Source organism: Paenibacillus sp. UNC496MF, assembly GCF_900113915.1.
Classification (GTDB): domain Bacteria; phylum Bacillota; class Bacilli; order Paenibacillales; family Paenibacillaceae; genus Paenibacillus_Z; species Paenibacillus_Z artemisiicola.
Genome location: NZ_FORE01000014.1, coordinates 1 through 115,343, shown reverse-complemented (window position 1 = coordinate 115,343; position 115,343 = coordinate 1). Strand labels below are relative to the sequence as shown.

The 115,343-nt window shown below is 47.5% G+C and carries 89 protein-coding genes and 3 pseudogenes (1 of these 92 running past the window's edge); 79 read left to right on the top strand and 13 right to left on the bottom strand.

Features of this window, described 5'->3' with window-relative positions; genetic code table 11:
• The 8 genes from BMZ79_RS24820 to BMZ79_RS33760 all read left to right on the top strand — a co-directional run.
• Positions 1–1,946, top strand: partial view of a helix-turn-helix domain-containing protein gene (locus BMZ79_RS24820; RefSeq protein WP_143089068.1) — the 3' portion only. It extends 364 nt beyond the left edge of the window; only the last 1,946 of its 2,310 coding nucleotides appear in the window; its start codon lies off the left edge, out of view; its stop codon occupies positions 1,944–1,946.
• Between the two features lie 358 nt (positions 1,947–2,304).
• Positions 2,305–3,183 (top strand): ABC transporter permease, encoded by an 879-nt coding sequence (locus BMZ79_RS24815; protein WP_090645402.1) that lies wholly within the window; start codon positions 2,305–2,307, stop codon positions 3,181–3,183.
• Between the two features lies 1 nt (position 3,184).
• The gene (locus tag BMZ79_RS24810) at positions 3,185–4,060 is read left to right on the top strand and encodes a carbohydrate ABC transporter permease (RefSeq protein ID WP_090645399.1); all 876 of its coding nucleotides are present in this window, start codon (positions 3,185–3,187) and stop codon (positions 4,058–4,060) included.
• 47 nt (positions 4,061–4,107) lie between these two features.
• Complete coding sequence (locus BMZ79_RS24805) at positions 4,108–5,676, top strand: extracellular solute-binding protein (protein ID WP_177222320.1); 1,569 nt, start codon at positions 4,108–4,110, stop codon at positions 5,674–5,676.
• Between the two features lie 70 nt (positions 5,677–5,746).
• Entirely contained in the window at positions 5,747–6,625 is an 879-nt protein-coding gene (locus BMZ79_RS24800; protein WP_090645392.1) for an MBL fold metallo-hydrolase, read from the top strand.
• A gap of 50 nt (positions 6,626–6,675) precedes the next feature.
• Positions 6,676–7,401, top strand: a complete 726-nt coding sequence (locus BMZ79_RS24795) for a tyrosine-protein phosphatase (protein WP_218154773.1) — start codon at positions 6,676–6,678, stop codon at positions 7,399–7,401.
• Between the two features lie 34 nt (positions 7,402–7,435).
• Complete coding sequence (locus tag BMZ79_RS24790) at positions 7,436–8,239, top strand: endonuclease/exonuclease/phosphatase family protein (RefSeq protein WP_177222319.1); 804 nt, start codon at positions 7,436–7,438, stop codon at positions 8,237–8,239.
• Positions 8,240–9,234: 995 nt separating this feature from the next.
• The gene (locus BMZ79_RS33760; RefSeq protein ID WP_143089067.1) at positions 9,235–9,873 is read left to right on the top strand and encodes a hypothetical protein; all 639 of its coding nucleotides are present in this window, start codon (positions 9,235–9,237) and stop codon (positions 9,871–9,873) included.
• 327 nt (positions 9,874–10,200) lie between these two features.
• Here BMZ79_RS33760 and BMZ79_RS24780 read toward each other — a convergent pair whose 3' ends face one another.
• Together BMZ79_RS24780 and BMZ79_RS24775 are read right to left on the bottom strand one after the other, a co-directional pair.
• Positions 10,201–11,970: a sensor histidine kinase gene (locus BMZ79_RS24780; RefSeq protein ID WP_218154772.1), complete on the bottom strand. Its 1,770-nt coding sequence runs from the start codon at positions 11,968–11,970 to the stop codon at positions 10,201–10,203.
• A gap of 71 nt (positions 11,971–12,041) precedes the next feature.
• A complete protein-coding gene (locus tag BMZ79_RS24775) occupies positions 12,042–13,682 on the bottom strand; it encodes a response regulator (protein WP_177222317.1) in 1,641 nt (546 codons plus the stop codon).
• Positions 13,683–14,079: 397 nt separating this feature from the next.
• Between BMZ79_RS24775 and BMZ79_RS24770 the strand changes: the two genes are divergently transcribed.
• The 3 genes from BMZ79_RS24770 to BMZ79_RS24760 all read left to right on the top strand — a co-directional run bounded on the left by BMZ79_RS24770 (position 14,080) and on the right by BMZ79_RS24760 (position 17,914).
• Entirely contained in the window at positions 14,080–15,039 is a 960-nt protein-coding gene (locus BMZ79_RS24770) for an ABC transporter permease (RefSeq protein ID WP_090645376.1), read from the top strand.
• A 19-nt stretch (positions 15,040–15,058) separates the two neighbouring features.
• Entirely contained in the window at positions 15,059–15,961 is a 903-nt protein-coding gene (locus BMZ79_RS24765; RefSeq protein WP_143089066.1) for a carbohydrate ABC transporter permease, read from the top strand.
• 84 nt (positions 15,962–16,045) lie between these two features.
• A complete protein-coding gene (locus BMZ79_RS24760; protein ID WP_143089065.1) occupies positions 16,046–17,914 on the top strand; it encodes a type 2 periplasmic-binding domain-containing protein in 1,869 nt (622 codons plus the stop codon).
• A gap of 393 nt (positions 17,915–18,307) precedes the next feature.
• Here the strand turns inward: BMZ79_RS24760 and BMZ79_RS24755 are convergent, their stop codons facing one another.
• Both BMZ79_RS24755 and BMZ79_RS24750 read right to left on the bottom strand, forming a co-directional pair.
• Positions 18,308–19,324: a glycoside hydrolase family 172 protein gene (locus tag BMZ79_RS24755; protein WP_177222316.1), complete on the bottom strand. Its 1,017-nt coding sequence runs from the start codon at positions 19,322–19,324 to the stop codon at positions 18,308–18,310.
• A gap of 353 nt (positions 19,325–19,677) precedes the next feature.
• Positions 19,678–21,042 (bottom strand): hypothetical protein, encoded by a 1,365-nt coding sequence (locus BMZ79_RS24750; RefSeq protein WP_143089064.1) that lies wholly within the window; start codon positions 21,040–21,042, stop codon positions 19,678–19,680.
• A 719-nt stretch (positions 21,043–21,761) separates the two neighbouring features.
• Here BMZ79_RS24750 and BMZ79_RS24745 point away from each other — a divergent pair.
• Complete coding sequence (locus BMZ79_RS24745; protein WP_090645362.1) at positions 21,762–22,634, top strand: hypothetical protein; 873 nt, start codon at positions 21,762–21,764, stop codon at positions 22,632–22,634.
• A 103-nt stretch (positions 22,635–22,737) separates the two neighbouring features.
• On the opposite strand, the gene BMZ79_RS35655 is transcribed toward BMZ79_RS24745, so the two are convergent.
• Both BMZ79_RS35655 and BMZ79_RS24740 read right to left on the bottom strand, forming a co-directional pair.
• The gene (locus BMZ79_RS35655) at positions 22,738–22,818 is read right to left on the bottom strand and encodes an IS3 family transposase (protein ID WP_371263796.1); all 81 of its coding nucleotides are present in this window, start codon (positions 22,816–22,818) and stop codon (positions 22,738–22,740) included.
• Positions 22,819–22,935: 117 nt separating this feature from the next.
• Entirely contained in the window at positions 22,936–23,631 is a 696-nt protein-coding gene (locus BMZ79_RS24740) for a response regulator (RefSeq protein ID WP_177222315.1), read from the bottom strand.
• 602 nt (positions 23,632–24,233) lie between these two features.
• On the opposite strand from BMZ79_RS24740, the gene BMZ79_RS24735 reads away from it, so the two are divergent.
• The 10 genes from BMZ79_RS24735 to BMZ79_RS24690 all read left to right on the top strand — a co-directional run bounded on the left by BMZ79_RS24735 (position 24,234) and on the right by BMZ79_RS24690 (position 37,568).
• Positions 24,234–25,334, top strand: coding sequence for an SIS domain-containing protein (locus tag BMZ79_RS24735; protein ID WP_090645357.1), 1,101 nt, complete (start codon positions 24,234–24,236; stop codon positions 25,332–25,334).
• Positions 25,335–25,343: 9 nt separating this feature from the next.
• Positions 25,344–26,300 carry a BadF/BadG/BcrA/BcrD ATPase family protein gene (locus BMZ79_RS24730; RefSeq protein WP_090645354.1) on the top strand — a complete coding sequence of 319 codons (957 nt, stop codon included), beginning with the start codon at positions 25,344–25,346 and terminating at the stop codon, positions 26,298–26,300.
• A 22-nt stretch (positions 26,301–26,322) separates the two neighbouring features.
• Positions 26,323–27,270, top strand: a complete 948-nt coding sequence (locus BMZ79_RS24725) for an ABC transporter permease (RefSeq protein WP_371263789.1) — start codon at positions 26,323–26,325, stop codon at positions 27,268–27,270.
• An 18-nt stretch (positions 27,271–27,288) separates the two neighbouring features.
• On the top strand, positions 27,289–28,170 hold the full coding sequence (locus tag BMZ79_RS24720) for a carbohydrate ABC transporter permease (RefSeq protein WP_090645352.1): 882 nt from the start codon (positions 27,289–27,291) through the stop codon (positions 28,168–28,170).
• 55 nt (positions 28,171–28,225) lie between these two features.
• Entirely contained in the window at positions 28,226–29,872 is a 1,647-nt protein-coding gene (locus BMZ79_RS24715) for a type 2 periplasmic-binding domain-containing protein (protein ID WP_090645348.1), read from the top strand.
• 144 nt (positions 29,873–30,016) lie between these two features.
• Entirely contained in the window at positions 30,017–31,462 is a 1,446-nt protein-coding gene (locus tag BMZ79_RS24710) for an aldehyde dehydrogenase family protein (protein WP_090645343.1), read from the top strand.
• 16 nt (positions 31,463–31,478) lie between these two features.
• Positions 31,479–32,540 (top strand): tartrate dehydrogenase, encoded by a 1,062-nt coding sequence (locus tag BMZ79_RS24705; protein WP_090645340.1) that lies wholly within the window; start codon positions 31,479–31,481, stop codon positions 32,538–32,540.
• Positions 32,541–32,600: 60 nt separating this feature from the next.
• The gene (locus tag BMZ79_RS24700; protein ID WP_090645337.1) at positions 32,601–33,980 is read left to right on the top strand and encodes an aminotransferase family protein; all 1,380 of its coding nucleotides are present in this window, start codon (positions 32,601–32,603) and stop codon (positions 33,978–33,980) included.
• Between the two features lie 141 nt (positions 33,981–34,121).
• Positions 34,122–35,072 carry a 3-hydroxyacyl-CoA dehydrogenase family protein gene (locus BMZ79_RS24695; protein WP_256253092.1) on the top strand — a complete coding sequence of 317 codons (951 nt, stop codon included), beginning with the start codon at positions 34,122–34,124 and terminating at the stop codon, positions 35,070–35,072.
• 168 nt (positions 35,073–35,240) lie between these two features.
• The gene (locus BMZ79_RS24690; protein ID WP_090645334.1) at positions 35,241–37,568 is read left to right on the top strand and encodes a glycoside hydrolase family 9 protein; all 2,328 of its coding nucleotides are present in this window, start codon (positions 35,241–35,243) and stop codon (positions 37,566–37,568) included.
• Positions 37,569–37,641: 73 nt separating this feature from the next.
• On the opposite strand, the gene BMZ79_RS24685 is transcribed toward BMZ79_RS24690, so the two are convergent.
• Complete coding sequence (locus BMZ79_RS24685; RefSeq protein WP_090645331.1) at positions 37,642–38,601, bottom strand: D-2-hydroxyacid dehydrogenase; 960 nt, start codon at positions 38,599–38,601, stop codon at positions 37,642–37,644.
• A 263-nt stretch (positions 38,602–38,864) separates the two neighbouring features.
• Here BMZ79_RS24685 and BMZ79_RS24680 point away from each other — a divergent pair, with 263 nt between their 5' ends.
• The 18 genes and pseudogenes from BMZ79_RS24680 (at position 38,865) to BMZ79_RS24585 (ending at position 62,072) form a co-directional block, all read left to right on the top strand.
• A complete protein-coding gene (locus BMZ79_RS24680; RefSeq protein ID WP_090645328.1) occupies positions 38,865–39,410 on the top strand; it encodes a DUF4364 family protein in 546 nt (181 codons plus the stop codon).
• Positions 39,407–40,510 carry a sialidase family protein gene (locus tag BMZ79_RS24675; protein WP_090645325.1) on the top strand — a complete coding sequence of 368 codons (1,104 nt, stop codon included), beginning with the start codon at positions 39,407–39,409 and terminating at the stop codon, positions 40,508–40,510. The genes BMZ79_RS24680 and BMZ79_RS24675 overlap by 4 nt, the downstream gene beginning before the upstream one ends.
• A 77-nt stretch (positions 40,511–40,587) precedes the next feature.
• Complete coding sequence (locus tag BMZ79_RS24670) at positions 40,588–41,622, top strand: N-acetylglucosamine kinase (protein WP_090645322.1); 1,035 nt, start codon at positions 40,588–40,590, stop codon at positions 41,620–41,622.
• A gap of 361 nt (positions 41,623–41,983) precedes the next feature.
• The gene (locus BMZ79_RS24665) at positions 41,984–43,114 is read left to right on the top strand and encodes a tyramine oxidase subunit B (protein WP_090645319.1); all 1,131 of its coding nucleotides are present in this window, start codon (positions 41,984–41,986) and stop codon (positions 43,112–43,114) included.
• 37 nt (positions 43,115–43,151) lie between these two features.
• Complete coding sequence (locus BMZ79_RS34800) at positions 43,152–45,845, top strand: phosphopyruvate hydratase (protein ID WP_218154771.1); 2,694 nt, start codon at positions 43,152–43,154, stop codon at positions 45,843–45,845.
• Between the two features lie 325 nt (positions 45,846–46,170).
• Complete coding sequence (locus BMZ79_RS24650; protein WP_090645316.1) at positions 46,171–47,109, top strand: acetamidase/formamidase family protein; 939 nt, start codon at positions 46,171–46,173, stop codon at positions 47,107–47,109.
• 496 nt (positions 47,110–47,605) lie between these two features.
• Positions 47,606–48,726, top strand: a pseudogene (locus BMZ79_RS24645) (IS110 family transposase).
• A gap of 510 nt (positions 48,727–49,236) precedes the next feature.
• Positions 49,237–50,175, top strand: a complete 939-nt coding sequence (locus tag BMZ79_RS24640) for a WG repeat-containing protein (RefSeq protein WP_090645313.1) — start codon at positions 49,237–49,239, stop codon at positions 50,173–50,175.
• A gap of 77 nt (positions 50,176–50,252) precedes the next feature.
• Positions 50,253–50,438 carry a hypothetical protein gene (locus BMZ79_RS24635; protein ID WP_090645310.1) on the top strand — a complete coding sequence of 62 codons (186 nt, stop codon included), beginning with the start codon at positions 50,253–50,255 and terminating at the stop codon, positions 50,436–50,438.
• Positions 50,439–51,008: 570 nt separating this feature from the next.
• Positions 51,009–52,745, top strand: a complete 1,737-nt coding sequence (locus tag BMZ79_RS24630) for a sensor histidine kinase (RefSeq protein WP_177222314.1) — start codon at positions 51,009–51,011, stop codon at positions 52,743–52,745.
• Between the two features lie 36 nt (positions 52,746–52,781).
• The gene (locus BMZ79_RS24625; RefSeq protein WP_090645306.1) at positions 52,782–53,843 is read left to right on the top strand and encodes a response regulator transcription factor; all 1,062 of its coding nucleotides are present in this window, start codon (positions 52,782–52,784) and stop codon (positions 53,841–53,843) included.
• Positions 53,844–53,933: 90 nt separating this feature from the next.
• Entirely contained in the window at positions 53,934–55,244 is a 1,311-nt protein-coding gene (locus BMZ79_RS24620) for an ABC transporter substrate-binding protein (RefSeq protein WP_090645303.1), read from the top strand.
• Positions 55,245–56,153, top strand: a complete 909-nt coding sequence (locus tag BMZ79_RS24615) for a carbohydrate ABC transporter permease (RefSeq protein ID WP_371263788.1) — start codon at positions 55,245–55,247, stop codon at positions 56,151–56,153.
• 2 nt (positions 56,154–56,155) lie between these two features.
• The gene (locus BMZ79_RS24610) at positions 56,156–56,980 is read left to right on the top strand and encodes a carbohydrate ABC transporter permease (protein WP_090645300.1); all 825 of its coding nucleotides are present in this window, start codon (positions 56,156–56,158) and stop codon (positions 56,978–56,980) included.
• A gap of 2,176 nt (positions 56,981–59,156) precedes the next feature.
• Positions 59,157–60,155, top strand: coding sequence for a 3'-5' exonuclease (locus tag BMZ79_RS24600; protein ID WP_090645294.1), 999 nt, complete (start codon positions 59,157–59,159; stop codon positions 60,153–60,155).
• Positions 60,156–60,903: 748 nt separating this feature from the next.
• Positions 60,904–61,164, top strand: coding sequence for a hypothetical protein (locus BMZ79_RS34795; protein WP_090645290.1), 261 nt, complete (start codon positions 60,904–60,906; stop codon positions 61,162–61,164).
• 152 nt (positions 61,165–61,316) lie between these two features.
• Positions 61,317–61,565 (top strand): type II toxin-antitoxin system HicB family antitoxin, encoded by a 249-nt coding sequence (locus tag BMZ79_RS24590; protein WP_256253090.1) that lies wholly within the window; start codon positions 61,317–61,319, stop codon positions 61,563–61,565.
• A 195-nt stretch (positions 61,566–61,760) separates the two neighbouring features.
• Entirely contained in the window at positions 61,761–62,072 is a 312-nt protein-coding gene (locus tag BMZ79_RS24585) for a hypothetical protein (protein ID WP_218154770.1), read from the top strand.
• Positions 62,073–62,101: 29 nt separating this feature from the next.
• On the opposite strand, the gene BMZ79_RS24580 is transcribed toward BMZ79_RS24585, so the two are convergent.
• A complete protein-coding gene (locus BMZ79_RS24580; protein WP_090645281.1) occupies positions 62,102–62,836 on the bottom strand; it encodes a hypothetical protein in 735 nt (244 codons plus the stop codon).
• Between the two features lie 294 nt (positions 62,837–63,130).
• Here BMZ79_RS24580 and BMZ79_RS35315 point away from each other — a divergent pair.
• From BMZ79_RS35315 to BMZ79_RS24530, 10 genes and pseudogenes are all read left to right on the top strand, one after another.
• Positions 63,131–63,205 (top strand): annotated as a pseudogene (locus BMZ79_RS35315) (stalk domain-containing protein); the annotation flags it as partial.
• Positions 63,206–63,841: 636 nt separating this feature from the next.
• Positions 63,842–64,498: a tyrosine-type recombinase/integrase gene (locus BMZ79_RS24570; protein ID WP_143089063.1), complete on the top strand. Its 657-nt coding sequence runs from the start codon at positions 63,842–63,844 to the stop codon at positions 64,496–64,498.
• Between the two features lie 152 nt (positions 64,499–64,650).
• Positions 64,651–65,643: a DUF2971 domain-containing protein gene (locus BMZ79_RS24565; protein WP_177222313.1), complete on the top strand. Its 993-nt coding sequence runs from the start codon at positions 64,651–64,653 to the stop codon at positions 65,641–65,643.
• A gap of 247 nt (positions 65,644–65,890) precedes the next feature.
• On the top strand, positions 65,891–66,652 hold the full coding sequence (locus BMZ79_RS24560) for an ABC-three component system protein (protein ID WP_090645272.1): 762 nt from the start codon (positions 65,891–65,893) through the stop codon (positions 66,650–66,652).
• Entirely contained in the window at positions 66,649–66,882 is a 234-nt protein-coding gene (locus BMZ79_RS24555; RefSeq protein WP_090645269.1) for an ABC-three component system middle component 7, read from the top strand. Before BMZ79_RS24560 ends, BMZ79_RS24555 begins: the two co-directional genes overlap by 4 nt.
• Positions 66,866–68,473 carry a DUF2326 domain-containing protein gene (locus BMZ79_RS24550; protein ID WP_090645266.1) on the top strand — a complete coding sequence of 536 codons (1,608 nt, stop codon included), beginning with the start codon at positions 66,866–66,868 and terminating at the stop codon, positions 68,471–68,473. Before BMZ79_RS24555 ends, BMZ79_RS24550 begins: the two co-directional genes overlap by 17 nt.
• Before the next feature lie 1,564 nt (positions 68,474–70,037).
• Positions 70,038–70,262 (top strand): hypothetical protein, encoded by a 225-nt coding sequence (locus tag BMZ79_RS24545; protein WP_090645263.1) that lies wholly within the window; start codon positions 70,038–70,040, stop codon positions 70,260–70,262.
• 85 nt (positions 70,263–70,347) lie between these two features.
• Complete coding sequence (locus tag BMZ79_RS24540; RefSeq protein ID WP_090645260.1) at positions 70,348–70,743, top strand: helix-turn-helix transcriptional regulator; 396 nt, start codon at positions 70,348–70,350, stop codon at positions 70,741–70,743.
• Between the two features lie 15 nt (positions 70,744–70,758).
• Complete coding sequence (locus tag BMZ79_RS24535) at positions 70,759–71,421, top strand: hypothetical protein (RefSeq protein ID WP_090645258.1); 663 nt, start codon at positions 70,759–70,761, stop codon at positions 71,419–71,421.
• A 916-nt stretch (positions 71,422–72,337) separates the two neighbouring features.
• Positions 72,338–75,796, top strand: coding sequence for an SIR2 family protein (locus BMZ79_RS24530; protein ID WP_090645255.1), 3,459 nt, complete (start codon positions 72,338–72,340; stop codon positions 75,794–75,796).
• Positions 75,797–75,799: 3 nt separating this feature from the next.
• Here the strand turns inward: BMZ79_RS24530 and BMZ79_RS24525 are convergent, their stop codons facing one another.
• On the bottom strand, positions 75,800–76,720 hold the full coding sequence (locus tag BMZ79_RS24525) for a tyrosine-type recombinase/integrase (protein ID WP_090645252.1): 921 nt from the start codon (positions 76,718–76,720) through the stop codon (positions 75,800–75,802).
• A 379-nt stretch (positions 76,721–77,099) separates the two neighbouring features.
• Here BMZ79_RS24525 and BMZ79_RS24520 point away from each other — a divergent pair, with 379 nt between their 5' ends.
• The 10 genes and pseudogenes from BMZ79_RS24520 (at position 77,100) to BMZ79_RS24480 (ending at position 86,736) form a co-directional block, all read left to right on the top strand.
• A complete protein-coding gene (locus BMZ79_RS24520; RefSeq protein ID WP_090645249.1) occupies positions 77,100–77,834 on the top strand; it encodes a hypothetical protein in 735 nt (244 codons plus the stop codon).
• 669 nt (positions 77,835–78,503) lie between these two features.
• Positions 78,504–79,244: a Fic family protein gene (locus tag BMZ79_RS24515; protein WP_090645246.1), complete on the top strand. Its 741-nt coding sequence runs from the start codon at positions 78,504–78,506 to the stop codon at positions 79,242–79,244.
• Positions 79,245–79,899: 655 nt separating this feature from the next.
• On the top strand, positions 79,900–80,325 hold the full coding sequence (locus tag BMZ79_RS34790) for a hypothetical protein (protein WP_218154769.1): 426 nt from the start codon (positions 79,900–79,902) through the stop codon (positions 80,323–80,325).
• 26 nt (positions 80,326–80,351) lie between these two features.
• On the top strand, positions 80,352–80,690 hold the full coding sequence (locus BMZ79_RS24505) for a hypothetical protein (RefSeq protein ID WP_218154768.1): 339 nt from the start codon (positions 80,352–80,354) through the stop codon (positions 80,688–80,690).
• A gap of 701 nt (positions 80,691–81,391) precedes the next feature.
• Positions 81,392–82,744 carry a TrkH family potassium uptake protein gene (locus BMZ79_RS24500; protein WP_090645237.1) on the top strand — a complete coding sequence of 451 codons (1,353 nt, stop codon included), beginning with the start codon at positions 81,392–81,394 and terminating at the stop codon, positions 82,742–82,744.
• An 11-nt stretch (positions 82,745–82,755) separates the two neighbouring features.
• Positions 82,756–83,418 (top strand): potassium channel family protein, encoded by a 663-nt coding sequence (locus BMZ79_RS24495; protein WP_090645234.1) that lies wholly within the window; start codon positions 82,756–82,758, stop codon positions 83,416–83,418.
• Between the two features lie 42 nt (positions 83,419–83,460).
• Positions 83,461–84,696: a cation:proton antiporter gene (locus BMZ79_RS24490; protein WP_090645231.1), complete on the top strand. Its 1,236-nt coding sequence runs from the start codon at positions 83,461–83,463 to the stop codon at positions 84,694–84,696.
• Between the two features lie 398 nt (positions 84,697–85,094).
• Positions 85,095–85,442 carry an enolase-like domain-containing protein gene (locus BMZ79_RS35310; RefSeq protein WP_256253089.1) on the top strand — a complete coding sequence of 116 codons (348 nt, stop codon included), beginning with the start codon at positions 85,095–85,097 and terminating at the stop codon, positions 85,440–85,442.
• Positions 85,403–85,732 carry an enolase C-terminal domain-like protein gene (locus tag BMZ79_RS35305; protein ID WP_256253088.1) on the top strand — a complete coding sequence of 110 codons (330 nt, stop codon included), beginning with the start codon at positions 85,403–85,405 and terminating at the stop codon, positions 85,730–85,732. Before BMZ79_RS35310 ends, BMZ79_RS35305 begins: the two co-directional genes overlap by 40 nt.
• A pseudogene (locus BMZ79_RS24480) lies at positions 85,669–86,736 on the top strand (tyrosine-type recombinase/integrase). The gene BMZ79_RS35305 and the pseudogene BMZ79_RS24480 overlap by 64 nt, the downstream one beginning before the upstream one ends.
• A 43-nt stretch (positions 86,737–86,779) precedes the next feature.
• Here BMZ79_RS24480 and rlmD read toward each other — a convergent pair.
• Positions 86,780–88,324, bottom strand: a complete 1,545-nt coding sequence (rlmD, locus tag BMZ79_RS24475) for a 23S rRNA (uracil(1939)-C(5))-methyltransferase RlmD (RefSeq protein ID WP_090645229.1) — start codon at positions 88,322–88,324, stop codon at positions 86,780–86,782.
• 504 nt (positions 88,325–88,828) lie between these two features.
• Between rlmD and BMZ79_RS24470 the strand changes: the two genes are divergently transcribed.
• On the top strand, positions 88,829–89,347 hold the full coding sequence (locus BMZ79_RS24470; RefSeq protein ID WP_090645227.1) for a cache domain-containing protein: 519 nt from the start codon (positions 88,829–88,831) through the stop codon (positions 89,345–89,347).
• A gap of 51 nt (positions 89,348–89,398) precedes the next feature.
• A complete protein-coding gene (locus BMZ79_RS24465; RefSeq protein WP_090645224.1) occupies positions 89,399–89,590 on the top strand; it encodes a cache domain-containing protein in 192 nt (63 codons plus the stop codon).
• Between the two features lie 472 nt (positions 89,591–90,062).
• On the opposite strand, the gene BMZ79_RS24460 is transcribed toward BMZ79_RS24465, so the two are convergent.
• A complete protein-coding gene (locus tag BMZ79_RS24460) occupies positions 90,063–90,614 on the bottom strand; it encodes an NADPH-dependent FMN reductase (protein WP_090645221.1) in 552 nt (183 codons plus the stop codon).
• A gap of 966 nt (positions 90,615–91,580) precedes the next feature.
• Between BMZ79_RS24460 and BMZ79_RS24450 the strand changes: the two genes are divergently transcribed.
• From BMZ79_RS24450 to BMZ79_RS24400, 11 genes are all read left to right on the top strand, one after another.
• Positions 91,581–92,186 carry a DUF421 domain-containing protein gene (locus tag BMZ79_RS24450; RefSeq protein ID WP_218154767.1) on the top strand — a complete coding sequence of 202 codons (606 nt, stop codon included), beginning with the start codon at positions 91,581–91,583 and terminating at the stop codon, positions 92,184–92,186.
• 180 nt (positions 92,187–92,366) lie between these two features.
• On the top strand, positions 92,367–92,624 hold the full coding sequence (locus BMZ79_RS34785; protein ID WP_218154765.1) for a hypothetical protein: 258 nt from the start codon (positions 92,367–92,369) through the stop codon (positions 92,622–92,624).
• A 329-nt stretch (positions 92,625–92,953) separates the two neighbouring features.
• Entirely contained in the window at positions 92,954–93,913 is a 960-nt protein-coding gene (locus BMZ79_RS24440; protein ID WP_090645209.1) for an ABC transporter permease, read from the top strand.
• A 35-nt stretch (positions 93,914–93,948) separates the two neighbouring features.
• Positions 93,949–94,827 carry a carbohydrate ABC transporter permease gene (locus BMZ79_RS24435; protein ID WP_256253084.1) on the top strand — a complete coding sequence of 293 codons (879 nt, stop codon included), beginning with the start codon at positions 93,949–93,951 and terminating at the stop codon, positions 94,825–94,827.
• A 106-nt stretch (positions 94,828–94,933) separates the two neighbouring features.
• Positions 94,934–96,670, top strand: a complete 1,737-nt coding sequence (locus tag BMZ79_RS24430) for an extracellular solute-binding protein (RefSeq protein ID WP_090645206.1) — start codon at positions 94,934–94,936, stop codon at positions 96,668–96,670.
• 166 nt (positions 96,671–96,836) lie between these two features.
• Complete coding sequence (locus BMZ79_RS24425) at positions 96,837–98,789, top strand: sensor histidine kinase (protein WP_090645203.1); 1,953 nt, start codon at positions 96,837–96,839, stop codon at positions 98,787–98,789.
• The gene (locus BMZ79_RS24420) at positions 98,764–100,344 is read left to right on the top strand and encodes a response regulator (RefSeq protein WP_177222311.1); all 1,581 of its coding nucleotides are present in this window, start codon (positions 98,764–98,766) and stop codon (positions 100,342–100,344) included. The genes BMZ79_RS24425 and BMZ79_RS24420 overlap by 26 nt, the downstream gene beginning before the upstream one ends.
• A 153-nt stretch (positions 100,345–100,497) precedes the next feature.
• Positions 100,498–102,345: a glycosyl hydrolase gene (locus BMZ79_RS24415; protein ID WP_090645195.1), complete on the top strand. Its 1,848-nt coding sequence runs from the start codon at positions 100,498–100,500 to the stop codon at positions 102,343–102,345.
• Positions 102,346–102,506: 161 nt separating this feature from the next.
• Positions 102,507–103,532, top strand: a complete 1,026-nt coding sequence (locus BMZ79_RS24410; RefSeq protein WP_090645192.1) for a glycosyl hydrolase — start codon at positions 102,507–102,509, stop codon at positions 103,530–103,532.
• A 130-nt stretch (positions 103,533–103,662) separates the two neighbouring features.
• Entirely contained in the window at positions 103,663–103,896 is a 234-nt protein-coding gene (locus tag BMZ79_RS24405; protein WP_177222310.1) for a hypothetical protein, read from the top strand.
• Between the two features lie 299 nt (positions 103,897–104,195).
• Positions 104,196–104,654 carry a hypothetical protein gene (locus BMZ79_RS24400; RefSeq protein WP_090645189.1) on the top strand — a complete coding sequence of 153 codons (459 nt, stop codon included), beginning with the start codon at positions 104,196–104,198 and terminating at the stop codon, positions 104,652–104,654.
• An 84-nt stretch (positions 104,655–104,738) separates the two neighbouring features.
• On the opposite strand, the gene BMZ79_RS33745 is transcribed toward BMZ79_RS24400, so the two are convergent.
• Both BMZ79_RS33745 and BMZ79_RS35650 read right to left on the bottom strand, forming a co-directional pair.
• The gene (locus BMZ79_RS33745) at positions 104,739–105,047 is read right to left on the bottom strand and encodes a hypothetical protein (protein WP_143089061.1); all 309 of its coding nucleotides are present in this window, start codon (positions 105,045–105,047) and stop codon (positions 104,739–104,741) included.
• Between the two features lie 441 nt (positions 105,048–105,488).
• The gene (locus BMZ79_RS35650; RefSeq protein ID WP_371263795.1) at positions 105,489–105,704 is read right to left on the bottom strand and encodes a tyrosine-type recombinase/integrase; all 216 of its coding nucleotides are present in this window, start codon (positions 105,702–105,704) and stop codon (positions 105,489–105,491) included.
• A 147-nt stretch (positions 105,705–105,851) separates the two neighbouring features.
• Here BMZ79_RS35650 and BMZ79_RS24390 point away from each other — a divergent pair, with 147 nt between their 5' ends.
• The 6 genes from BMZ79_RS24390 to BMZ79_RS24370 all read left to right on the top strand — a co-directional run bounded on the left by BMZ79_RS24390 (position 105,852) and on the right by BMZ79_RS24370 (position 114,429).
• Positions 105,852–106,286, top strand: coding sequence for a cupin domain-containing protein (locus BMZ79_RS24390; RefSeq protein WP_218154763.1), 435 nt, complete (start codon positions 105,852–105,854; stop codon positions 106,284–106,286).
• 1,681 nt (positions 106,287–107,967) lie between these two features.
• Positions 107,968–108,216, top strand: a complete 249-nt coding sequence (locus BMZ79_RS33740; protein WP_143089060.1) for a hypothetical protein — start codon at positions 107,968–107,970, stop codon at positions 108,214–108,216.
• A 26-nt stretch (positions 108,217–108,242) separates the two neighbouring features.
• Positions 108,243–110,582 carry a helix-turn-helix domain-containing protein gene (locus tag BMZ79_RS24385; RefSeq protein WP_090645186.1) on the top strand — a complete coding sequence of 780 codons (2,340 nt, stop codon included), beginning with the start codon at positions 108,243–108,245 and terminating at the stop codon, positions 110,580–110,582.
• A 241-nt stretch (positions 110,583–110,823) separates the two neighbouring features.
• Complete coding sequence (locus BMZ79_RS24380; protein ID WP_177222309.1) at positions 110,824–112,518, top strand: extracellular solute-binding protein; 1,695 nt, start codon at positions 110,824–110,826, stop codon at positions 112,516–112,518.
• Between the two features lie 79 nt (positions 112,519–112,597).
• The gene (locus tag BMZ79_RS24375) at positions 112,598–113,527 is read left to right on the top strand and encodes an ABC transporter permease (protein ID WP_256253082.1); all 930 of its coding nucleotides are present in this window, start codon (positions 112,598–112,600) and stop codon (positions 113,525–113,527) included.
• Between the two features lie 29 nt (positions 113,528–113,556).
• Entirely contained in the window at positions 113,557–114,429 is an 873-nt protein-coding gene (locus BMZ79_RS24370) for a carbohydrate ABC transporter permease (protein WP_090645180.1), read from the top strand.
• Positions 114,430–115,343 lie beyond the last annotated feature (914 nt).

Here is a 115,343-nt window from a genome sequence, read left to right as displayed (position 1 = left end):
GTGATGATACGCTGATTTCACCCGATGAAGGTGCTAGGGCCATTGTGAACCGACAGGATCGGGATAAGTATGCCGCGCTGCTGGATTCCGGTGAAGGGTTCTACTGGAAGTTCGGCGTCACTTCGAACCCCGACGCCCCGCTGACGTCGATGACACTCATTCATAAGCTGCCGGTGATCGCCACGGATCCGTATGGCGCATTCATCATCGACCTGGATCCAGAAGAAATGAACAGCCTGCTTCGCGTCTTAAATCCCGAGAATTCAGGCGCGGCGTTTATTTTGGACGATCAGATGAATTGGATCGCAAACGGCGCGGCGTCGGCCAGTCCACTTGCCGCCGCATTGCGTGATGAGATGGCGAAGGGCAAGAACGCCGGAGCATCATCGTTCAGATTCGATTGGGACGGTCAGACGTATGCGGTCGGACAGTACGAGATGCCGAAGGTAGGCTTGAAATTCATAACGGCGACACCACTTAGTCTGCTGAGCCGGCCGACCATCCTTTTATCCCGGTTGATGATCGTGGCCAGCTTCGCCGGGCTGGTCATCGCCTTCCTGTTATCCTGGGTTGCGACCAACCAACTGTATCGTCCGATCAACAGGCTAGTGGGTTTATTTCGCAGCAAGCGGATCGGATCGGTATCGCATGACAGCAGGGATGAGCTCGCATTTATCGAGAAGCAGTGGCAGCATTTGACGTATGAGAGCCGGGAGTTTCAGGAGCGGTTCGAGAACAGCCTGCCGGCGCTTCGCAACGCGTTTCTTATTCAGTTCGTGGACGGTCAATATTATGCCATGTCGGAGCAGGAAATTCGGAAGCGGATGGAATCGTACGGCTGGAAGGTCGAAAGCAGAAGCTTCTCTTTCACCACCATCGAGCTGTTCGACCTTTCGGGGCAGGAAAACGGCTTCTCGGACGGGGATGATAAGCAGCCGATTACTTTTGCCGCGGCCAATATCGTCGAAGAGCTGCTGCGCAGCCGTGATCAGGACGTGAGCGTGGTTAACATCCAAGGCATGTCGCTGGGCATATTCCTAGCCTTCGAAGGGGTCGGGAACAAGGAGCAGCTGAAGGTGAAGCTGATACAGCTTTCCGAGGAGATCATCCATTACCTGTACACGATGCTGAAGGTGAACGTCACGATCGGCGTGGGGAAGTTGACCGATCAGCTGAAATCGATTCCGGATCTGTATGCGCAGGCGAGGAAGGTGCACCGCTTCCGCGACCTGGATGCTGTCAATCAAATAATCGATTTAGACGGCTGGACGGAAATCGATTATGACGGCTTTACCTATCCGATGACGGCCGAGAAGGAGGTTTTGCAGGCACTGCGCACAAGCGATACCGGGGATACGATGCGTCTGATCGAATCATTCATTGCGGAGCTTCACGCGAACTCCACCCAGGAATTCTACGTGCTACAGGGGATGCAACAATTGCTGGGCAGCATCCACTATACCCTGATTCAATCGGGCTGCAATCTTCATGAAATCTATGGTGTTGGCAATCTTTACGAAGAGCTTGCCGGGCTGCGCAATAGCAGTGATGTGCTGTCATGGTGCCGATCGAGGTTGATCGAACCGTATATGCGCTGGGTCGCGGAGACGCAGGGCATCAAGCTGAAGCAGCTGGTGGAGCAGGTCATCATGGTCATTCACCGCGAATATATGACGGATATCACGCTGGAGTCGTGCGCCGATCTTCAGGGCACGTACATGAAGAAGCTAAGCCTCGGCTTTAAGCAGGTTACGGGCATGAATTTCATTGATTATTTGACCAAGGTTCGTCTGGACAAGGCGAAGGAGCTCTTGCAGGAGACCGACAGCAAGATTCATGACATCGCCGAACAGGTAGGCTACCAGCCATCGTATTTTACGCGCATCTTCAAAAAATACGAAGGCAAGACACCTGGTCAGTATCGCGGGGCATTGGGACAATCGTAAGTGGAGCACAATAGTAGACTGCGGGTGACAGCCTGCGGTCTTTTGTTATTTGCTGGACCCCCAGCCGCGTCGCCGTCTGCGGAGGCGAATTGCCGCAACATTCCGGGATTTCCGGCGATGGGACAAATATTCTTTCGGGATTGTAAAGGTGGAAAACCGGGCAGAGCCGCATAAATAGTAGACTTTCTGGCAGCAAACGAACGAGAAAATATGTCTCCTTGCCGGAAAATTGGTTGCTGCCTACAATCAAACTCGTGAAAGGAGGAGAGGCGCAATCAATCATTCAAAAGCATTCCCGGGCGCAGCCGGGGCAGTCGAACAAAGCAGGACGAGGCGGAAAAAGGCTATCGGCCGGATCATGCGTGACAGGCAGCTGATCTTGCTCGCGCTGCCGGGCGCGGCGTTCATGATTCTATTCAAGTATGTACCATTGTGGGGCTTGATCATCGCCTTTATGGATTACTCGCCGTATAGGGGGCTGCTGCATAGTGATTGGGTAGGTCTGGCTCATTTTCGGCGCTTTTTCGAGAATTCGGATTTTATCCTGCTGTTCCGGAATACGCTGGGCATCAACCTGCTCAGCCTAATCTTCTTCTTCCCGCTGCCGATTATCTTGTCACTGCTGCTCAACGAAGTGCGTAATATGGCGTTCAAACGGTTCGTGCAGTCCATCGTGTACTTGCCTCATTTTTTATCATGGGTTATTATCGCCGGCCTGTGCTTCCTCCTGCTCGGCTCGGAGGGCGTGGTCAACAAGCTCATCGCCGCCGCGGGTATGCAGCAGGTCGACTTTCTCACGAATCCCAAGCTGTTCTGGATCTTGCTGACGGCTCAATCGATCTGGAAGGAAGCGGGCTGGGGCACGATCATCTTCCTCGCGGCGATCGCCGGGGTCGATTCGAGATTATACGAGGCGGCGAGAATTGATGGAGCCGGCCGGCTGCGGCAGGCATGGCACATTACGCTGCCGGCGATCCGGGGCGTGATCGTCGTGCTGTTCATCTTGCGGATGGGCCATATGATGGACGTCGGCTTCGAGCAGGTGTATCTCATGGCTAATGGTGCCGTCGCCGATGTGGCGGATGTTTTCGACACCTATGTCTATCGTTTGGGCATCCAGCAGAGTCAGTACAGCTTCACGTCGGCGGTCGGCTTGTTTAAGTCCGTGATCGGATTCATTCTGGTGCTCCTTGCCAACAGCTTGTCCAAACGTTTCGGGGAGGAGGGCGTGTATTAAGATGAAAGAGCGATGGGGGAGCCGAGCGTTCAATGCCGGCAATCTGATTGTGCTTGCCGTGCTGGCGGCGGTTACACTGTTCCCGATCTACTATGTCTTCGTCATCTCCTTCGTCACCCCGGAACAGTATTACCGCGGCGGCCTGATTTTGTTCCCGGAGAAGTGGACGCTCGAATCGTACCGGTATCTGCTTTCAACCGGCTCGTTCGTCCGTGCGTCGGGAGTCAGCGCGTTTCTCGCGACTGCAGGAACGGCGTGCAGCCTCATTGTGACAGCTTCTTTCGCCTATGCGCTATCCCGCAAGCGGATGCCGTGTAGGAAAACGCTCCTGCTGCTGGTCCTGCTGACGACGCTGCTAAACCCGGGCATCATTCCGCACTATTTGCTCGTGCGAGATATCGGATTGATTAACAGCTTATGGTCGCTCATCGTTCCTTCGCTCACCAGCGGCTGGTACATCTTCTTAATGAAAGGATTTTTCGACAGCGTGCCAGCCAGCCTGGAGGAAGCGGCGAAAATCGACGGCAGCTCCGACATCGGCGTATGGGCAAAAATCATTCTTCCGCTCTCGATGCCTTCGATCGCGGCGGTCGGCTTGTTTTACGCGGTGGGCTATTGGAATACGTTCTTCAATGCGGTGCTGTATATTAACGACGCCGGTAAATATCCGCTACAGGTGCTGCTGCAGAACATGCTGATCGATTCATCCACTGCACTGGGAGGCGACGGGTCCGATCTGAGCCTGGAGAAGCGGATGCCTCCGGAAATGCTGAAGATGGCCGCCGTCATCGTGGCGACCGTACCGATTCTGTTCGTGTATCCGTTCCTGCAGAAGCATTTTACCAAAGGCGTCATGCTGGGCTCCGTGAAGGAGTAGCCGGCAGCCCTATTACTATAGATGAGTCGATAACAAGGAGGATGTTCATGAAATCGGTAGGACAGAAATGGCTGCTTCCGCTGCTTGCGTTCGTGCTTCTGGCGGCCGGCTGCGGCAAGGAAGCTGGAGATGATGCGGCTTCGAACAGTAATGCTTCAGGTACCACGGCTTTGGACAATGCAACCTCAGGTGCTACAGAGGACAAGGTCACGGAAATTACGGTCATGTCACCTTATTATCAACCGGAGCCTTTCGCCGACGACAACGTGATCAAGCGGGAATACGAGAAGCGCACGAACATGAAAATGGACGTCACCCTCATCTCCAGCAATAATTACGAGGAGAAAGCGAACGTTACGCTCGCATCTGGGGATATTCCGGATCTGATGGTGCTGACGGATCCCTTCACCCCGAACGTGCTTACTATGATGGAGCAGGGCGCCTTCTGGGATATTACGCCATACATTAAAGATTACCCGAATTTGGCGGCGTATCCGGCGGACATCTGGAACAATACGAAGGTTAAGGGCAAGAACTATATGATTCCGCGCGTGCGCGCGCTTGACGGTGACAGCTTCCCGATTATTCGCCAGGATTGGCTGGACAAGCTCGGACTGCCGGTTCCGCAGACGCTGGACGATTTGTATAACGTCATGGAAGCCTTTACCGAGAAGGACCCGGACGGCGACGGACAGAAGGATACGTACGGCTTTACGGGAAGCGTGGACTCGGATGCGATGGGCAACTTCGTCATCTTTCAAAACCTGTTCAATAACGCCAACGGCAAATGGAAACTCGATGGTGACAAGCTCGAAGATACCGATTTGCTGCCGGGCACACGCGACATGCTGGTTTACCTAAACAAGGCATTCACCGAAGGACTGATTCCGAAGGATTTTGCCCTCATGAAGACGTCGCAACACGAGGATCAGTTGAAATCGAACAGGGCGGGCATCTTCAACAATACGCTCAACAACATCAACAACATTGGGGTCGACCTGGTGAAGGTCGCACCTGACGCGCAGTTGATGTCGCCGCTCTATATGATCAGCCCGAACGGCGCGAAGATGTCGATCAAGGGTACGGGGATGGCCGGCGCGCTCGTCATTCCGAAGAAGACCGTGTCCGAACAGAAATTGAAGGCTATACTCGCCATGCTCGACTACGGCGGTTCTCCGGATGGCTTGATGCTGAAGAAGGGCTTGCTGGGCGTTCACATCAAGGAAGCGGAATGCGGATACGTGGATTTGCCGCAGAAGCAGCTCGACAACTTCGGCGACATCGGTCAAATCTTCAACGGGTATGACAAATATGGCCGCGTGCCTGCGGCGGGCGCGTTCGTGTCCTGCCAGCAGTATGCGGATATGCAGAAGCTGATCGATGACCGCGCGCAGTACAGCATCGGCAGCCCTGCGGTCGGCTTACAAAGCCCGACGTACAATGAAGTGGGACCGGAATATATGAAGAAGATTCAAGACTTGAAAATCCAGGTCATCATGGGCAAACAGCCGATCGAGTCATGGGACAAGTACGTGAGCGAATTGAAGGCGGATACCAAGTACCAGCAGATTAGCAAGGAAATCAACGAAGCGTATCAAGACCGTTTTGCCAAATAAGTCATTGCGAGGCCGTTTGCCGACTTTGAACGGCAGGCGGCAAGTGCGCCATAAGAGGGGGACTAAGCGGATGAACATGACGTTTCTGGGAACGGGCGCGGCTGAAGGGGTACCGTCTTACTTTTGCCGCTGCACGCTGTGCAGCCGGATCCGGGAGGCGGGCGGACGAAACATTCGCAGCCGAACTTCATTTCGCATTGACGCGCAACACCAGATCGATTTTAGCCCGGATATTTTCTATCAGATGATCAAGCTTGGATTGGACGTATACGACATGGAGCATTTGCTGATCACCCATACGCATAAGGATCATTTCGCCGTCGGTGAAATCATGTCCAAGCTGAACCGTATCGAGCACAACAATCGGCCGCTGCATGTCTATCTGAGCGAGCCGGCAGCCGAATGGAGCGCCAAGCTGCTCGCCGTATACGACCTTGACGCAACGCCCGGCCGGTCGAATTGGGATGGTAAGTTTATCATTCACCCGCTTCGATATTTCGAAAGCTATGATGTCGGAAGGTTGAAAGTAACCACCGTGCCCGGCAATCACTATGGCATGAGCCGGAGCGAGCTTGCGATTAATTATCTTATCGAACTGCCGGATGGCAGGAAGCTGCTGTATGCTTCGGACACCGGCTGGTACACGGAGGCCACATGGCGGTTCCTGGAGGGAAAGTCGGTGGATCTGCTCATTATGGAGTGCACGTTCGGCAATCGCGAAGGGTATCCGAAGTATGCGGATTCTCATCTGGATATCCCCAACTATGCATTGATGCCGGAGCGCATGAAAGAGATCGAATTCGTGCATGAACATACGCGCGTATGGGCGACACACATTAATACGGCTCATCATCTGCTGCACGACGAGATGCAGGCAGAATTCGACCGCTCCGGTCACCGGGTTGTCGTTGCGTACGACGGGCTGGCTATCGATGCAGACGGCATTTGAGCGGCCCTGTACTAATTTCGAGATAAAGGCGGTTACCATATTTGAATACTTTGGCAAATCAACAACGCGTTCTTCGGTTGGAAGGCGCCTATAACGTAAGGGATCTCGGCGGTTACGAAACGAAAGACGGCAGCATGACGCGTTGGGGGCTGCTCTACCGGGCGGACAACCTGCACGCGCTAAGTGAGGGAAGCCGGCAGGAACTTGTGAAGCGGGGGATTGCTACGGTTATCGACCTGAGATACAGCAGCGAGCTGGCCTTGCAGCGGGACGTATTCTCGGATTCAAGAGATGCGGCCTATCATAACGTCAGTCTCGTGCTTGCGAGTCAAGGCGATTATGTGCGCGGCTTGGGAGAGCAATATATCGATCTGCTTGAAGGGGCCAAGGAACCGATTCGACGCGTGTTCGAGCTGTTGGCGGGCTCCACCGAGAACGGTTCGGCGTTGTTTCACTGCAAAGTCGGCAAGGACCGTACGGGCATCATCGCGGCGCTGCTGCTGGAGTTGGCGGGCGTTCCGCACGCGACCATCGCGGAGGATTACGCGCTGACAGCCGGATGCCTCGCTCCCTTGATGGATGAGCTGCGCCAAGACCGTCCGCCGGCGGTGAGCCCGGAAGCGTACGAGGTTCATCTCGGGAGTCCGCCGGAAAATATGATCGTGTTGCTGAATCACTTAAAGTCGGCGTATGGAGATGCAGAGGGCTACTTGAGATCGAGCGGGATAGAGCCTGAACAGATTCAAGCGCTGAAGCAGCGGATGCTTGCAGACTAGATAGATGCGATTGAGGAAAGGGGAGAGATTGCGAATGGAAATGACAGTCATGACCTACAACTTGCGGACGAGCACGTCAAAGGACGGCGATAACGACTGGGTTTACCGTTCTGGTCAGGCGAATCGAATGATTCGGGATCATGAGCCGGTAATCGTCGGCACTCAGGAAATGCGCGCCCATATGCTGGAAGAGCTGCGGCTGGATGAGTTTGCCTGGGTCGGCGAGGGACGTCGGGGAGGCAGCGAGGACGAGCACTGTGCGATCTTTTATAAGAAGGCAGACGTAGCGATGCTTGAGCACGGCACCTTTTGGTTGTCGGAGCGTCCCGGAACGCCTAGTATGGGCTGGGATACTTCGCTGCCCCGCGTCTGCACATGGGCGCATATGCGGTATCTAAGGGACGACACCGAGTTCGTCGTGTTCAATACGCATCTGGATCATAAAGGCGCGCTCGCGAAGGAAATGGGGATCAAGTTGATTTGGAGCCGGATCCAAGAAATGCGCGAACGTAAGCATTTGCCCATCATCCTTATGGGAGATTTCAACTCCACCCCGGGGGAGATCGTGGTTCGCATCATGCGAGGAGAGGCGCCCGTCACGGACGACTTCGTGGATATGCGGGATACATACGCCGTGATTGACGGCCCTGTAGGCACGTCCGCTAATCCGAATTTCTCTGGGAATACGGAGGGCGAGACGATTGATTATATTTTCGTCACGCCAGACATTACTGTTCTCTCCGCCGAGATCGACCGGCGCCGCATCGACGGCAAGTTTCCTTCGGATCATTATCCGGTGGTGGCACGACTGCGGTTGAGTCCAGACATTATTAAGTAGTTAACCAACTAGCGCAGAAGAAAGCGGAGCAATTGTCCACGTCTCTTCTGTGCTTGTTGTTTCCATAGTACCAGTCGAGCCTGATGTGGAGCTTAGAAAGACATAGACTACTTCCTGACGATGATGAAGCAGCCTGCGAGGCTGCTTTTTTGTTTGAACTCGTTTACAACGTACTTCCGATGGATAAGATTGAATCGTTAGACATCGTACTCGACAGCTTCCCCGGTTAAAGGTGTCGGAGCCGATTTCGCTGACATCGCCTTCGGATCAATCGTCCCGAATCAATACGGAGAAGTTATTCATTCGTAGCGTGACCAAGACCGCGTCTGGTTACGATATCGTCATCGCACGGGCGCAGTTTACGCAACCGACACCGACCAGTTAATCGTACAAGCCGGCGGCAAGCGAGTGTCAATCGCTTCGATATCACAAGCGCGCATGGGATCTGGGGAATAATAATGTGTTCTGGGAGCAGACGTATTCCGTGCAAACAACGGATAAGCCGGAATTTCTTCTGTTAACTGGCTTCCACTATATGAAATCTTATCAGAAGACGTTAGCCATTCCGATCGACGCCAACAAATAGAACGTTAATAGGATGCAAGGCGCTAGGTGTACAGCAAAAGAAACGGTTGCCGGTTAATGACCGGCTGCCGTTTTTTTATTCTTATATGATTTTAATAAGCGGCTACCGGCCGGAGCTTATCATCACAAGCACGAATCGATCGAGGCCGACATCAAGCCTAACAGTGCATAGATGCTTGGCATGCAGACCTATATACACAGCAGCGATCTGAGGAAAGCGGCGAGCAGCCGATATGGCTTGGCGCCGACCGTAAACATAGACGAGCCCATCAATATTCTTTCATGACCGGTGTACAGATAAACGAGGGGAAACGACAACCCGTGCAGAATTGAGATGGTTTCATTACTTAACGGACAGACTAACGAAGAATACCCATCAAAATGGGAAAAAATAAACTCGAGGTGGAATTATGAAAAGAATACTGTCCGTGATGTTAGGTAGTATCCTACTAGTTGGTGCTTCAACAGTTCATGCTGATTCGGCACAGAAAAACACACCTTCGAAAGGTTACACTGAAAATACACCGACAAAAAATAGAGCTGAAGCTCGTATGGATGTTAAAGTTACGTATGTCTTAGATGGATACGGAACGAAAGATAAACCTTTCAGTGATGCGTCGTTTAAACCTATTCCTAATGCTCGCTTAATAATCATTGATTGCAATGGAAAAATTGTTGGAAACGGTATAACGGATAGTAAGGGGGAGTGGAGCATGAAAATTAATACTCCTATTGATCGACGATTTCCAACTAAGAATATGGGTATAGTGACTGTTATCGCCGTAGCGGATGGTTTTAACGAATTCATTAATTTTAATGTGCTCGTTAACGAAAATGGAGATGGAGCGGGTAAGGTAGGGATGGTTCTTAGACCGATTATACCCGACTCTCGAAACGAACCATTATTCAATGCCCAATTTCACCGTTTTACGGTATTTGATATGTTGGATTACTATGCAAAGAAAGTTGGACTTGTAAAACAGAAACAGATTCAAGGAGCAGTGGGCTTTGGTGAGGTTGATATGCCATGGAGTGCGACAATTAACTAAAGAAATTTGATACTATTTAGGAGCACATACTTTCACAATGTATTTCCAATGACAAAAACATGAGGTAATTCTAGTTGATTACATAAACTTGATTTCTGATGGAGTTGCACGCGGCTTTACCCGACATGGAATAGCTGGGATGTTCAAAGCCGGTTTCCATGGCAACTGCGGTAATGCTAATAACGGGGTCAAGCAGCAATTGCTCGGCCTATCGTTGCGCAGAAAAGTGATGTATTGCATATAGGAGGTTCGCATAAGGCTATTGAAGACAAAGCTTTTGGAGCTAAGTGAACATACACCAGGCTGGTAAATCTATTTGTCACTTATTTATATCTGACTGGACTGCTTCTTGAACGTAGCAGGGCCTGCTGCAGGAATTTCGATTATGACTCGCGTCCCTGCGGACGGCTGGCTTTTAATGGTGACGTCGTATTGATCGCCGTAAGCAAGCTTAATCCGTTTACGAGAATTTTCGATACCGAAGCCCTTATACAGCTGCTGAAGCTCAGAGGAGGCGCTGGAATTCAGCGTTCTTGCATCGAAGCCTAAACCGTTATCATCAATGATGAAGAAAATGCTGCTGCCTTCGAGATAGGCTGCAATCCGCAGAAGACCGCCAGTCTTCTTCGGGTTCAATCCGTGCAGGATGGCGTTCTCCACGAAAGGCTGCAAAATAAGCTTCATGCAGGCACAGTCAGCTACCTGTTCATCGATGTCCCATTCTACCTTATAATTGGCGTCATAGGTGAACTTCTGCACATTGACGTACTCCCTAATGAGCTGTAGTTCATCCCGAACCCGGATCGTTTCTTTTCCCTTATTCAAGCTCAGCCGGTAGAAGCGGACAAGCGAATCGATGACTCCGTCGAGATCTTTGTATTTCGGCGTGTTCACCGCCCATTTCATAGAGGACAGGGAGTTGTACAGGAAGTGGGGGTTAATCTGCGCCTGGAGAATTTCCATCTCCATCGCTTTCTTCGCAACTTCTGCTTCCAACTGTTTCTCTGTCAGCTTATTAATTCGAGAGATCATCGTGTTCAGCAGCTTGCCGATATCCGCTACTTCATCATGACCTGGCGTATTAAACGTAATATCTGTATTACCGGTATCACGGATATGCTTAATCTTATCCATCAGCTTGTCGAGACGCTTCGTAATGAGATTCGCCAGGAGGAACGAAATAATGGCGACCAGCACAATCGATAATACAATCGTCAGCCGAGTGATATTGCGAATGGAAGCAATTTGATCCGTAATATAGCTCTTCGGATATGAGATTAAAATCGTGGCATGATTAAGCGGTGTCTTTCCGTATACGAGAATATGATCCTTGTCCTTGATCGTGCCGAACCTGCTGCTGGTAGACAGAACGGTGTTGATGGAGCTGTCTGCAATCGATCCATGTCCAAAGCTCGTAAGCACTTGCCGACGCTCGTCGATGTAGATCCCAGCGCATTCCTCGGACAGCTTCAAATTTTTGAATACATCGTCCAGCATTTTGACTGGTATATACATATCGGCAATGCCCAGCAACGAACCGTTATAGCTATTAATGCTTCTTGAGAATGTAAGGATCTTTTCATATTGCTTGTCCGTGCTCCCGGCTTTATCGCGTAGGGTGTAATAACCGAGCTCGCTGTTTTGGTTGACTTTTATCATTGAAGAGGTAGGGAGCCAGGAGAACTGGATCTCATTGTTCAGCAGCTTTTTGTAATTAGGGTTGTCTGCAATTTCATCAATGCTGGCGATGTTTCGATTACCACTCAGCAGCGACTGGTTGGTCGTATAGATCATAATGTCGGCTGACGGCTGAATGAGCCGAAGATTATAGAAGGTTGGATCGATTACATCGATATAGGCCTCGTTTAGCCCTTGAATATCCTGACTGAAATCGGTCATAAGCGCGGTTCGAAGCTGCTTGTTATTAAAGAGGGCATCACTCTCCTTGCGGCTTAAATCCAGCTTATAATTAATATCCTCTGTCACCTGGTTCAGTTCCTTCTCTAGTGAAGATTCGGCCTCTTTAATCATAAAGCCTTCCGACTTTTGATAGGAATATTCGCCGACAACGACGATCGGAACAATAATAACCGCCATATAAACGAGAGATAGCTTATAGCGGAGCTTGAGATTAAACGTAAAATTGCGATGAACTTTCCGAAAGTTGATCATACGACGCCTCGGTCGCGATATTCGAGCGGTGTCATGCCGCATCTTTCCTTGAATACCGTGCTGAAATAGGAATTGTTTTTGTAACCGACCTTCTCAGAAATCTCGTATACCTTCAGTAGCGAGCCTCTTAGCAGCTTCTTGGCTTCCTCAATTCGGATGCCGGCGAGGTGCTCCATGAGCGTTTCACCGGTTTCTTTCCTAAAGATATAGTTCGTATAGCAAGGACTCAAGTACACCTTCGAGGCAATGCTCGGTACAGATAACTCTTCGAAATAATGCCCCTCCATAAAGGCCAGAATTGTATCGATCACTTTCTTGTTTTTCTTGTGATGTTTCGAATTCAAATGAAGGCTGACAGACTCAATCAGGGATTTCAGCCACTGCTGCAGTTCAGGGATCGTGTGCATCTGCGAGATCTTCTCGAAGACAATGAATTCATTATCAAAAATACTGCTTAAGCTTTCGTTCAGCTCGATAAGATGCATCTGGATATAAGAAATGACGCTGATACAAACGAACTGAATGTACTGGCGGTTCATCTCGTCTCTATCATGGTGAAACAGTTCGTCGACGAACTTGCTGATATCGGAGCGCTCGCCGGTTTTGAGTAGATATTTCAATTCGTTCTGTACGGCGACGGCGTTAAACGTGTTGAGTTCATTTGGACTGCTGTCACTGTAGATGTCGGTATAATTGATCGTCTGATTGGCACCAAGATAAGACTTGAATTTTAGCGCATCGCAAGCCTCCTGATAGCGGCGTCCGATTTGTAAGATGTCTGTAGTCGAACTGCTTACGCCGATGGCAAGTTCTAGTCCGAACTGACTGTAAATGCCGCTTTTCAGCTTGTCTGCCAACGCCTCTGTCGTGAAGTCCTTGGCGCTTTCCTCCGAATGATTCAGAATAATCGCGAATCTCGCTTTATCCATCGCGGTGATACAGAAGCTGCTGCCGAGACCCAATTCCATACAAATCTTCTCGATGCACTCGGCGACCTGCATGTGAAGCAGCTGCTTAGAAATTTCGGACGATTCGCCGAGCTTTCCGCCGGAGCTGTCAAGCTCTGTCATCATGACAATGAACTGACCCGGCATCAGGCGTGCGTCAAGGAACTTGTTCTTGTCCCAGACCTCGTGGCTCGATTCGAATTTGCCGATCAGAATATCCTTATAAAATTGCTCTCGCAAAATAGGGAGACTCTCCCTCAGCCGTCTTAGCAAGTCCTCTTCTTCCTTGCGTCGCTCTAACTCGCGGATATGGATGCCGGTCACTTTGCTTACCGTAGCCAGCAGCTCTCCGGAGATAACCGGCTTGAGTACATAGCCCATCGCATCAAGGTCAATTGCAGATTTCACAAAATTAAAGTTATCGAAACAGCTCATAAAGATAACTTTGATGTCGGGGAGGAAGGTACGTATCTCCTCGATCATTTTGAAGCCGTCGAATTGGGGCATGACGATATCCGTGATGATAATATCTGGAAGCAGCTGCCTTGCTTTCTCGATCCCTTCTCTGCCGTTCTCCGCTTCGCCGACAATGTGGATTCCGATGCTGCCCCAGTTGAAAATGTCCCGTATGCCTTCACGTTCTGCTGGCTTGTCGTCAACAATCAATAGTTTGAGCGCATAATGATCCATGACAGACTCCTTCATCACATAATCGAGATAAGTATGACATTACAATTATGAAGCACTCTCATATTAAGAAAGCGCTTTCCTTTTTTGCGAGTTTTCCCTTCACCAGCGTAAGATCAAATCTTTAATGTATTTTGACATAGGAATACAACGGTTTTCAAGTGTTTCTCTTGTTTTATGAAATAACAGAATATGGATGATTTTGGTCAATATTAGAATTCATCGATTTGTTATAGAATAAATTCGTCTACTTACAAATCTTACACATTAAGCTACAGTGATTCAGATGTAAACCAACATATTTCAATTTATGGTATATTGAATCGACGTCGTCAGCCCGCCATAATTAGACTCATCTCACAACAATCATCACGCAAATCCGTATTGGACGGTGAAGGGAATGGAACTGGCAACCAAGCCGGAAGTGAACGATCAGGTGCCGGGTGTGAAGCGAAGACAGCTTCTACGTACGATAAGGAGCCAGAAGTGGCTGTTATTGTTTGTCACGCCCGCGGTCGTGCTGACCTTCGTTTTTTCGTATTTGCCTATGTTTGGCAACATTATTGCGTTCCAGGATTATGACATTGTGAAAGGATTTTTTGGAAGCCCTTTCGTAGGCTTCAAGCACTTTAAGGAGCTTTTCCAGGACCCTCATTCGTTACTCGTTATTAAAAATACGGTCATCTTGAGTACATGTAACCTCATCTTTACTTTTCCGGCGCCGATCTTGCTTGCCTTACTCCTCAATGAGCTGCGCAGCATGGTCTTTAAACGGACGGTTCAGACCATTTCGTATTTGCCTCATTTTATCTCGTGGGTCATCATACTGGGCTTCTATAAGGAAATGACTTCGATTGATGGGGGCTTGTTCAATGAAATCAAGATGTATCTCTATGGGGGAGAGCCTGTCATGTTTCAGGCGAAGGCAGGATGGTTTCTGCCTGTAGTTGTCATCTCGAACATTTGGAAAGAGATCGGCTGGAATACGATTATCTTCCTGGCTGCACTTAGCGGCATCGACGAACAACTCTATGAAGCGGCAGCGATTGACGGGGCAGGCAAGCTGAAGCGGGTACTGCATATTACATTGCCAGGCATTCTGCCGACTATTATGATTTTGCTCATTCTAAGTTTGAGCCATATTTTCGGAACGAACTTCGATCAGGTGTACAACCTCATTAACGTCCATATCCAGGATAAAGTGGACGTGCTCGAAACTTACGTATTTACAGAGGGCATTGAGAAGGCCAGATTCCCGTTTGCGACAGCGGTCGGTCTGTTCCAGGGCGTCATCTCCTTCATTCTCCTCGTCGTATCCAACAAGCTTTCTAAGAAGTTTACAGAGATTTCGATCTGGTAAGGAGAAGGGAGGGACACCTGTGAATAATGCAATAAGCAGACCAATGTCTGAGAAAGTTTTTGATGCATTCAATGTCTGCGCCATGCTACTGCTCTGCTCTATCACGCTTTATCCATTTCTGAACGTGCTGGCAATAGCTCTTAATGAGGGGAATGATTCCGCGCTGGGTGGCATAACAATCTTTCCCCGCGACGTAACCTTCGAGAACTTCAAGACTGTATTCCAAAATAAAGATTTGCTTCAGGCTGGGGTAATCACGATAAGCAGGACGTTGTTCGGTACACTTCTGAGCCTATTAATCACTTCGCTGGCAGCCTATGCACTGTCGAAGAAGAAGCTGCTCGGAAGAAGCGCTATACTCGTTTTCATGACGATACCGATGTTTATCGGTGGAACGCTCGTATCCAACTTTATCATCATGCATGACCTTCATCTGCTCAATAGTTTCTTTGTCTATATCATCCCGGGGGCTTTCAGCTTCTTTAATATGATCATCATGCGAACGTACTTCTACACGATACCGGAGAGTCTGGAGGAATCCGCGAGGATCGACGGAGCTTCCGATGTGATGATCTTCTTCCGTATCATGCTCCCGCTGGCGATGCCGATGATTGCCGCGCTCGGTTTGTTTATCGGCGTTGGCCATTGGAATGATTTCTTTACAAACCTGCTGTACATCACGAATGCGAAATTGAATACGCTTCAATTCATTCTCATGCGAATTGTCAAGTCGCAGGACATGTCGAACTTCCTGGATGAATTGAAGAACTATAAGCCAGGTATGACGAACTTAAGGCAGGTTACGCCACAGTCGATTCGCAATGCGACGACGGTCGTTACGGTATTCCCGATTATCGTGATCTATCCATTTCTTCAGAAGTATTTTATTAAGGGCATGATGATTGGCGCAGTGAAGGAGTAGGCTCTGGGCAACAAGCAGTTTACCGGCATAGGTGGGGAAACTGACTGTATTGCATAAATAACAATAAGACTGGGGGAAATCGAAGTGAAGAGTTCTGCAAAAGTGGTTAGCTCGGGGGCGGCGCTTATTTTGGCGGTCTCGCTGCTATCCGGTTGCAGCGGCAACGGCAATGCCAATAGAGGCAATAATACGTCTGCAAACCAAGGAACGAATGCGAATGAAGCTGACACAACGAACAATAGTGCCTCCGCGACAGATGGCAAATATGTTCCTGAGAAGGATTTGAATCTGAAAGTCTGGTACACCTGGGCTGACACGGCACCGACAAAGGGCCCTTCGGAAGATGTCGTATCTCCTGAAATTAAGAAGATTACCAAAGTCAATTTCACTCAAAAAGATATTATTGTCAATAATGGCGTTACGGGCTTAGAGCGTCTCAATATGTACCTGGCAACAGACGATCTGCCGCATGTGATTTATGCACAGAGGAGCAGCTCCGAAGACATTATTAAGAAGCTCGTTGAGGCAGATAAAGTATGGAATTTGGATGATTACTTAGCGAAATACGCACCTAATGTATTGAAGCGGGTAACGAAGGATGCATGGGATTCGACGAAGATCGGCGGCAAAATCTACGGCATTCCAAGCGATGTTGCTGCGAATACGACCAATGCGCCAGAGCTTAAAGGAACGACGTTTGAGAAGAACTCATCCGGAAACGGTGCATGGCAACTGGTCGTACGTGACGATATTTTGAAAGCGTATGATCCAAGTGCTAAATCGGTCGCTGAGCTTGGCGATGCGCTGAAGAAGAACGGAAAACTCTCGTATGACGATATGAAGGTTAATATGAGGACACCGGATGATCTGATGGATTTCCTTCAGAAATCAAAGGACATGAACATGAAGACAGTAAACGGCAAAGATGTCGTGCCGCTCGATATGTGGACGCAGGGCTGGTGGATCGGTCCATGGTCGCAGGCGTGGGGGTTTGCGGGAGGATCCAGTGGTCCGGTGTGGGACGATGAGAAGAACACGGTTTACTGGGCTCCGGCTACAGAGGACTACAAGAATTACTTGAAATGGCTGCATACGGCATATCAGAATAAACTCATGGATCAAGAAACGTTCACAATGAGCGATGACCAGCGTACCAGTAAGCTGAATAACGGCCAATACGCCGTTACGCACTTTTGGCAGGATATCAATGCACTCAACGATACGCTGAAGAAGAACGGGGAGAAGTTCCAGTACCGCCTTATCCAGGCGCCTGCGAATACGATTGCCGATTCTCCGCAATATGACTTCCAAGATCCACGCGGCGGAAATTTTATTATGATCTCCAAGAGCGTACCCGAGGACGAACTAAAGCAGATCCTGAACTGGATCGACTTCCAATACTCGGAAGAAGGCGAGACTCTTATGTCTTGGGGGCCAGAAAGCGCAGGACTATGGGAAGTGAAGGACGGCAAGCGGAAGTTCAAGGATCCGGCGCTTGATCAAAACGCCCTGCTCGGCACACAGACGGATAAAGACTTAGCCTACTACGGTCTCAGCGGTGGAAACTTGAACCAAATTGATTTGGGCAGACTTATTTATACGCATGATACGATTCGCGGCTATAAGTCCATTTATGAAACTCCGAAAAATGTGGACAATCCGTACGGAGAAGAGTGGAACGTTCTTACACAAGCAACGGTTCGTCCGATCAAGATGGATTTGACCGGTATGTTCATTAACCAAGTACCGGAGTGGGGCAAGCTTACCGGTGAAGACGGCGTTATCGGCTGTATGAAAAATGAGTGGGCAAAAGCCATTGTTGCTGATAATGATGCCAATTTCGAGAAGTATTACGAAGCAGGCATGAAGCGTCTGAAGGATCTGGGACTCGATAAGGCGACTACCGACCTGACAAAGTTAATAACCGAATATCAAACAAGCGTAGGCAAATAAGTCGATTATAGGCATGATAGGGATGAATCCATTCACTCCTATTCTTATTGAAGGGATTAGCCACCTAATCCGTCAGTCGTACGGTTTTAAGAATCGCCGGTATATATCTCCTGCTTATAGTCTGATCTGGTACGCGGAACCTCGGGCCTGTTGAAATCCTCAAAGTCTGTTATTAATTCCATCAATTTCAATATTGCTACCGTTCCAGTAAATGGAACAAAGGTAGCCGGTCATTCCTAACCGGCTACCTTTTGTTAACGAAGAGAGGATGGTTGTATTAGCCACCAACCCGATTTCCACGCAAAGTGGAAGTCGGGTTTATTCGGTTCTAAGCGAGTTCATTAAAACAACATGGTCTGGTCGAGAACCGACAAGGCATGCCTTGACAACCGCTTAAGGATAGGATTGATGGTCCGTGTCGCGACGTCTGTACATGCTCATCAACTTGTCCACGGGAAGCTTATCGGGAAGCGGTGCAGCCTGATCCTGATACCAGTAGGCGGTTGATGAAAACCAGTAGGGCTTCAGGTGCTTCGACTCCCATGGATTCACAAACGAGATGCTGAGATTTTTTTCGAACGCGACGGCGTCACGCTCGTGGAACCGATACATGCTGATCATCGAACGCAGCGTATCTTTCAGCGGCACGCCGTGCAGTTCTGCGTAGAATTCACCATCCCTGAAATACCAGCCGCCATTGAAATAATCTTCTAATCCAGTGCCAACGATCGTTGGGTTGTCGCGGTCTTCCGTGTCAATGAACATATATTCTGGCGCTTCTAAGTAAGACAAGTAGTTTAGATCCTCTCCCTGCATGGACAGGCAGCATCCAATGTAATGGCCGCGTCCTTGAATATCTACCAGAGGAAGCGGGTCTGAACCTCCAAGGCGGTCCGTCCGGAAGAGGCAATGAAACCGCCCAGAATCTTTCGGTAGTTCCGCGTATTCCTCGTAGTTTGCGTTAAAGAAAACATCCAGCGGTATGCGCTCATGCAAGTTTTCAAGCTCAATGCGCACTTGATTATATGGCATTGGGAAGTAGGAATAGAAACCTCCGCTCGACATTCCGATATACCGTGAGACGAAGTGCCGGAATTCGCAATGGCCAATACCGAAGAAGTCCCCGATCGGACATTCAACGGACGGTTGAGACTCGCCGTCCCAATAAATACGGATGATGAGCTTCTTTAATGTGGATGTTTCATTCTCGGCCTGCGTATCCCAATGTCGCCAGAACCATCCGGGAAAGGTCAGCCACATCCGATTGATGATGCCTGGTTTGTCGCTCTTTACAATCGTGCGTGGAGGCTCGCCGGACATGATTCTCACCGTCTTGCTCTTGGTGGCAGGATCGAAGGTTGTGAACTGTCGGGTGTTTGCTTTTCTGATTTCATATAGAGGTGGGAACATGCTCATCTCTCCTTTGATGTTAGTGATAGGGTAACGCTTCCATGATCATTCGGAATAGGTGCAGATCGTCTTTATAATCCCAGTCGGAGCGATTTATACTTGCGACGACCGTCCTGCATAACGGCCTAGCCATACCCCTCGTGGTTGCGCTGCACCGCTCACTCAAGTCACGTAATTTGTTGCGGATCATTTTCGTCGCACCGGCGGTGCTCAGTTCGATGGTCGCCGGCTTCTGGTGGGGCTATATCATGTCAACGACGGACCAGGGTCTACTTAACCAACTGCTGGCGCTGTTCGGTTTTGGTCAGGTTAACTGGTTCGGCAATCCCAAGCTGGCGCTCTATCCCGCATCATTAAGAACGATTGCCGGATGCAAGCCTCTTCTCGTTCTCCCTAATTTCATCCATAAACTGCGGCCACCATTCCTTATGCTCCGACCATTCCGCCGCTTTACCTGAAGCTTGCCCCCAAGCTTTCATTGCCTGATCTGCTATCTCCGTCGTAGCCGTCAGGCTTCCGTAATCAGGGATGAGCCACTTGCGCCCGATTTGGGCATGCAGCACCTCGTCCGCCCAATCGTAATCTTGGATCAATAAGGAAATCGGGTTTCCGGTTTCTTTTGCAATCTCCCACTCTTTCTGCTTGCCGGTTTGTTTGGGCATGAGACTTTGTTCGATCCGCCAGAGTACCAGATGGGCCTCAGTAGGGGTAAGCTCTGTGTTTAAAATCATGGATGATCCTATAGGGATAGGGTATTTATAGAAAGGGACACCTCCGAAATAAAGGCCGATTTCTCCGAGCATCGCATGCCGCGTTTCATCCCATAGTTGACGGCTGAGATCCGTATAGTATTCCCATGGTTTACCTTCAATTTTATATAGAATAGGTCCCATCCACTCCGGTACGTCCATTTCCCGGAGCCGTTTATAGATGAGCGAATACGCGCGTTCTTCGGGAGAACAGCTCTCGTCCCAGAAATAAGAATCGATCTTCGCGGACGTATTGTACGGGTCGGTAAACCGCTCGTCTCTTCTCGGAACTGGGTCCATCTCGTATTTCTGCCCATCTGAGCGCAGGGTTCCCGTACAAGGCTCAGGCGTGACATCTCCAAAAATGCCGCCGGCAGCTTTTAGAAGAGTTTGCAGATGATTTTCCCAATGCGTCGCAAGCTTTTCTTTCTCAGGCAAATCGATTAGCGCTGTCAAAGCTTGCTCACCCCAAGCTGCCATCTCTTCTTGGTCTTGCAGTATGCCGCGAAGTAGTCGATAGGTGGGATGCTCGGCAATTCGGTTCATCTCATCGAGATAACGGTTTAGCGCCTTGATCATCTCCGTGCGGATGACGCGGTAAAACCCAACAAGCAACTCAATGGTATCATCGCCGCGAATCGCTTCATCAAGCCCAATGCGCAATTTATCATCCGGTACTTGATCGAGACCCAATGGAGGTTCGCGCATTTCGGAAACCCGTTTGCGTATCGCTGCGCTATGTTCAGCATCGAGCCACAGATGATAGCCGAACGCGCATTTCACTTCCCATTCAGGAACGCGGGCGAGATGCGCGGATAACATTTGGTTCAGTGATTTGGAAATATAATTAAACCGCTTCAATAATTCAACGCTTCGATCTACAGTAAACCCAGGTTTACATGCTTCATCGTACGTGCAAATTCCGGCAAGAGGGGGTATACCTTTATTGTCAATATCAACCCTATTCAAAGCACGCCACTCCCTTTGAATAATAGAATATGTCTATTATATAAAGCCAAAGGAATAAAAGATTGGTCTAAAAGAGTTTTGTTATTTGTCAAAATCAACTGCGTCCTACAAGGGGGGGAAGGAGCACTCCGATAGGAACGGATAAAGCATGTCCATCTGGGAACTAGGCGACGTCAGCATATCCGAAGGCTGTAAACAGCCACGTTCCAAGGCTGCGCAGCCGCAATCTGCGTGGCAAATTGCTATGAACGCGCCGAATGGTGGGGGCGGTGGAAAGGAAAGTGTTATAATGTGGATTTGGTAAGAATGTATGTTCGTTATAATGGAAGTATAACAATGATTTAATACATGTGAGTAAATGGCTCATCAGCTTTGCCAGCTGAATAAACAGACTCGAGGTTTAACACCCGCGCACTTTAACACCTCCTCAATATGTACCGGAAAATATTTGATTTTAATGAAGCGTAGCTGCAAGTGTCAAGCATAGAAAAAATAAATTATTATTCACGAACTCTAAAGATATCGAAAATTATCATCCTCGACATTATGTATTATGGCGTGTTATTTTTTCAAATAGTATTTTCTATAAGGCTCGGGAGGAGGAAGAATAAGGGTAAGAGAACAGAATTCCTTATATATCCGAACTAGGTGTCATCCAAGCTGGCGTTCTGGATAAAAGAAGGTTTTACAAAAGTTAAGAATTAAAAGGAGCAGAAGCGATGTTTGAAATAAAATCAAATCGTTTGCGTGTTGAGATTGCGCACCCGAATGAAGTTCCAAATAAAACTACGCGTTTCGACCGTGCGGGATTTATAACCGAAATCGTGCTTGATGGGGTGCATCGTTTCTGCGCCTCAGAGCCTAATAATCTCTCTCATCCGTCTTCAGGTGGACGCGGGCTTTGCAGCGAATATTTATTCGATGTCAGCGCAGAGGCGAAGATAGGCGAGCCTTTTCCCAAATTCGGCGTCGGTCTTTTGAAGAAGTTCGAAAACGCACCGTATAAGTTCTGGGAAAGATACGAAGCCGAGCAGTACCGCATTTGTGTTGAGGAAAGTAAGGGCAGCGCCAGATTCATAACGGAACCACGACTTTGTAATGGCTATGCAATCAGCCAAAAGAAAGATATATTGGTTAAGAATAACATGCTCATTATGCAAATCACGGTTAAGAACGAGGGAGAAAAGCCGCTGAACATCCGCGAATATTGCCATAATTTTCTCACAATAAACTCAATGGCCCTTGGGCCGGATTACAAGATACGAATGGATTCGATCAAAGATATGGGGAAAGAAGTGTTAAACGGGCATATAAAAGGTGATGGACATGGATTTACCTTTGCGCAATATTCACCTGCCTCTAAAAAGATAACGCTGGAAGAGATGCAAATTGGTAGCACCAAAATATTTGAATGGTCGATGATAAATGAAGCCTCCGGCGCCCGTGTAGACGTAAAAGACGCGATTGCTATCTGTGGCATGACGATGTGGTGTGCAGATCATATAGTAAGCGTAGAAACCTTTCATAAGCTGGAGCTTGCGCCGGGTCAAAGCAATACCTGGCAGCGCACCTGGATTTTTGACAACACATGAAGAGCAATTGCTCTTTATCGGTTTTCATGGGTCCAACTCTGTTGTTACTGGGATTTCTGAACTGTACCTCATCAAGTAGACAGTACAAAAATGAAAAGAACGCTTAAGCGGCCTTGGTCCTGAATTTCATGGGATTGAGGCCGTTTAATTTTGCTTGTAATCGCTCGTAATTATAAAAATGAATTTAATCATCATGTCCTTTCAATGTCCTTTTTTAGTGCTTCAAAGGAACTTGTAAAGCATCCTAACCAGTTTGTCGAGTCTACCGTATAGGGAGCATTTTTCATATTCAGCCCTACTTCTATTTTGAACTGTCAATGAGAGAAAAGAACCCTGTATGTTCAATGGTTTCCAGCATCTCTACAACACTCTTTTTGTCAAATTTCCTTAAAAGGTTTGAAATATGAGTCTTCAATGTCGTCATCTCAGTAAAACGGACTTCAGCTACTTCCTTATAGTTCATGCCGGATCGCAACAAGTGCAGTATTTCCATTTCTGACGGTGTGAGTTTTAGAATTACCCGAATAGTATATGCAAGATTCTCTTGGGTGTTTTTCAACTGGATGTATTCCTTCCTCAAATAATCCGCGGCTTCCGGGTGTATGATACAGCGGTTTTGCGCAGCCCGTATTATGGTGTCGGGTAAGTCGGGTTCAGAGACGCCTTTTATGAGGTAGTCGGACGCGCCGAATAGAAATGCGTTGGAGATGTAATAGTCGGAATTTTGAACAGTATAGATGATAATTTTGGTATTTGGCCGCAGCTTGATTATCTCGCGCATAGCATAAAGTCCCGCGAGTCTGGACTCTATTTCAATATCCATTACCGCAACGTCAGGGGCGTTATTGGCAGCGAAAGTCACCGCTTCATATCCGCTACCAACAGAACCAACTAAAACAATGGCCGGATTGTTAGCCATCGTGAGCGCTAGCTTATTCCGTGTTTGTTCTGAGCCATCCACAATTAGAACTTTTATAGAGTTAACAGCCGTTTTCATAACATCACCTTCCGGACGAATGCTCTGAGTAGCTCGCGTTTTTAAGACATGAATAAGATGATTCCCCTCCGTTCGCCTCCCAAAGCTTGAAACGTTTGGATATGACATTACATCGGTTTAAGGGAGCTTACACTATTTTTGAAAATGCTTTCAAAAAAGCTTGTGTGGGAGACGAACCTGCCTGAAAGGAAGGTCATATCTACCGCTGCGACATCACCCAAAGATTGTGTTGCTTGCCTTTTAACGGCGGGGAGTGCCATAGAGTTCGTAAGGTGAAAGTGGAATTAATGTATATGAAATTGATTCTATTCTATTTAATATTGATTCAAAAAGTCTAGTCTTATTCATAGATATAAGGAATTATAAAAATTCATACTTGACAAATGTGGAAATGATTAAATTCTATTTTTCAATGCGTTAATTTTGTCTTAATGCCACAAAAACATATTCAATATTATCAATTTAATAACATCAAGGTCAGCGAAAAACTTAATAGTTCTTAAAGATAAGGCTGTGATCGCAAGTTTCTTCATCCTTTACAATAAAATTGGTTGAAAATAGAATGAAATCATGAAAATCAACTAATCGAAAGGGCGATTCTTATGGAACTGGCAATGCAGCAATATCATGATTTGTTGCGGGAAATGTATAGATATTATCGCAGCCAGCCTTCATGTATGGAGGGGCTGCTTTCTAAAAGAAAAGAAATAGTTGGAGGCTTTGCACGTTATTATCATGAACAGAAACCGGATCGGATTTATCTGATAGGAAGCGGTTCCAGCCTGAATGCCTGCAAAGCGGCAAGTGAATATATGGAAACTATTCTGGGGTTGGAAATAACCTGCGCGCCACCGAGCAATCCGCCGGTCATCCGAGGTTCGCGCCCGCTTGTTCTGGCAGTCTCTCAGGGCGGTAAGTCGTCTAACACCGTGGCTTTCCTGGAAGAGCTACGAGGCCGAGTCCCAACGGTATCGTTTACAGCGGGCGTGAACAATCCCGTTGCACGTATGGCAGATTTTTCTGTAGACATCTCGGTGGGCGACGAAACTGTAGGCCCAAAAACCCGAGGCGTTACGGGAACTGTGCTTTGTCTATACCTTGCCACGCTCGAAGCCGCGCTGTTATGCGGGAATTTAAGCACGGCGGGGTATGGCAAAGAAATCGGACTGCTGGAAAAAACAATAGGATATGGCGAGCAAAACCTGGAGGCGTGCGAGAACTTTTACCGTGCTCATCTGGACGATTTAAAAACAGCTCGGCATTTCCTGTTTGTGGGTAAGGGACCAGCGGCAGCCGTGGGCGAGGAAGACGCGCTGAAAGTGTTGGAAACCCTTTGCTTACCCAGCGCCGGATATGAGTTTGAGGAATTTTTGCATGGTCCGCCTATTTGTATCAATGAAAAAACCGCCTTATTTCTCTTTAATTCCGGAGATAAAGACAGCGTCCGGATGAAAAAAATGGCGGACATCACCGGCAAGGCGAGCAAAAACAGTTACATTATTGATCGAACCGGTTCCATGCAGGGAGATCATGTACTTCGATTGAACGCAGGAGACAGTAAATTCATGTCGCCGTTTGTGGATATTTATTTTGGACAGCTTATATCGTCTTTGCTAACCCAGGAACTGGGGATCGTTCGCCACCCTGCCATACGTTCAATAACTTCTGATATGGACACTAAGACGTCGGATTCGGGGAAGTGATGGCTCTGTATGAAATATGTAATCGGCGTTGAAGACGGAATGACGAAATATGTCATTAAAGCGATGGATTTGGAAGGCAGGACGCTGGCGGAAAAATCGAGAGGCGCGATCAACCGCAAAATAGTCGGAGAGAAAAAAGCTGCACGCTTAGTATCCGAAGTGATCGAAGTCCTATTGAATGCTTTCGGCGCCAATATAGAAGACTGCAAATGCGTTGTCGTCGGCGCTGTGGGTATTGATTCGTCCGGAGACCTTTTAGTCGTAGAGAGTTTTTACGCAGCACTGGGCTTTCCTTGTCCCATCTTCTGTATGAATGACGGAAAGGTAGCGCTTTACGGGGCGACGGGAGGCGTTGGCGTCGTGGCAATTTCAAGCGCCGGCTCTATTGTGGTCGGTCGGAATGAAAAGGGAAAAATAACGCGCTCAGGAGGCTATCCTCTCACCATCATGGGCAACGAAGGCTCCGCTCAGTGGCTCGCCGTTATGGCCCTTAAGCATATGTCTAGGTGGGTTGATGAAAGCGTTCCCACGACGAAATTGGTGATGAATATGATCGAGCACTTCCACGGATTCGACTCTAACAAACTGATTAAGTGCGCGAACAGCCTCCGACGCAATCTGATTAAACCTGAAATGGCCTCTCTGGTATATAGCGCAGCAAACGATGGCGACGAGGCTGCCGTTGATATTTTGCGCAAAGGTGCCAGGGAACTCGTTAATGTGGCACGGGAGGTGGTTCAGAAGCTGGAATTTGAAAAAGAATCCGCTTTTTTGTGTGGAATGTGGGGTAGCGTATTTCATGACTCTGCAATCTTTGCGAATGAGTACAGGCGGCTCTTCTTGCGGGAATACCCGAATTCCAGCCTGGTATGTCCACAGGTTGACGGCGCGGACAGCGCTGCGCAGATGGCTTTGAATTATTTAGGCGGCGGAATACCGTTTATTACGGAGCTTGAGGAAAAATAACCAATAGGAGGAGGCCAGAGTATTGAGCGCCTCATTTACGGAAAGAACGCAAACACAAAAATTCAGAAACCTTTTAAGATTGACTTGGAAATACAGGATGGTTTACACCTTACTGGCTCCGGGCCTTATCTGGTATATCATTTTTGTTTACGGACCCATGGGCGGACTTACCTTAGCTTTTAAAAGCTATCGGGCGAGCGGCGGAATATGGGGTAGCCCGTGGGTTGGCATGGAGAACTTCAAATATATCTTTCTGGATCAGGCGTTTATGCGTTCGGTAATTCGCACCTTGGAAATCAACTTGGGAAGAATGGTCTTTCAGTTCCCGATGGCAATTGTGGTTGCCCTTCTCTTAAATGAAGTGATCTTCCTTAGGATGAAAAAAGGTTTACAGACGATACTCACGTTTCCGCATTTTTTATCATGGGTGGTACTATCAAGTGTCCTGATTACGGTGTTGTCGTACGACGGGTTTGTTAACGGCATTATTAGGGCGTTTGGTTTTAAATCGTTTAATTTTTTGGGGAACCAATCCATTTTTGTCCCTATGCTGTACAGTACTGAGATCTGGAAGAATTCAGGCTGGGGGGCAATCATCTATCTGGCGGCCATATCTGGCATTGATGCCGAGCAATACGAAGCCGCGGCTATTGATGGGGTAAACCGGTTTCAAAGAATATTTCACATTACGCTACCCAGTATTTTACCCACGATCATTGTTATGTTTATCCTCACCATGGGCGGTCTGATGTCCACCGGATTTGATCAGATCTTCAACCTGAGCAATGCGGCGGTACGCGACGTAGCTGAAACTTTGGATATGTATATTTATAAAATCTCATTCCAAAGCGCGCCGGATTTTTCGTATTCAACGGCGGTAAGCCTTTTCCGTTCCGTAATTAATATGGCCTTTTTATTGGTGGCGGACCGCATTGCAAAGCTGATGGGTAAAGACGGCTTGATGGGCTAGAAAGGAGGCGGGGGGCTTATGAAATCAACTAAAAGCTTGAAAAGAAAGACGATCGGCGATTATCTCATTCCTACTATTCTGATTATTTGGGGATTAATCGTTTTGTTTCCGTTTTTCAGCGTTATCGTAATTTCCTTTACATCCGAGAGCGAATACATTAAAACCCCTTTGCTTTTTTTCCCAAAGGAACCGACGCTGGCATCGTATAGACAGATATTTGAGGACGGGCGCATCGCGAGCGGTTATTTTACTACATTTAAGCTCCTGGCCATGTCATTGCCGCTCAGTTTATTTCTTACCACCAGTTTTGCTTACGGGATGAGCCGCAAAAATTTCCCTGGTCGCAAGTTTATCTTTTATTTTGTGTTGATCGCGATGATTTTTGACGGCGGAATAATCCCCTTGTATATGCTAATGAAGGATATACACCTGGTGCCCAATAATTTGTGGGCTGTTGTTCTGGCAAACACAGTAAGCACCTTTTACATGATTCTCATGCACAATTTCTTCAAAGCCCTGCCTGACTCGCTTATGGAATCAGCGAGGATAGACGGAGCGGGGGAATGGCGTATTCTTACAAGAATTGTTTTACCGCTATCCGCGCCCGTAATTGCCACGATAACCTTGTTCTACACAGTGGACCGCTGGAATGAATGGTTTAACCCGATGATTTTTCTTCAAAAAGGGTATCTTCATCCGCTGCAACTGGTGCTGCGAAGCATTGTAATCGATGCGCAAATAGACACGTTGAAAACCGGAGACACCATCGAACTGGCATCAAATTTTGCGATGGGCGTAAAAACGGCTGCTATCATATGTACCATGCTTCCAGTTATGCTGTTCTTCCCGTTTCTGCAAAAACACTTTGTGAAAGGTATTATGGTCGGCGCGGTAAAATAACAAAATTACGTCGATTTATAATATAAATGGTGTGAAAAAAGGGAGGATAATTTTAATGAACAAAACAAAAACGCTAGCGCCTCTGCTTGTGACGGTGATGCTGGCTGGTATTGTCTCAGCATGTTCGTCATCGAATGAGACCAAGGAGACCAATTCGATCAAATCCCCGGCCGCATCCGCACCGGCGTCGTCGGGAACCACGGGACAAGAACAAAATAAGTATGCCAAGCATATGACAATTTCGTATGCGGCCGGCAACAACAATCTTGACGTAAACAACGACGATTTTGCGAAAATCTGGAAGGATAAGTTTAACTTTGATTGGGAAATCAGGCCGGTAGCATCTAATAACAACAGTGAAACATTTCGCATTTGGATAAACTCCGGCGATATGGCCGATATGGGGAGCTGGAACTATAATCCTTCCGAGTATGCATCCTATGTAAAGCAGGGACTTCTTAAGGAATTGCCTAAAGGCTGGCGTGAGAAGTGGCCGAATATTGCCGCTACCCAAGATAGGACAGGCATTGCCAAATATGTGTCGGATCAAGTGGGAAGTGACAATATTCTGTTTAAGCCTATCATGGGTGACAACTATCCGGTTGACAAACTGATCAATCACGATGGCATTTGGTTCCGTGCGGATTGGGTCCGTGCCGTTGGCGCCGAAATAAAGGATCATTACACGGTTCCTGAAATCATGGATATCGCGCGGAAGATCAAGGAACAGGATCCCGGCAAAGTTGGCGATAAGCTGATTCCTATTGACGTTCCCACAGTCGGGCTTTGGGTGATGTTTATATGGCCCAACGCTACGCATTACCAGGAGGTCTCTCAGTTCTACCAGGACGCTGACGGCGTGTTTCATTGGGGCCTCGCCGATCCGGATATTCTGGAGGGGTTGAAGGAGTGGCGGCAGGCTTATGACGAGGGGCTGTTGAACCCTGAGTTCTACAATCTGCCAGACGGAAAGCAAACAGAAGCGCAAATGTATACCGCCGGCATTTCTGGGATGAATCAAGCCGCGGGTATGGCCTCCGTGGGCACCCGGCAGGCCAGCTTTATGAGCTCGGATTTAGGGGTTGATCCTAACCAGGCGTTGAGCTATGCGTTTTTAACGGATAATGATGGCACTTATCGGGCTAATGAAATCCCCAACTTCGCCGGTACTCTTATATTCAATCCGAAGCTGGACGATGCCAAGTTTGAACGCATACTCGACATTCTCGACGAGTCCGTCTCTAAAGAAGGGCAGGACTTAATTAACTTGGGTATTGAGGGAAAAGACTGGAAGAAAAATGCCGACGGCACGGTTGTTAACTTGAACGGGAACCTCCAAGTTTCCGAGAAATACAAGAGTATCCCCGACTTATGGCCTTCCCTGCTCCAACTGCGCGACAATTATCAGTTGGTTAATCCAACATTGCCGCAGATTTGGCGTGATAAGGCCCGCAATCAGTATGTGGAGAAAACCAAGCTCACTGATCCCAATAATCCCAAGATTTTTGCGAAACTTGACCCGGAAGTATACTTCTATACTTCACCCGCGCGTACCCGCGCTGTCATGGACATTCCTGCAGAATTAGCTGGAATTGTTTTGAAGGGACCGGATGTAGAGGCCAACTGGAACGCTTGGGTCAAAGCAAAGATGCCACTGATTCAGCCTGTTCTAGATGAGCTTACCGCGCTGAAGAAAAAATAGGCTGTTGGATTGATCCGGTAAAAAATTAAAAGACAAGAAGTCCCCAGTTGCAGGATAACAAATCTGCAACTGGGGTTATTATTGGCATGAAAATTGTTGCTATGAATGGAGGAACGGCCAACTACCCCGAAGGGATGATGTGGAATGAGCGGAAGAAAGAAGTTATTCATTGATGGCGAGTGGGTTGAAGCTCACAACTACGAGAATCTGAAATCACCCTACTCAGAGGAGACGATCGCTGAAATTCCTCAAGCTACAATACAGGAGACCGAAACTGCTATCGCCGCCGCTGATCGTGCCGCTAAGGTCATGGCTGCGATGCCAAGCCATCAGAGAGCTGGAATTTTGGATAAAGTCACATCGCTCCTGACTGAGCGAGCCGAGGAGGCGGCCAGGCTGATCGCCGCGGAAGCCGCCAAGCCGATTGCCATGGCCCGCGCGGAAGTGCAGCGTTCGATCACGACCTATAAGTTTTCCTCGGAGGAAGCTAGGCGCATTCACGGTGAGCAAATTGCGATTGACGCCGCGCCTGGCGGGGAGAACCGGACAGCCTACACCGTCAGGGAGCCGCTGGGAGCCGTCGGCGCCATTACGCCATTCAACTTTCCGATGAATCTTGTCGCCCATAAGGTCGGGCCTGCGATTGCAGCCGGGAACTCGGTCGTTTTGAAACCCGCTTCGCAAACCCCGCTAAGTTCGTTTTTCGTGGCGGAATTGTTTGCTGAAGCCGGTCTTCCCGCCGGCGCATTAAATGTTGTGACGGGAAGTGGAAGGACAGTTGGGGACAAGATCGTGACGGACCCGCGTATCAAAGCCGTGACGTTTACGGGAAGTCCGGAAGTCGGAATGGAAATTCGCAGTCGAGCGGGGTTAAAACGGGCGACCTTGGAACTCGGTTCGAATTCGGCGTTGATCGTCGATCGGGACGTTGACATTGACGAAATAATTGCCCGTTGCGTTATGAGCTCGTTCAGTTTCCAGGGTCAGGTGTGCATTTCACTACAGCGGATTTACGTTCATGAAGCGATTTACGACACGTTTGTCAGCAAGTTCGTAGAGGGGACACACAAGTTGACCATCGGAGACCCGCTGGACGAAAAGACCGATCTTTCCGCCTTGATCAGTCGGAAAGACGTCGAGCGAACGTTGAGCTGGATTGAGGAAGCCAAACAGAACGGTGCGGTGATCGCCACTGGGGGAACCGCGGAACGCAATATTGTTCTGCCTACGGTGTTGCTCGGAGTCAATCCGGAGACGAGAATTTCCTGCCAGGAAGCTTTTGCGCCGGTGGTGCTAATCAATAAGGTGAAATCCGTTGAGGAGGCCGTGAATTACGTCAACGACTCGCGCTTCGGACTGCAAGCCGGCATTTATACCTCGAATATGCATAATGCTTTCAGCGCGGCAAAAACACTGCATGTCGGAGGTGTGATGCTCAACGATACGCCTTCTTTTCGGGTGGACCAAATGCCTTACGGCGGCGTGAAAGACAGCGGCATGGGCCGCGAGGGAGTCAAATATGCCACCCAGGAAATGACGGAAATGAAGTTGATCGTGATTAACCATAATGTAACGCACGCCCGTCAATGAATGGAGGGCTAACAACGTGAAAGTATTAGAAATCGCCGTCCTACCGGGCGACGGCATCGGCAAGGAAGTGATGCCGGAAGCGCTCGAAGTGCTGCGCTGCATCGCACAGATTCACGGCGGTCTTCGTTTCGGTTTTGTCGAGTTTCCTTGGAACTGCGAATTCTACTGCGAGACGGGCAAAATGATGCCGGATGACGGGTTGGACATACTTGCGGGCTTCAACGGCGTTTTTCTCGGTGCCGTAGGTGATCCGCGGCTCGTGCCGGATCACATCTCGCTCTGGGGATTGCTGCTGAAAATCCGCAAAGGCTTCCGCCAGACGATCAATCTCCGCCCGGCCAAGCAATTAAAAGGCGTCGCATCACCGCTGGTGAATCCCAAAAACTTCGACCTTATTGTCGTTCGGGAGAACAGCGAAGGAGAATACAGCGAGATTGGCGGGAGAATGCATCAAGGCGAGGATGAAATCGCGATCCAGAACGCGGTATTTACGCGCAAAGGGTCCGAAGCGGCGATGCGTTTTGCCTTTGAGCTAGCACAGAAAAGAAGAGGACATGTGACGAGCGCGACCAAGTCGAACGGGATTTATCATACGATGCCGTTCTGGGATCAGATTTTCAAGGAAGTGCAGACCGACTATCCCGAAGTGAAAACCAGCTCGTATCATATCGATGCGCTTGCCGCGTTTTTTGTCAGCCGTCCGCAGCTGTTCGATGTGGTGGTGGCCAGCAACTTGTTCGGCGATATTTTGACCGATCTTGGAGGAGCCATTATGGGAAGCATCGGAATTGCCCCTTCCATCAATCTCAATTTGGATGGCAAATATCCATCCATGTTCGAGCCGGTACACGGTTCCGCGCCTGATATATACGGCAAAGGCATCGCAAATCCCGTCGGCCAGATTTGGACGGCGAAGATGATGCTCGATTATTTTGGCGAAGAGGAACTCGGAACCGCGCTTCTTCAGGTCATTGAAGATGTCATGGAAAGCGGGATTCGTACGGCGGATGTCGGCGGAACGGCATCGACGCAAGAAGTCGGGGACGCGATTCGGGAAAAGCTGCATCATTTGAATTAAAGAGAGTCGTAACGGCTAAATTGTACCTTTTCATTACAAATTCGATGCGAGGCGAAAATAATGGCTGATTATCAACGATTGAGGGAATTGGACCGTAAGCATATTTTGCATCCGACCAGCCCGATTAAGGATCATTACGAACAGGGACCGTCTGTCATCATGCAGCGAGGCGAAGGCATTTATGTGTACGATACCGAAGGAAAACAGTATCTCGACGGGTTATCCTCCCTCTGGAACGTCAATGTGGGCCACGGGAGGCAGGAACTGGCTCAAGCGGCTATGGAGCAAATGAGCAAGTTAGCCTACAGCCACTCCTTCAACCGGTTTTCTCATGAGCCCGCCATCCTACTGGCCGAGAAAGTGGCGTCTCTTGCGCCCGCCGACTTGAACGTCTGCCAATTCACATCGGGCGGCTCGGAATCGAACGATACTGTATTTAAATTGGTTCGCCATTATTTCAAATTGAAGGGCGAGACGAACCGCTATAAAATCATCGCCCGCTATCGCGCTTACCATGGCGTGACGCTGGGCGCGACGAGCGCCACCGGCATCCCGGTATTCCGCCAGACGGGCGGACCGCTCGCCGATGGATTCGTGCAAGCGGGCGCCCCATACAGCTATCGCTGCGGAAAGTGCGAATCTTGCGCCGAAGGCGGCGCAGCCTGCGCGGTGCAAAGTATGGAGGAGGCGATTCTCCGGGAAGGTCCTGACACAGTGGCGGCGGTTATTGTCGAACCGATTCAGGGAGCAGGCGGGGTCATCGTTCCGCCGCCCGGCTACATGAAAGAAATCCGCCGTCTTTGCGACAAGTACGGCATACTGATGATCGCCGACGAGGTCATTACCGGCTTCGGACGAACGGGGAAATGGTTCGGCATGGAGCACGAGGGTGTGGTTGCCGACCTGATGACGTTCGCGAAAGGGATTACGAGCGGGTACGTACCGCTTGGCGGCGTGATGTTGAACGACCGCTTGCATAGGGAACTTGCGGAGCTGTCCACCGCGGTATTGCCTCATGGATATACCTACAGCGGACATCCGACCGCTTGCGCAGTGGCGCTTAAAAATCTGGAGATCATCGAACGGGAAAATCTGGTCGCGAATGCTGCCGCCATGGGCCAAGTTCTTGGCGCGGGACTCGAGCAACTGAAGCGGGATTCGGATATTGTAGGCAACGTCACGTACCGGGGGCTGCTCGCTTCGGTTGAGCTCGTCGAAGACAAGGCGGATAAACGGGCGTTTCCGGCAGCTAAAAAGGCTGCGCAGCTCGTATTCGACAAGGCGAAGGAAAGAGGTCTGATCACGCGCGCGATCACGATTGATAATACGGATATTATAGCCCTATGTCCTCCTTTGACCATTCAGAAGGATCAGGTGGAGTCGCTCATAGACATCCTGGCGACATCGATTGCAGATGCACGGAAGGAACTGTTAGGTTGATAACCGAAATCCCATGCGCATGATTCGTACGAAATCCATTCCATGCGCGCCGTGGAATGGACGGGCTTGGCTTTCAGCTTCTCTTCCTGTTCACCGACCAGGAGTCTGTAGTATTTGGAAGAAACAAGGAGGGAGAACGGTTTGAGAGAAACCTTAAGCGTGCTGGGGGCAGGGCTGATGGGCCATTCCATCGCGCTGACGGCAGCATGGGCCGGTCTTTCGGTCGTTTTGCAGGGGAACAGTGAAGCCAGTCTGGCGCGCGCCGACAAAGGAATTTGCGATAAGCTGGCGCTGCTGGCCGACAACGGTCTGATCAAACAGGAGGACATTGCGACGATGCGCAGGCGCATCCGCACAACGGTTTCGGTGCCGGACGCTGTAGCGAACGCCAGCTTCGTTATCGAGTCGATTCCCGAGCAGATGGAGCTGAAGCGGCAACTTTACGAGCAGCTGGATGCATGGTGCGATGAAAACGTGGTATTGGCGAGCAATACGTCCGGGCTGAGCCCGACGGCGATTGCCGAGCGGATGAAGCGCCCGGAGCGGATGGTCGTCACACACTTTTGGAATCCTGCACATTTGCTGCCGCTCGTCGAGGTTGTACGCGGGAAGAAAACCGATGACAAGACGGCGGATCGGGCGATGCAGCTGCTAAGGGCTATGGACAAAAAACCGATTCTCGTGAAAAAAGATGTGTTCGGATCGGTTGGTAACCGGCTTCAGTATGCGCTGTTCCGGGAGGCGCAGTATATTTTGGAGCGGGGGATCGCCAGCATGGAGGATATTGACGCCGCCGTGACGTACAGCCTCGGGCGCCGGCTCCCCATAACCGGTCCGTTCATGACGGCCGACATGGGCGGTCTTGAAGTGTTTGACGCCATTTCCAACTATTTGTTCGCCGATTTGAGCAAGGCCGATCAATCGCTCGACGCTATGCGCGCGCTGGTTGACTGCGGCAAGTACGGGCTAAAAACAGGTGCCGGCTTTTACGAGTGGGACGAAGCGTTTTCCGCACAAATGACCAAGGCTCGGGAGCAGGAGCTCATTCGATATTTGAAGCGCGATATGGGGATGGAACAGCCTGAATTTTGAATACATCATTCTAACCAGTGGGACCGGATTAACGCCGTTGTTGTGCAACCATATCGCAATGATCCGATTTAGCCGAATCAATGGGCCGTTTTTCTCGCGACCTGCCCGATCGATCGCCTTTCTGAAATGTACGATCGGATTATACCAAAATAAGAAGGAGGTTTTTCCATGTATCAACCGCTACTCGATCAGCTCAAGGAGAGCCGGTACATCCGCAGATCCATGAAAGTGGACGAATCGGATTCCGCTTATGAACGCTGGCGAAAGAAGCCCATTTTGAAGTCCCGTGAGCTTCAACTGTGCGAAAATTTTGACACCCTGATCCAAAAGGGCCCAGGTACCATACACAGGGATTTTACAAACACCATATCCGGCAAGGGAAGCATCCGGCTGGACACACCCACATCAACCGCCGTCAAAAGACCAAACAACCGCAGATATGACGAGCCTGGCATATTTTTTCCGATGCAGCACGAAAACCTCTATGAGTACAACCGCATCTCACTATGGGCTTATGTGGACTCTCCCGGTTTTTCCAGCCAATTTGTCGTGCTGGCCGTGCACAATGAGGGTGAGCACATTATGCCCGTGCCCGGCCGTTTCGAGGGCATGCATCACGCTGACATGAAGCCTGGACAGTGGACACAGATTATCTGGGAGCTTCCCGATATCTACCGCGACAATGTCATCGGCATCTCGGTATTCACGTTCATGCTCGGCTCTCCCATGAATGCCTCGGATAGCATGACCCTTTATATGGACGATTTACGGATTGAAACGGTTGAGCCCGAAAAGAGCCGTGGCTGGGACCTCCCAGAACGTTCCATAGCATACTGCCACAGCGGCTATCTGAGCGATGCGCGCAAACAGGCGCTGGTCCAGAGTTCCGATGCGGAAACCTTTTCGCTGGCCGATGATAAGGGTAACACCGTGTATACCGGCAAGGTAACGACTTGCGAAAACGGCTTTAGCCTCTTGGATTTCTCCGGTTTTAACACACCCGGCTTCTATACTATTATTGCAGGAGATTGCACGTCCAAAGCCTTTCCCATCGGTTCGGACGCCTTTCTCGCCGCCGCCTGGAAGAGCCTGAGCTTCTTCTTCACCGAGCGCTGTGGTTTCGAAGTACCGGAGCTTCACATCGAATGCCACCTCGATACCTTCTGCAAACACCCTGACGGGCACACTATACCTATACATGGCGGCTGGCATGATGCTGCGGATTTATCGCAGGCTATAGATAAAACCGCAGATGTCATTGTCGCCATGTTGGACCTCGGCGACGCGACCCGTGAAACGCAGCCGGATCTTTCCGATCGCGTACTAGAGGAAGCCCGTTGGGGACTGAACTGGGCGATGCGCACCCGGTTTGGCGACGGCTACCGCCATACCAGCCTCACAAAGGGCATCTGGACCAAGAATTACCGCGGCGATAAGGACGACATGACGGGGGAGGCAAAGAATACCGCCATTCATAACTACACCGCCGCTTATACCTGCGCCTACGGCGCGCCGTTTTACAAATGGGACCGGAATTACTATGACTGGTGTGTCAAGTGCGCCAGTGAAGACTTTTTCTTTGCGGAAGAAACGATTGTAGCTTCGAACGATAACAGCTTGATGTCTGAGCGTATCGCAGTGGCCACTTCCGCCGCTGCCATGCTTTACCGAGTGACCGGCGAGACACGCTTTCTTGACGCGGCGGCGAACCGTGCTCGGCAGCTGGCCCAATGTCAACAGTTGGAACGCAGGACGGACTATTCCATTCCGCTACACGGCTACTTCTACGAAGATCGCGATAAAACAAGGCCTATCAGCTTTTATCACCGCAGTTATGAGCATTTCTTCATGAAGGGCTTCACACTGCTGCTCGAAGACGCGCCGGATCATCCGGATTCGAGATTGTGGAGACAGTGCGTGGATGCTTACACCGACTACATCAAGGAAACCGCACACGTCATGGAGCCCTACGGCATATTGCCGGCAGGCGTTTACGAAGTCGGCAACACCGATTATTCCAAGATGTCGCACGAGGGGGCGAAGGACATTGGCAGTCCGACGATCGAAGAATATAATGCGCAGGTGAAAAACGGGATCAAGCTGAACGATAATACCTATCTGCGCAGATTTCCGGTATCCTACCAGTTCCGTGGCTTTCATGCGACCTTGCTGAGCAAGGCCAAAAATGTTTTTACCCTGGCAAGGTTCCTTGGCGACCGCGAGCTTTATGACATAGCGGCCAGGCAACTGGAATATGTTTTGGGCTTCAACCCTTTCGCCATGAGCACCATGTATGGAGAAGGCTATGATTATCCTCTGCTCTACGGTGGCTTTGCAGGCCAACCTGTCGGCGCGGTGCCTGTCGGCTTCGAGACTTTCGAAAATGAAGACGAGCCCTATATGCCTATGCAAAACAACTGCACCTATAAGGAAGTATGGGTGTGCAGCACTGCGCGCGTGATGTGGAGTATTGCAGAGGTTTACAAGGGGATCTGATTCCTCATTTCCGCCATAAATGCAAGCCGAAACAGCCCCTGCCATTTAGAGGCAGGGGCTGTTTCGGCTTTTGTTACACGCGATATCCGGTTTCAGTGTCAACACGGTTAAGCAGGGGTTCGTCCGCTTGCAGACGGCGCAGATTTTCGCACCAGATCTCGATAATGGAAGGATAGATCTCTCCGAATTGGTCACCGCCGGCGCAATGGGGCGTAATCATTGCCGTTTTGATATTCCACAGGCGATGGCTTTCAGGAAGAGGCTCCGGATCCATCACGTCGAGGCCAGCGCCCGCCAGCGCGCCACATTCCAACGCGTCGCAGAGCGCCTCGGTGTCGACGGCGGAACCTCGTCCCACATTAAGCAGGAACGCTCCATGCTTCATCTTCGCGATGCGTTCGCGACTGAATAAGCCCTCCGTTTCCGGGTTGTTCGGCAGACACAGAGCGACAATGTCGCAATGCGGCAGAATGTCGTCCATTTGATCCATACGATACAGGGCTTCCAGATAATCGGGTTTATTGTCGACTTGCCGGCGAATGCCGAAAACCTTTGCGCCCAACGCATTCATTTTTTGAGCATAACGGGCGCCGATATCGCCAATGCCGACAACTAGCACGGAAGAGCGCGCTACAATCCCAATGCGCCCCAGATGACGCCAACTGCGCTCATGCTGAAGATCGCGGTACAGGTGGAGCTTGCGCATGAGGACGAACGTATGGGCAAGCAGAAATTCGGAGATGGCAAGCCCGTAAGCACCGGAGCAGTTACACAGCAAAGCGCCCTTCGGCAACACGCCCGGCTGCACATACCGGTCATGCCCGGCTGTCTGGAGTTGCAGCCATTCCAATCTCTCACATATGGAAAGCTGCTCTTCGCTGGGGTTCCCCCAGATATAGGAGGCTCGTTTGAGATCTTCTTCCGAAGGAGCCTGCTCCTCGCAGTAAACGATATCGAGCTCGGGTGCAAGCGCCTCCAGTTTAGCGCGAAATTCAGGTAAAAAGGTCATCATGACAAGCAGTGTCTTAACCATCCGTAAATTCCTCCAATGTTGTTGATTATGTAATGAGCATTTTTCCGGCAATTCCGGAATGGGGCATACCTCATTTTTACATTTTAACTAAGCGTTTTCAGATAATAAAGATGATAAAAAATCCTACTAAATCGGTTTTTTTGCGATGGAAGTGAATTTATTCATTCTCGACTGCACGGGCGTATATGCCTATAATTGCGGCAATAGGGGGAGGAACAGTATGATTGCTCCTGCCGTTATCAACTAAGAAAGGATGGATCGTCATGTTGAGCCAAGAATCGTATGCCCTGTGCGCATTGGCGCAGATGGATCAGTTGAGTGTGGGTGAGCTTTCACGTTTTTTATTTGAAACAGGCCTTGTCGCGGAATCCGATCTCAAGCTGCCGCTTACCTCTCTCAAGGAGCAGGGACTTGTTTGCCAGGCTATCAATTTGCGTGGCATCGTCTATCAAATCACGGAAGCGGGCCGGACTTTGGTGAACGGCGACGCGGCACTTGAACCGATAACAGCGGACGTAGCGGCCAAGAGCGCGGAGTACAAGCGTGTCTTTGAGCAGGAGAAAGACTACATTGCCCAGTACACCGAGTCATCCACGGGGGTGGTTCCCGTATTCCTTTCCATCCGCGAGGGTGCAAGGATTGTTCTCAAAATTAATATTATCGTTAGGGATATCGACACCGCGAAAAAAATATGCTCCGGTTGGATGAGCAACTCCGGGCGTGCATTTGACGCCGTATGGCAGGCCATCGCCGAGGGTGAGCCGGATCCGGGCTTCTGGACAAATCGGCCGGAGGAGGGAAAGGCATGAAACTACCCGTCTGGAAGGAAGGGCTCCTTTACCCCCACTCATCCGAAATGTCCTATCCCAGCGGTATGACAAGGCTAATCGCGCACGATGGACATCACGATCTGCTGCCCTTTCTTCACGATTGCACGATCGCTTCGCATGAAGGCAGATTGTATTTGGGCTGGTATAACTCTACCGACGCGGAAATCTGCGGATCTTCTTTGATCCGCGGGCGCTATTCCGAGGACGGAGGGGAGAACTGGTCGGAGGTATTCAACGTGGTGGGCGAGATTGGCAGCGCCGAGGAGCACTTTGTGCCGGCGAGCTTCTTTGTGCATGAAGGCAAACTGTTTTCTCTGATCACCGAGATGGGCGGCAAAAATTTGTCGATTTCGCTTGACCTGTTCCAGGCTGCGGAGTCTTCTCTTAACGGTTGGGAAAGAGTCTCCGTCATATCCGGGGGGTTCCTGAGCAATTCTGCCCCCATTCTGATGGACACGGGTGATTATATTGCCGGCGTCTGGATGCCCCTGAAAGGGGACACTCCCGCCTTTCCGGCAGTGCTCATCAGTCAGGGCGCGGATATCGCGAAGCCGTGGCGCTGCTCTTTCTTGTACGATCCGCTCGCTCCAGACGCCATGAAGATCAGATGTCCCGAAATTACTTTGGTCGTGCAGGGAAGCGCCGTCACTGCCTATGTCCGTAATGACGAGGGCAAGTTTGGCGATCTCACATGCGGACCGTCTTTTGTCTTTACGAGCGAGGATTACGGCGAGAGCTGGTCAAAGCCGGCCAGAATTACCACCATGCCGGTCGGAAACTCTAAAATGTTTGCAGGCATCCTGTCCGATGGCAGGCGTTACTTGATTTACAACAATGACCGGGGATACTTTAAACGAGGTCTGCTCTGTATAGCTCTCACCGAACCGGGAGAGGTAGAATACACAAAAGTCTATAAGTTATTCGAAGACACGGTTCCGGAATTCGATGACCGGGGGGGAGTTTGGTTTTATCCCTGCGCCTGCGAGCAGGAAGGAATCCTGTATATCGCCGTTACCTTGCAGGAGCAAGATGACGTAAGGAGCGCCGTCATCGCCAAGATCCCAGTGGATTCGATGTAAGCGCCGACCCTGAATTCGATCATCTGATCGCCTCATACCTGCTGAACTTGTTCAGTACATAAAATGGAGTGTTAATCATGTCATTGATATTAGCTGTTGATCTAGGCGGCACGAAAGCACATACTATCATCGCCGATTACCAAGGCAATATTTTGGGCTTTGGAGATGACAAAGAATGGGTCTATCAAGCGCTGGAAAGACGGATATATAAAATGGTGCGTATCCGTTTCGCTACAGACAAAGCTCTCGCCGACGCAGGATTGTCCACGTCAAATATTGATCGGGTATCTGCAAGCTGTTCCGGTGCGGATTGGCCGTTTGAATTACCTATTGGAGTCAGACAGCTTCGCGAGACGTTGGGCGTCCAGAATGTTTCTTACTTTAATGATTGCATTGGCGCGCTTCGGGGCGGCACGGAGATGATCGGACACGATTGCGCTGTCATCTGCTTGGGCACAGGCGCCAACTGCGCGGTCTATAACAAGGACGGACAGAGTTACGAGTATGGCTACTACTTAAAGAACGTACATCAGGGAGGCGAAGCCATAGGCCGCTTCATTGTGGACGCTGTGGTGGACGCCAGCGTCGGTCTTGCGCCGGCGACCGAACTAACGCGCCTGTTGCTGGATTTTACGGGTTTTTCATCCGTAGAGGAGTTTTATATGCTTTGTACGACGGGACGAACCGAAGACGAGTCTCCCAAACAGCCGCTGTATAAAGATTTCTGCCCGTTGCTTTTTGAAGCCATACGGCTCGGGGACGCTGTGTCGCTGAAGTACATTGAACTATTTTGCGCCGATTTGGCTAATTATGTGGTGGTTGCCGCAAAAAAACTGAATATCGTTGACAGGCCGCTGCCTGTGGTCATTTCGGGAGGCGTGTGTAAGGGCGACAACATCATACAGGAACTTATTGAAAAACGCCTCAAGGAAAAAATACCCGGAGCATACTGTATAAACGCGCGGTTTGAACCGGTAATCGGCGCGCTGTTAATGGAACTGGATCGCACTTATCCGCAGGGTATTCCCGTGGGCGTTATGGAAACGCTTGAGCGTTGCTGCACCGAACGGAAGCTTTTCCGGGATATCGGAGATGCGGAGTCGGTAGGATAAAAAAGAATCGAAAATCAATAGTTGGGTAACAAGAGGAGCAGGGCAATTTTTCATAGTTTGCCCTGTTTCTAATTAATATAGATCTCCAAAGTTATGTCTGATTCTACAATACAAGTAATTACAAAGATTCATTCTTTACAATAAAATCGCTTGAAAATAGTGTTCAAATTATAAAGGAGATGCAAAGGAATCCGAGTCGTATCTAACTATTAGAAAGCGCTTTCACCTTGTGATGGTCGTTTGACCGGTATTAATACGGCATTTTCGCCAAGTGGGATTACATCATCGGCCACAACAAACCGCAATAGGGGAAACACGCCGCCATTCATCAATCTTTTAAGGCTCGAAAGGAGAAAAGAATTTGGGCAAGAGAACCGAGTTCCTTTATATGTCCGAACCGGACGTCATTGAAGCTGGTGTTCTGGATGTTAAAATGTGCGTGAATAGTGCAGAAGAGGTGTTCAAGCTTTTAGTGCAGGGCGACTATCTGATGGGAGGAAACAATCATAACAATCACGGAATGTATATCGTTTTCCCTAAAGAGACGCCATTTCCCAACATGCCTGTTGCCGGGCCTGATCGCCGCTTTGTAGCCATGCCTGCTTATCTTGGCGGACGCTTTGATATATGCGGACAGAAATGGTACGGCTCAAATGCAGAAAATAAAATAGTGGGTCTCCCCCGATCTGTCCTTATGCTTACTCTGAATAATAAAAGCACTGGCGAGCCTTTAGCCTACATGAGCGCAAATCTGATCAGTGCTGCCCGTACCGGCGCGGTCCCTGCCGTAGGCGCCCGTTATCTCACGCGAAAGGATTCCAAGGTGCTCACACTTGTTGGCTGCGGCCCTATTGGCAAAGCCTGCTTCGATTCGATCATTACTGAACTTCCGAATGTTGAAAAGGTTATCTGCAATAACCGCTCTGAAGCAAAAGCCGTTTCACTTGCAACCTATATCAAGAAAAACTATGCCCTGAATGCCGTCGTTGAAAACAGTCTTGAGTCTGCCGCCCGTGAAGCTGATGTGATTTCTGTCGCCGCCTCCCGTACCGCTCCCCTGCATTTCAGACACGAATGGATAAAGCAGGGTTGTACAATACTTGCCTCCGGTCCTCTCCAGTGCGATGAATCTCTCTGGATGGACACGGATATCGTTTATGACCATATCGGCTTGCACCATGCCTATGTAGAAGATGCAATCGAATCCGGTGACAAGGAAGCCTATTACAGCGGCGTAATCGGCGGGCCAATTTATCGCCTTATTGATGCTGGCAAGAAACCGGCTATTGATGATTCCGTCAGCATCGGCCAGGTCATTATCGGTAAAAATCAAGGCCGTATCAGCGATAAGCAAATTATTTGCTTTGTTTCATGCGGTATGTCTGTATTTGATTTAGGTCTCGGATATGATCTTTATATGACTGCGCTCGAGAAGGGAATCGGTAAGAAACTGCTGCTCTGGGAGAGTCCGAAACAAAGTGAAGAAGCATAAACGGCTACGCTGATTGATGTTGATAAGGAGATTCAAAATGAAGCCCAAAATAAAAAACAGACACGTCTTGCTGTCACATGGCGACGTCGAAAGTAGAAGAATTGTTCTTGATATTGCGGATAAGACACTGCAGTATCTTGATGCTTACGAACGAATCAAAAGTATCGCTCGTATGGAGGGCGATATCCTGTGTATTGGAAGCCGCAAATGGGACCTCTCCCAAAAACGCAACGTCTATCTTATCGGTGCGGGGAAAGCCTGCAATCACATGGCAATGGCAGTGGATGAGATTCTCGGTGATCATCTTACTCTTGGTATTGCGATAGTGAAGATTTCCGAGGAAACAGATGTTTTTCAAAAGACAAAAGTATATGTGGGTGGTCATCCGCTTCCTAACGAAGAAGGATTACGCGCCTGCCAGGAAATATTAAAAATCGTTGATCATGCAACTTCCGATGACCTCTTTATTGTTGTGATGAGCGGCGGAAGCTCAGCTCTTATGAGCTGCCCGATTGACGGGATTACGCTTCAAGATGAGAGTGACACTTCCGATATTATGTTGAAGTCGGGATGCAGCATATACGAAATAAACGCTATTCGCAGGCACATAAGCCAGATGAACGGCGGCATGCTGGCCAAACGTATCCAAGCCCGCGGCGCCGAGCTGATCGGTTTCGGAATCAGCGACGCAGTAGGTACACCTGCGACCCATAATATAGGTGAACCATATAAGGATTATAAAGGCACCCCCATGGGACCGGATCAGACCACGCTTGAAGAAGCAAGGCGGATCATACACGATTACGATGTTAAAGACCGGCTACCTAAAGCAGTTGTTAACTACATCATGAATGTGGGTCCCGAAGGAGAAACGCCGAAGGCATTTCCTGAAAATACCTACTTTCTCATTAACAGTCTGCCCGATTCCTGCCTATATGCAAAGAAAGCAGCAGAGGAGATGGGTATTCCAGCTGTCATTCTTTCCTCCTTCATCGAGGGTGAAAGCAAAGATGTGGGAACGGTTTTTGCATCCATTGCCCGGGAAATCCAGAATCGCGGCAATCCCGTCGCTGCTCCTTGCGTAGTGTTGAGCTCCGGAGAAGTGAACACAAAAATTCTCGACAATTCTCAAATTAAGGGGCATGGTGGTCCTGGTCAGGAACTTACGCTCAGTTTTGCTATTGCCGCTCAGAAGATACCCGGCTGCGCCCTTCTTTCCATCGACTCGGAGGGAACCGACGGAACAACCAAGGTAGCCGGAGGCATTACGGATTCCCAAAGCTTTGCGGTTGCCTGCGGAAAAGGAATTGATGTTTATGAATCCTTGCGCGGCCACGCATGCTTTGAAGCGCTTGAAGAGATTGGAGATACTATCTTTACGGGAAACACCGGAACCAATCTATGTGATTTGCACATTATGTATGTTCCCGCCCTTCCCGGAAAGACCATGGAAAAACATGGCAACCGGATCAGATCAGTTCATGCTCGTCAGCTTATAGACTGCAAGTGTCGACCCATGGTCGAGGTTGATGTTGTTACGGAAAACGGATCAATGGGCACCGGTGCCGCTCCCACCGGCAGTTCCGTGGGGATGTACGAGTCCTGGGTACTTCGTGACGGCAACCCGAACGAGTACGATGGTCTCAGTGTTCACAAGGCTGTTTCGAACATCAATGAAATAATCGCCCCCAATTTGATAGGGTTGAATGTAACTGACCAAAAGATGCTTGATCAGGTTATGATCGAACTTGATGGCACTCCTGATAAGCAGGTACTTGGCGGCAACGCTATTTACAGTGTTTCCGTCGCCTGCTACCGTGCGGCGGCAGCGACCCAACACCGTCCGCTTTATGATTGTATTTCCGGAGGCAATGTGAAAACCGTCCCTATTCCATCATTTAACGTGATTAACGGTGGCCAAAACGGCGGCATTACTCAGGCCTTCAACGAATTCATCGTCATGCCTTATCGCGCTGACGACATCGAGGAAGCTGTGGAAATCGCAGTCAAAGTATTTCAGAAACTCGGCCATGTTATAAGGGAATACACCGGCGCCGAACCTGCCGTCGGGCAGTCTTACGGCTGGGTAGCCCCCTCCGAAGACCCTGAAGTATGCCTTGACCTGATCCAAACGGCCATCGACCTATGCGGTTATACCAACAAATGTGCATTTGCACTGGATTGTGCATTGAGCGAAATGTATGATGTAAAAACCAACCGCTATTACCTGAACGGAAAGTATGCGACCAGTGACGAGGTTATCAGCTATATGAAGGACCTTACGGAAAAATATAATTTTGTATTCATTGAAGACATATTGGATGAGAACGATTGGGAAGGTTATGAAAAAGCGCATAAGGAAATTACTCGTGCACTTATCATTGCAGACGATCTTACCGTTTCAAACAAAGCCCGTATTTTGCGTGCTCATAAGGCTAATTCCATCGATGGCTTCATTTTAAAGCCTAACCAGGTTGGTACAATCAGTGAAGCGCTTGAAGCTCACAACTTTGCAGAGGCCCACGGGCTGCTCTCGATCACTTCCGGGCGTTCCGGCGGCGTCGTCGACGATGTTGTCATGGATATGGCAGTCGGACTGCAGATCCCTTTTATCAAAAACGGCTGTCCTCGTTCCGGCGAGCGCATTGAAAAGTTGAACTTCTTGATGAGGGTTAAAGATAAATACCCCGGTTGTCACATGGCAAAAATCGACCAACTTTTGAAATTCTAAGCTAAGCGACACTCATTTGTGCTTGGAAAGGCAACCTACACATATAATCATGCGGTCGCCAGGCAAAAGGGGCTACGTTCCTCCTATAGTTATAGGAGGATTTTTTATTTCGACCACTTGTTGAACTGGAAAACATATTTTTCAAAACGTGGTAAAATCTCTTCACACAAAAAATCTGAATCTACTAGGCTACTCTGCTAACGAGGAACGAGAGCACAGCAATAGATCCAATCAATCGCTTTTCCTTATTCACTGTTAAGCTGGGTAGGGAATTTATAACAGTTGTCGAAACAATAGACTATCCAATTGACAAGGGGGAGTAGTCATGATTTATCAGTTCATACCGCAGCTTTATTATAATACGATAGGCCAGCATCCACCTATATTGACAATTGGGGATGGGGATACGGTCATTACGACGACAATCGATGCGAGAGGCTGGGACATCAACGGCGAAAGTGCAGCTACTAGCGGGAATCCAATGACAGGACCTTTCTATGTGGAAGAAGCGATGCCCGGTGATACGCTTGCGGTTAAATTCGAATCAATTACTCCGAACCGCAATTGGGCTTGGACAACCAACATGCTTGCCCCAGCAGTTATCGAACCATATGTTGCTGCTTCATTGCCGGCATCGGACATTGTACGCTGGACGGTGGAAGTTTCACAGGGGGTTGCTTATCTCAAGGAGCCATCACCGGGGCTTGCTGAATTGAAACTGCCTTTGCAGCCTTTTCTAGGCTGTTTTGGTGTAGCACCTCCCAATGGTCAGTTCATCTCAACTGCTACGAGCGGCGAGTATGGCGGTAATATGGACTATAAAGGACTGATCGCAGGCACTACTGTTTATTTTCCGGTGTCATCCAAAGGTGCATTGTTTTATTTGGGTGATGGTCATGCCTTGCAAGGCGATGGGGAAATCATCGGTACAGGTCTCGAAATATCTATGGATGTTCAGTTCACAGTTAGCGTTCAAAAAGGAAAAACTATAGGCTGGCCGAGAGGTGAAACCGATACACATTGGTTTTGTATAGGCAATGCACGGCCGCTTGACCAGGCGCTTCAACATGCAACGACCGAAATGTATCGGCTGCTGCAGGAAGATTTCGACTTAACATCTTCGGAAGTCAGCTTGTTGCTGGGACAAGTAGTGGAATATGAAATTGCCAACACGTTTAACCCCGCCTACAGCGTAGTTTGCAAACTGCCGAAATCGGTTTTATCGCAATTAAAGCGATCAAAGCACGCATACAGGGTAGAGTAGTTGACGATTTGACTTGAAGTACATGATACTTATGTTAAAAATGCCAGGGTGAGAATATATTTGAGAAGGCTATATTTCTATTATTTGGTATCTCAAAAATTCATGTTAATACTATTTGTGTTTATTTTTGCTGTGTGTAGTTTATATGCACTGTTTTTTTATTTACTTCTAGGGAAATATATAATTGCTATAGTCTCATTTATTGCTAGTTTACTGTTATCGCTTCTTGTTTTCATATGTTCAAGAAAATTAAGGCTCAAATTGAGAAGGTAGATATTACGAGTCGCTATTGAGCTAACTGAATTCGATAGTTCAATCATGTCACGACGGCAGCCGGCCACAGATCGATCGGTTGCCGTTGTTACGCTAACGGGCAGCATTCCTATTATAAAGAAATACGAGGTTTGAGAAATGAAAAGACTCCTTGGTAAGATGTTTATGGGTCCCAGATGCTCGCCAGCGACCGGATCCAAAAACAAACCAAGGAGACTACATCATGAATTCTAATCAAAATGAGCGTATTAATCAAATCACATCTTCTACCTTAATTGTCGGTGTAGACATCGCAAAATTCAAACATGTGGCTCGCGCACAAGACAACCGCGGAGTCGAGTTCGGGAAGCCAATTACGTTTGAAAACACCCAAGCAGGATTCGAATTGTTTGTGAGCTGGTATCGTAAAATCTTAGGGGAGCAAGGTTTCCTAGACGTTATTGTTGGCATGGAACCAACCGGTCATTACTGGCTGAACCTTGCTCATTTCTTAGAGAAAAGCAAGTGATGCACGTGAAGAAGAGCAAAGAGTTGGACGACAATTCCCCAACTAAAAATGACATCAAAGATGCGAAGGTCATTGCACAGCTGGTCAAAGATGGGAGATACGCCGTACCTAGCCTTCCACAGGGCATTTATGCAGAACTGAGGGAAGCGATGAAGTTGGGAATGCAAATCTGCCATTCAAATGCTGAGCTTTTATTTACTACCGCACTAGCTAGTCCATGTGTCGGATGAGACTTTGCTGCAGCACCTAAGAGAAGCTGCAAAACGAGGACTTGGTTTAGCTCGGATACAGCGCCTGAAGGCAGCGGCCAGCCGTTCTGTCGGCATCCAACAAGGTTCCGAGTTAGCTAAAATGGAGTTGAAGATACTGCTGACCCAGTATGAATGGTTTGTAACAAGCTCGAAGAGCTGGGAGCCAGATTGAATGAATTGCTCATACAGATTCCACATGTGCCGCAATTGCTGGCCATGAAAGGGATTGGAAGAGATACCATCGCAGAATTCCTTGCTGAGGTAGGAGACATTAGCCAGTACCATTACCCCAAACAGATTTCAAAGCTCGCTGGATTGAATTTAAAAACAAATTCATCGGGCACACACACAGGACAGACCAAGATAACAAAGAGAGGCCGGAAGCGTCTTCGTGCTTTGCTTTTTCGAGTGATGATGCCGTTAGTCGCTAAGAACGCAGCCTTCCGGGCTTTGCACGATTACTACACAAAACGGCCGATAAATCAGCTCAAAAAGATGCAATCTCTCATCGCATTGTGTAACAAACTCATACGGATCCTGTTCGGGATACTGCAGAAGGGACATGAGTTCAGCGAAGAGAAATGATCCAGGATATCCCTCGATTCGCAGCATTACCACAAGTAGCTTAAGTGAATATATGCCTTTGTTAAGGGTCTAGTTAGTGAAGAAAACAGATAACAAGAAGCACGGATGAGTCGGAACGGCACTATCCTTACGGACGAAGATCCTGCCGGGCAGCATATCTGACCTCCACCTCATGGACAGGTTGAATGAAGGAATGTGGGAGCGTAGACTCTGCGAGATGTGGGAGGGTTGACCGTCATGAGCTTATGTGGAGATCCAAAGGTGCAACCATATTTTACCGAAGCAACCACTTTTTTGGCGAGTGGTCTAGGTAGAGGCTTTTTTGCGCCTTTACCAGCCCCATAAATTTCTTCATCTACAACTTCGTTCCATCTAGATGTTATCTGTGAAGGAGTGTACTTGGTCAAAATCTAAGAAAACGAGAGCATTTAAGAGAAAAGTGATTCTCCATAGAGGGAGGATAGTTGAATAGAAATGTCTAATATTAAGACCTAATTCATTGGATGAGGAGTGTTAATCATTTCAGAACTCTATGGATATCTTGATCGGAATAACCAGGTCTTAATCGAAGCCGTATACCATAAAGCGACAAACTTCATTGAGGACAGAGCAATAGTATCTGATGGCACAAGATTCAGGGTCATAAATAAGAGAAACGAAACTATTACTTACTTAGATATTGATAGTGCAACCGACTTTGTTGAAGGTTTTGCCTTAATTGCTAAGGAAGGTAAGTTTGGATACATTGCATTAGATGGAAGCATGGCATGTCCGCCACAATATCCAGGGGCGTCTGGTTATTCGGAGGGAAAAGCTATTGTATCCATACAATCCGGTTTTGGAGTTATTGATACTTCCGGGCTATTAATTATCCCTTTCCAGTATGAACGACTGGGGTCGTTTAAAGATAATTTAGCACCATTTAAAGCATATGGAAAAAAGTATGGTTACATTAATCCGACGAATGATGTAGTCATTGAGGGCGCTTGGGATGAGGCGTATGAATTTTCAGAAAAATTGGCGATTGTACAATCAAACGATAAATATGGGGTTATAAATAGCGATGGTAATGTTCAAGTTCCACCAAGATATAAATATCTTAGTAGTTTTTCTGAGGGCTTAGCTGTCTTTCAGAGAAACGGTAAATATGGATACATAAATAGAGACGGTGAAATTGTTATTGATCCAATCTATAAGGACGCTGAACCTTTTGGAACTAATATCGCACCTGTAAAGGTTGGTGGATTATGGGGTTTTATAGATCGAAGTGGTAGTATCATATTGGAACCACAATTCAGTTATGCAACTCGATTTGGTGATGAGATAGCCATAGTTTATCTTGGGAATACTATTGGTCACCTTGATAGCAATTGTGAAATTCACTACTATCCCCAATATCTATCAGTTAATCCCTTTTTGGATGGGGTCGCCAGATTTCAAAGTAAATAGAAACACATATCACGAGGGCCGTCGGCTAAACTAATTGTTCAACTAACGGGACACGATTGTTCAACGAAAGGACTGGGGTGATTTACCTGAAGAGACCTATTGGGATTCATATCGAAGGGACTGTTTTTGCAACAGAAGGGGATCTCGGACATCACGAATTCACAGATGCTTTTATTGAATTCATCCAGAGTAAGGGATGGCAATTTGGAGGCGGTAGCGTTCAAATTGATGAAGATGGGGAGCAAGTTGACGATATTGATTGAGCTAACGGAGAACGTTAGTTCGAAGCCATCTAAGAGCAGTCTGCCACTACGGCGACCGCTCTTTCTTTATTGAACTATCGGGCAGCATTCCTAGAAAGGGCAGGGGCGCCCGAGAAGGAGAGAACCTACCTCGCTCCATAGTTGGCGATATGGGAAATTATTACGCTAACTACAACAAAAGCCTCTTGAGTCGATTAGGCGATTATCGAATCTAATGGTTCGAGTGTAGCCCTGCATGTGGTTTGAGGTAGAATTCACTACACATTGTAACCACACGCAACCTACGTTAAGCGAATGGGGCCGCCTCGTTCATTATGACTAACGGGACACGATAATAATAATTAAAGGTCGCCAATATCGTTTGGCGATCTTGTTGTGCTACATACAGGTATAATTAATTATTGCTGTTGAATAATCCTCAAACCTGATCAACACTTTCAACGTCATACCATAAGAAATACATAAAATAAGGAGTGGTCGTTTTGAAGAAGCTGATAGTTGATCCGTTAGCACCCGACTCTCATCGACATGTTCTTGAAAAGCACTTTACAGAACCGGAGGACAGAGAACATGTACAACCCGTTAAAAATTCATCGCTGGGATCGTATATTTTTTGCCTGCTTAGCGGGGTCCATTTTCATACTGACACTTACGATTACGTGGATTTCATACACTGTTTCCTCTAAGGCATTATTGCAAACCACTTCCTACTATCAACAAGGGCTGCTGACCGAATTAAACAAAAAAACGATGATCCAATTGGATGCGATCGAGCAAACCTCGCTTTCCACGACGCTCAACATGGATTTTCTCGATTATCTTTCGTATAACGGAGACGACGATTATACCCACAACAAAAAATATAACGATACGCTGCAATATTTGACCAATATTGCAAATAGCGTTTCAAACATCTTCTCCATTCATCTTTATATCGAGCATCCGGTTCGTTCCGACCGCCAAAGAACCGTGCAATTTTACGATTTTTCGCGTTTGCAAAAAGAGAGCTGGTACCCGGAGGTTAAGACGACTGACTTCGCCTGGATCGGAGAGCATACCATCGACACGTTCCAAGGACGAATGTCCGTCTTGAGTTTCGCCAGAAAAATCTACTCCAGCTCAAATGAATATAAAGGGTTAATTCTGATTAACGTGAAGGCGTCTGCGATCCGCAGCCTGATTCAGGCCGGTTCGGGTTCTGCTAACCGCATGCTGTTTGATTCCGGGGGGAATCTTCTTGTTGGGGTAGGCCAGCCGATCGCGGCTGATAACGTCTCCGCTTATGTCAAAAATCCGATAAGCGGAGCAGGGAGCTTACGAATCGATGTGAAGAATCACCAACGTTATTTGCTTGCCTGGTCCAAAATGTTCAATTCGGATTGGACGTTAACCGAAATTACGCCATGGAGGAAAGTGACCAATGGAAGTCTCAAACTGGCGGAACTATTACTGATCATCGGCCTCTCCACGATTCTCATTGCAATCGCCATTAGCCTATCGATTTCAAGGCAACTTCATAAGCCTCTCGGGATCCTCGTTAAGGCGATGGGGAAATACGCATTCGACAGCAGTAAAGTGTCCCTTCCCGATGATTACCGAAATGAATTCGGCTATTTGTTTAACAGCTACCGCAGGCAAATGGAACGCATCGACGAATTGTACAGGACGCTTGAAGTACAGCTCCGCCGGCAGCGCGAGGCTGAGGTTAAAGCGCTTCAAGCCAATATTAATCCGCATTTTCTGTATAACACCTTGGATCAAATCAATTGGATGGCGATGCAGGAAGGACAATATAAAATCAGTAACATCCTCGAGCTGACAGGACAAATGTTTCGAATCGGGCTTTCCAATGGAGAGAGCCTTATTCCGATCGCCGACGAGCTTCGGCACGTGGAGTGCTATCTTCGGATTCAACAGCTTCGATGGGAGAATGGGCTTGATTATGAAGTCCGAGTTCCGGATCGTTTAACGACTTGTCTGATCCCCAAAATCACCTTGCAGCCATTCGTGGAGAATGCCATCCTTCACGGCTTCCACGGGCGCAGCGCTGGCTTCATTCTTATTGAAGCCTTTGGATTCGATAGAGGAATCACGATCCGGATAACGGATGACGGACGAGGGTTTCAAGTCAATGGGCCGGATAACCGCAAAAAGGTAAAAGGAGGGTACGGGATTCGAAATGTACGCGAGCGAATTGACGCTTTATTTGGCAGTTTGTACGGCGTAACAATTGAAAGCACCCTTAGTAAAGGGACGGTTGTTTCGGTCTCAATTCCGCTATTGGCCCAGCCGACGGCTTCGTCGTGATTCTTCAAGGAAAATGATACGGGAGGAGAACAAACCATGTGGAAAATAGCGATTATCGATGACGACAGATCGGTGCTCAAAGGGTTAAAAAGCATGATTCCGTGGGTCGAGCTTGGCGCCGAGTTAGTGGGAGAAGGAATGGATGGCCAGGAGGGGTTGGAAATTGTCCGCGTGAGTCGGCCCGATATTATCGTAACCGATATCTACATGCCTGACATGGACGGTATCGAGATGATTCATTCACTCCGTAGCGATGGGTACGAAGGAAAGATTATTATCCACAGCGGCTATAACGACTTCGAATACGCTCGTCAGGCGCTGCGTTTGAATGTGGAGGATTATCTATCCAAGCCCATCTCACTGCAAACGCTGCATGCTGTTCTCGCAAGAGCCATTCGCGACCTGAAGCTTACGCGCCTTCCGAGTCCTTCCATTGGCTTGGTGAAATGGCACCGGCAGTTGGGCGAGGCGATTTTGACCTCGCAGGAAAGAAAGGCGACGCTTATTATCGACGATTTCCTGCGCCAACTGGATGAACAAGGCGTCTTGGCCCTGCCAGCGATTCGGAGGTTCGGCATCGAGTGCTGGACGATGCTCACGTATGCGCTGAATGAAGCCGGCCTCCCGCTCGATGAGACGTTTCCGCCGGCGCTGATTCAGGAAGAAATAAACGCCTTCATGAAGCCTGACGATTTCCGCTGCTGGATCGCCGATAAGATCTCTTCGATTTGCAAAAGCCGATGCAGCAGCGAGAAACATAAGGAAGCCGTGGACTTTATCATCCAATACATCCAACAGCACTATTTTGAGGAGATCACACTAACGGAGCTGGCCGAAAAAGTATTCATATCGCGAAATTACCTATGCGATATTTTTAAAAAAACAACCGGCGAAACATTTCACGGTTACTTGACGCGCGTGCGAATGGAAAAGGCGAAGCAGCTCATTTTAGCAGGAAAGCTTCATATATACGAAATTGCCCAGAAGGTAGGATATAAAAACGTATCGTATTTTAGCACCGCGTTCAAAAAACACTTCAGCGGGGTCAGTCCGACGGACATCAATAAACGCTCACTTTCTGAACTTTTTAAACAATAATCGGACATTTCTTACCTAGACGCTCGAAAAGGCGATTGGTAACATTTTAGTTAAGAAAGCGCTTTACCAATCCCAATAAGAGGTGAAACCATGAAGAAGGAATTTCTGCGGCTCGGAACGACGTTGCTGTTGTTAACCTTGTTTTCTACCGCCTGCGGCTCCCTGGGAGTGAAAGACGAGGCGACGCCGAATACCAACACGACAGCACCTTCCGCTTCGAACGGTACCGAGTCCGTCAAGCTTCGCATTATGTGGTGGGGTTCGCAGGCCAGACATGACGCGACGCTGAAAATGTTGGATTTGTATACGAAAGAGCATCCGAATGTTACGTTCGAACCCGAGTACTCCGGATTCGATGGCTACCTCGATAAATTATCGACCGAGGCCGCTTCCAAAAGCGCGCCGGATATTATTCAAATGGACGCCGCTTGGCTCGCCGATTGGAATGCGCGTGGCCAACTATCCGATCTGTCCTCGGGCATCAATATTGATGATATCGATCCGAAACTATTGGAAACCGGTAAATATAACGGGAAATTGACAGCGATTCCACTCGGAGGCAATGCATGGGGCATGATTTACGATAAATCGGCGCTCGAGAAGCTTGGCATCGCCCCGCCGAACGACGGGTGGACGTGGGATGACTATTTCAGCATGGGCGAAAAGATCAAACCGATGCTCGGTAAAGACCAATATCCTTTTAAAGATGGCACGGCGGATAGCACCTTGTATGCGAATTATCAACTTAGCAAGGGCAAGGGCTGGCCAATTACGCAAGACGGGAAATTCAACTATGATAAAGCAACTTGGTTGGAATACGCGAATAAATTCGTCGACCTGCGGAAGAAAGGAGTCGTGCCGCCTCCGGACGTACAGCTTGCCGATATCGATCTGGACCCGACCCAGGACATGTTGATTAAAGGACAACTGTTATTCAAGGGCATGCATGCGGCGCAAGTCTCAGCTTACGAGAGTCTGAAGCCGAACAGCATCGGGGTCGCGGCGATTCCAAAAGACGAACAGCCGGGAGGATGGCTGAAAGCAACCTTCTACTTCTCTGTTAATCAAGATTCGAAAAATAATGAAGAGGCAAAGAAATTTATCGACTGGTTCATTAACGATCCCGAGGCCACGGCGATCGACGGAACGACCAGGGGCATTCCCATTTCCAACAAAATCGTGTCTGAGATGAAGCCGAAGTTCAACCAAGGCGATCAACTGACGGTAGCGATGATCGACAAGACAGCCAAGAGTTCGCAAGCCTTCAATCCGGGCGCGCCAGGATGGGCGGACTTTGGCAAAGAAGAAGGCGATATTAAACAGCAACTCATGTTTGGAAAAATCACGCCGGAACAAGCTTACGACGAGCTGGCCAAAGCCGCAAAAAAATACGAGAAATAAATGGGGGATTCTATGAACCGGAAACTTCGTTCTAATGCTTTAGCCGGCTTCCTATTTATTTCTCCGTGGCTTATCGGGTTTCTCTTTCTGAACTTATGGCCTATGCTAATGTCATTCTATTATTCGTTAACGGACTTCTCATTATTGTCCCCGCCCAAGTGGATCGGGCTTCAGAATTTCATGGATATTACAGGGGACCACTATTTCTACAATTCCTTGCGCGTTACCTTTGTCTTCGTTCTCATTTCGGTCCCATTGCGACTGTTGTTCGCATTAATGGTAGCAATGCTGCTGAATCGGGATATTCGCGGGATCTCTTTTTATCGAACGATCATCTACCTGCCTTCCTTAATCGGCGGAAGCGTCGCGGTTGCCGTGTTGTGGAGAAATATATTCGGTATCGACGGGTTTATTAATCATTTGGCGTCTTTCTTCGGCATACAAGCCAAAAACTGGATCGGTTCGCCCGAGACGGCGTTGGGAACCTTGATCACGCTTAGCGTTTGGCAGTTCGGATCCGCCATGATCATCTTCCTGGCAGGATTAAAGCAGGTGCCAAGGGATCTGTACGAAGCTGCGTCGGTGGACGGAGCCGGCAAGTTCCGCCAATTCATAGCCGTCACGCTGCCCATGCTGTCTCCGGTCATTTTTTTCAACCTGATTATGGGCGTGATCGGGTCGTTTCAAAGCTTTACGTCAGCCTTTGTCGTCACGAAAGGTGGACCCTTGAATTCGACTGAAATGTATGCGCTCTATTTGTACCAGAAAGGGTTTGCCTCCTTGCATATGGGGTACGCATCCGCATTGGCATGGATTCTGCTAGTCATAGTGGCCATCGCTACAGCGATTAATTTTACAGCCTCCAAATACTGGGTTTATTACGAAAATGAAGCAGGGGGGAGGGGCTAAGTATGTCAAAAAAGAAGTGGCCAATTCACGTTTCGCTTCTCTTGTTTAGCGCAGTCATGTTTTATCCCGTGTTATGGTGGATCGGAGCATCGCTGAAAACGAACGTGGAGCTTAGCTCCCCTGCGATCTTTCCGGTAAAACCGATGTGGAGCAACTTTCTCGACGGATGGGTGGCGTTACCCAAATATACGTTCACCTATTTTTATATCAATAGTTTCAAACTTAACATCACCACGACCGTCTTGACAGTCGTATCGAGCAGCCTCGTGGCGTTCGGTTTCGGCCGGATCCATTTCCCGCTGAAGAAATGGCTATTTTCCCTGTTGCTTGTCACTATCATGCTGCCGGGTCAAGTTACCATGATCCCGCAATACGTCATGTTCCACAAATTCAACTGGATTAACACCTATTTACCGTTTATCGTGCCAAGTATGATGGGTGGCGCTTTCTTCATCTTCCTGCTGGTTCAATTCATTCGGGGCATTCCCGTTGAGCTGGATGAATCGGCTAAGATCGACGGCTGCACTTGGTTCGGGATTTATTGGAGAGTTATTATGCCCTTAACCAAGCCCGCGCTCATTACAGTGATGATTTTTTCCTTTCTCTGGCACTGGGAAGATTATCTCGGACCGCTTATCTATTTGAACTCGGTTGACAAGTATACGGTACCGCTCGCCGTGAAAATGTTTATCGATACGCAATCTGCCGTTTCCTGGGGACAGGTGCTGGCGATGTCGCTCGTATCGATCGTGCCTCAGCTTGTCGTTTTCTTCCTGGCGCAGAAGCATTTCGTAGAGGGGATTGCCACGACGGGTTTAAAGGGATAATCCTAGGAGAGGCGATGAAGCTGCCGATATGATCGGCAGCTTCATTGCCATAAGAACGAGTTACGAAGGCAGCTGAACTGAAGATGAAGTGACCCCACAAAGTTAGACGTCTATTATTAGGCAACCTGCTCGTCATCGATTCTAAAACGTACTCAGATGACCAGCATACGTACAGGGTTTCGTTATATTACGGGTACATTTCATCTTCCGGGCAAGTGTTGCGCGGATCTTGGAGCTTCCCTAAAGGCGAACATGGAACGGTTAACGTCTCCATGATTTCACCGGCAGGAAAAAATTATGACCTGAGCATGGAGATCGCGGGTGACGGTCACCAATTACCGATTACGGCGAAGGAACTCCCGGATGGTACCGCGTATAGCGCTGCCGAACTACCCGAAGGGTACACCGCATCGTGGAGCGTGAAAGGACATACGGCCCAAGATTACAGTCCGACTAAGAAGGTTTTCGTATATGTGAGTATCCAGTCTAATAATCACTGAACACAGATTCTTAATGACCGACCGCGTCGGCGACGTCGTTCGGTTGCGGCCGGCCGGCATCATCGAATTCGGTATACAAAGAGGGCGCTCCGCGGTGTATGCAGAGTCGCGAAGGAAGAACGGTTCGCATTAAAGTTCAAACTGCTAATCCGAGCATGCACGAAGACGTGCAACTGGACACGTAACGGCATGCTGCGATCGCCGGTGTCTCATTCTATAGCACTTATCCCATTGGGCGCCGAGAGGTGCTCTTTTTCGTATACACTCTGTTCCTGAGAACATGACCCTTTACTTCTCCTCCATGTCCGTGACTGCAGCGGTAAGGAACAGATCGCAGGCGCTTGTGGAAGGCGTCTGAATCTGCCGCTTCACATACTATATACTCTTTAACAATATACTTGTTAGCACTCTTATTTCATCCATCGCCCCCACCATTCGGCACGTTCGTGCCACCCTGCCGCTGCGCCGCAATTGGTGCTCCGTTTCTTCGTCTGATGGTCTGCGCTTCCTTTGAATCGATCGGCCAGACTTCTACAGACCCGCTTTCTTAGCTACACAGATAGCTACCGCTACCTAGACCTCGCTTCGGCTACCTGCGACGTCCCGCTCCTTAATAAACGATCGGCGCCGGCGGGCGTACCTTCCACGTATAGCCCGTTCCCTTCAACGCGTCCTTGACCTGCCCACTGAGATTGGTTAGTTTCCCTTTTCAACCCGGTTTTGCGCGTCGCGCCGGCCCCCCGGGAGGGCGAAACCTGTAACTGGATCCGGATCTAGGGACAGGGAGGAAGTCTGCAAATAAATTCGATAAAGACAAAAGAATAAACACGTCTTTCGATGCAGAAATGGTCGGAGTGACTAGATTCGAACCTAAGTATAGATGCGGTCGAAGGCAAATGATAAAAAAGAGAGCAAGCGACGAATGGGGTGGGGGAACTTGGTGATAAGTGAGCGAATGGAGTGGTATAATGTGAATATTAGTAAGAATATACGTTCGTTATAATGAAAGTATAATAGGGGTTTAATGAATGCTAATTTAAGGGGCTCATCAGCTAATTTTGAACCCTTGGAACGCGCGATCGCGAAGCAGGGCTAGACGGCCATGGAGCGGGGGCGGATGCTTTTGAATTACAGGTTTATGTACTGTGAAGCATGTTGTTGCGTATAAACATCTTTGGACGCAGCACTAAGTTTATTTGGGATGAAATCGGTGCCATCCAAGATGGTATACTGAATATAAGCGATTATAGCTTTTCGAAAAGGATGATAGGGCTAAACGATGTCGACTATTATAGTTGCTTCGAGGAGCTGACATGGCCCCTTCCCTGCCGAAATTTACAAAGAAACTGGAAGTAGTGAAGCGTCTCTACTTGGAAACCGAAATGGAACTCGTTGATGCCTCTCAGAGCCAGAGCCGAAATGATCCATGGTCTAGGGAAGAAAAGTGTCTTTCTGTAAACCGTTTTTTCTGTGCTTCTTATCTTTCATTGAAAAAGAAAATCGATCTGAGGCCATTTGACGGTAGGATTTAAGACCACATTTGGTGGAGTGATGAGGGGATTATCATCCGGCTTCCATACATAAAAGTCTCGTATTCGGAAGGTAGAGTTATTCTTGTCGTATAGGAAGGCGCACCAACATCGCTTGTCGATGATCCTCTACTTGTAGGTGATCCGATGGAAAAGACGATTTTACTGGCTGCGAATCTGTATGAGTACAACCGCGAAACCCGTTTAACGTTTTATTGTCTGATCCCTGACGTGAAGGAAGGCTATATGGCCCTGAACGTTGGAGGGGGACGCGCAGACCACGCGTTTTGGACAGGCCTGCTTCGCGTGCTTGGCATCCTTCATCGCTCTTATAAGGACTTTGGCTTGCAACTTGCCATTCACAATGCGACATTGACGCTGGATGGACGCCATGCTGAAAAAGATCAAGTCATGCGTCTGCTTGGTACGTTTGCATCCTATACGCAACGTTCATGCGATCCTTATCTAAAGCATCTCGATAGGGTCAATAATCTCTCTGTAGTCGATCATATTGAGCGGGGTGAACTGAAGGGTTATTCACTCGAGTCGATCCATACCGCGGAAGCCTCCCCGCCAGTGGTTGTCAAAGGGAAGAAGCCAAACGCATTCGATTATTATAGCGATCTCGCCATGCCGCAAGAGGGAATTGTCCTCGACTTTGAAACGACTTCACCGATTGTGGACTATGCCAAAATTATCGAAATCAGTGCGCTAAAGTTCCGAAATGGGGAGATTATCGACCGTTTTGAGACGCTTTGCAATCCCAAATGCAAGATTCCGAAGCAAGTACGAGAACTCACCGGCATTACCGATGTAGACGTCGCGGATAAGCCCAGCTCGTTTCAGGCGATGAAGCAACTAGGCAAGTTTCTAGCTGGTGCGCCTGTTCTTGTTGGCCAGAACATTCAATATGACTATCGGGTGCTAAAGGCGGTATGTGTGAAAGCTCATATTCCGGTGTGGACCGGTAAACTGCTTTGCACCATGAAGCTCGCCCGGCAATTGGATCTAGCGATCGACAACTATGATTTAACGACACTCAGTAACACCTTAGGCATCCACAACGAACGGCCGCACCGTGCCTGGGCGGATACGAGAGCAACCTTTGAAGTCATGCAAGCGATCTATCGCTCTCTGCTTCTTTAGTAGGTGATCACTTCCAAAAGTGGGGTCTTCAATGCCTCGTAATGAAAGCCCTATTGAGAAAGCAGAATCTCTCGGTCATTTGGTTAAGGTACAGCGAGTTATCGACTTCATGGTGTTATCCTAAAAAACGACCAGCATAGTGAGATTGGTGTAACGATGGCTAGTTCAGTAACGAGTTTAACTACCAGGAAGCGATCGCCAAACTCAAGGCTCGCTTTCCGGGAAGGTACCTTAAAGAAAAGACGGTCACGCCTAAATCCCGAACCAGGTCTACAATGACCGCGTTGAAGAGTTTGATGAGCAAGGGTGCCGTAGTTGACACCTGGAGAAGCTTTTTAAAGCTCCCTCGCGTGGTTGACGGAAAATGTTGGTTGTACTATTATAGACTTATTAGGAATTATGCTATTTGTTTTCTTTGTCGCTAATGTTTCGACGGAGAAGGGGTTCGCCGGTTCACGGTACATTCATATTGGGCTTTATTTGCCATGGAGATGCAAAACACCTTTTATTGGTGTTTTTTGTGTTTTCAGGGCTATTTTTTTTGCTCAAAACAGAGGAGGAATTCGTATGGCTACTGCAGCGGGGTACAAAGTAAGTAATTATTCATTACTACCTGCAGAAGAAATGTTGGAGCATTCACATGAAATCATGTTGCTATCAAGGCCAATTCGTCATCGTGTCTGGGTAATATCATGTCGATTTTAAAGAATCATCCAGGCGTAAGGCGCTAGACAACCTTATTGCCACAATGCGTAAAATCGTCGAAGGTGTTGTTGCTTACTCCAAATTCAGATCGGATTTTGAAGTAATCGACCTGGCTGTGCTCGATCAGCATCCCAGCATCTGTGTCTGGTATGATCACGATTATGGAACGCACCTCATGCTGCTTAAAAATATTAATGCCGTTCTTGAATTTCAAGGTGAATGGCTTGGAGGAATGAAGTCCTTGGAAGGGAGGAAATCCTCGGAAATGTTCTCAACGCACGTACTGGCGATATCCGCCGTGTAATGGAATTTAAAACTGAAACCAACCTTTTTCAAAGGTTGCTTGCCAGCGCAATTTAAGATACGGACGTCTTGAGGGGTTCTGAAGCCTTAGCTTCGGTTCTCCGACTAGACTGCCCGTGTAGTCCTAATAAAAGATCCTGGGAGGAACCCAACATGATGAACCAAGAACTAAGTTTTCAACTTTTGATTGAAGAGGACAAGATTCAAGGCGACTTTATCGGATATATCCCGGCTGTCCGCCTTGGCGTTCAAGGCGAAACGTTAGAGGAAGTTCGCACGAATGCCACCGAACTGCTACAAATGGAAATCGAGTCGCGTCTTCAGATGGGCAAAAGCCTTCCTGAAGACAATGCGGCAACCATGGAACGCCTCACAATCAGAGTATCGCTTCCACATTGCTAAATAAACTTCCTGTTACCAGACGCCGATGCCCCCGGCATAGCGCCTCCGGGTGTTCTTTGGACTCGAGTAACAACAATGCGGCACAAAGTTGTACAATAGAAGCCGAAACTAGCGTTATACTGGTATAAACGGGTTGCTGTTTTTCCGACAATACGATATATTATCAAGTCTAATTGATGTGACACAATGGTTTATATGGTGCAGATTGGTTTAGAAGGAGAGGAAACACTCCGCATCCAATGCACAGAACAGCAGATCACCTTCACCGCAAGCCGCTCCGACTGGGGACTGGAAACGGTCAGCTATGTGTTTCAAAATCATCCCTACCAAATTCAATTCATCGGCTCACTGCCGCCGGCGCCGATCCAGCAGGAGAGGACCGAAACCGCTGAGGACGGGCATATGGACCATCCAATTGGCATCGCGTTCCGAGCCCTGGGGCGGGAACTGAGGATGATCGGTCTCATGCGAATCCGAGGTTCCTGGGCTGCCCGGTCCTGCCAATAAGAGGACTGGAGGATCGCCTTACGCAGGCATTATCGCGTTACGATAGAATTCAGCATCAAATAGGCGTGAGTCTCGAATCCGTCGCTCGCTTCTCCTTGCGGCTTGTTGACTTTGAACGCATAAGCGCTGCCTCCGATGTCTTTGACAATATATTGCTTGGTCAGGTCACTGGCGCCGGCTTTCAGCACAAGCCGGGCATCCTGCATCATCGGATGAATTTCGCTATCCTGGAGCTCGCTAACCTCGCCCAGTTCCGACAGTTCGGCTTCCGCTTCCGTTTTTAATTCATCCAAATTATAGTCCGCTGGCAGTTTCTCAATTTCCACATTGTAATTTTCATCGAAATCCATCATGAGCTTGCCGTTGGCTGCATCATAGTTGAAAATATCGTATACATAGAGGGAATATCCGTTGCCTTCGGCAAGCATCGCCGTCTTTTCTTCCTGCATGCCTTCCAGTTCCAGCTCGAACGTTTTTTCGGCAGGCAGCCGGTCCGTAACTGTGCCGCTGCCCGTTTCTTTTCCACCGGCGATCGGAGGAAGCACCGGATCCCCGGCTTCCTGTGGTGGTAACGGCTGTTCGGCAGACGGCTCCTTTGACCCGGATGCCAAGTCTGCAGTATCATTTGTGGGTTGGTCGGTTCCGGTCACGACAGGCGCTTCATCGTTTCCCGAGTTCACGGCGTTATTCCCCGAGCATGCGGCAAGCGCCAGCACCATTGCAGCGATCCCCAGTGTCAACATCATTTTTCTTGCCAAACTCATGTGAAACACCTCCTCCCTTTTTTTGACGGAGCGGATGCGGAAATGTTGCATGGCGTACCGAAGTCGGGCTTGTTCATTGCGACTGGCCGCTTGCTTTCTACATAAGCGCAAGTGTAGACATACGAAATAAGCCTTTTAAAAAGATAAAGCGTTAAAGATCAAGTTGGTATAAACTATATCAACCCAGAAACAAAGGAAAATGACGATATGAATAAGGCCACTGTAATGGTTAACGGTAAGAAGGTCAATGATGGATTATACAGTGCTAAGGCTGGAATTACATAGGTACCAGTTCGAGTGGTAAGCGAAGCATTCGGGGCGAAGGTAAACTGGGATGGAAAGACGAAGACGGTAAGGATCGATAAATAAAATAAAGGGGCATACTTCGAAGTCTGAAGTGCACCCCTTAAAGTAGACATTGGAAACACCAATGGTGTAAACCAATGAATACTTTAGGGGGTGCTTTTCAATTGGCGGTAAAGGGACAGAAGTTTAATCATTACTCGGAATCACTAAAACGAGAAGCTGTGCGCTTATGTACTGAGGATGGTTGGTCACACTCACGGATTATTTACGGCACCAATTGGCAGCATCTCATTTAGGATGAGTCGATCCATAAAAGAACTGATAAGCTGACTTTACATAATGCTCGTTCTTAGTTGATACGACTCTGTTCTCGTCGTGTGACTTAATAATGATTCCTCGATCCACGAACTCCCCTTGCTGCCATACGTCTATAGGGCGTGTGAAGATTCGCATTCGTTCAAAATCCGCATGAGTAATAATTGGGCGTAGTTTCGGCATATGCCCTCCAAAATTTGATTTTATTTATCTAATTTACATTTTAATGATGACAACATCAACCACATGTTAAAAGTGATGTGAAGATGGATGAGGATCATTGTGCAAAAAGTTTGGTAGCATTCTTTTATCTTATTTAAAAAGCAAATTAAACATAGGACATATCTTGAAGTTTCTAGATCGGGACTCAATTAGATTGTCAAGATGAGTGGTAGTCAATCAGAGGATTATTTTAGTGCATTTTTCACTAGGATTGAATTTAAGGTTACTAAAATGAAAGCGGCAGGAGATTTTTTGGAGCTGATCTGTTCTTACATAAAGACGGTAAGATCGTTGCTGTTCGATTTGGCTGGACGAATGACGAAGATAAAGAAGTCGAGCCCCGAAACGTATGAGGTTGCACTGGAACAATTTCTGCTTTGGAAAAAGGCACAGGGGATATCGGTGCAAACGATGAAGGACTACAGAGAACATGTAAACCGATTTTTTAGGCGATATCCCGAAGCGAATGATCCCCTAGCTGAACAAGCTTTGGAAAAGAGTGGATATGATTATTTAGGCGAGGGAGAAATTAAACCAGCTACTTATAATAATCGACTTGTATATCTAAGCACTTTCTTTAACTGGTGCGCTGGCATGATTGAAAATAACCCATTGACCAACTTTAAGAAGAGGAAAGCTGAGGGGCGGATTGTCAATCTTGATGAAAATGTTATCCGTGAGTTACTTATGAGTCCGGATACAAGTACTTATACAGGCTTACGCGACCATGCACTTATGCTCTTCTTGTTGGACACCGGTATACGTCCTAAGGAGGCATTTGCGCTGCGTGAATCAGATTTTAATATACAGGGCACTTGAAGTTGAAATAAGGTAGGAAACGGCCAAAACGAAAGCCTCACGCACACTTCACTATTCATCCGAAAACAGTACATACCTTTTATTTTGCAATTTACCAAATGCTGATAGCGTACTATAATTGGCAAAGTAAGCCAACAGGGGAGGGGAAGCTCATGCAGAATTATTATATCGAGAATATCATTGCTGGGATAGAAAAAGAACTGACTGATTATTTTGCGAAAAATCAAGGTCAATTGCCAGAACATGTATACCATTATACCTCTATGCATGGTTTAATCGGTATTATTGAGTCAAAATTAATGTGGGCTACTAATTATAACTATCTAAATGACTCTTCAGAATTTAAATATGGCATTCAAATATTTAAGGATACTGTAACAGAAATAATTAGTGAAACTCAAAATCCCCTTGTAATAAATTTATTGGAGACAAGCCGCGAACATTTTGGAAGTCGATATGAGATGTATATAACATGTTTCTGTGAAGAAAGTAACCTCTTAAGTCAATGGCGAGGTTACGCAAATAATGGTGGAGGGTTCTCCTTAGGTATCCATACTGCAATGTTCCGTCATTGGTCGGCTTTCTCTGTTTACGGACCCGAAAGCGACATATCTAAGAGGGAGACCCAAAAAGTATTCGAAAATATAATTTTCCGTAAAGTGATATACAATGAAGCAGAACAGAAAAAATTAATAAGGGAAACAGTTGGCAAAATAATTCCAAAAATTGATCACCATATAAGCCGTTATTCTGGGGATGAGCTTGAGGAGGTAAAACGGTTATTTCTCGGACTTATTAATAAAGTTGTAACAGAATTAATAATTTCGTTCAAACATCCTACCTTCTCAGAAGAAAAGGAATGGCGATCAGTTTATATAGACAAGGACCCCTATAGAACTTTTGATGAGAATGTAAAGCAACCTAATTTAAAATTTCGTGTGGGGAACAATAAAATTATACCTTATGTAGCGCTGCCGTTGTATGCAAAGGTAGGAGTTAATCAAGGTAACTTACCTATTGAGAATATTACATGTGGGCCAACACTACAATCGGATCTTACAAGGAAATCAATTGGAATGTTGTTAGCGATAAATAAATTCCGGATTGATGAAATTAGGTTCTCAGGCATTCCCTTTGCAACATAAGTAGGCACAACATTCCTCAGCAGTTTTAGCTGGGGTTCTTTTTTGTCAACAGGGCGTTTATATTGCCATTTACCAAATGCTGCAAGGGCACTATAATTGGTAAAGTAAGCCAACAGGGGAGGAGCTCATGAAGAATCATAATATGGAGAAGATTGTTGATGGAATAGAAAAAGAAATGACTAATTGATATGGAAATAAAGAAAGTATTGACATAAGGAGACATAATAAAGGTGGTGGTGTAATTTAAATGCCTAACAAAAGAAGAGATCTAACTCCTCATGAGAATTCAATATTACTTTCAGAGGTTGAAAATATGTGCCCTTTATGTGTAAAACCACTTATGTATGAGAAAAATGGTAGACAGCATAAGCTATGGGAAGGTGCACATATATATCCTCTTAATCCTACAGAATTAGAGATTAAATTATTAAAGGATGAAGAGAGATTGCATGAGGATGTAAATAACATAAGAAATTTTATTGCTTTATGTGGTGATTGCCACAAGAAGTTTGATAACCCTAGAACTGTTGAGGAATATAGATGGTTATTAAGCATAAAGAAAAACATATTGTCTAAGAGTGAGACTAGAGCAAAGTATGCTGATTATCAAATTGAATCAGAAATAAAAGAAGTCATTATAATGCTTGTAGAGGAATTTAATGAGAGTGCTCTTAAACAGTTAGAAATGCAAGCATTAAAATTGAATGAAAAAGCAAATGAAACATTGACAAGAGTAACAAAGATGAGGATAAGAAATGAAATAACCGAATATTATTATTATATTAAAGAGCAATTTGCTCAACTAGATAGCCAATATCCTAGGTCATTTAATGCAATAGCCTCACAGATTAGTGCATTTTATAACAGTTTAAGCAGGATTGAGACATCACAAGAAGTGATTTATGGGCAACTTACTGAGTGGCTCTCAAAAAAGACTGGCAACAGCAATTTAGGTGCTTGTGGAATTATTATTTCTTTTTTTGTTCAGAATTGTGAGGTGTTTTCATGATAGTGCCTAACAAGGTAATTAGTTTTAGTGAGTCAATTATTGGGAAAATGCCAATTATTATTAGGCGTTTATCAAAGCAAGATATGACAGTAAAGGAATTATTCTTTACAACACAAGATTACTTTGAGGAAATTGATGAGTTTATTTATTCACTTGATGTTTTATTTCTACTTAATGCAATCAAAGTAGATTTTGATAAAGGGGTAGTTACCTATGTTAGAAAGGATTAAAAGTGCAATATTTGCAGAGGGAGTTATAGATTTCCATGAGGGCTTGAATGTTGTATTAGGTGATAATAAAGGCTCTAACTCTATAGGTAAATCAACTTTACTTATGATAGTAGATTTTGTCTTTGGTGGTAATACATATATTTCTCATAATAGTGATGTTGTAGCAAACCTTGAACATCATGAGTTTGGGTTTACTTTTAAATTTAACAAGACTAAATATCATTTTGTTAGAGGAACAGAAAATCCAGATGCAGTATTTAAGAGCAACAATAAATATGAAAAGCTAAAAGAAATTAAAGTTAATGATTTTACAAAGGAACTAAAGAATCTTTATGAATTGGAATCAGACCAATTAAACTTTAGAACTGCTGTTAGTACCTATTCAAGAGTTTGGGGTAAAGAAAACAATAATGTTAAAAAACCGCTCCATAGTTTTGCTCAAGATAAATTCAATCAAACTGTAACAAACTTGATTAAGCTTTTTAACAAGTATAATGCTATAGAATTACAGGATAAGGAACTAAAAAGACTTGAAGATCAAAGGCAAGTCTTAAATAAAGCAGGCACTTACAAATTGATCCCCAAAATAAATAAAACAAAGTTTAACAAAAATATCAAAGAAATAGAATCTCTTACTAAAGACATTGAAAGGCTAGGAAAAAGTGCATATAGCCCCTCAGGTGATATTAGTGAGATTGTTTCTGATGAAATGATTTCCCTTAGAGAAATGAAGAAAAAGCTTATAGATGAGAGAGAATATTATATCTCTAGATTAAATAGGACAACTAGAACTATAAAAAATTCTGCAGGTGCTGGGTTTGAAAATCTTTTTGAATTTTTCCCAAATGTAAATGTAGAAAAATTGCAGAATATAGAATCATTCCATCAGGGAATCAGTTCTATTCTTAGTGATGAGTTAGAAAATGCAAAAAAAGAGTTAGCAAGTAAAATAGATGAATTAGAGCAGGAAATTAATAAAGTTATTGAAAAGCAAGAGCAGTTATTAAATCCTGATGAAGAACTTAATGTATTTATTGACAGCTTAATTGAATTGTCATCAGGGCTAAAGAGCCTTCAATTAGAAAATCAGTATTACAGAAAGTTGTCAGGAATAAAAGGAGATATTGACACTAAAAAAGGTGAGCTTGAAGAGTTAAAGGAAAAAATTGTTGAAGAAATTAATAAAGCAATCAATACAAAATTAAAAGAAATTAATGACTTAATCCATGAGGACAAAAGGACTGCACCTCAATTGAATTTAACTTACAGTAAATATGACTATGAAATTGTTGATAACACAGGGACAGGTAAAGCATATACAAACTTATTGATTTTTGACCTTGCTATTTTAACACTAACTAAACTACCTTTTATTATACATGACTCTTTCTTATTCAAGAATATTGAAAAAGAAACTGTTGAACAAATAATCAATTTTTACAACACAATGTCAAAACAAGTGTTTATTGCTATTGATATTATTGATTTGTACAACAAGGAAACACAAAAGATATTAGAGGAGAAAAAAGTAATCCAATTATCTAAAGGTAAGTTATTGACAATTAAGGATTGGAGAGATAGCGAAAAATAAATGGAAAAATAAATTTAGATGATTTGAAAAATTAGTTTTAATAAACTTTTTTAAAACTAGAAGTCCGATTGACGACAAAGATATATTTGGGGTTTACATTATGGATTGAATTTTGCTGGGAGTCTGACAATTGTCAGGCTTCTTTTTATGTGGAGCGAGGATGAACATGTTGGAGGACAACAATGCTGTTATACGGATGCACTACGGAAGCTGCTTAGCCGTTTGACCGTTCAATCACACGCTTACACTGGATAGTTTACCCAAGCTGATCTGGACGGATACAATATGGAGATTTGAACCGGCACTCCTGGTCACTGTGGTCAAATGTTTAAAGCGATATTCCAATTTGTCGGAAAAGCAATATCGTAAGCGATCATACGGAGTGAAAATTTGCCCGACCTGTAGTTCGTGATGGAAAAATTACAACCGACTGGCGTAACCTTCTAATTAAAACGTAACGATGCCAGTTAACACGACGTGGGGTCATCTCAAAAAGAGGTGGCCTTTTATTATTGAAGAGAAAGATGGGTACCCATAAACGCAACAAAGAAGCAGCTCGATTTTATCATAGTCATGAATAACAATTGGTACGAGAACAAGCCAGAGGTTCTCACAACACACATTCAGATTAATTTTTATAACCCCATTCTTTATACGCACTCTCTTTGTAATAATGCAAAGATGATGTCAATTGGTTTTCTTTATTTTGTATGCTGAATTGTGAAACTGCGTCAGCTATAGCTTTTTGCTTGAATGAAATACGGACACATGACTGCTTCTTAATTCTTTCATACAACGCTTTTGGCCACTTTTCTTCACGCGAGAGGGGATTTAATATGTAATCGTATCCGAAATAATTGCGCTGATCGCTCCTCGCGAGGCATCACGCCGAGCAAGCCGGCTACCGGCCATATCACCAGACAATCCACTTAAATGAACCATTACATAACTTCTTTTTCAATATACTTGTTTTCACTCTTATTCCACCCGCCGCCGCCGACTTTTGGTACGAATGTTCATGTCTGCCACCGCGATGCGCCTGGGGTTCTTTTCTCGATCGTTCGTCTGGTCTTCCTTTGATTCGTCTCTCGGCCCTACTTCTTGATTGCTCCCTAGCTGCTACTGTTATACGCCCCGCTTCCTTTGACCCGCTCTTGATTTCTGCGACGTCCCTCTGCATTATTTCCATACTATTTCACATCATTTTGGGTGTCCTTTTCTAACCCGGTTTTCGCGCAGCGCGCGGCGGCCCCTCGCCCGGTCGGTGACTGCAACTAGGTTCGAATAAAGGAGCAGGGGAGAGGTCTGCAACTGGACTCGAAAATAGCAGAAAATAAATACGGATAAAGGTGCAGAGAAAAATCTGCAGCTAGATACGGATCTAGATACAGCCAGTAGGGGAAGATCGGGTATAAAGGGGCTAAAGAGGCAGAAGAAAAGCGGGGACGAGAGATGGCTATAAGGGTGAAAACAAGTATATCAAAGAAACCCATATTGTGGTACGATATGGATAGAAACAGGAATGTCTGTTCGCTGTGCGGCTATTAATAAGGGAGCTGGTTAGATGAAAAATGCTGAGTTTGAACCGCTGTTCCGGGCGGTTGCTAAGCTGGGGCTATCTGCGGCGGAGCGGGAGAGGCTGACTAGCCAATATGTATTCATGTATCTGGAGAACGGCGTTTATGCGTATAAGCACAGCGTGACCCGTCATTATGTGTATTTGGATGAACTTGGAGTCCTTCAGGCCGGCGGGATTGAACCGGAAGCAGACGATGCTTCCACTGCTTGAAGTGCCGGGGTTCTGACGCCGCGCTGCGTCCGCTGTCTGTTGAGGTCCTAATTTTATAAAGCTGGATTTCGAGGAGGTAGTCTCAATGCCGAGGAATCAACATCCCATCGAAAAGACGGAATCTTTCGGCCAGGTTCTGAAGGTGCAGCAGGTCATTGATTTTATGGTGCTCTCTGATCTGCTGAACGGTCAGCGGTACCACAGTGAAATGGAGCAGTTTATTACGCAGACGTTCGAAGGCGTCGGGGTGAATGATGCCTATTTCAGCAGCCGGCTGAAGGCACTTGCGGAGAGCGGGCATGTCACGCGTCACTGGGACGGCGACAACCGGTACAACCGGTATTACCAAATTACAGATTCCGGCGTGACGTACTTTAAGCTGATGCTGCGTGAGCTTCCGGATCGGGTGAAACGGGCCAAACGGGTATATGACCGGTTCGAAACCTATATTCAGAAGTTTGGCAGCATGCATTTGAAATAGGGAGGGAGCGGGAGTATGGAAGAACTAAATTACCAGGACGTCATTGAGCGGATTAAAGCCCGCTTCCCTCAGGGGACCGTCAGGCAGCGGGAGGACAACGGCCGGGCATACATCCCCAATCAGATTTATACCGACCGCGTGGAATCGGCCACAGGGAGCAGATGGGACCGGGAAATCCGGGATGTGGAAGTCAACATCCCCCACCGCTTTGTAAAGGTCATTGCACGGGTGACGATTGGGCCGCACCACCGGGATGGAATCGGCTTTTCGGAAATTCATGCCGACGGGAGCGGGAAAGTCAAACAGCTTTCAACCGCTGTGGACCAAGCCGCAAACGAAGCGGTCCGCGATGCGCTTGATACATGGCAAATTGGCTGGCGGGATCTAGCACCATATAATTCAAAAGACTGGGGCGGCAATCCCGCGCTTGGGCATCTTCTTCATGGTGAACCGCCCGGGGAGATCGACTTTACGAAACAACCGGCAGCCGTCATAGAACGGAAATGTGTGTTTGCAAACTGCGGACGGAAGCTTACCCGGGATGAATGGGAACTGCTTGGTCATATTCCGAATCTGAGCCGCGAACGGATGACCTATTGCTTTGAGCACATTCCGAATCATTATAAACGGAAAATCCCGAGCGAGATTCAGGAAGCCTTTCTAAATCCGAATAAATGATACTTGGAGTTCCCACTCGCAAACATTTGGAGTAAAGTTATAATTGTCGTGTCGGGTTATTTACGTCAATGGTCAAAGGCGGAGCTAGGCTGCCGATCCATGTCAGGCCTAGTCTTGGATTGAACTATCATGATAATAAGTTATTAAAAATATAAGAGCCTTAATACATTTTATTGTCGTAAGGCTCTTTAAAGTTGTTTAATTTCTATCCATTCAAATGTGTTTACACTCAAAAATGAATAATAAAGTTGTTTAATTCTTATTCAACCAAAGCATCTGTTACTTTAGTACAACCTTTCACAAACTTACTTTCGTCTATAGTTTAATAAGATGTTTCCAACTCGGTTAGACCCCTTAATTCCGGAGAGTTGCGATAAACGCTTGTGCGACGTGGAGTTAATTCCCGAATAAGTATATGGACATTTAGAATCATTTTAAGTTCCTTTCTCCATAAACGAACAAGGGGGATTTTAGACTAATCGGTTGGTTTCTTTTCGTCAGCGGGTATATTGCGATTCATGATTCTAAAATAAAAAGTCGAATTCGAGGAGGAGTATGTCATTTTTTACCGAAACACTTGGTAACATATTGAGTTTTATAGTGAGGACAACTTGTTCCCTTAATAAGGGTAGTCAGATCAAATCCACAGATTATTTCTTCGTAACTTACACGACTACAATAAGCTATGAGAATAAATTTGGAAAAAATCCTATTTAAACATTAGACTTTGAGTACAAGAAAGCGGTGTAATCGTTGTTGAATACAGTGATGAGCAGCACCAAGAGTGAAGAAAACTACAAGGCACAATCTCTAGGGAAATGGAGTCTTATGAATACTTCGAGATGAGAAAAATTGAAGAAGATTATACTAGAAATTCTTAAACCACTAGTGCAAATCTTAAAAGGAGTACTGTGTAATGTGGATAACGAAACACATCGATCTTCCTGATGAAATTATTGAAGCTCAGAAAAAAGGTGAACTTGTAATTTTCGCTGGAGCAGGTGTTTCAACGCCACCTCCATCTAGTTTACCGAATTTCGAAAAATTAGCTAATGCGATTGCACAAGGTTATATTCCATATAATAAAGACAGTTCAATAGATACTTTTTTGGGGAAATTACTAAATATAGGGGTAAGGGTGCATGAAAAAGCTATTGAGCTACTGACTTCTCCAGACTCTAAACCTTGTACTTATCACAAAAACATTATAAATCTATTCGATAAAGATGATGTAAAAATTGTTACAACGAATTTTGACGATCATTTTAGAAGTGCAGCCAATAGTCTTGAAATACCATTTTATTCAGCCCCAGCACTACCTTTAGGTCGTGATTTTACTGGAATTATTCATTTACATGGAAATGTCACAAAGAGACCACAGGATTTAGTGTTAACAGACAGCGATTTTGGAAGAGCATATTTTACAGATGGATGGGCTACTACGTTTTTAAGAGGTATGTTCTCTAACTATGTAGTTCTTTTCATTGGATTTAGTGCAAATGATCCCGTAATTCAATACATTGCACGTGGATTGGGATCAAACAATCGTAATAGATATGCGTTTACAGAAGAAGGACAACACGAACATTGGAAACACTTACAGATCAAATACATAGAATACCCTCGTTCTAGGCATGATTTATTAGAAGAAGCAATTGAGGCTTGGGTAGTTCGGACTCAAATGGGTGTATTTGAACAAAGGAAGTTAATAAAAGATATTGCTGAAAACCCTCCAGGATTGAATGCAGTCGATGAAAGTTATATCAAATATCAATTAAAGGACCAGTTGGGAGCACAACATTTTTTTGAGTTCTCCAAGGATTTTCAATGGGTTGAGTGGATGGATAGCTACAAGAACTTAGATTCCCTTTTTAAGATAGATACAGTATTAACTCCTATTAAACATATGCAAGCAATGTGGTTTTCAAGTTTTCTTGGGGATGACTCGGAAAAAATGTTGAAAATCATTATGGAAAAGAAAGCAGTAAGTAATTTTCTTAAAAACCATCTTATGAGAGCGCTAGATCAGAAAAAAACACAACTTTCTGCAAATGATTTTGGTAAATGGTTACCTGTTATTTTAGATCATGCAAACTTTATCAAGAATGAAAATCAAATAGAATATATTAGCCACGATTTGGAATATCCGAAAAATAGGGATCAAATTCTTGTGTTTTTTGAGTACCTAACGACCCCAATAACAAAGTACACAAAGAAATTTTCACTTTCTGATATCAATAATGAGTTAGTTGATGTTGAAATTGATATTCAAGGTGATACTTACTGGTTAGGTCAAATATGGACAAAGTATATCGTACCTAACTTTGATTACTTTGCACTTCCTATTACGAAACTATTAATTCATCAACTTCAAATGGTAACATACCTTCTAAAATCAACAGGGCATGAAAATTGGGATCCTATTTGTTTCTCACGTTCTGCAATTGAGCCGCATGAACAAGACCGATATCCAGATAGTATGGATACTGTTATTGATGGATGTAGAGACGTACTAGAATACCTAATTAAACATGATGTGAATCTTGCAGCATCGTTTGTAAACCAATGTTTTATGAGTGAAAGCAAAATATTAAAACGAATTGCTATCCATTCATTTAAGTTACTTGACACTGTCCCATTTGATGGAAAGATACAATGGATACTAGATAATGAGCTATTGTATAATTCAGATCTTAAGCATGAGGTATATCAGTTAATTAAACATGTATATTCACAGGTGACTAAAAAAAGTAAGAGGCTATTTTTGAAAAATATTAAGTATGAATTTGAAAAGAAAAGAGCGGCGGTAGAAGATTCGAAAAAGGAAAGTATAGATTACGAAGAGTTCAATTTATATTACTGGTTGACCTTATCGGACGAAAATTGCCGATTAGCTAGAAGAGCCTTTATAAATGCAAAGAAGAATAATAAGCAATTTAAGGTGCGAGGTGAATATCTCGATTTTACTCATTGGAGTTCTACTGGTGGTTTTGTACCATTAATCAGCAAAGTAACTGTAGATGAAGTATTATCAAAAGACCCTGATGATCCAAGCAATTTAAACTGGCTTTTGACTTACAAAGAGAAAGATAATCTTTTTGATAAAAGAGAAGGCTTTTTGGAGGTTGTTAGTTCAGCAATAGCCACTCAATCCGATTGGGGTTGGAAATTGTTGAGGCGTTTGGTAACTCCTCCAAAGAAGTGGAAAACTGATCTCTGGAAGTCTATTGTTAACGGTTTGAAAGAAACTAAACTATCAAATGAAGAGTGGTTTGAGCTTTCTAAAATGTTATTAGACCACCGGTATCTCAATACGCTGCATTATGAAATTGCACATCTTTTTGATAAGGCAACCAAGTCAGTTGGGGCGGATTTCCAGCCAAGTATCGGCATAATAATAAAGATTTTCAGTAAAATCTTTAATGCTACGCAGAATTCAGATATTTCAACGGTTGATGATTCATATATTCAAGCAATCAATCATCCTATTGGAAAGCTAACCGAATTTTTCTTCTTTGTCTATGTAGAAGTGTTTAACGATGACAAGGCTGATAAGCAAAACTTAAATCTAATCCGACAAAATGTTTTTTCTAAGTTGATGAATCAAAATGATGAGAAGTCTCAAATCGGTCAAATAATTCTCGCTCACCGATTGCATATTTTCTTATTCGTTGATGAGAAATGGAGTAAAGAAAAAGTAATCCCATTATTTGATCCCACGCGTGATAAAGAAATGGCAAAAAAGGCCTGGAATGGGTACGCATATGGCGGAAGATGGAATGAGCGAATTCTAGAGAGTCTTTTCCAAAAATTATTGTTGATAATACCTTTCACTAATGAAATGGAATCTGAGATTGAAGAAAGCATTTATCGTTTGTGCTCTTCGATATTGTTATTCTCAATTGATTTCCGTGAACCATTACTAAAACACTTTATAACGTCAGGAAATGAGTATCAATTAACCCTTCTGACCAAGGCGTTGAAAAACAATCTTCAACAACTTGATGAACAAGCTCTACTGACTGCTTGGCAAAGTTGGTTAGGTAAATATATCAAAGCCCGTCTCCAAAACCTTCCAGTCAGAGTCAGTGATGATGAGATACTTGAAATAATCGAATGCGTTCCCTATGTAGAAACGGTGATTGATGAATTCGTAAATTTGGTTGTTACATCTAGGCAGGTAAGATTGAAAAATGGTCATATAATATACCAAATCAGCCATAAAGAATTAGGAAAAAGGCACCCGAGAACAATGTTGATTTTTTTGGATTACATTCTGAAAGATACTGAATATCGACCGCGTGCTACATACACGAAGGATTGGGACGTTTCTGGAATCATTCTGACGAACGAAATCGGGCACGGCGAAGAATAACAATTAAATATTAAAAATCGGTAAAACTGGGTGAATTGCTGCCATAGCATCTTTCTTTGCTTTATCACTGACGTGCGTATAAATCTGAGTAGTAGAGATATCTTCATGTCCTAATAGCTCCTGTAATGTGCGAAGATCTACATGCCCAGTCGCCAATAAATTAGTTGCAAACGAATGCCGTAATTTATGTGAAGATAAATGTGTATCCTTGTATTGAGGATACGCCTTTTTAAATTCCCCAAATGCCTTCTCTGCAACATATTGAATTGCCCTTTTGGAAAGGCGACGACCAAAACGAGAAATAAAAAAAGCATTCTCCTGACTACGACGTGGATTTAAACGTTTTGCGAGACAACTCTTCAATAAAAGAACTATATCGGTAGGTAGGGGGATATACCGCCACTTTCTACCCTTACCGAGTATAGCTAGCTGACCGCTCTGTTCATGATAATCAGCAATGTTCAGCCGGTGAATTTCGCCTACTCGTAGCCCTGAATACGACATTAAAGCCAGAATAGTTAAATCACGCATAAAATACCGGCTGTTCACCAATTCAAGAAGCCCACCAAGATCATTCTTTTCTATATAGACAGGCACTTTATTCTTTTCGACCTTTGATTTTGGCACATCAATTGCCGGATTTGATTTTGCGAACTCAAACTCAATCATAATTTTAAAGAACAACCTTATCGCCGAAAGCGCCCGATTACGTGCACGCTCCCCAGACCCCGAATTCCTGATCTTCGTAAGATGCCCCATGACATCAATTTTCCGAATAGTGCTGACTGGTTTATCCGGGAAACTGCGCAAAAACAGCCGTACATCATGCAAATAGCCGTTTTGAGTCTCCTTCGTATAGCCGCGGTCTTTCAGCCAGATAACAAATGTCTCCAAAACTTCCTCATTCTGTTCATCAATCTGCATCTGATCTTCACTCCTCTTGTACCAAAGCGGGGCAGAGAACCGCTTAAAACGCGAATTGCATGAAACACGTATTTAATGCAGTTCATAATTTATGATTTCGCCGCGTTTCTTACGATTCCTTCTGGCACATTGGTAGATTTCTTACGAGTGCTGAGAAGAGGCGAGATGAAGCGATCGCTATTTCGATTATGTTATACTTACCTTAAGAGGTACATTAATCAGCCAACGCCATTCGTTTCCATAGAGCAGCCTATTTATTCAATGAGTTCATTACTAAGAGAATCCTAATGTCATCTTACTGCCAAAGTTCGCCATTAAGGCAGCTTTTCCACTTAAAATGATCCTAACCTTCCAATCAATAGTCAGAAGGAGGGCGATGATGAAAAGGCAGCGAAAAGTCAAAAAGACCCTCCTGCAAAAACTGAGGAAGAAAATACATTCGCTTACGGCGCCAAAACGAGTTCCACGAAAACGAAAGAGGACCCTAAAAGCTGAAAATCCAAACTCTCCGAACCCCGTCACAAAAGAACTAAACAAAATAGAAAATGAGTTATCCCGGAAAATGACAGAAGATATGAAGAAGATTAGACAGGAGATGGAACAGGATCTCCTTCAAAAATTAACAACAACGATTGCTAAACCGGAAGAAGATACTAATTTGGGCAGCAACAGCAATCCAGGGCAAAAGAAAAGAGCTGCTAAACAAGCAGGTCCTAAGCGTTCACGGAAATTATCCAGATCCACCGATTACTCATTTCTAAAGGTTCTATTTTTATCGGACAATCGAGGAAAGAAAGTCGTCGTCGGATATGAGGTATTAGATAACAGCAGCAAGGAAATCTGGGGAATAGATATTCATGAAGGAACCTGCTTGTGCAGGGCAAAGAAAATTGTAGATACAAAACTTAAAAGCCGAAAAGTAGAACAAGAGCGTCAATATTACTTGGTAAATACTCAAGATGAGAAGCTATATTACACGGATGATTATGCTAAAGAGGCTATGAAACGAGGGAAAATCGCAGTAAATAACTACACAGCTGAGTTGGCTGAGGCTATAAAGTTTGCCGTTGAGTTAGGATACGGCGGCCCCAAGAAGAAACGACAAACTAAATAACGTGTTCTACATGAAGAAGGCCTTGAGTTGAATTAACTTCAAGGCCTTCTTTAATATACCATATCTACATATTAATTCGTTTTCTTTTATCACTATATTAGGTAAGAAGATCATAGTTCCTGTTCTCAATCCGGTAAACATAATAATTATTATGTATTCTGATTTGGATTAAATCATTCCCTGCTGTTTCAAACTGCAGCATCCCCGCCAAGCGGCCGTGAAGCGGAACCATTTGTGCCTTCACATCCATCATGTATCTGATTTCGTATGAAGTTTTCAAAGAGCTGCACTTCCGGTTATCGTATCCGCCAAAGCCGATTAATTCAGGTTCTGGATGGACAAGGGCAGCCCTTCAAGGCCGAGAATTGTTTTTGAAATGCCTTCTTCAAAAACAATTCGAGCCTTGTCCAACCAGGTTCTGTGTGATGTGCTTGCAGCAACGGATAGGACTGGAAGGCAGCTTTGAGAATGATGGGGGAATCTTCGGTACGGAGAGGATCAGGAGGGCGGCTTTGAAGTGTTTAAGTGGTAAGCATGGCAAATGCGGTATTGATGAAGCGGTATACACGAATATAGAGTCGTGAAGTAGGGAAATCTAATCTGTTTCGTCTAAATAAAAGACGCTGTGTTATAATGTTAAAGAGGTATTCGGTTTGGAGGGGCGTAACTATGGATTTTAAAGAAATTGATCAACTAAAATTACAGCTTGACGAACTCAGACCATTACCTGCTGCAGCGGTTAGAAACTTGGATGAGATTTACCGTGTAGAGTGGACCTATAACTCCAATGCGATTGAAGGCAATACACTGACTCTTCTAGAAACCAAGCTTGTGTTGGAAGATGGGTTGACCATAGGTGGGAAAAAACTAAGGGAACACTTTGAAGTCATAAATCATTCCGAGGCGATTTCTTTTGTAAAGGAGATCGTGGATAAACAGATTGAGTTATCGGAACATGTGTTAAGATCCATTCACCAGCTCGTTCTCAAAAATATAGATGACGAAAACGCAGGACGTTATCGAATGATTAATGTGGGGATATCCGGTTCTGGCCATACTCCCCCAAATTATTCGATTGTAGCTGAACAAATGGAACATTTGATGCAGTGGTATAATCAAACTAAGGATCACATTCATCCGGTTGAATTAGCGGCAAGAGCGCACTTCCAATTTGTCTTCATCCATCCGTTTACAGACGGCAATGGACGTACAGCTCGTTTACTAATGAATTTAATATTAATGGGGTATGGTTATCCCCCTGCTATCGTCAAGGCAGAGAATAATCTTCGATTGAAATATTACGAAACGCTTGAAGAAGCAAGTGTAAAAGGAAACCTAGAGCCTTTTATTAATCTAATTGCTTCATGTGTAAAAGATAGTTTGCAGCGCTATATTGCCGCCGTAAAGTAATTCGCTGCATTTAGTCGAAAAGTTGAATGAACGAAACGAATAATTACAATTGATGATACCTGTTGAGGAGCTGCTTTGGGCAGCTCCTCAATTTTTTTACAATATTTAACTCTTCCTTTTATGTTTATTTTTACTTTCGGATTGTCGATAAAGATAGAAATAACGATAAAGCGAGATGAAAAAATGATATTCCCTTTTGCAAAACAACTAAAAGAAATTAGATTATCTAATAACCTATCGCAAGAACAACTTGCGGCACAACTCGGAATCCAAGCCTATGCGGTTTGGAAATCGGAGGGCGGGAAAAATATAAGCCCGCGGGTATCAAAAGGATCTCGGCCATACTGGATTGTATTCAAGTATAGGCGGTGGATCCCTTGTTCCTAAAAAAGAAAAGCAGTAGAACAAAACCAGTGATTACCCGACATGAAGTCGTAGAGCTAACCAGCAAATCATCGGTAGAAATAATGTCTTTCAAACCAAGTAAGCCTATTCCCCCGGCGAAAAGAAAAAAACGGTAGAATTCCTTCTGAACAGTTGATGATTTTACCATTTCCTTTAAAATAGGGAGTGGTAGATCAACGAGGAGGAGCATATGGATATTAAGCGTTAATTACATTCCTTCATCGGGTTCCTGATGGTCTCGCTCCTTGCGTTGGTCGTCGGAGCCCTGGCTGGTGAACTGAAAACAATCGTATCCTGGGTTAGTTATCCCCTTCACCTCTTTGCGGTTGAATGGCGTCCAAGCGAAAAATCCCCTGACTTTATCAAAGGTCTATATGCAGGTGTTTGTCTGCTTCTTTATCTTTACCTCCTGCAAGGATGTATTCAGTTATTTTTCTGGGGGGTACATACATGGAAGGGCTCCAAGGAATCGACAGAGCACCAAAGCTTGCAAGATGATCTCCTCGTGACTTCCTATTCCGAGGAAATTGCCTCGACAATCGAATTAATTGACCATCCTGACGTTTCGGATGACCAGGTCCAAATCGCGCTTGATGATTTAATGAAGGAATCGGAAGAAGTATATCGAAGAGTTTTCCGACCATGGATTACCGGGACATACGGCATTGTTTCCTAACTCAGGACGAGAATGGCGAGGTAGTCATGATCAGACTCGGCCGCCAAATGATTTTAAAACCAGAAGATGCGGAAATTGTAGATTGGGTCCTGACCGGCTTTTCCGAAACCCATGTATTAGAGCCGATTCCAGCGGATAAGGCGCGCGGTACGGATATGAAGGCAGTGGGGCTGGTTCGCAATCAAGGCGCTTATTTTCGTCTCGGATTCGTCATCCTGCTACCGCAAAGCGAGCAATTAACTGAAGAGACTCGGCGGCGTTTCTATAACAGCTCGCTGAATCTCCCGCTCATCGCTCACATGGACAAGCTGATGATCCATATGGTAAAATATACTATGAAGATGAGAGGAGGAGCAGCGCCATGACGACTGTAGTGAAACAGCATAAGGGCACAACCACAAGTGGCGAGGAGTATTCCGTCTTGGTCTTCAAACCTTCGACCGTCTTAAAACCAGCAATCCGTACAAATCGAGAAAACTTTATCTCCAAAAAGACGGCTCCCCCAAAAAGGAACGTTCAATAACCCGTATAACTACTATTTCCAATGAAAGCCGCGTATACCGCGGCTTTTTTTATGTGCACGTAAGTAGAAGATATCCTAATTGATATATATCAAGAGCATGTAGCCAACATCGTATCTGCCGTTTTCTCGCTCCGAAAATAAAAAATGAGATAAAGCTCTTATCATTTATGACATCAAGTTCTTGTTACCGACAAGAAGGCATTACATTCCAAACAAGAACCAGCGTTCCTATATAGACATCCTGCATAAAACACGATTTATTGCAGCATTCACCGCTTACGATCCCCACCGACAAAAGGTGTTCATGTTGCTTCGTCCGGAAAAAGGACAGCCTATTTAGTGGGGATGAATACCATTAATGTTGCCAGCTAGCGTTTGCCTTGGTATCATTGATTCGTCCATGAATTGGAAAACGGGGTCTCCTATGATGAATCATGCAATGATGAATGAATCCCTAAGATAAAACACAAATTACCAATGTCTGCAACTTATATAAATATTAAAGATACAAAGCAAGCTCAGCATAGAAAGGAGCATCGGACAATGTTGGTTTTCAAGCGGATCTTAAAATGGTCCCCGCCTCGGGTGTTGGCTGCAGGCTTTGCGGGTATCATTCTTTGCGGCAGTTTCCTGTTGACCCTCCCGTTCGCATCTTCGAATAATACGTTCACGCCTTTCATCGATGCTTTGTTTACGGCGACGACGTCGACTTGCGTTACGGGGCTGGTTACCGTCGATACCGGAAGTCATTGGTCGGTGGCAGGACAAGTGATTATTTTATTGCTTATTCAGCTTGGCGGGCTTGGATTCATGACGATGGCAACATTGTTTGCGATGGTGCTGCGCAAACGGATATCATTTCGAGAGCGGTTGATTTTGCAGGAAGCGATGAATCAAAACAGCATGGAAGGCATCGTTCGATTAATTCGAAAGGTCATTGCATATGCCTTGACGATCGAACTCGCAGGAGCGATATTGTTTGCCATTCGCTGGTCCTTCGATATGCCGATCGGAAAGGCGGTATACTTCGGCCTGTTTCATGCCGTGTCGTTCTTCAATAATGCGGGCATTGATTTATTCGGACAATTCGGCGTTCCGTTTGTCAGTTTGACAAGCTATGCGGACGATCCCATTGTCAATATCGTGACAATGCTGTTAATCATAATGGGCGGTATCGGCTTTGTCGTCATTGCAGATGTCATGGGATACCGCAATACCAGGCGACTGTCGCTTCATTCGAAGGTCGTATTGACTACGACGGGAGCACTTGTCATTGCAGGCACGCTAGTCATGTTTATCTTTGAGTTTTCGAATAATAAAACACTGGGCTCGATGCACTGGGGTGGGAAAATACTGGCTTCCTTCTTCCAATCAGTTACAACGAGAACCGCAGGCGCCAATACGGTAGATCTGGCGTCACTTCGGCAAGCAACGCAATTTTTCATGGTTATTCTGATGTTCATCGGAGCATCGCCGGGATCAACCGGGGGCGGTATTAAGACAACAACGTTCACGGTATTGGCAGTCGCGGTTCTTGCGATGATAAGGGGAAAAGAAGATACTGTATTATTTCGGTTTCGGCTTGCGCAGGAACGTATTATCAAGGCGCTGACGATTACGATGCTTTCGCTTACCTTGGTCATTATCATTACGATGGTTCTTGCAACTACGGAAGATCAAGCCTTCCTGAAAATTTTGTTTGAAACCACCTCGGCATTCGGCACGGTCGGATTGACGTTAGGCATAACGCCCGAGCTGTCCACGATCGGTAAAGTGTTAATTATCTTCATGATGTTTACAGGGAGACTTGGGCCTTTGACACTTGCTTACGCTTTAGGACCCCGCAAAGAAAAAGATTTATTCAGATATCCCGAAGGAAAGATTACGATCGGATAGGGGACTTGCAAATGAAAAGCGGTCAGTTTGCCATCATCGGATTGGGGCGTTTTGGTTCCAGTCTTGCCAGTGAGCTAACCAAGCTTGGTTATGATGTGCTCGGAATCGATAAAGATGAAGATGTCATTCAAGAAATGAGCCAGGTGTTAGCCCTTGCTGTCATTGCGGAAAGCACGGATGAGGAATTTCTACGATCGATCGGTATTCGTAATTTCGATTGCTGCATCATCGCAATCGGCGACGATATTCAAGCCAGCATTCTGACGGCGCTTCTGCTCAAGGAATTAGGCGTTAAACAAGTGGTCGCCAAAGCGTTGACCGAGCTTCACGGCCGCGTGCTGGGAAAAATCGGCGTCGACCGCGTTATTTTTCCCGAGCGGGAAATGGGCATTCGGGTGGCGCATCAGCTTGTTTCTCCGAATTTACTGGATTTTATCGAATTGTCAAAGGACTATACGATCGCGGAGATCGCCGTTCCCAATCGACTTGACGGGATGTCACTAAAAGAATTAGACCTCCGGGCACGTTTCGGCTGCAGCATCGTTGCCATCCATAAAGATAAAGGTATCGTCATTGCTCCCGATGCAAGCGAAGCGCTCCATGCGCGAGATGTCATGATTTTGATCGGCACTAAAGATCAAGTCGAGCAATTCGAAGCTTCAGATATTCGATGAGGCTCGAAATAATCTCTTTTCAGAATCGGAAGTGTCTAGAAGATGGAAACAACCACAACCGAAATTGTCGGATATCTCATGCAGCTCCTGCTCATCGTGGTCGGGACAGGGATGATTGCAGGAATCGTTGCAAAGAAGCTGCATTTGCCGGACGTCGCGTTATTCATCCTTGCCGGCATAGTGATCGGACAAGGGTTCCATTGGATTCATGAATCCAACGGCTCATTAACGAACCAGTTGATTCTAATAACGGGATCCGTATTGATTTTGTTCGACGGCGGACGCAACATCCGATTGCATGGACTGAAGCAGGTAGGGTGGACGGTAGGGCTATTAAGCGTTCCTGGAGTTCTTGTTACGGTCGGCATCGTGGGAGCTGCCATTCATTGGCTTTTTGGGTTGGAATGGCTGTATGCATATCTATGTTCGGCCGTTATCGCTTCAACGGACCCGGCCTCCATTATTCCGGTCTTTCGGCAAGTTCGAATTCGAGAACGCGTTCGCGAAACAGTAGAAAGCGAATCGGCGTTCAATGATGCTACGGGCTCGATTCTTACTTTTGCGTTGCTCGCGGCGGCCACAGGCAATTCCGCGCTGAACGCTGGTGCCATTACGATCGATTTTCTGAGAACGGGCTTAGGCGGAATCGGTATTGGTTGCGCCATTGGATACGCGGTCGTATTCCTGGTATCGCACTTTCGATTCGGGCTCTTGCGGGACTATACCGTCATTGCCATGCTGGGGACAGCGATTGGCGCTTATGCGATCGGAGAAATGCTGAATTTCAGCGGCTATATGGCGACTTTCGCTGCAGGCTTGATTTGGGGGAATTCGGGCTCATTCAATTTGCACATGGGGGATAAACAAGAAGAAATGGGGCATTTCCTGAACAACATAACCGGGCTTCTGCGCATGCTTATCTTCATTTTGCTGGGGAGTCAGGTCAATTTCGGGATTATGGCGAATTACTTGTGGCAGAGTTTACTGGCGGTTATTATCCTCATGTTTATTGCCCGCCCCATTGCCGTATTGATCTCTGCGCTTCCGGACGTCAAGAGCCGCTGGACGTTCAAGGAAATGGTGTTCATGATGTGGGTGCGAGAAACGGGAGTCATCCCTGCCGCTCTGGCAGGGATGCTAGCGGGAATAGGCGTCAAACACGCAGATATTATATCATCCGTCACATTTATGGCCGTGATGCTGACCATTGTCCTTCAGGCAAGTACAACGTCTTGGGTGGCCCGCAAGCTGGGAATAACAGTGACATCACGCAAATAACCAGTATGGACCACAACGTAGTAGCCGATGCGAATCAGCTGAAGTGGGCGAACATACAAAGAAGAGCAGGAGGGATGCCCGCGCTGCACTTCTTTGTATTAGCCATTGATACATTTATGGTTATGAACTCATATTCTTCTCCATATCCCTACAGATTTCATTATTAATGTATTGGATAGGGGTCCCTTCTGATATACAACTCCTGGCAAGAAGTTCGTACCAATACTGATCAAAAGAAAGGCTTAACCAATGATAAGAACGAAGCGTTCGATATCGATCCCACATTTTGATTCGAAATTTATCCAGTTCAGAACATCTCCAATGCGAATGGTTAGTGGGTACTGGTTCATGCCAACAGTCTATAGAGGAACACCTATACGGAACACGGCGCTAACATCTTGCATGTTCCGATCACGCCTCCGATAACCGACGCAATCAATGTCGCGACCCACTGGGGCGTAACGGGCGTCCGCATCGAAACGGACGAAGGAATTACCGGGTACTGGTATACCGGAACGACCGCGAAAGGCGATAAAATGATTGCCGATACGATCGACTTATACTACGCCCCTGCACTCGTTGGCAAAGATCCGACCATGATTAAGCAAATCTGGGACGAGCTCCGGTTCGGTCCGATGCACTGGATCGGCCGGGCAGGCGTAACGCATATGGCGCAGGCGGCCGTGGATATCGCCTTTGGGATGTTGTGTCGAAGGCGGCGAACAAGCCGCTATGGCAGTATCTAGGCGGACATAAGCCGGAGAAGATTAAAGCGTATAACACGAACGGCGGGTGGCTGAATTGGAGCAAGGAACGATTGATCGAAGATATAACAAGCAATGTGTATCAAGGCTTCTCCGCGGTGAAGATGAAGGTCGGCAAACCGGATCCCCGGGAGGACTTCGACCGCGTGCGGGCCGTCCGCAAGGCGATCGGCGATGAGCTCGGCCTGATGATCGACGTGAATCAGCAGTGGAATATTACGACCGCCATGTCGAAGCCGCGGCATATATATCACCATATAAATTCACACTGACAGTATTTATCGAGGAATGGCATGACAAATACGCAGTAAATGAGCTGGAAAGAAAAACGCGGTTCATGTATGTACGTATATTAAAAAATAGAATTTTGCCAGCACTTTGTCATTTGCGGTTAGAACAGATTCAGCCTTTACACATCGCCGCTTTCTTAGCTGATACGGCTAAAAATGGAAGTAGACAAGATGGTAAAGATGGTACGCTCTCTTCCGGAACGATTCAAATCGTGTATCGCATATTAAAGAACGTATTTAATCGGTCAGTCGAATGGAACATTCTAAAAACGAATCCCGTAGCGTCTGTTAAGACACCTAAGGTTACCTATAAAGAAACTGAAGTCTATAACGAAGATGAAATCAAGCTGATGTTTGAAGCGTTGGAGCATGAACCTTTTCATTGGAGGATGATCATTACACTCGCGCTTACTACAGGTCTTCGGCGTGGAGAGTTGGTGGGGCTGGAATGGAAGCATATTGATTTAAACCAGGGCACTGTATATGTTAAACAAAGTGTTACAGACTTCATAAATGGCAATCCGGTAGTTAAAGTGCCGAAGACGAAAAAGTCGATTCGCAAAATTAGTTTATCTGATGCTGTATGTGCCCAGTTGGGCGATTATTATGCATTCGCATTACAGAAGTGGAGCCTGTTAGAACAAACTAGGAATCAAAATCATTTCTTTGTCTTTTTTAATCAATATGGACAAGCGTACTATCCGGAAAGTCCGTATTTATGGTTTCGCAGCTTCCTCAAGAAGCACCAGTTATGATAAATTAAATTTCACGATTTGCGCCATACATCGGCCACGCTGCTGATCAATCAAGGTGTCCATGCAAAAATTATCTCTGAACGATTGGGTCATGCGAGCATCACGACAACCATGAATATATATGGCCATGTATTATCGAAAGCAGACAAAGAAGCTGCGAATAAGTTTGACTTGGCTCTTCCCTTTTTAGCCGGTAAAAAGCCAAAAGAACCTGAGCGATATTCTGAATAAGCGCTCAGGTTCCTTAACATTCAGAAGCCCGTTAATTCAACGTTCATCTAACAAGCAGTGCGACAGACTCTACGTGCACAGTGTGTGGAAACATATCGACCGGCTGCACCTCCACCGTCCGGTACCCGCCATCTTCCAGCACGCGCAGGTCGCGCGCCAAGGTAGCCTGATTGCACGACACGTACACTACGCGTTCCGGCTTCATCGCCAGGATCGTGTCGAGCAGCGCTTCGTCGCAGCCTTTGCGCGGGGGGTCGACGACGATGACGTCGGGGACGATGCCCTCTTCGCGCCAGCGCGGGATGACGACTTCGGCGGGGCCGGCTTCGAAGGCGGCGTTGGCGATGCCGTTGAGCGCGGCGTTGCGCTTGGCGTCTTCGATGGCTTCCGGCACGATCTCGACGCCGTGGACGTGACCGGCTTGGCGCGCCAGGAAGAGCGAGATCGTCCCGATGCCGCAGTAGGCGTCGATGACCTGCTCGGTGCCGGTCAGCGCGGCGTACTCGACTGCTTTACGGTACAGCGCCACCGTCTGCACCGGGTTCACTTGGTAGAACGATCGGGCGGAGATGGCGAAGCGGATGCCGTCGAGCTCGTCGTAGATGACCTCGCTGCCCCAGAGGACGCTGGTCTCGTCGCCGAAGATGACGTTGGTGTCGCGCTTGTTGATATTTTGCACGATACTTGTCACGCCTGGAATCGTGTCGCGGATACGCGCGATCCACTCTTCCACGCTCGGGATCCGCTTGCCGTTCGTGATGAGCACGTTCATCGCTTCGCCGGTCACGAACCCGACGCGGGCCATGACGTGGCGGAGCAGGCCTTGACCGGTCTCCTCGTTGTACGCGGTGATGCCGAGCTCGCGGCCGATGCGCTTCACGCGGGCGACGATCTCGTCGTTGCTGTTGTGCTGGATCAAGCACTCGTCCATGTCGATGATCCGGTGGCTGCCGCGGGCATAGAAGCCGCCAATCAGATGCTCGCCGTTCAAATCCGGCTGCGGCAGGCCGTCCTTGCCTTGGATCGCCCCGTTCACCGCCATGCCCATCGGCACGGACGCCTTGTTGCGGTACCGCCACGGCTCGCCCATCCCGATCGTCGGATGCACGATCACCGCCGCTTCCTGGCCCGATTCCTCGACCGTTCCGCTGCTCTCGCCGACGCCGGTGCCGCGAACCGCCTCGCCCGCCACCCGCAGCTTCCCGATCCGCTCCAGGCTGTCCACTACGTGCTGCCGCTTCCACTTCAGCTGTGCGGCATAGTCCATATGCTGCAGCTGGCAGCCGCCGCACTGCTTGTAGATCGGACACGGCGCGTCGACGCGGTCTGCGCTCGGCGCGACGATCTCCGTCAGCTTCGCGTAGCCGTACGTCTTCTTGACCTTCAGGACGCGCGCGCGCACGGTCTCGCCCGGAAGCGCCCCCTGCACAAAAAGGGTAAAGCCGTCCGCGCGGCCTACCCCTTCGCCTTCATGTGTCAAGCCAATGATCTCGACGGTGACCTCATCATTTTTAATGACTGGCGCGGTAGCATTATCTTTCCTGCCTTCGTTTTTACCTGCCTTATTGACGCTCTTGAACTTGCTCATCTTAAATATCCGCTCCATCATCAGCCTCGCGTGATCACTCGGTTATCTTTGTCATTCGAACACTGCGGTGCTGTTAATTCCGATCCCAATGTTACATAAATATTATCTCCTCATATTAACACATGTAATAAGTCGAAAACTATCTATTTGAGCAATGAATCCATGATCTTACAACACGGAATGAAAAGTCATATCGGTTGCATGGATGAAGAGGGTAGTGCAGAGGCGGCAGTTCGTTTCCTCAACGGAATCGGAAGCAGTCCGGAATCCTGCCGCGGACTTGAACGTCTACAAATCCCGGAAGCACGACCCCGCATCGCAACACCCCACTACGTTCATAACCTCCTTGCTATTGATGTGTCCGAGCCGCTCCTACGAAAGACCACTGCCTGAAACGATCTTCCATTTATCGACATCCTTTCTCATTGAGGTTTGATCAGTTATAGCCTAGAATAGGCGGTACTCGACGTGATTGAATGCGTTTACAATAGGAGGAGGGAAGGCGTGAATCGGCTCAGGCATTTGTTCTTGCGCAGCATTCAGGCTCGTTTGATGACGTTTATTTTCGTGATAATCATTCTGCCACTGTCATTTCTCGGCTTCATGATGTTCCGCGCTTCATCTGGCATCATTGAGCACAGTGTCACCTTAAACACGTCAGAAACGATGGACCAGGTGCTCGACAATATCGAGTTCCATCTGAGCGGCATGGAGAGTGTGGCTACCGACATTATTTTCAATTACACGATTAACAGCAATCTGCGTAAAATGTCGGGACGGTACGACGAAGAGGAGATTCAAGCTGTCAACGAGATCAAAGCTTTGCTCACAAAGCAGCTAAGCATGCAGGATGGCATCGAGTCAGTCTTCCTGATCGGCGATGATTATTTCCTCGTCAGCAGCAGCAATACGAATCGGGCGTCCCCGCTGGACCATGTGCCTTCACTGATGAAGAAGCAAGCCTGGTACCGGGCCACTTCGGAGCAGGGGGGAAAGAGCTATTTTACGATTGTGCCGGGATAGGCGGAGCCAGACGAATCCGCCGGAAAATCGGATCAAGGAGCGAAGGGAGTCGTGGTGGACGCCGAGCAGAACAGACCGATTCGGATGGCGAGGCTGTTCCGGGACATCCAAACCGGTAGCCCGCTCGGCCTGCTCGGTGTTGACATGGATTACCGCGTCATCGACGATATCGTATCGCGGCTGCACAGCGGGTATAACAGCTCGCTCATCCTGGTTGACGAAGACGGCAATACAATCCTCTGAGCCTAGGATTCAATGCTTCATCGATGCCATTGGCAAAGAAGATCGAACCCAGCTGGAATAATGCAAGACAAAGAACCGGCGAGAACAGATAAATAAAGCCCAGCGGATTATGCGCCACTGGCCCGGACTCCGGTCAGCGCTAGCATGAGTGGAGGTGCCATTTGGAAGAGCAAAAGTGCTAGTGATATCAAAGAGTAAGAAATTGATGTAATTGGAATGGGAATGCCGGTTATTAGTTATAGGGAGAGGGTCACTGAACGTACCCTCATCAAGTAGATAGCTATAAATTTGACTCTATGCAGCCTTAGCTCAGTACTCGACCGAACTAAGGTTGTTTAATTTTTTCTGAAATCACTAGCAGTAGTAATAAAAGTGAAAATAATGATGTACCTCGTCCATAAGTTGCTCGTTGGAGATGAAACGAGAACAGTATAATCAAGTGAAGAGGTCGCTTACGATATGGCCTCGCAGTCTAACGGTCCCTCAATGTCTTCAAAGCGCCACTCCAAGCGATGACCTGGTTTAACATACCGTTTACCATTTCTACTTGACGATCGTCCGGTCTAAACACACTGAAGGATACGAAATCTGTGTAGAGAGATAAGCCGACTTGGGTACGCACGTCTGCCATTTGCAACTCTCCAGCGATCAGCCGCAGGTTCTCCACCGCTCGGGCGCCACCTAGACTGCCGTAACCGACAAATCCGGCTGCCTTGTTGTTCCATTCGTAGTAGATGAAATCAAGTGCGTTCTTGAGCACCCCTGAAGTGGCATGATTGTATTCCGGTGTTACGAACACAAAGCCGTCGAAAGAGGCTATCGTATTCGCCCACCGCTTAGTATGATCCTTCGTGTACTGCCCTGGCACCGGCTCGTCCAGCTGCGGCAAATGATAGTCAAGCAGATCTACGAGCGCGAACTCCGCATCGCTCCGTTTCTGTGCAATGTCGTAAACCCAGCGGGCAATGGTTTCCCCCTTACGTTCCGGACGGGTGCTTCCGATGATGATACCGATTCTGATCATATTTGTTTTTTCCTCCTGTGGACTGGTATTCGGCTTTTTATAAACTATGCACTATTTTCTCCCGAATTTTTTCTTCTAATCATATCAGAGTTGCAATTCCTATCATGATTCTTCATGTACCTCCCTCCACGCTCTCCACTTTATTAGCAAGGATATCAGCTGATTTGAAAGCGAGGCGGATCCTCGAATCGGGCGTCCTGGGAAGGTACGTAGCGTCATGGGACATGCGCTGACCCTGCGGCACGAAATCGAAGGCGAAGATACGCCGTGGCCTCCAAACAACCTGCAGTATTTATGGGATTGCCCGTTTCCTCAGGTTTGTCTCCGGGCGCGCCGGCAGATATCGTGTTATTCTGTCGGAAAAGTGGCAAGCTTCGGGTCGAAAGCACCTATAGGCAACCTTGTATATAAACAGTGGAACTTAAAGGAAGGAGCGAAAAGAACCCGGTCATGTAGACCGGGTGTAAGTACTGAATTCATCATGTCTTCCGTGCATATCGACTTAACCTCGATTATTTTTGCACGCTAGGTTTTCCTTGATGGCTCGGATCGTTAGAGCGTGACGGACTTTTCTTGGGGGTGTTTTTTTCCGGTTTGGCTTTAGTGCTCATTATCGCTCACCTCCTGCGTAATCTTCATAAAGAGTATTCCATTAAGCCGATATCCTTATTAAAATGTATTACACTAAACCACGTGTTAACGTGGGGCAGGGTATAACGAAGCTTTTGAGTGATAAAATTATTGTCACGGGCCGGTCGGCCTACTGCAAAATGGGGGGCATTAACCCACACGTCATTGAAATTTTGACCGAGTTCGCCGACGACCGTCCCTCGTTCATAAGTTTCCAAATAACGGATAAGATACATGGTACAGAAGACGTAATCCGTATTGAATTCTTCCTAATGAGCTGGAAAGATCTTCTGGATACCGGAACGGTAAGCGGCGTGACTTTCAACTATGTTTAATATGAGAATCGAGGTTGTAACTATGTGGACCATTTTTGGACTGACGATCCTTCTTGCTTGCGTCGGTTTATTGTTCTTACGATTATCAGGCAGAAAATCGATCGCGCAAATGACCATGCCTCAAATTTTAATTTTATTGGCAGTCGGTACGGTGCTCGGGACCGAAGTTAGCGGTAAAGGGATCTGGAAAACCATTCTGGCACTTGGAACCTTTATCGGCTTTCTCATCGTTGTCGAATGGCTCACACTTCATTCTAACCGTGCGGAGAGGCTACTCAAGGGAATGGCAGTTCCAGTCATTCAGGAAGGAAAACCAATATTAGAAAATTTACGAAGACTGAGGATGTCGATGGACGATCTTGAGAAACGTCTCCGAATTGCGGGGATCTCTACAATTGACGATATTCGGTTCGGAACCATAGAGTCGAATGGGGAGTTGGGCTATGAGCTTTATCCTCACGCCAAACCGGTCACAAAAAGAGATCTAGAGTTAGCGCTACGTACATATTTTCCACAACTTGCTGCGGAAACCGGTAAACCGGAAAATATATTCACGGAGGTTCAAACCGGTGCGCACCATCATGATATTCCTGACCACTTGCAATAAGTTAATCAGCATTGTATGGTCCGGAGCTAAGCTGTTTTCATAGGTCAAGTAACAACAAAACCCATTCGAATCCGAATGGGTTTTGTTGCAATTGGATAATTGAGCATCATGTTCGTGTCCCGGTGCCAGTCGGTATGAGCTTCCATCTGTGGCGGCTTGATGAGGCCTTCGCTGTCGATCATGACGAATGCGTCGCCGATCAGGTCGCGTAGGATATTCATCATCCGGGCGTTCTCCAGCAGTCTCCAGTATCGCGTCGTCGTGCTCGATGATGTTGCACACCTGCTGCACAATTTGCAGATGGCGGGAAGCGTGATTGTAGCCGCCTCTGCTCTCGTAGGTCCTGAACGCGGTATCCAGCCGTTCAGTATAGAAGGCGGTCTGGCGCGCATCCAGGAATTCCTCCAGCACCAAGTAACCATCCCGCTCTCCCAATAAAGCTTCTGTCCCACGTTAGTAGATTCATTCTTGCTTCCCCCTCCATGAATTACGCTTATGACTCCCAATATAGATTTTTGGAATCACCGAATAACATCGGATTAGTAGTTGCAATTCCACCAAAATTTGTGCATCTCTCACGCACCCTCTGCATCCGGCGGTCCCATGAGATGAAGCATCTTACCGCAAGTGAGCCGCCGGCGAAATCCTCCCAGCTAAGATCCGAAAAAACGTCACCCCATACTAAATCTGAGACCTTATGCCAAAGCGGGAAGGCGCGGTATGATGAGGGCAGTCAAAGGCTTATACGAGAGTTGGAGGAAATAGGCATGCTGAGTAACGCGAAGGCTCGCGAGCGCGAGGCGAGGTCCGGCAGCGCGGGGGCCGTCTGGCTGCGCAAGCTCGCCGCGCAGCGGTATTTGCAGGGCATGGCCCTGCTGGGAGCGGCATGGATGATCGTGTTTAATTACGTGCCAATGTACGGGGTCATCATCGCCTTCAAGGATTACATGATCGCAAAGCCGATCTCGGCCGCGCCGTGGGCGGGGCTGGCGCACTTCCGGGAGTTTCTGGAGGATGATAATCTTGGCCTTATGATCAAGAACACGCTCGGCATCAGTTTCTTCAAACTGCTGATCGGGTTCCCGCTGCCCATCTTGTTCGCCCTGTTCCTGAACGAGCTTCGCTCGGTCCGGTTCAAGAAAGCGGTGCAGACGATCACCTACCTGCCGCACTTCCTGTCTTGGGTGGTCCTCGGGGGCATCGTGGCGACCTGGCTGGCGGACACGGGCATCGTCAACGACGTGCTGCTCAAGCTGGGGCTGATCTCCGAGCCGATTTACTACCTGGCGGAACCGCATTACTTCTGGTCCATCGTCATCGGTTCGGATATCTGGAAGGAGCTCGGCTGGTCGGCCATCATCTACCTGGCAGCGATCGCCGGCGTCTCGCCCGAGCTGTACGAGGCGGCGACCATCGACGGCGCAGACCGGTTTCAGAAGATGCGCTACGTCACCTTGCCATGCATCAAGGGCACGGTGTCGATCCTGCTCATCCTAGCGGTCAGCGGCATCTTCAACTCGAACTTCGACCAGATCTTCGTGCTGCGCAACTCGCTGAACGAAAGCGCCAGCAACGTGGTCGACATCTACGTCTACCAGACCGGCATCGCCTCGGCGCGGTACTCCTACTCCGCCGCCATCGGGCTGATCAAGTCGATCATCGCGCTTATTCTACTGCTCGTCGCGAACTACACGACGAGGAAGCTGAACGATACGTCGCTCTTCTAATTCAACGCATCGATTCAAAAGGAGGCTATAGAAGCGTGTTCACACGAGACCGACGGACCACCGGCGAAGCCGCATTCGACCTGTTCAACGTCATCGTTATGATCCTGCTGTGCGCATTCATGCTTTACCCCGTCTGGTACGTGCTCGTCAATTCCTTAAATGACGGCAACGACGCCATGCGCGGCGGCATTTACTTCTGGCCCCGCATGTTCTCGCTGCAGAGCTACCGGGTGGTGTTCGAGGATCACAGCATCCTGCGCGCGATGTGGATCACCGTCGCCAAGACGGTCGTCGGCACGGTCACGCACGTGTTCTTTACGGCGATGGTCGCTTATGCTTACTCACGCAAGGAGCTGATCGGGCGCAAGCTGTACATGTTCCTGGGCACGTTCACGCTGTTCTTCAGTGGCGGGCTCATTCCCTATTACCTGCTCATTCGCGACCTGCATTTGCTGGATCATTTCCTGGTCTATATCATTCCGGCCTTGTTCAGCTTCTTTAACCTGATCATCTTTCTCTCGTTCTTCCGGGAGATTCCCGAGGGGCTCGAGGAGGCCGCGAAGCTGGACGGCGCGAACGACCTGATGATCTTCATCCGCATCATCATTCCCGTCTCCATGCCCGTCATCGCCACGATCGCGCTGTTCACCGGCGTCGGACAGTGGAACGATTACTTCACCGGCGTCATCTTCATCAACGAGCCGAGTCTGCAACCGGTCCAGACCTTCCTGTACCGGATCGTCTCGGAAAGCGGCAGCACGCAGTTGCAGTCGGGCAGCATCAACCGCACCGTTACGATGCAGTCGATCAAGCTCGCGACGATGGTCATCACGACGCTGCCAATCGTCATCGTGTATCCGTTCCTGCAGCGGTATTTCGTCAAGGGCTTCATGATCGGCTCGATCAAGGGCTGAACCGAGGCGTTAAGCGGCGCTCGCCTCCTGGGCGGCGGCGCTTGGGCATAGCATGCCAGGCAAGGGAATCACCAAATCAGAGAAACGAAGGGGCTGGAATTCTCACATGAACATCCGAATGCGCAAATGGTCGACGGGCGCCCTGGCGGCGGCGCTCGCGCTTTCGCTGGCGGCCTGCTCGTCCGACAACAACGGCGGGAACGACGGCGGCAATGTCAGCAATGCCGCGAACGCGAAGAACGACGGCGCGGCGAACGCCGGCGGTGACAACGCGGCCAACGCCGGCAATGCCGGCAACGCGCCGGCTCTGAACGAGAACGAGCCGGGCTGGAAACAGGACACCTCGCCCATCACGTTCGACTGGTACATGAACTTTTCCTGGGGTCCATCCTCCTGGGGCGAAAACCTGGTCTCCAAGTACATCACCAAAAAGACGGGCGTTAACATCAAATTCATCGTGCCGGCGGGCAACGAGAACGAGAAGCTGAACACGATGATCGCCTCCGGCAAAATGCCCGACTTCATCACGCTGGACTGGGCCAACGACGGCGTCAAGCAATTGATCGAGAGCGGGCTCGTTCTGCCGCTCAATGAGCTGGGCAAGGAATACGATCCCTACTTCTTCAAAGTGGCCGACGAACAGAAGCTCTCCTGGTATGCCCAGCCAGACGGCAATTCGTACGGATATCCGAACTTCTCTTCGTCGCCGAATGACTATCAGACGTACGGCAAGTCCTACACGTCCAACCAGACGTTCCTCGTGCGCAAGGACATGTACGAGGCGATCGGCAAGCCCGACATGCGGACGCCGGAAGGCTTCCTGAACGCGCTCAAGGCGGCGAAGGAGAAGTTCCCGAAGGTCAACGGGCAGCCGCTCATTCCGATCGGACTGACGGAATTCGGCGATGACGGCAGCTATTCGTTCCTGGGCGGAACGAAGCTGGATTCCATGCTGCAGAACTTCCTCGCCATCCCGATGGAGAAGGGCGGCAAGCTGTACGACCGCACGACCGATCCGGAGTTCGTCAAGTGGCTGAAGGTCTTCCGCCAGGCGAACCAGGACGGCCTGCTGCCGAAGGACGTCTTCATCGACAAGCGCCCGCAGATTGACGAGAAGGTCACCCAAGGCCGCTACTTCGCCATGCTGTACCAGGCGGGCGATATGTCGGGACCGAACGGCGAACGGTACAAGAAGGATCCGAACTCGGCGTACATCGCCATCGACGGCCCGGCGAATTCCAACCTGGACACGCCGACGCTGAGCGGACCGTCGATCGCGGGCTGGACGCTGACGCTCATCTCCAAGGACGTCAAGGACAAGGCGCGCGCCATCCGCTTCCTGAGCTACATGCTGAGCGAAGAAGGCCAGAAGGATAATTACCTAGGCGAGAAGGGTGTCACCTACGACACGATCGAGGGCAAGGACCAGTTCCTGCCGGCGATCACGGAGCTTAAGCAGAAGGACCCGGACAAGTACGGCAAGGAATACGGGCTCGAGAGCGGCTATTGGATGCTGTATGACTTCAACCAGAACCTTCAGTGGGCGCTGCCGCCGACGGAACCGGATAAGCAGTGGAAGGATTGGACGCAGGGGAAAATCACGAATTTCTCGGCGTTCGACCTGATCAATCCGTCCGGCCAATCGGAGGAGGGGATCGCCGCAAACAAGATCGCGATGCTGTGGGGCGACTATCTGCCGAAGATGCTGCTGTCCAAGTCGGAGGACGAGTTCGATATAGTGTTCAATGAATTCATCGAAAAGCGGAACGCGCTTGGCTTCGAGAAGGTCATGGCCTACCGGCAGGCGAGATACGAGGAGAACATCAAGAAGCTGGGCCAATAGCGGCCTGCCGGGCGGGACGCGCTCGGCAAGCCGCTCCAATAGCCCCAGGGGGCCGGCGGCAGCGCCGGCCTCGCTTGAGTCTATCAAGCGACCGAAGCCCCTGCTAGAATAGGGATGGTCCTACATTCCAACGAAACAGGGAAGTGATCCCTTGCCTGCCCGCTTCATGTCCACCTTGCATAAGCTGACCGCGCGGCTCGAGCGGCTATCGATCCAGAACCGGCTGATCGCGGCGTACCTCGTCGTGATGCTGATTCCGATGCTGGTCATCTCGGTCTACGTCTTCAACGAATTCTACGAACGTAACATCGACAGCCTGGCGCGCGCCGGCGAGTCGGAAATGCAGCTGGAGCAACTCAGCATCCGCAACCATATCGAATCGCTCGAGCGAATGGCGCAGCTGACGCTGTCGGACCAGTCTGTGGTCGACTACCTGTCGCGGACCGGAGAACCGTCGGCGGAGGAGTTGATCGCCTTCAACCGAACGACGATTGCGAACCTGACGCGACTGCAGTACAACAACCCGCAGATCCGCAACCTGCGCGTGTTCTTCGATCAGCCGGGCTTGTACGAGGTCTGGCCCTTCTTCTTCCGCGAGGACCGTATCGCCGCGAAGCCGTGGTATCCGGAGGCTAGGCATCCGGAAGGCAAGGAAGTGTGGAAGCTGTTCGCGACGGAGAACAATCCGCTCGCCACGGCCGAACAGACGCCGCTGCCATTCCCTCACGTGTCACTGTTCCGAGAGGCGGACATTCCGGCCGGCCATCACTTGGGCATCGTCGAGGTCGAAATGTCGATGGCGGATTTTTTCCCCAAGACGTTCAGCCCCATCGGCCAGCCGGATTCGCAGATGTACGTCGTCACGGACGACGGGCGCGTCTACTTCAACGAACAGAGCGATTTCGCGGTCCGGTCCGAGCTACCGCCCAAGGTCGTACAGGAGCAGCTTCGCCGGTATGCTGGGCCGGGCGGGCAAATGTTTCAATTTACGCACGACGCCAAGCCGTACTTGGCGCTCTATGCGCCGGTCGATACGCTCGGGGTTCGTCTCGTGCACGTCGTCTCGCTGGACGACGTCCTCTCCGGCGTGCGCGGCATTCGCAACAAGATCATCATCGCGAGCGTGATCCTAATGGTCCTGCTGACGGCGGCCACGTACCTGATCAATGCCTTCATCCTGAAGAAGCTTCGCGCGCTGAGCGATTCCATGAAGCGGGTCAACCGCGGGGATTTCAACGTGGCCATTCCGATCAAGGGCAGTGGCGAGGTCGGCGAGTTGGCCCATCATTTCCGGAAAATGCTGCAGAAAATCAACGGCCTGATTGCTGAGGCGGTCAACAAGAATGCCGCGACCAAGGAAGTGGAGCTGAAGTCGCTCCGCAACCAGATCGATTCGCACTTCCTTTACAACACGCTCGAGAACATTAAGATGATGGCCGAGGTGGAAGGGCAGGACGCGATCTCGGATGCGCTCACCTCGCTCGGCGGACTGATGCGCTACAACCTGAACTGGTCGGGGGACTACATTCGGCTGAAGGACGAGATCGCGCACATCGCGAACTTCGTTGCCATCATGAATATCCGGTACAACCAGCTAATCCGGCTGCAGCTCGCGATCGATCCCCGCTTCGAGGAGCACGAGGTGCTCAAGATGTCGCTGCAGCCGATTGTGGAGAACGCTGTCCATTACGGCATGGAGACGGGCCGCCGGAGGCGCGGCATCGTCATCGCCATTTCCTGCCGCGAGGAAGGTGGGACGACGCGCATCGAGATCCGCGACGACGGCGGCCGGCTGACCGCCGCCAAGCTGGATGCGATCCGGCGCAGGCTGGCGATGGACGACGCCGAGCTGGACCGTGAGCGGGGCCGGATTCCGCGCCTCTACGGCACGGGCGGTGAATCCGGATTCGGCGCTTCTGGCGGTTCGGGCAGCAGACAGGGAGGCAGCGGCATTGGCCTGCGCAACGTGCATCAGCGGCTGCAGCTCTTTTACGGCAAGGATTACGGTCTCGAGATCGACTGCGCCGAAGGCGAATGGACGGCCGTGACGCTGAATGTTCCTTATCTCATCTTATCGGGAGGCAACGCCGAGCATGCGAAACTTGTTGATCGTCGATGATGAACCGCATATTCGCCACGGGCTCCAGGCGATGATCCGGCGCGAATTCGCGGACGCCTACGAGATTGCGCTCGCGGAGGACGGCGAAGAGGCACTGGAGCTGCACCGGGAGCGGCCGGCCGACCTCGTCATTACAGACATCCGCATGCCGGGCATGGACGGCATCGCCCTTATTCAGGAGCTGCACGCGGGCGATCCGAAGCCGGCGGTTATGATCCTGAGCGGCTACGACGATTTCCAGTACGCGAAGGAAGCGATCAAGTGCGAGGTGAAGGAATACCTGCTGAAGCCGGTCGTCCGGGAGGACCTGTACATGGCGGTTCGGCGGATCACGGAGGCGCTTAACCGCAGCGAGCAGGCCACGTCGCGGCTGCGGCAGTCCGACCGGATGCTGGAGGAGCTCCGTTCCAGCCGGCTGAACAACATCCTCCTGAACGGTCAGCTGCAAGCGGTCGACGTGCGCGAGCTCTGCGAAAGTATCGGGCTGGGCAGCTTCCAGGGCGAATATTACGTCGGTCTGGTCGCGCTGCCCGAGCCGGACAGCCAGTCGGTCAAGCAGGAGATGCTGCTGCACCGTCTCCTGACGCTGATGGAGGCCTGCGCGGGAGTCGCCGAGGACGGCGGGCCGGGCAGCTTCGTCCATACGCTGGACCAGGACGGCCGGCTCGTCCTCATTACCCGGACGGCGGGCGCGCTGGAATGCCTGGATGGTCGGGCGGCGGAGAGCGGCCTCGGCGACTTCCGGATGGGCGTCGGCGGCAGCGCGTCGGAGCTGGCCGCGCTGCGCATCCACTATCTGGAGGCGGCCAAGGCGCTCAAGTACGGCTTCCTCTACCCTGGGGCGCGGCTGATCCCGTACGGAAGCGTCGAGCGCAAGGAGCGGAGCTACCAGCTCCCGCTCGACCGCATCCGCAAGATCGCCAACATGCTGGGCACGAACCGGCTGAAGGAGATGAAGGCACTGCTGCACGAGGTGCTGGACGTCGAGGTCATCGGCCGGTACGACATCTCGTACCTCGAGCGGCTGAGCGCCGCACTCAACGAGCTCGTCTTCGACCGGGTGTTCCAGATGTACGGCGAAGAGACGATCGAGATTCTGCGCATGTACAAGAAGGTCGGCAGCATGTACGGCTGCGGCAGCTTCCATGCCTACGCGCACGGCGTCGAGCGGCTGCTCGAGCAGCTGAACGATTACGTGGCCGACATGAAGAGCGTGCATGTCGACCAGAAGGAAATGAAGCAGGCCATCGCCTATATCGAGGCCAATTATGCGAAGGACATCAGCATGACGCTGGTCTCGAACCACGTCTCGCTGAACTATACCTACTTCAGCCAGTCGTTTAAGGCATTCACGGGTGAGAATTTTGTCACCTACCTGAAGCGCGTGCGCATCGCCCGCGCCAAGCAGCTCCTCGAGACGACGGACCTGAAGGTCGCCGAGGTCGGAGAGCGCGTCGGCTTCGGCAACGCGAAGCATTTCACGCGGGCGTTTCGGGAGATGGAGGGCATCGCCCCCGGAGAATACCGCGACATGCAAAGCCCTTTTAGGAAGTGACTCGGCCCGGTCGCCGGCCGGCGGCCGGAGAGGGGGTGAGGCAACGCAGCCATACGAGACGGAGGTTCGTCAAGCTTGATTCGTTTTGACCGCAGCTGGAACGTTACGGAAGAAACGCAAGTCCGATCCCTACTTACGAGGAGGAATTCATGGATGACGCAAGCTCTGAAGACCCCGCGGCAGGCCGTCCGCAAAATCCGGAAGCCGTTCGCCGCGGCCCTTGTGCTCTGCATGCTGTTGTACGCGCTTTCATTTCCCGCGTCGGCCGACGCCAGCCCGCCCGTCAACCCGAATGCGACGGACAATGCCAAGGCCGTGCTCAATTACTTGTACAGCGTATCCGGCAATCATATTCTGTCCGGCCAGCACAACTACACGGAAGATCCGGCCGGCTGGTCGGCGCAGGTCGTCTCGGCCACGAGCAAGGCACCCGCTGTCTGGGGCAACGACTTCGCTTGGGAGGAGCTGGCCTCCGCCCGCCAAGGCATGGTGAACGAAGCCATCAACCAGTGGCAGCAGGGCTCGATCGTGACGATCAGCTGGCACCAGCAGAAGCCGAACGACCCGGCAAATGCCGGCTGGAGCAGCGTGCAGGGCTGGTACACCGAGCAGGAGATGACCGAACTCGTCACGCCGGGCACCACGCTCTACAACCAATGGCTGGCGCAAGTCGACACGATCGCCGACTACCTGCAGCAGCTCAAGAACGCGGGCGTGCCGGTGCTCTGGCGCCCGTACCACGAGAACAACGCCGGCTGGTTCTGGTGGGGCGGCCGTCCCGCGCTGTTTAAGCAGCTCTGGATAAACATGTACGACCGGTTCACGAATTACCATCATCTCGACAACCTGATCTGGGTGTGGTCCACAGCGTCCAATAATGACTGGGCGGAGCCGCTCGCCGATTACTATCCGGGCGACGCCTTCGTGGACGTGCTCGGCCAGGACATCTACGACGGCTTCCAGACGTCGTACTACAACGAGCTGGTCTCGGTGTCGAACGGCAAGCCGATCGCAATCACGGAAAACGGCGGAATGCCCGACCCGACGGCGCTGGCGAACCAGCCGCTCTATACGTACTTCCTGACGTGGGGCGACCATTTCTACAGCGAGAATTCGTCCGCGCAAATTCAGGCGACGTATAACGACGCGCACACACTGACGCGGGACGAGGTCGTCATTCCGCCGGCGCCCGCCGCCGGCGAAGTGAACATCGACGACACCGCGACGGGATCGGGCGTGAACAAGTTCATGTACTCCGGCTCGTGGAGCACGAGTACGGGCACGGCCAAGTACAACGGCAGCGACCATTACTCCGCGACGACAAACGACGTTTACCAGGTCACGTTCAGCGGCACGAAGATCAAGCTGTACGGCTCGAAGGACGCGCATCACGGCATCGCCGCGGTCTCGATCGACGGCGGCGCGGAGACCAACGTCGACTTCTACGCGGCGACGCGGGCCGACAATACGCTAATCTGGACCAGCCCGACGCTCGCGGCGGGGAACCACACGCTTAAGGTCCGCGTGACCGGCACGAAGAACGCTGCCTCGACCTGGACGGTCGTCACGGCTGACCGCGTCGCGGTGACAGCGGCCACGCAGACGACGATCAACGACGCGACGACCGGAACCGGGCTGAACCAGTACGAGTACGCCGGCAGCGGCTGGAGCACGAGCACCGGCTCGTCCGTCAAGTACAACGGCGACGATCACTATTCGGGCACCACGAACGACTATTACCAATTGCGGTTCAACGGCACGCGCATCGAGCTGTACGGCACGAAGGACGCGCATCACGGCATCGCGGCGGTCTCGATCGACGGCGGCGCGGAGACGACCGTCGACTTCTACGCGGCCTCCCGCATCGACAACACGCTCATCTGGACCAGCCAGACGCTGGCCGCGGGCAATCACATCGTGAAGGTACGCGTGACCGGCAACAAAAACGCGGCCTCGATCTGGACGGTCATCACGGCCGACCGCGCGGTCGTGACCTCCTAGAGCCCGCTTCGGGGCCGATATAGGGCCCCTCTCTAGGCCGCTCAAGGCCATCCCCGCCCCGTGCTGCCGGCCAGCGAGAAGGCCCTGGCGCGAGAGCGCGAACGTTACGAACGCATCGCAAATCCTACCATGCAACGCATATTGAAGGAGGTTCACCCGTTATGAACAACATGCTGAACGCCATGAAGCGCAGCTTCCTGGCACTGGCCGCGCTCGCGATCGTGCTTTCCGCCTTCCGCGGGCCGTCCACCGCGTCCGCAGACCCGCGTTGGGCCAACCCCAACATGACCAAGGAAGCGCGCGAGGTCCTGAAGTACCTGTACAACCAATCGGGCAAGGGCATCCTGTCCGGCCAGCACAATTACGTCGACGCGCTGAACGACTGGTCGAACAAGGCCGCCGAAATCACGGGCGAATACCCCGCCGTCTGGGGCAACGATTTCGCATGGGGCGAAGTCGCGTCCATGCGGCAGGGCGTCGTCGACGCCGCCATCGACGCCTGGCGCCATGGATCGATCGTCACGCTGAGCTGGCACGCTGAGAAGCCGGACGCGCCGGACAATGCCGGCTGGTGGGACGTACAGAGCTGGTACACGGAGGACGAGATGCGCGAGGTCGTCACGCCAGGCACGGAGAAATACAAGCAATGGGAGAAGAAGGCCGACGAGATCGCCGGCTATCTCAGCCAGCTGCAAGCGGCGGGCGTACCCGTCATCTGGCGCCCGTACCACGAGAACAACGCCGGCTTCTTCTGGTGGGGCGGCCGGCCGGAGCTCGTAAAACAGTTGTGGACCAACCTGTACGACCGTTTCACCAACATGCATCACCTGAACAACCTAATCTGGAACTACAATACGGCCTCCTATAACGAATGGTCCATGCCGGTAGACGATTTCTACCCCGGCGACTCGTACGTCGACATGGTATCCGTAGACATCTATGACAGCTTCAAGCCATCCTATTACGAAGATACGCTTCGCATCGCGAACGGCAAGCCGATTGCGATCGGCGAATGCGGCATGTTGCCGGATATCGAGTTGATTCAGGAGACGCAGCCGCTCTATACGTACTTCCTCGGCTGGGGCAACATGCTGACGGGTAGCAATACGTTCGAGCATATCGCCGACGTTTACGATCATCCGTATACGACGAACAAGGACGAGGTCAAGCAGGCGATATTCAAGTGATCTCGGGTTGAACCGGCGAATCGATGACCGGATCGAAACGGCTAATCGATCAAATCGGCAGACCCCGCCTTACGAGGAAGGCGCGCAGCCTCTCGCTTCTCTCGGGAAGCAGGGGCTGTTTGTCGCGTGCATGAAGGTAAAGCTTTCCTGGACGAATTGGGGGGAACTAGAAGAAGAAAGAAACTCCTTTATCCCGATATTTATCCGCGGACAGCAAGAAGGAGTATTCTCAGACGGCGATGCCTACAAGCTACTGATTTTATTCCTTGCGGTTGTTAGCGGGCTTATACTTCAGGATGCGAAAACGATGGGAATGGATTGGAAGCAGGAAGTTGACCGTCTGCTGAACATATTGACGAAATAGATAGCAAGCCAGCCTGTGATAGGCTGGCTTGTTGCCGTTATAGGCAGAGGACGACATACGTATCTGACTAGTCAAGACGTATCCAACAAGAATCGAGTTTGTTCCCGACGGTATAACTGCTTCCACGATTGTTGAATATGAGCGGCTGCTTGTTTATAGGTCCAGCTCATTCTCAGCATTTGAAAAAATAGGGGTTGAGATTCTTATTTCTTAATCATTTCTATACTTCATAATCATAAAAAACGACGAGTATACATTACTTAAGATTGGCAAAACTGCTTTTAGAGGAAGGTGAGAGTATGACTAAAAGTCGAGACGATCAATGGACCGAACAGCAAGATGAAATTTTAGCACAAACGATTATCAATAATTTGGAGAATAACGGTACTCAACTTGAAGGATTTCAAGTGGCGGCACAACTTCTTCAGCGTACAGCGGCAGCTTGTGGCTTTCGTTGGAATAAGGAAGTTCGAAAACGCTATTTGGAAGAAATCAAGTTGGCCAAGGAACGTAAGGCAGAGATCAAAGGTGTTCAAAAAAGCAAGCCAAAAAGCAGAGTTTCAGAGATACCAGTTGGTTCAGGTGATTTAATTAGTCAAGTAACAAGCTTAATTGAACAATTGGTGACTGAGAATAAAGATCTACGCGCTCAGGTGGAAAAGCAAGAGAGTGAAATTGCAAAGCTAAATTATGTTTTGCAGAAAGCACGAGATACCATGAGTGCCGAGGTTCGCTTGAAGGCTAAAGCTCAAATTTAAATCACAAAAGCTTGAAAGTAAGCAAAAAAATGACCCAAGCATGAATGCATGGGTCATTTTCATTTTCATTTAAGACAATAGATATTATTCTTCAGTTGCAGCTGCGGTTTCTAGAATTTCCTCCGAAGCAGTTACTTCTTTTGCCTTATTGCGCGATCCAGGTTTACGTCCACCACGGCGTTTTGGAGCAGCCTCTCCAGACAGTTTAAAGTGTTCATTAATTAACTCAAGAATGTCTCCATATACTTCGATACTAACTTGTCGGATAAGCGAGGATTGATGTTCTGATCCAAATTGATTCTCGATACGTAATCCGCGTTCTTCTTGTTTTTTCAATGACTCAATTTTATCGTAGAATCCTTGAACAATCATTTTATTATAAGTATTAGGCAAATCCTGTCACTCCTCATCAGTATTTTTCTCAACTTTGATACTTTTGAACTCTTGAATACCAATACTAAATAAAGAAATTCGCCAAAAAAGGATGAATTCCTGCTAATCAAATTATAGAATTAATATAAAATATCGATTTTCCGGATTAGTTGAAAGACCTTAAATTAGTACTCCGCTACGTTGTCGGTAAATAGCGGATTCTACCGAAAATTATGCTCGAACATATAATGGGTAACTCCATATTAGGAGAATATGAATCAACGTTATTCTCATTTATAAGGATCTGGGTTTCCATCCATTAAAATCATTCTCTACAATGCCATAACCATGACAAATTTTAGAAGGTTAAAGTGTCGAAATGCCTTAATAATTTATTGGTAAAATTGGGTGAACCGCTGCCATAGCCTCCTTCTTTGCTTTATCACTAACGTGTGTATATATCTAAGTCGTCGAAATATCTTCATGTCCTAGTAGCTCTTGAAGCGTTTGAAGATCTACATGTCCACTAGCCAATAAATTAGTTGCAAATGAATGCCGTAACTTATGAGCTGATAAGGGAGTTTCCTTATACTGAGGATATTCTACTTTAAATGTATGAAACGCATGCTCGGCTACGTATTGAATTGCACGTTTGGATAACCGGCGGCCTAAAGAGATGAAAACCGGATTTATTGGTTTGGGAACTATGGAAAAACCGATGAGTAAAATTTGTTGAGGGCCGAGTACCCAGCCTTTTTTTGGATAGAATATTTCATAGTGACAAATTAGTACAAAACAGATGGGGAAATAAAAATTGAAAAAATCATGGATCCAATGGCCGTACTTGTTTTAGTCGTATCGCTTATTTTTACAGCATACGGCAAAAAAGCGGATACTAAAGCAGGTGCACCGGCTCACGTTCAGGCCGAAACGGTCACGCCTAAATTCGATCAAGCGATTCCGAACATCCCCAGCAAGTCTCTCATCGCTGTCGAAGTCGACTATGCACCAGGCGCGGCTTCCTCGCCGCACACGCATGCGAAGTCCGCCTTCATTTACGCCTATGTGATTTCGGGTGAGATCGAGTCGAAGGTGAACAATGGCGAGACCCGCGTCTACAGGACCGGCGAGAGTTGGTTCGAACCGCCGAACGCGATCCACCAAATCAGCCGCAACGCGAGCAAGACCAAGCCAGCAAAGTTGCTCGCGGTTTTCGTCGTCGACTCAGACGACAAGCCGCTCACCACTGCCGTCAAATGAGATTGAAAGGAACAGAACGATGAGCCAGAGGCTCAACTAAAACCAGATCGCTTCCAACGGACCAATTGGACAGATAGGCACACCGTCGTTTCCAATGGTAAAATCACAACGGCTGCTGTTCAAGCTCTGACACATCAAACGATGCTGCAGGGCTTTTTTTATATCTGTAGCCGGGCGCGTCAAGAGGGAACTGTAAGAGGACAACAACGAAAAACAGAATCGCTTAGGCGGCAGAGCCATTTCCAATAAGAAAAAAGGAGCTTACTTCAATTTGGGTGCGCATTTCTTGTATAAGGGAGATGCGTATGCGACTTTCAAGGAAGTGAGGCTGACCTTGCAAGGAAAGCGGCCTTCATCGTTCGCTTATGGCGTTTGGAAAGTGAAATTGAATAACTTACTAATTTGCTTACGGGATTGATCAGACCGTGCTGCTTAGCAATTATTCGCGTGCCGCTTATCTAAGTAACGATGGCGTGCAAGTCATATCGCTCATTAAGTCCAAGGGAAAGAACCGGACCCGGATAAAGATTCGCAAGAACTGGAAGGAGTGCTAGATTTGATGCAGCCATACTAAGTTACTTTTTTCGAAAACAACAATCGCCCGGCGATGGTTGTTTTTATTTACTGTTCGACATTAAGGCGCCAATAGAAAGGAAAATTCCCCTGTTGCATGAAGTCCAAAAACCTATGATGGCCTGTCAGCCTGTGCATGTCGGCGTCCGCTACGAAGCGTCGGGCGGTTTCCTTGTAGAAGCCAGGAGGAGTCGTCGGAGGTCGTGGATTTGTTCAGGCTACCACAAGCTGGCTTGTGAGGTAGCAGTTATATTGGTGAACCAAAGCGAAACTAATCACCATATATAGAGACCGAACAGCAATCAAAAAAAAGCCCCAGCGAATGCTCGCTGGGGCTTTTATCCTTCTCACAAGGGATGCCTACTGTCCAGTTAGCAGACGTAAGAAATGCTATTAAACCAGAAGATTGAGCCGCAGTCGCTATTTAGGGAAATGTTCGATCTAGGCGTTATTAAGGGGTATGTGGACGGCAAATTCAAGCCATTGAATCTGGTAAGGAAGGCCAGCCATCGCATTTAAATCGCAAGTTCTAAACCGAGAGCTGTGCAGATGGGGATGGAACAATGTGAAATGCCTGGGCTGCGTATGACCGAGTGACCGCATGGAGAAGTTTACGCTTCCCGTAGTGTTCATCATGATCGATTTGGAATGCAACGTCTTCGATTTCCCGTATTCGTGATTAATATAAGAGTAGCTTATGTTCAGTTCTCTTGTAAATGGTATTTCAGTTACTTCCATTTTACATGAAACCGAACATGGGCCTTTTGCATTTAAACCGTCACGATCCCTACACAATTCAAGATTGACAGGCTTTAACAGCAATATGGTTATTCGTATCTTTACCGTGAACGAAATAATGGATAGAGTGATGTAAAATTTAGTCGATCCTGTAAAAAGTGACGATTTACAATTCCTTCTTACCTGACATACAGTTTATCCAAGGTAACAGCTTCGGCGATGAGAGCAGCCTGAAAGAGAAGCAACTCAACATCCTTGCCGGGAGCATACTGAAATGTAGCAAAGTTCTTAGATAGAGTGCGCGGAACCATACGGTGAATATAGATAGATTAGTTAAGAAGGAGTTAAATTCTTATCTGAGAGGGAGCGGATGGATCAGACGGTGGTTGCGATCGGTCCAACTGCGAAGTTAGAGGGAGGTGAAAAAACTCCGCCTGTCATGATCGATTTGAATTGTACGTCTCCAATTTCCCGCGGTTCGTTTAAAATAGGAGCAGCTCATGTTGAAATCTCTTGTAAATGGTATTTCAGTACTTCCATTTTACATGAAACCGGCATGAGCCTTTTGCTTTTTAACCGTCGCGGTTCGTTTACAACTCGTCATCTACTATTTCTCTGAATGTGACTATGGAGGATTGAGGGAGCATGATTTTAAAATTCATAAAGGAAAAAAGAAAAATATTTATATCGTTATTATTTTCGTATTTAACCATAATTTTAGTATCGTTGATTATAAGCGCCGTAGCCTATATACAATCCGTTCGAGTCATTCAAACGGAAATCAATAAAGCCAATCATGCCATGCTAAAACAACTACAGGATACGATAGATAATAAACTGAATGACATCAACAAAATAATAAACACGATTATGCTGGATAAGAACGTTATCGCACAATGCAATCTTATTGAGCCTATACAGCCAGCTTACCGTTTATCCATGTTGCAAGTAATCAGTACCATTGGGACCTCTAAGGTCACAAACAGCTATATTAAGGATATTTTCATCTATGTTCCTAAAAGAGATCTAATCGTGTCCGACAAAGGGACAAGCAGCGGTATGAAATATTTCAATTCATATTATCCGAATGAAGTGCATGATGAAGAGGCATGGATAAACTTTTTAAAACAGCTGCATAAGAGGGATTTTTATCCAATGACATCAAGAAATACGGAATACCCCAATTTGGGTGGCGTGGTGCTTCTTCAATCGATTCCGTCTTATGGTGTTGAGGAAAGTAACGCAACGCTTGGGATTATTCTTGACCGTGCATTTCTAGAAAACTCATTAAGTAATTTGAATAAAGGTTTAGGGGGGAACTCCATCATTATAAATAGCCGGAATGAGGTAGTTGCGTCTTTAGATAATCAGAGCGATCTGAATGTTCCCGATTTAAACCTGAATGGAAATCAAGGTTCGTTAAAATTAAAACTTGGCAGCTCCAAAGTTGACTTAACGTATATCAAATCTGCAAATGTAGACTGGAGCTACATAAACATTGTGCCGAGATCGTTTTTTTCCAAGCAAGCAAAGGATGTTATTAAAGTCATGTTAGTATGCACGTTTTTATGCCTTATTGGAGGGACATTCGTAGCGCTATTGTTCGCTAGAAAAAATTATAATCCGATTGATAATATAATGATGATGTTTTCAAAAATAGGGAAAATTAAATATGATCATAGCTTAAATGAATTCAAATTGATTGAAAAATCGATGTTGAGTATTATCGATGAAAATAAAAGCATTACAAGCACATGGGAACAGCACAAGGAAACGCTTAAAGATAATTTTCTCAACAGATTAGTAAAGGGATATATTAAAAGCAGTCTGCCTCTCGATGACAGATACAGTACATATGGCATAGATCTCAAGGGTGATCATTTTGTGGTAATCGGGTTCTACTTAGAGGATGTAGGTAAAATTCATTTTTCCGAAAGTGATGAAAGCGATGACAAATCCATAGAACTAGCACAGTTTATCGTTCGAAATATAATGGAGGAATTGGTTGGTAAGCATTTTAACTGCGTTTTTTTCGAAGTAGATAAATCTATCGTGTGTATAGTGAATATCGATAAATCACCCGAGGACACCGCCTTCATTCAAAATGAAATAATCAGCGGGAAAAACTTGATTTTCGATAAGTACGGCATCCTTTTAACTGCCTCAATAAGTAATGTACACTCTACGATCAGCGGTATACCTGAGGCGTACAAAGAGTGTCTTGAAGCTGCGGAATATAAAATTGTCGTAGGCGATAACAATATCATCCTGTATAGCGACATTTATCCTCCTGACAGAATTAATTTTACCAATACGTATCCAATCGAAGTTCAGCAACAATTTATTAATAGTATAAGAGCCGGCGACTTTGCGCATGCAAAACAAGTCATGCAGCATGTATTCGACCAGAATTTTGCGAATCCCAATATTTCGTTGGATATGGCTAGATGTCTTATGTTTGCTATCGTAAATACGATGATAAATGCATTTAATGATAGAGGTTTGATATACGATAGCAAGTTTATTGAGAGCCTTAATCCTTTTCGAAAATTAATTGAATGCCAAACTATTTTTAAAATGCAAAAACAAATGATGGATATTCTATTGAAAATAGAGCAGGCTTACAATGAAAAAAATAAGGGCGTAAATTCAAGCAAAAGCATGGAGATTATTGCCTATATTGAACGCCATTACAGCGACAGTTCTTTAAGCGTGGCATCTATTGCTTCTGAGTTCGGGCTAACGCCTGTTTATATGTCGAGATTTTTCAAGGGTCAGACAGGGGAAGGTGTCTTGTCTACAATAAACAAAACCCGATTAGAGAAGGCAAAAGCTTACCTGCTGGATGATGAATTGAATATCAAGAATATTGCCGAATTAACAGGATTCTTGAACAGCAATATGTTTATTCGTACCTTTAAAAAAAATGAAGGGGTAACCCCGGGGAAATATCGTGAACTAAATAATGTTTTAGATCGAAGTTAAATTTAGGTGATCGAGTAAAAAAATGACGATTGACTAAATTTGGTGCCCTTTATGCTTGTGAATCTATCGAAGCGTTCAAAAGCGCATCTAAACGTCGATAGTTGACTATTGGCGATGAAGATTAAAGTGACGATTTACGGTTCCTCCCTACCTGACATACAGTCTAACTAGGGTAACCAAGTTAGGACCTGTTAACTTGCTACCTGGATCGGAAACACAATAACCCAGAGGGGGAATGGCAATGAAGAAAATGAAGAAATTAGGTCTTACACTATCTTCATGCATACTTGTCGCTTCAATGGTTCTATCTCTTGCTGCTTGTGGGAATGACACAAACAATTCCGAAAACACACCAGACAGCACTGCAAACACGCCAGACAGCACTGCAACGAATGGGGCGGGGTCGTTAGAGGATTTTGCAAAATTCCAAGGCACGAAGCTCACGTATTGGCACCCGTTTAGTTCAACCTATATCAAAAGCATAAATGATAACATGGTTGTTCAGGAAATGGAAAAAAGAACGGGGATTAAGGTAGATTATATTACGCCACCTTCTGGACAAGAATCAGATGCATTTAACTTAATGATTGCCTCCGGAGAGCTTCCGGATATTATTCCCGATCAGGGATATAAAGGTGGCGGACTCAAAGCTGTACAGGATGGCGTATATCTAAAATTAAATGACCTTATTCCGAAGTACGCTCCAAACTATGCGGCGGTGTTGGCTCAGAATTCTGATTTCGCTAAACAGGCCAAAGAAGATGATGGTACGATATGGAGCTTCAAGATGCTGCAGACAGATGAAGAGCCGTCATGGGCAGGTCCAGCAATCAGAAAAGATTATCTTGACGAATTGGGACTGCAGATACCTAAGACGATTGACGATTGGACCAATGTTCTTAGAGCGCTTAAGGATAAGAAAAAGCTCGAAACGCCAATGCTCTTACAATTAAAGAGCAAATTTGGTGCTGCAGAAGCATTTGCCGGTACCTTTGGTTCTTCCTATTCCCAATTTTTGAATAAAAACGGGACTGTAGTTTACGGCCCGATCGAGCCTGGGTTCAAAGACTTCCTTACCTTAATGAATCAATGGTATAAAGAGGGTCTAATTGACAAAGATTTTGCAACACGCGATGATACAAGCGCCGATGCACAGGTTACATCTGGAAAAGCTGGCGCAGTTGCTGTTGCTTTTTACGGAAGCTTTGGTCCGTGGGCTACTTCGGGTAAAGCAACAAACCCCAAATACAATTTAGTGCCGACGACTTATCCCGTCCTTAAAGCGGGAGATGACCCTGCTAAGACCATACACGTCGGAAACAAGAATTGGTATTCAAAAGGAAGCGATATTGCGATATCCGCAAAAAGCAAAAACGTTGAAGCCGCATTAAGATGGCTTGATTACCGATATTCGGTAGAAGGGTTTATGTTGTTCAACTATGGAGTTGAAGGCGTATCATACAACTGGGTTGACGGGCCTGTGGAGCAGAAGGACGGCCCCGGATTCTTCCCGCCAGCTCTGAGTGAAAGAATTAAAACGCAGCATCCTGAGTTTACTGATCTTTTAACGAAGAATCCGGATGGCGTGGATTTCTGGACTGCAATTGATAAATATAAATCCCTTTATGAGGCATATCTTAGAAATCCGCTATCTTATGTAATGGCTCCTGAAGTTTATGATGCGATGGATAAATGGAGCACCCCAGAAAAGGATTACAATATGCCACCCTTGTCATCAACCGATGAAGAAGTCAAAGTAAATGCCGAAGTTATGACTCAAATCAATACGTATCGAGAGGAAATGGTTTACAAGTTCATAATGGGTGAAGAACCTATCGGTGATTTTGATAAGTATGTCGCGCAAATTAAAAAATTGGGTATCGATAAGATGATTAAAATCACTCAAGATCAGCTTGACCGGTATAACAATAGATAACCAATATTATTTTATGGGATGGCAAATCAACAGATTACCATCCCATATCGCTTTAATTTGGTAGGAAGGATGATTTATTTTGATCGTAAAAGCCCATAACAGGAAAAAGAACCTTCTAAAAACAGACTTCAAAAAAAATAAATACATTTATTTAATGGTTTCTATAGTTGTTGCGTGGTATATCATATTTGCCTATATACCTATGTACGGAGTGATTATTGCTTTTAAGGACTTTAATCCAGGGCGTGGAATTCTCAATAGTCCATGGGTCGGACTCGACAATTTCAAATCATTTTTCATTGATCCAAACTTTCGGCGCGTAATTACAAATACGTTTCTTATCAATATTTATGACATCTTATGGGGCTTTCCCGCACCTATTATCCTTGCTTTGTTAATGAATGAAGTTAGAAGTAAGATATTCAAAAAAACGGTTCAAAACTTGACCTATCTGCCTTTTTTCATATCAATCGTAGTTGTATGCGGTATCATTATCGATTTTACCTCTACCAATGGACTAATTAATCAGTTGCTTTCTCATGTTGGTTTTGAAAAAACGAACTTACTAGCTAATAAGGATCTATTCAGAACCATATTTGTTGGTTCCGGAATTTGGCAAGGTATAGGTTGGGGGAGCATTATCTATCTTGCTGCCTTGACGAATATTGATCAGCAACAATATGAAGCGGCTACGATTGACGGAGCTGGACGTTGGAAACAATTACTTCATATTACGTTACCGGGCATATCCTCTACGATCATTATCCTTTTAATCCTCAGAATGGGCTCCATTATGAGCGTAGGGTTCGAAAAGATCATTCTTCTATACAATCCTTTAACCTATGATACTGCCGATGTTATTTCTTCCTATGTTTATAGAAGAGGTCTTTTAAATGCTGATTATAGTTATAGTACGGCAATCGGACTGTTAAATTCATTGATAAATTTCTTGTTTCTTATAGGAGCTAATTGGCTTTCAAAGAAATATTCGGAAAATAGCTTGTGGTAAAGGGTGTGTTAAAAATTCATAAACGTTCAATGAGTGAAAAAACGTTCGATTTGTTTAATATCATTTTCTTGTCTGTGCTTTCCATGGCATGTATATATCCTATGCTATATGTAATTTTCGCTTCATTAAGTGATCCGAGGCTATTGATGCAACATGAAGGAATATTGCTAAAACCTCTTGGGTTTACATGGAAAGGCTACTCGTTGGTGTTAAATAATCCTAATATCAGCATTGGATATTACAATACCCTTTATTACGTTGTGGTTGGAACATTGATTAGCATGATTCTTACTTGCTTCGGGGGATATGCGCTATCAAGAAAAGGGGTTCTATTTTCAAAATATATATTAATTCTAATAACCATAACGATGTTCTTTAGCGGCGGTCTTATTCCGTTTTACTTGTTAGTTAAGGATTTGGGAATTTACGATACGAGATGGGCTATTATTCTCCCAAGCGCAATAAGTACATGGAATCTTATTATCATGAGAACGTCATTTATGCAGATTCCTGAGAGCCTTGAAGAATCTGCTAAGATTGACGGAGCAAATGACTTTACTGTTCTTTTTAGAATCATCCTTCCATTATCAATGCCCATTATTGCGGTTATGGTGTTATTCTATGGTGTAGCCATGTGGAATTCATGGTTTAATGCGGCAATATTCCTTAGAGATCGAAGTACCTTTCCCCTCCAGCTGATCCTTAGGGAAATCCTTATTCAAAATGATAAAGGCAGCATGTTACAAGTACAAAACGGAATCAGTGGTCAAGCGGAGGACATGTATAGAGCGCTCATTCAGTATTCGACCATTGTGATAGCGACGTTACCCATTCTCATCGCCTATCCGTTCTTGCAGAAATACTTTGTCAAGGGTATTATGGTCGGCTCATTAAAAGGCTAGTGACAACGAGAGCTTTAAAAGTGAAGGGGAAACACCTTGGTACAGTTGTGAGGAGGAGTATAGTTTCGCGTTAATTTCTCCTAAGGCTTGACAAGCGGCAAACTCGGCAAGTGTTTACTGTGGCCCTACGTGCTCAAGTTTCCAAGCTTCAAGAAGGTAAACCGAGAAGATAATGAGTAGTTGGCGCCAGGGCATGTGCTGCCTTGGCGTCTTTAATTACGCCCATTCTCCTTGGTCATTTCGACTAGGATCTACCTGATGACTTTACAGCGTCCACAAAGTAAAAGTATTGGCGAGACCATGACGTTGAATCTGTAGGATGTATGAGTTCATGAACATAGCAACTACTGTCCGTAGCAGGCGGGAACCTCTTGTTCCTTGCCGACTCCCCGTTCGAACGGACTCATGGAGGCCGGGTTATTTCGCGGATATTGGGGTATCCGTCGTACTTTCTGACCGTGATTAAAGAATGGGCATACGCCGATATTTTCTTTGAAATGACTGACGCTACCGCATCGCATGCATTCGCGGAGGACTGTGGGGCGTATGCTACCATATACTCACCACCATTGGTTTTGCAGCCCTGACGATCGTCTCGTGGGCATCGCGTCCGAAGAACCGCAAACTTTAACTGACAAGGCGTTTATGTTACAAGACAAGTTGCCGGTTCTTGGGGTGTTATGAATGTGCGGCAGGCATGAGAAGATATTGGAAGAATAATCCCCAATAAGTTGAATGAAGAAGAATATCGCCAGAGGAGAGATGGAAATGTCCGAAGCCGACTGTAATTAGCAGTCGGCTTCTTGTATTTTCCAATGCGAGCGGATATTTAAACAAAACCTTCAAGAACAACCTTACCAATCGTCTTATTGCTCTCCAATAGCTTGTGAGCTTGACGAAGGTTCTCTGCCGAG

What these genes read in the sequence shown, in the direction of transcription:
- BMZ79_RS24815 (WP_090645402.1), top strand. Translation starts at nt 2,305, where the DNA reads ATGCGTGACAGGCAGCTGATCTTGCTCGCGCTGCCGGGCGCGGCGTTC.
- BMZ79_RS24810 (WP_090645399.1), top strand. Translation starts at nt 3,185, where the DNA reads ATGAAAGAGCGATGGGGGAGCCGAGCGTTCAATGCCGGCAATCTGATT.
- BMZ79_RS24805 (WP_177222320.1), top strand. Translation starts at nt 4,108, where the DNA reads ATGAAATCGGTAGGACAGAAATGGCTGCTTCCGCTGCTTGCGTTCGTG.
- BMZ79_RS24800 (WP_090645392.1), top strand. Translation starts at nt 5,747, where the DNA reads ATGAACATGACGTTTCTGGGAACGGGCGCGGCTGAAGGGGTACCGTCT.
- BMZ79_RS24790 (WP_177222319.1), top strand. Translation starts at nt 7,436, where the DNA reads ATGGAAATGACAGTCATGACCTACAACTTGCGGACGAGCACGTCAAAG.
- BMZ79_RS33760 (WP_143089067.1), top strand. Translation starts at nt 9,235, where the DNA reads ATGAAAAGAATACTGTCCGTGATGTTAGGTAGTATCCTACTAGTTGGT.
- BMZ79_RS24780 (WP_218154772.1), bottom strand. Translation starts at nt 11,970, where the DNA reads ATGGCGGTTATTATTGTTCCGATCGTCGTTGTCGGCGAATATTCCTAT.
- BMZ79_RS24775 (WP_177222317.1), bottom strand. Translation starts at nt 13,682, where the DNA reads ATGGATCATTATGCGCTCAAACTATTGATTGTTGACGACAAGCCAGCA.
- BMZ79_RS24770 (WP_090645376.1), top strand. Translation starts at nt 14,080, where the DNA reads ATGGAACTGGCAACCAAGCCGGAAGTGAACGATCAGGTGCCGGGTGTG.
- BMZ79_RS24755 (WP_177222316.1), bottom strand. Translation starts at nt 19,324, where the DNA reads ATGTTCCCACCTCTATATGAAATCAGAAAAGCAAACACCCGACAGTTC.
- BMZ79_RS24745 (WP_090645362.1), top strand. Translation starts at nt 21,762, where the DNA reads ATGTTTGAAATAAAATCAAATCGTTTGCGTGTTGAGATTGCGCACCCG.
- BMZ79_RS24740 (WP_177222315.1), bottom strand. Translation starts at nt 23,631, where the DNA reads ATGAAAACGGCTGTTAACTCTATAAAAGTTCTAATTGTGGATGGCTCA.
- BMZ79_RS24735 (WP_090645357.1), top strand. Translation starts at nt 24,234, where the DNA reads ATGGAACTGGCAATGCAGCAATATCATGATTTGTTGCGGGAAATGTAT.
- BMZ79_RS24730 (WP_090645354.1), top strand. Translation starts at nt 25,344, where the DNA reads ATGAAATATGTAATCGGCGTTGAAGACGGAATGACGAAATATGTCATT.
- BMZ79_RS24720 (WP_090645352.1), top strand. Translation starts at nt 27,289, where the DNA reads ATGAAATCAACTAAAAGCTTGAAAAGAAAGACGATCGGCGATTATCTC.
- BMZ79_RS24715 (WP_090645348.1), top strand. Translation starts at nt 28,226, where the DNA reads ATGAACAAAACAAAAACGCTAGCGCCTCTGCTTGTGACGGTGATGCTG.
- BMZ79_RS24710 (WP_090645343.1), top strand. Translation starts at nt 30,017, where the DNA reads ATGAGCGGAAGAAAGAAGTTATTCATTGATGGCGAGTGGGTTGAAGCT.
- BMZ79_RS24700 (WP_090645337.1), top strand. Translation starts at nt 32,601, where the DNA reads ATGGCTGATTATCAACGATTGAGGGAATTGGACCGTAAGCATATTTTG.
- BMZ79_RS24690 (WP_090645334.1), top strand. Translation starts at nt 35,241, where the DNA reads ATGTATCAACCGCTACTCGATCAGCTCAAGGAGAGCCGGTACATCCGC.
- BMZ79_RS24685 (WP_090645331.1), bottom strand. Translation starts at nt 38,601, where the DNA reads ATGGTTAAGACACTGCTTGTCATGATGACCTTTTTACCTGAATTTCGC.
- BMZ79_RS24680 (WP_090645328.1), top strand. Translation starts at nt 38,865, where the DNA reads ATGTTGAGCCAAGAATCGTATGCCCTGTGCGCATTGGCGCAGATGGAT.
- BMZ79_RS24675 (WP_090645325.1), top strand. Translation starts at nt 39,407, where the DNA reads ATGAAACTACCCGTCTGGAAGGAAGGGCTCCTTTACCCCCACTCATCC.
- BMZ79_RS24670 (WP_090645322.1), top strand. Translation starts at nt 40,588, where the DNA reads ATGTCATTGATATTAGCTGTTGATCTAGGCGGCACGAAAGCACATACT.
- BMZ79_RS34800 (WP_218154771.1), top strand. Translation starts at nt 43,152, where the DNA reads ATGAAGCCCAAAATAAAAAACAGACACGTCTTGCTGTCACATGGCGAC.
- BMZ79_RS24650 (WP_090645316.1), top strand. Translation starts at nt 46,171, where the DNA reads ATGATTTATCAGTTCATACCGCAGCTTTATTATAATACGATAGGCCAG.
- BMZ79_RS24630 (WP_177222314.1), top strand. Translation starts at nt 51,009, where the DNA reads ATGTACAACCCGTTAAAAATTCATCGCTGGGATCGTATATTTTTTGCC.
- BMZ79_RS24625 (WP_090645306.1), top strand. Translation starts at nt 52,782, where the DNA reads ATGTGGAAAATAGCGATTATCGATGACGACAGATCGGTGCTCAAAGGG.
- BMZ79_RS24620 (WP_090645303.1), top strand. Translation starts at nt 53,934, where the DNA reads ATGAAGAAGGAATTTCTGCGGCTCGGAACGACGTTGCTGTTGTTAACC.
- BMZ79_RS24615 (WP_371263788.1), top strand. Translation starts at nt 55,245, where the DNA reads ATGGGGGATTCTATGAACCGGAAACTTCGTTCTAATGCTTTAGCCGGC.
- BMZ79_RS24610 (WP_090645300.1), top strand. Translation starts at nt 56,156, where the DNA reads ATGTCAAAAAAGAAGTGGCCAATTCACGTTTCGCTTCTCTTGTTTAGC.
- BMZ79_RS24600 (WP_090645294.1), top strand. Translation starts at nt 59,157, where the DNA reads ATGGAAAAGACGATTTTACTGGCTGCGAATCTGTATGAGTACAACCGC.
- BMZ79_RS34795 (WP_090645290.1), top strand. Translation starts at nt 60,904, where the DNA reads ATGCGTAAAATCGTCGAAGGTGTTGTTGCTTACTCCAAATTCAGATCG.
- BMZ79_RS24590 (WP_256253090.1), top strand. Translation starts at nt 61,317, where the DNA reads ATGATGAACCAAGAACTAAGTTTTCAACTTTTGATTGAAGAGGACAAG.
- BMZ79_RS24585 (WP_218154770.1), top strand. Translation starts at nt 61,761, where the DNA reads ATGGTGCAGATTGGTTTAGAAGGAGAGGAAACACTCCGCATCCAATGC.
- BMZ79_RS24580 (WP_090645281.1), bottom strand. Translation starts at nt 62,836, where the DNA reads ATGAGTTTGGCAAGAAAAATGATGTTGACACTGGGGATCGCTGCAATG.
- BMZ79_RS24570 (WP_143089063.1), top strand. Translation starts at nt 63,842, where the DNA reads ATGAGTGGTAGTCAATCAGAGGATTATTTTAGTGCATTTTTCACTAGG.
- BMZ79_RS24565 (WP_177222313.1), top strand. Translation starts at nt 64,651, where the DNA reads ATGCAGAATTATTATATCGAGAATATCATTGCTGGGATAGAAAAAGAA.
- BMZ79_RS24560 (WP_090645272.1), top strand. Translation starts at nt 65,891, where the DNA reads ATGCCTAACAAAAGAAGAGATCTAACTCCTCATGAGAATTCAATATTA.
- BMZ79_RS24555 (WP_090645269.1), top strand. Translation starts at nt 66,649, where the DNA reads ATGATAGTGCCTAACAAGGTAATTAGTTTTAGTGAGTCAATTATTGGG.
- BMZ79_RS24550 (WP_090645266.1), top strand. Translation starts at nt 66,866, where the DNA reads ATGTTAGAAAGGATTAAAAGTGCAATATTTGCAGAGGGAGTTATAGAT.
- BMZ79_RS24545 (WP_090645263.1), top strand. Translation starts at nt 70,038, where the DNA reads ATGAAAAATGCTGAGTTTGAACCGCTGTTCCGGGCGGTTGCTAAGCTG.
- BMZ79_RS24540 (WP_090645260.1), top strand. Translation starts at nt 70,348, where the DNA reads ATGCCGAGGAATCAACATCCCATCGAAAAGACGGAATCTTTCGGCCAG.
- BMZ79_RS24535 (WP_090645258.1), top strand. Translation starts at nt 70,759, where the DNA reads ATGGAAGAACTAAATTACCAGGACGTCATTGAGCGGATTAAAGCCCGC.
- BMZ79_RS24530 (WP_090645255.1), top strand. Translation starts at nt 72,338, where the DNA reads ATGTGGATAACGAAACACATCGATCTTCCTGATGAAATTATTGAAGCT.
- BMZ79_RS24525 (WP_090645252.1), bottom strand. Translation starts at nt 76,720, where the DNA reads ATGCAGATTGATGAACAGAATGAGGAAGTTTTGGAGACATTTGTTATC.
- BMZ79_RS24520 (WP_090645249.1), top strand. Translation starts at nt 77,100, where the DNA reads ATGAAAAGGCAGCGAAAAGTCAAAAAGACCCTCCTGCAAAAACTGAGG.
- BMZ79_RS24515 (WP_090645246.1), top strand. Translation starts at nt 78,504, where the DNA reads ATGGATTTTAAAGAAATTGATCAACTAAAATTACAGCTTGACGAACTC.
- BMZ79_RS24505 (WP_218154768.1), top strand. Translation starts at nt 80,352, where the DNA reads ATGATCAGACTCGGCCGCCAAATGATTTTAAAACCAGAAGATGCGGAA.
- BMZ79_RS24500 (WP_090645237.1), top strand. Translation starts at nt 81,392, where the DNA reads ATGTTGGTTTTCAAGCGGATCTTAAAATGGTCCCCGCCTCGGGTGTTG.
- BMZ79_RS24495 (WP_090645234.1), top strand. Translation starts at nt 82,756, where the DNA reads ATGAAAAGCGGTCAGTTTGCCATCATCGGATTGGGGCGTTTTGGTTCC.
- BMZ79_RS24490 (WP_090645231.1), top strand. Translation starts at nt 83,461, where the DNA reads ATGGAAACAACCACAACCGAAATTGTCGGATATCTCATGCAGCTCCTG.
- rlmD (WP_090645229.1), bottom strand. Translation starts at nt 88,324, where the DNA reads ATGAGCAAGTTCAAGAGCGTCAATAAGGCAGGTAAAAACGAAGGCAGG.
- BMZ79_RS24460 (WP_090645221.1), bottom strand. Translation starts at nt 90,614, where the DNA reads ATGATCAGAATCGGTATCATCATCGGAAGCACCCGTCCGGAACGTAAG.
- BMZ79_RS24450 (WP_218154767.1), top strand. Translation starts at nt 91,581, where the DNA reads ATGAGAATCGAGGTTGTAACTATGTGGACCATTTTTGGACTGACGATC.
- BMZ79_RS34785 (WP_218154765.1), top strand. Translation starts at nt 92,367, where the DNA reads ATGACGAATGCGTCGCCGATCAGGTCGCGTAGGATATTCATCATCCGG.
- BMZ79_RS24440 (WP_090645209.1), top strand. Translation starts at nt 92,954, where the DNA reads ATGCTGAGTAACGCGAAGGCTCGCGAGCGCGAGGCGAGGTCCGGCAGC.
- BMZ79_RS24430 (WP_090645206.1), top strand. Translation starts at nt 94,934, where the DNA reads ATGAACATCCGAATGCGCAAATGGTCGACGGGCGCCCTGGCGGCGGCG.
- BMZ79_RS24425 (WP_090645203.1), top strand. Translation starts at nt 96,837, where the DNA reads ATGTCCACCTTGCATAAGCTGACCGCGCGGCTCGAGCGGCTATCGATC.
- BMZ79_RS24420 (WP_177222311.1), top strand. Translation starts at nt 98,764, where the DNA reads ATGCGAAACTTGTTGATCGTCGATGATGAACCGCATATTCGCCACGGG.
- BMZ79_RS24415 (WP_090645195.1), top strand. Translation starts at nt 100,498, where the DNA reads ATGACGCAAGCTCTGAAGACCCCGCGGCAGGCCGTCCGCAAAATCCGG.
- BMZ79_RS24410 (WP_090645192.1), top strand. Translation starts at nt 102,507, where the DNA reads ATGAACAACATGCTGAACGCCATGAAGCGCAGCTTCCTGGCACTGGCC.
- BMZ79_RS24405 (WP_177222310.1), top strand. Translation starts at nt 103,663, where the DNA reads ATGAAGGTAAAGCTTTCCTGGACGAATTGGGGGGAACTAGAAGAAGAA.
- BMZ79_RS24400 (WP_090645189.1), top strand. Translation starts at nt 104,196, where the DNA reads ATGACTAAAAGTCGAGACGATCAATGGACCGAACAGCAAGATGAAATT.
- BMZ79_RS24390 (WP_218154763.1), top strand. Translation starts at nt 105,852, where the DNA reads ATGGATCCAATGGCCGTACTTGTTTTAGTCGTATCGCTTATTTTTACA.
- BMZ79_RS33740 (WP_143089060.1), top strand. Translation starts at nt 107,968, where the DNA reads ATGGATCAGACGGTGGTTGCGATCGGTCCAACTGCGAAGTTAGAGGGA.
- BMZ79_RS24385 (WP_090645186.1), top strand. Translation starts at nt 108,243, where the DNA reads ATGATTTTAAAATTCATAAAGGAAAAAAGAAAAATATTTATATCGTTA.
- BMZ79_RS24380 (WP_177222309.1), top strand. Translation starts at nt 110,824, where the DNA reads ATGAAGAAAATGAAGAAATTAGGTCTTACACTATCTTCATGCATACTT.
- BMZ79_RS24370 (WP_090645180.1), top strand. Translation starts at nt 113,557, where the DNA reads ATGAGTGAAAAAACGTTCGATTTGTTTAATATCATTTTCTTGTCTGTG.